The sequence below is a fragment of the Streptomyces sp. Rer75 genome (assembly GCF_013414305.1).
Classification (GTDB): Bacteria; Actinomycetota; Actinomycetes; order Streptomycetales; family Streptomycetaceae; genus Streptomyces; species Streptomyces himastatinicus.
The window spans coordinates 5909201-6023204 of sequence record NZ_CP058693.1; the positions used below are offsets into that span (position 1 = coordinate 5909201).

At 71.6% G+C, this 114004-nt stretch carries 99 protein-coding genes and 2 pseudogenes (2 of these 101 cut by a window edge); 59 read left to right on the forward strand and 42 right to left on the reverse strand.

What is annotated here, in order from left to right:
• Positions 1-1395, reverse strand: partial view of a BTAD domain-containing putative transcriptional regulator gene (locus HYQ63_RS25455; RefSeq protein WP_179936171.1) — the start only. The gene continues 1542 nt to the left of window position 1, outside the view; the window shows 1395 of its 2937 coding nt (coding positions 1-1395); its start codon is at positions 1393-1395; the stop codon falls past the left edge of the window.
• Positions 1396-1650: 255 nt separating this feature from the next.
• Here HYQ63_RS25455 and HYQ63_RS25460 point away from each other — a divergent pair, with 255 nt between their 5' ends.
• The gene (locus HYQ63_RS25460) at positions 1651-2877 is read left to right on the forward strand and encodes an amidohydrolase family protein (RefSeq protein ID WP_179936173.1); all 1227 of its coding nucleotides are present in this window, start codon (positions 1651-1653) and stop codon (positions 2875-2877) included.
• A gap of 26 nt (positions 2878-2903) precedes the next feature.
• Here HYQ63_RS25460 and HYQ63_RS25465 read toward each other — a convergent pair whose 3' ends face one another.
• Positions 2904-3401, reverse strand: a complete 498-nt coding sequence (locus HYQ63_RS25465; protein WP_257232094.1) for a helix-turn-helix transcriptional regulator — start codon at positions 3399-3401, stop codon at positions 2904-2906.
• 265 nt (positions 3402-3666) lie between these two features.
• Here HYQ63_RS25465 and HYQ63_RS25470 point away from each other — a divergent pair, with 265 nt between their 5' ends.
• The 6 genes from HYQ63_RS25470 to HYQ63_RS25495 all read left to right on the forward strand — a co-directional run bounded on the left by HYQ63_RS25470 (position 3667) and on the right by HYQ63_RS25495 (position 10008).
• Positions 3667-4614 (forward strand): LLM class F420-dependent oxidoreductase, encoded by a 948-nt coding sequence (locus HYQ63_RS25470; RefSeq protein WP_179936175.1) that lies wholly within the window; start codon positions 3667-3669, stop codon positions 4612-4614.
• Positions 4615-4624: 10 nt separating this feature from the next.
• Positions 4625-5419 carry an SDR family NAD(P)-dependent oxidoreductase gene (locus HYQ63_RS25475; protein WP_179936177.1) on the forward strand — a complete coding sequence of 265 codons (795 nt, stop codon included), beginning with the start codon at positions 4625-4627 and terminating at the stop codon, positions 5417-5419.
• A gap of 110 nt (positions 5420-5529) precedes the next feature.
• The gene (locus HYQ63_RS25480; RefSeq protein WP_179936179.1) at positions 5530-6648 is read left to right on the forward strand and encodes an LLM class flavin-dependent oxidoreductase; all 1119 of its coding nucleotides are present in this window, start codon (positions 5530-5532) and stop codon (positions 6646-6648) included.
• A gap of 32 nt (positions 6649-6680) precedes the next feature.
• A complete protein-coding gene (locus tag HYQ63_RS25485) occupies positions 6681-8423 on the forward strand; it encodes an amidohydrolase family protein (protein ID WP_179936181.1) in 1743 nt (580 codons plus the stop codon).
• Positions 8424-8427: 4 nt separating this feature from the next.
• The gene (locus tag HYQ63_RS25490; protein ID WP_179936183.1) at positions 8428-9258 is read left to right on the forward strand and encodes an SDR family oxidoreductase; all 831 of its coding nucleotides are present in this window, start codon (positions 8428-8430) and stop codon (positions 9256-9258) included.
• A gap of 120 nt (positions 9259-9378) precedes the next feature.
• Complete coding sequence (locus HYQ63_RS25495) at positions 9379-10008, forward strand: hypothetical protein (protein ID WP_179936185.1); 630 nt, start codon at positions 9379-9381, stop codon at positions 10006-10008.
• Positions 10009-10088: 80 nt separating this feature from the next.
• Here HYQ63_RS25495 and HYQ63_RS25500 read toward each other — a convergent pair whose 3' ends face one another.
• Positions 10089-10661, reverse strand: a complete 573-nt coding sequence (locus HYQ63_RS25500; RefSeq protein ID WP_179936186.1) for a DUF4232 domain-containing protein — start codon at positions 10659-10661, stop codon at positions 10089-10091.
• 199 nt (positions 10662-10860) lie between these two features.
• Between HYQ63_RS25500 and HYQ63_RS25505 the strand changes: the two genes are divergently transcribed.
• Positions 10861-12219 carry a helix-turn-helix transcriptional regulator gene (locus HYQ63_RS25505; RefSeq protein WP_257232096.1) on the forward strand — a complete coding sequence of 453 codons (1359 nt, stop codon included), beginning with the start codon at positions 10861-10863 and terminating at the stop codon, positions 12217-12219.
• 24 nt (positions 12220-12243) lie between these two features.
• On the opposite strand, the gene HYQ63_RS25510 is transcribed toward HYQ63_RS25505, so the two are convergent.
• Complete coding sequence (locus HYQ63_RS25510) at positions 12244-12918, reverse strand: disulfide bond formation protein DsbA (RefSeq protein WP_179936190.1); 675 nt, start codon at positions 12916-12918, stop codon at positions 12244-12246.
• A gap of 102 nt (positions 12919-13020) precedes the next feature.
• On the opposite strand from HYQ63_RS25510, the gene HYQ63_RS25515 reads away from it, so the two are divergent.
• The 5 genes from HYQ63_RS25515 (at position 13021) to HYQ63_RS25535 (ending at position 17342) form a co-directional block, all read left to right on the forward strand.
• On the forward strand, positions 13021-13788 hold the full coding sequence (locus HYQ63_RS25515) for an SDR family NAD(P)-dependent oxidoreductase (protein ID WP_179936192.1): 768 nt from the start codon (positions 13021-13023) through the stop codon (positions 13786-13788).
• Positions 13782-14825 (forward strand): AraC family transcriptional regulator, encoded by a 1044-nt coding sequence (locus HYQ63_RS25520; protein ID WP_179936194.1) that lies wholly within the window; start codon positions 13782-13784, stop codon positions 14823-14825. The genes HYQ63_RS25515 and HYQ63_RS25520 overlap by 7 nt, the downstream gene beginning before the upstream one ends.
• A 79-nt stretch (positions 14826-14904) precedes the next feature.
• On the forward strand, positions 14905-15288 hold the full coding sequence (locus tag HYQ63_RS25525) for a VOC family protein (RefSeq protein WP_179936196.1): 384 nt from the start codon (positions 14905-14907) through the stop codon (positions 15286-15288).
• Positions 15289-15530: 242 nt separating this feature from the next.
• A complete protein-coding gene (locus HYQ63_RS25530; protein ID WP_373689217.1) occupies positions 15531-16520 on the forward strand; it encodes an endonuclease/exonuclease/phosphatase family protein in 990 nt (329 codons plus the stop codon).
• A gap of 9 nt (positions 16521-16529) precedes the next feature.
• Positions 16530-17342 (forward strand): APH(3'') family aminoglycoside O-phosphotransferase, encoded by an 813-nt coding sequence (locus tag HYQ63_RS25535; RefSeq protein ID WP_179936198.1) that lies wholly within the window; start codon positions 16530-16532, stop codon positions 17340-17342.
• Here the strand turns inward: HYQ63_RS25535 and HYQ63_RS25540 are convergent.
• Positions 17339-17539: a DUF397 domain-containing protein gene (locus HYQ63_RS25540; RefSeq protein ID WP_179936200.1), complete on the reverse strand. Its 201-nt coding sequence runs from the start codon at positions 17537-17539 to the stop codon at positions 17339-17341. The two genes, HYQ63_RS25535 and HYQ63_RS25540, sit on opposite strands and share 4 nt — an antisense overlap.
• Positions 17536-18405: a helix-turn-helix transcriptional regulator gene (locus HYQ63_RS25545; protein WP_179936202.1), complete on the reverse strand. Its 870-nt coding sequence runs from the start codon at positions 18403-18405 to the stop codon at positions 17536-17538. The genes HYQ63_RS25540 and HYQ63_RS25545 overlap by 4 nt, the downstream gene beginning before the upstream one ends.
• A 199-nt stretch (positions 18406-18604) precedes the next feature.
• On the opposite strand from HYQ63_RS25545, the gene HYQ63_RS25550 reads away from it, so the two are divergent.
• The gene (locus HYQ63_RS25550; protein ID WP_179936204.1) at positions 18605-19090 is read left to right on the forward strand and encodes an ATP-binding protein; all 486 of its coding nucleotides are present in this window, start codon (positions 18605-18607) and stop codon (positions 19088-19090) included.
• Positions 19068-19601 carry a DUF6879 family protein gene (locus HYQ63_RS25555; RefSeq protein ID WP_179936206.1) on the forward strand — a complete coding sequence of 178 codons (534 nt, stop codon included), beginning with the start codon at positions 19068-19070 and terminating at the stop codon, positions 19599-19601. The genes HYQ63_RS25550 and HYQ63_RS25555 overlap by 23 nt, the downstream gene beginning before the upstream one ends.
• Positions 19602-19750: 149 nt before the next feature.
• Here HYQ63_RS25555 and HYQ63_RS25560 read toward each other — a convergent pair whose 3' ends face one another.
• Complete coding sequence (locus HYQ63_RS25560; RefSeq protein WP_179936208.1) at positions 19751-20857, reverse strand: DUF5937 family protein; 1107 nt, start codon at positions 20855-20857, stop codon at positions 19751-19753.
• Between the two features lie 242 nt (positions 20858-21099).
• Here HYQ63_RS25560 and HYQ63_RS25565 point away from each other — a divergent pair, with 242 nt between their 5' ends.
• Genes HYQ63_RS25565 through HYQ63_RS25575 form a run of 3 tightly spaced genes read left to right on the forward strand, consistent with a single transcriptional unit; the run spans position 21100 to position 23883 of the window.
• The gene (locus tag HYQ63_RS25565; protein WP_179936210.1) at positions 21100-22419 is read left to right on the forward strand and encodes a dicarboxylate/amino acid:cation symporter; all 1320 of its coding nucleotides are present in this window, start codon (positions 21100-21102) and stop codon (positions 22417-22419) included.
• Positions 22416-23138: an aspartate/glutamate racemase family protein gene (locus HYQ63_RS25570; RefSeq protein WP_179936212.1), complete on the forward strand. Its 723-nt coding sequence runs from the start codon at positions 22416-22418 to the stop codon at positions 23136-23138. The genes HYQ63_RS25565 and HYQ63_RS25570 overlap by 4 nt, the downstream gene beginning before the upstream one ends.
• 58 nt (positions 23139-23196) lie before the next feature.
• A complete protein-coding gene (locus tag HYQ63_RS25575; protein ID WP_179936214.1) occupies positions 23197-23883 on the forward strand; it encodes a GntR family transcriptional regulator in 687 nt (228 codons plus the stop codon).
• A gap of 13 nt (positions 23884-23896) precedes the next feature.
• Here the strand turns inward: HYQ63_RS25575 and HYQ63_RS25580 are convergent, their stop codons facing one another.
• Positions 23897-25417, reverse strand: a complete 1521-nt coding sequence (locus tag HYQ63_RS25580) for a CehA/McbA family metallohydrolase (RefSeq protein ID WP_179936216.1) — start codon at positions 25415-25417, stop codon at positions 23897-23899.
• Between the two features lie 146 nt (positions 25418-25563).
• Between HYQ63_RS25580 and HYQ63_RS25585 the strand changes: the two genes are divergently transcribed.
• Together HYQ63_RS25585 and HYQ63_RS25590 are read left to right on the forward strand one after the other, a co-directional pair.
• Positions 25564-26418 (forward strand): LLM class F420-dependent oxidoreductase, encoded by an 855-nt coding sequence (locus HYQ63_RS25585; RefSeq protein ID WP_179936218.1) that lies wholly within the window; start codon positions 25564-25566, stop codon positions 26416-26418.
• Positions 26419-26539: 121 nt separating this feature from the next.
• Entirely contained in the window at positions 26540-29140 is a 2601-nt protein-coding gene (locus HYQ63_RS25590) for a bifunctional FO biosynthesis protein CofGH (RefSeq protein ID WP_179936220.1), read from the forward strand.
• On the opposite strand, the gene HYQ63_RS25595 is transcribed toward HYQ63_RS25590, so the two are convergent.
• Positions 29120-31081 (reverse strand): heavy metal translocating P-type ATPase, encoded by a 1962-nt coding sequence (locus HYQ63_RS25595; protein WP_179936222.1) that lies wholly within the window; start codon positions 31079-31081, stop codon positions 29120-29122. The genes HYQ63_RS25590 and HYQ63_RS25595 overlap by 21 nt on opposite strands.
• 67 nt (positions 31082-31148) lie before the next feature.
• Here HYQ63_RS25595 and HYQ63_RS25600 point away from each other — a divergent pair, with 67 nt between their 5' ends.
• On the forward strand, positions 31149-31505 hold the full coding sequence (locus HYQ63_RS25600) for a helix-turn-helix transcriptional regulator (protein WP_009715718.1): 357 nt from the start codon (positions 31149-31151) through the stop codon (positions 31503-31505).
• A 186-nt stretch (positions 31506-31691) separates the two neighbouring features.
• Here HYQ63_RS25600 and HYQ63_RS25605 read toward each other — a convergent pair whose 3' ends face one another.
• Positions 31692-32108 (reverse strand): hypothetical protein, encoded by a 417-nt coding sequence (locus HYQ63_RS25605; protein WP_179936224.1) that lies wholly within the window; start codon positions 32106-32108, stop codon positions 31692-31694.
• A gap of 237 nt (positions 32109-32345) precedes the next feature.
• Here HYQ63_RS25605 and HYQ63_RS25610 point away from each other — a divergent pair, with 237 nt between their 5' ends.
• The 3 genes and pseudogenes from HYQ63_RS25610 to HYQ63_RS44875 form a co-directional block, all read left to right on the forward strand.
• Positions 32346-33830 (forward strand): lipopolysaccharide assembly protein LapB, encoded by a 1485-nt coding sequence (locus HYQ63_RS25610; RefSeq protein ID WP_257232102.1) that lies wholly within the window; start codon positions 32346-32348, stop codon positions 33828-33830.
• 11 nt (positions 33831-33841) lie between these two features.
• The gene (locus HYQ63_RS25615) at positions 33842-34462 is read left to right on the forward strand and encodes a 2'-5' RNA ligase family protein (RefSeq protein ID WP_257232103.1); all 621 of its coding nucleotides are present in this window, start codon (positions 33842-33844) and stop codon (positions 34460-34462) included.
• Positions 34459-34609: pseudogene (locus tag HYQ63_RS44875) on the forward strand (HAD family hydrolase); the annotation flags it as partial. The gene HYQ63_RS25615 and the pseudogene HYQ63_RS44875, both read left to right, overlap by 4 nt.
• A gap of 41 nt (positions 34610-34650) precedes the next feature.
• Here the strand turns inward: HYQ63_RS44875 and HYQ63_RS25620 are convergent.
• Together HYQ63_RS25620 and HYQ63_RS25625 are read right to left on the reverse strand one after the other, a co-directional pair.
• The gene (locus tag HYQ63_RS25620; protein ID WP_179936226.1) at positions 34651-36045 is read right to left on the reverse strand and encodes a PIN-like domain-containing protein; all 1395 of its coding nucleotides are present in this window, start codon (positions 36043-36045) and stop codon (positions 34651-34653) included.
• 150 nt (positions 36046-36195) lie between these two features.
• Positions 36196-36456 carry a hypothetical protein gene (locus HYQ63_RS25625; protein WP_179936228.1) on the reverse strand — a complete coding sequence of 87 codons (261 nt, stop codon included), beginning with the start codon at positions 36454-36456 and terminating at the stop codon, positions 36196-36198.
• Between the two features lie 135 nt (positions 36457-36591).
• On the opposite strand from HYQ63_RS25625, the gene HYQ63_RS25630 reads away from it, so the two are divergent.
• Both HYQ63_RS25630 and HYQ63_RS25635 read left to right on the forward strand, forming a co-directional pair.
• On the forward strand, positions 36592-37353 hold the full coding sequence (locus tag HYQ63_RS25630; protein WP_257232107.1) for a class I SAM-dependent methyltransferase: 762 nt from the start codon (positions 36592-36594) through the stop codon (positions 37351-37353).
• Positions 37354-37725: 372 nt separating this feature from the next.
• Complete coding sequence (locus tag HYQ63_RS25635) at positions 37726-38850, forward strand: ADP-ribosylglycohydrolase family protein (protein ID WP_179936232.1); 1125 nt, start codon at positions 37726-37728, stop codon at positions 38848-38850.
• Here the strand turns inward: HYQ63_RS25635 and HYQ63_RS25640 are convergent.
• The 3 genes from HYQ63_RS25640 to HYQ63_RS25650 all read right to left on the reverse strand — a co-directional run bounded on the left by HYQ63_RS25640 (position 38828) and on the right by HYQ63_RS25650 (position 43105).
• Positions 38828-40180: a glycosyltransferase 87 family protein gene (locus tag HYQ63_RS25640; RefSeq protein WP_306664837.1), complete on the reverse strand. Its 1353-nt coding sequence runs from the start codon at positions 40178-40180 to the stop codon at positions 38828-38830. The two genes, HYQ63_RS25635 and HYQ63_RS25640, sit on opposite strands and share 23 nt — an antisense overlap.
• A gap of 258 nt (positions 40181-40438) precedes the next feature.
• Positions 40439-42010: a sodium:solute symporter family protein gene (locus tag HYQ63_RS25645; protein ID WP_179936234.1), complete on the reverse strand. Its 1572-nt coding sequence runs from the start codon at positions 42008-42010 to the stop codon at positions 40439-40441.
• Positions 42011-42325: 315 nt separating this feature from the next.
• Positions 42326-43105 carry an SDR family oxidoreductase gene (locus tag HYQ63_RS25650; protein ID WP_179936236.1) on the reverse strand — a complete coding sequence of 260 codons (780 nt, stop codon included), beginning with the start codon at positions 43103-43105 and terminating at the stop codon, positions 42326-42328.
• A 143-nt stretch (positions 43106-43248) separates the two neighbouring features.
• Here HYQ63_RS25650 and HYQ63_RS25655 point away from each other — a divergent pair, with 143 nt between their 5' ends.
• Entirely contained in the window at positions 43249-44121 is an 873-nt protein-coding gene (locus tag HYQ63_RS25655) for a hypothetical protein (RefSeq protein ID WP_373689139.1), read from the forward strand.
• 134 nt (positions 44122-44255) lie between these two features.
• Here the strand turns inward: HYQ63_RS25655 and HYQ63_RS25660 are convergent, their stop codons facing one another.
• From HYQ63_RS25660 to HYQ63_RS25670, 3 genes are all read right to left on the reverse strand, one after another.
• Positions 44256-44465 (reverse strand): DUF397 domain-containing protein, encoded by a 210-nt coding sequence (locus HYQ63_RS25660; protein ID WP_055557831.1) that lies wholly within the window; start codon positions 44463-44465, stop codon positions 44256-44258.
• Between the two features lie 178 nt (positions 44466-44643).
• Positions 44644-45516, reverse strand: a complete 873-nt coding sequence (locus HYQ63_RS25665; RefSeq protein ID WP_179936239.1) for a helix-turn-helix transcriptional regulator — start codon at positions 45514-45516, stop codon at positions 44644-44646.
• Positions 45517-45927: 411 nt separating this feature from the next.
• The gene (locus HYQ63_RS25670; RefSeq protein ID WP_179936241.1) at positions 45928-46677 is read right to left on the reverse strand and encodes a GPP34 family phosphoprotein; all 750 of its coding nucleotides are present in this window, start codon (positions 46675-46677) and stop codon (positions 45928-45930) included.
• Positions 46678-46933: 256 nt separating this feature from the next.
• Between HYQ63_RS25670 and HYQ63_RS25675 the strand changes: the two genes are divergently transcribed.
• Together HYQ63_RS25675 and HYQ63_RS25680 are read left to right on the forward strand one after the other, a co-directional pair.
• A complete protein-coding gene (locus HYQ63_RS25675) occupies positions 46934-49789 on the forward strand; it encodes a D-alanyl-D-alanine carboxypeptidase (protein ID WP_179936243.1) in 2856 nt (951 codons plus the stop codon).
• A 185-nt stretch (positions 49790-49974) separates the two neighbouring features.
• Entirely contained in the window at positions 49975-51900 is a 1926-nt protein-coding gene (locus HYQ63_RS25680) for an MFS transporter (RefSeq protein ID WP_179936245.1), read from the forward strand.
• Positions 51901-51910: 10 nt separating this feature from the next.
• Here the strand turns inward: HYQ63_RS25680 and HYQ63_RS25685 are convergent, their stop codons facing one another.
• Genes HYQ63_RS25685 through HYQ63_RS25700 form a run of 5 tightly spaced genes read right to left on the reverse strand, consistent with a single transcriptional unit; the run spans position 51911 to position 59734 of the window.
• Positions 51911-53173 carry an ABC transporter substrate-binding protein gene (locus HYQ63_RS25685; RefSeq protein WP_257232108.1) on the reverse strand — a complete coding sequence of 421 codons (1263 nt, stop codon included), beginning with the start codon at positions 53171-53173 and terminating at the stop codon, positions 51911-51913.
• Positions 53174-53196: 23 nt separating this feature from the next.
• On the reverse strand, positions 53197-54168 hold the full coding sequence (locus HYQ63_RS44880) for a hypothetical protein (protein ID WP_257232109.1): 972 nt from the start codon (positions 54166-54168) through the stop codon (positions 53197-53199).
• Positions 54165-55649, reverse strand: a complete 1485-nt coding sequence (locus HYQ63_RS25690) for a vWA domain-containing protein (RefSeq protein WP_257232110.1) — start codon at positions 55647-55649, stop codon at positions 54165-54167. The genes HYQ63_RS44880 and HYQ63_RS25690 overlap by 4 nt, the downstream gene beginning before the upstream one ends.
• A gap of 21 nt (positions 55650-55670) precedes the next feature.
• Positions 55671-58031, reverse strand: coding sequence for a serine/threonine-protein kinase (locus HYQ63_RS25695; RefSeq protein ID WP_179936249.1), 2361 nt, complete (start codon positions 58029-58031; stop codon positions 55671-55673).
• On the reverse strand, positions 58028-59734 hold the full coding sequence (locus HYQ63_RS25700; protein ID WP_257232111.1) for a serine protease: 1707 nt from the start codon (positions 59732-59734) through the stop codon (positions 58028-58030). Before HYQ63_RS25700 ends, HYQ63_RS25695 begins: the two co-directional genes overlap by 4 nt.
• Positions 59735-60212: 478 nt before the next feature.
• Here HYQ63_RS25700 and HYQ63_RS25705 point away from each other — a divergent pair, with 478 nt between their 5' ends.
• Complete coding sequence (locus HYQ63_RS25705; RefSeq protein WP_179936253.1) at positions 60213-60965, forward strand: IPT/TIG domain-containing protein; 753 nt, start codon at positions 60213-60215, stop codon at positions 60963-60965.
• Positions 60966-61043: 78 nt separating this feature from the next.
• Positions 61044-62585 (forward strand): S-layer family protein, encoded by a 1542-nt coding sequence (locus tag HYQ63_RS25710; RefSeq protein WP_179936255.1) that lies wholly within the window; start codon positions 61044-61046, stop codon positions 62583-62585.
• A gap of 15 nt (positions 62586-62600) precedes the next feature.
• Here HYQ63_RS25710 and HYQ63_RS25715 read toward each other — a convergent pair whose 3' ends face one another.
• Both HYQ63_RS25715 and HYQ63_RS25720 read right to left on the reverse strand, forming a co-directional pair.
• Positions 62601-62843 (reverse strand): transposase, encoded by a 243-nt coding sequence (locus HYQ63_RS25715; protein ID WP_179940498.1) that lies wholly within the window; start codon positions 62841-62843, stop codon positions 62601-62603.
• Positions 62844-62907: 64 nt separating this feature from the next.
• Complete coding sequence (locus HYQ63_RS25720) at positions 62908-63324, reverse strand: hypothetical protein (RefSeq protein WP_179936256.1); 417 nt, start codon at positions 63322-63324, stop codon at positions 62908-62910.
• Between the two features lie 294 nt (positions 63325-63618).
• On the opposite strand from HYQ63_RS25720, the gene HYQ63_RS25725 reads away from it, so the two are divergent.
• The 3 genes from HYQ63_RS25725 to HYQ63_RS25735 all read left to right on the forward strand — a co-directional run bounded on the left by HYQ63_RS25725 (position 63619) and on the right by HYQ63_RS25735 (position 66460).
• Positions 63619-64374, forward strand: coding sequence for a hypothetical protein (locus HYQ63_RS25725; protein WP_179936258.1), 756 nt, complete (start codon positions 63619-63621; stop codon positions 64372-64374).
• Between the two features lie 624 nt (positions 64375-64998).
• Positions 64999-66075, forward strand: coding sequence for a ferritin-like protein (locus HYQ63_RS25730; protein ID WP_179936260.1), 1077 nt, complete (start codon positions 64999-65001; stop codon positions 66073-66075).
• Between the two features lie 115 nt (positions 66076-66190).
• Positions 66191-66460 (forward strand): hypothetical protein, encoded by a 270-nt coding sequence (locus HYQ63_RS25735; protein ID WP_179936262.1) that lies wholly within the window; start codon positions 66191-66193, stop codon positions 66458-66460.
• Here the strand turns inward: HYQ63_RS25735 and HYQ63_RS25740 are convergent.
• From HYQ63_RS25740 to HYQ63_RS25750, 3 genes are all read right to left on the reverse strand, one after another.
• The gene (locus HYQ63_RS25740; RefSeq protein ID WP_179936264.1) at positions 66439-67323 is read right to left on the reverse strand and encodes a hypothetical protein; all 885 of its coding nucleotides are present in this window, start codon (positions 67321-67323) and stop codon (positions 66439-66441) included. The genes HYQ63_RS25735 and HYQ63_RS25740 overlap by 22 nt on opposite strands.
• Positions 67324-67335: 12 nt before the next feature.
• Complete coding sequence (locus HYQ63_RS25745; RefSeq protein ID WP_179936266.1) at positions 67336-68220, reverse strand: hypothetical protein; 885 nt, start codon at positions 68218-68220, stop codon at positions 67336-67338.
• A gap of 250 nt (positions 68221-68470) precedes the next feature.
• A complete protein-coding gene (locus tag HYQ63_RS25750) occupies positions 68471-68728 on the reverse strand; it encodes a hypothetical protein (protein ID WP_179936268.1) in 258 nt (85 codons plus the stop codon).
• Between the two features lie 220 nt (positions 68729-68948).
• Here HYQ63_RS25750 and HYQ63_RS25755 point away from each other — a divergent pair, with 220 nt between their 5' ends.
• Positions 68949-69524, forward strand: a complete 576-nt coding sequence (locus tag HYQ63_RS25755; protein WP_179936270.1) for a hypothetical protein — start codon at positions 68949-68951, stop codon at positions 69522-69524.
• Between the two features lie 52 nt (positions 69525-69576).
• Here the strand turns inward: HYQ63_RS25755 and HYQ63_RS25760 are convergent.
• Both HYQ63_RS25760 and otr(A) read right to left on the reverse strand, forming a co-directional pair.
• Positions 69577-69806, reverse strand: a pseudogene (locus tag HYQ63_RS25760) (DNA integrity scanning protein DisA); the annotation flags it as partial.
• Between the two features lie 137 nt (positions 69807-69943).
• The gene (gene otr(A) / locus HYQ63_RS25765) at positions 69944-71857 is read right to left on the reverse strand and encodes a tetracycline resistance ribosomal protection protein Otr(A) (RefSeq protein WP_179936272.1); all 1914 of its coding nucleotides are present in this window, start codon (positions 71855-71857) and stop codon (positions 69944-69946) included.
• A gap of 299 nt (positions 71858-72156) precedes the next feature.
• Here otr(A) and HYQ63_RS25770 point away from each other — a divergent pair, with 299 nt between their 5' ends.
• Complete coding sequence (locus HYQ63_RS25770) at positions 72157-73575, forward strand: glycoside hydrolase (protein WP_179936274.1); 1419 nt, start codon at positions 72157-72159, stop codon at positions 73573-73575.
• 130 nt (positions 73576-73705) lie between these two features.
• Positions 73706-74515 carry a DUF4157 domain-containing protein gene (locus HYQ63_RS25775; RefSeq protein ID WP_257232113.1) on the forward strand — a complete coding sequence of 270 codons (810 nt, stop codon included), beginning with the start codon at positions 73706-73708 and terminating at the stop codon, positions 74513-74515.
• 194 nt (positions 74516-74709) lie between these two features.
• On the opposite strand, the gene HYQ63_RS25780 is transcribed toward HYQ63_RS25775, so the two are convergent.
• Positions 74710-75309, reverse strand: coding sequence for a TetR family transcriptional regulator (locus HYQ63_RS25780; protein WP_179936276.1), 600 nt, complete (start codon positions 75307-75309; stop codon positions 74710-74712).
• A gap of 127 nt (positions 75310-75436) precedes the next feature.
• Between HYQ63_RS25780 and HYQ63_RS25785 the strand changes: the two genes are divergently transcribed.
• Positions 75437-76264 (forward strand): NAD(P)H-binding protein, encoded by an 828-nt coding sequence (locus HYQ63_RS25785; RefSeq protein WP_179936278.1) that lies wholly within the window; start codon positions 75437-75439, stop codon positions 76262-76264.
• Between the two features lie 327 nt (positions 76265-76591).
• Here the strand turns inward: HYQ63_RS25785 and HYQ63_RS25790 are convergent, their stop codons facing one another.
• On the reverse strand, positions 76592-77566 hold the full coding sequence (locus HYQ63_RS25790; protein WP_179936282.1) for a Ku protein: 975 nt from the start codon (positions 77564-77566) through the stop codon (positions 76592-76594).
• Between the two features lie 30 nt (positions 77567-77596).
• Between HYQ63_RS25790 and ligD the strand changes: the two genes are divergently transcribed.
• Both ligD and HYQ63_RS25800 read left to right on the forward strand, forming a co-directional pair.
• A complete protein-coding gene (gene ligD / locus HYQ63_RS25795; protein WP_179936284.1) occupies positions 77597-78493 on the forward strand; it encodes a non-homologous end-joining DNA ligase in 897 nt (298 codons plus the stop codon).
• Entirely contained in the window at positions 78490-79419 is a 930-nt protein-coding gene (locus tag HYQ63_RS25800) for an ATP-dependent DNA ligase (protein ID WP_179936286.1), read from the forward strand. The genes ligD and HYQ63_RS25800 overlap by 4 nt, the downstream gene beginning before the upstream one ends.
• Positions 79420-79470: 51 nt before the next feature.
• Here the strand turns inward: HYQ63_RS25800 and HYQ63_RS25805 are convergent, their stop codons facing one another.
• Entirely contained in the window at positions 79471-80382 is a 912-nt protein-coding gene (locus tag HYQ63_RS25805; RefSeq protein WP_179936288.1) for a 1-aminocyclopropane-1-carboxylate deaminase/D-cysteine desulfhydrase, read from the reverse strand.
• 248 nt (positions 80383-80630) lie between these two features.
• Here HYQ63_RS25805 and HYQ63_RS25810 point away from each other — a divergent pair, with 248 nt between their 5' ends.
• Both HYQ63_RS25810 and HYQ63_RS25815 read left to right on the forward strand, forming a co-directional pair.
• Complete coding sequence (locus HYQ63_RS25810) at positions 80631-80975, forward strand: hypothetical protein (RefSeq protein WP_257232114.1); 345 nt, start codon at positions 80631-80633, stop codon at positions 80973-80975.
• Positions 80976-81135: 160 nt separating this feature from the next.
• On the forward strand, positions 81136-82329 hold the full coding sequence (locus HYQ63_RS25815) for an LCP family protein (protein WP_179940502.1): 1194 nt from the start codon (positions 81136-81138) through the stop codon (positions 82327-82329).
• Between the two features lie 382 nt (positions 82330-82711).
• Here the strand turns inward: HYQ63_RS25815 and HYQ63_RS25820 are convergent, their stop codons facing one another.
• From HYQ63_RS25820 to HYQ63_RS44885, 6 genes are all read right to left on the reverse strand, one after another.
• A complete protein-coding gene (locus HYQ63_RS25820; RefSeq protein ID WP_179936290.1) occupies positions 82712-83185 on the reverse strand; it encodes a thioesterase family protein in 474 nt (157 codons plus the stop codon).
• Positions 83182-84159 (reverse strand): 3-hydroxyacyl-CoA dehydrogenase NAD-binding domain-containing protein, encoded by a 978-nt coding sequence (locus HYQ63_RS25825; protein WP_179936292.1) that lies wholly within the window; start codon positions 84157-84159, stop codon positions 83182-83184. Before HYQ63_RS25825 ends, HYQ63_RS25820 begins: the two co-directional genes overlap by 4 nt.
• A gap of 47 nt (positions 84160-84206) precedes the next feature.
• Positions 84207-85160 carry a 3-keto-5-aminohexanoate cleavage protein gene (locus tag HYQ63_RS25830; protein ID WP_179936298.1) on the reverse strand — a complete coding sequence of 318 codons (954 nt, stop codon included), beginning with the start codon at positions 85158-85160 and terminating at the stop codon, positions 84207-84209.
• Positions 85161-85193: 33 nt separating this feature from the next.
• Positions 85194-86087: a TetR/AcrR family transcriptional regulator gene (locus tag HYQ63_RS25835; protein WP_179936303.1), complete on the reverse strand. Its 894-nt coding sequence runs from the start codon at positions 86085-86087 to the stop codon at positions 85194-85196.
• Positions 86088-86235: 148 nt separating this feature from the next.
• Positions 86236-87081 carry a class I SAM-dependent methyltransferase gene (locus HYQ63_RS25840; protein ID WP_179936305.1) on the reverse strand — a complete coding sequence of 282 codons (846 nt, stop codon included), beginning with the start codon at positions 87079-87081 and terminating at the stop codon, positions 86236-86238.
• 30 nt (positions 87082-87111) lie between these two features.
• Positions 87112-87309: a hypothetical protein gene (locus HYQ63_RS44885; protein ID WP_257232117.1), complete on the reverse strand. Its 198-nt coding sequence runs from the start codon at positions 87307-87309 to the stop codon at positions 87112-87114.
• Positions 87310-87625: 316 nt separating this feature from the next.
• On the opposite strand from HYQ63_RS44885, the gene HYQ63_RS25850 reads away from it, so the two are divergent.
• The gene (locus HYQ63_RS25850; protein WP_179936307.1) at positions 87626-89215 is read left to right on the forward strand and encodes a serine/threonine-protein kinase; all 1590 of its coding nucleotides are present in this window, start codon (positions 87626-87628) and stop codon (positions 89213-89215) included.
• A 28-nt stretch (positions 89216-89243) separates the two neighbouring features.
• Here HYQ63_RS25850 and HYQ63_RS25855 read toward each other — a convergent pair whose 3' ends face one another.
• A complete protein-coding gene (locus HYQ63_RS25855) occupies positions 89244-91394 on the reverse strand; it encodes an ATP-binding protein (protein ID WP_179936308.1) in 2151 nt (716 codons plus the stop codon).
• Positions 91395-91677: 283 nt separating this feature from the next.
• On the opposite strand from HYQ63_RS25855, the gene HYQ63_RS25860 reads away from it, so the two are divergent.
• The 3 genes from HYQ63_RS25860 to HYQ63_RS25870 are packed head-to-tail and all read left to right on the forward strand — an operon-like array spanning position 91678 to position 95089.
• Positions 91678-92340 (forward strand): response regulator transcription factor, encoded by a 663-nt coding sequence (locus HYQ63_RS25860; RefSeq protein ID WP_373689140.1) that lies wholly within the window; start codon positions 91678-91680, stop codon positions 92338-92340.
• Positions 92337-92984: a DUF4255 domain-containing protein gene (locus tag HYQ63_RS25865; RefSeq protein ID WP_179936310.1), complete on the forward strand. Its 648-nt coding sequence runs from the start codon at positions 92337-92339 to the stop codon at positions 92982-92984. Before HYQ63_RS25860 ends, HYQ63_RS25865 begins: the two co-directional genes overlap by 4 nt.
• Complete coding sequence (locus tag HYQ63_RS25870) at positions 92981-95089, forward strand: ATP-binding protein (protein WP_179936311.1); 2109 nt, start codon at positions 92981-92983, stop codon at positions 95087-95089. The genes HYQ63_RS25865 and HYQ63_RS25870 overlap by 4 nt, the downstream gene beginning before the upstream one ends.
• Positions 95090-95105: 16 nt before the next feature.
• Here HYQ63_RS25870 and HYQ63_RS25875 read toward each other — a convergent pair whose 3' ends face one another.
• On the reverse strand, positions 95106-96533 hold the full coding sequence (locus tag HYQ63_RS25875) for an RICIN domain-containing protein (protein ID WP_179936312.1): 1428 nt from the start codon (positions 96531-96533) through the stop codon (positions 95106-95108).
• A 225-nt stretch (positions 96534-96758) separates the two neighbouring features.
• Here HYQ63_RS25875 and HYQ63_RS44890 point away from each other — a divergent pair, with 225 nt between their 5' ends.
• The 13 genes from HYQ63_RS44890 (at position 96759) to HYQ63_RS25940 (ending at position 113124) form a co-directional block, all read left to right on the forward strand.
• On the forward strand, positions 96759-98453 hold the full coding sequence (locus HYQ63_RS44890) for a PE-PGRS family protein (protein ID WP_257232119.1): 1695 nt from the start codon (positions 96759-96761) through the stop codon (positions 98451-98453).
• A gap of 207 nt (positions 98454-98660) precedes the next feature.
• Positions 98661-100259, forward strand: coding sequence for a phage tail sheath subtilisin-like domain-containing protein (locus HYQ63_RS25885; RefSeq protein ID WP_179936313.1), 1599 nt, complete (start codon positions 98661-98663; stop codon positions 100257-100259).
• Positions 100260-100367: 108 nt separating this feature from the next.
• Complete coding sequence (locus HYQ63_RS25890) at positions 100368-100811, forward strand: phage tail protein (RefSeq protein ID WP_123100677.1); 444 nt, start codon at positions 100368-100370, stop codon at positions 100809-100811.
• Positions 100811-101287 carry a hypothetical protein gene (locus HYQ63_RS25895; protein ID WP_179936314.1) on the forward strand — a complete coding sequence of 159 codons (477 nt, stop codon included), beginning with the start codon at positions 100811-100813 and terminating at the stop codon, positions 101285-101287. The genes HYQ63_RS25890 and HYQ63_RS25895 overlap by 1 nt, the downstream gene beginning before the upstream one ends.
• Positions 101284-101439 carry a DUF6760 family protein gene (locus HYQ63_RS25900; RefSeq protein ID WP_179936315.1) on the forward strand — a complete coding sequence of 52 codons (156 nt, stop codon included), beginning with the start codon at positions 101284-101286 and terminating at the stop codon, positions 101437-101439. Before HYQ63_RS25895 ends, HYQ63_RS25900 begins: the two co-directional genes overlap by 4 nt.
• Before the next feature lie 3525 nt (positions 101440-104964).
• Positions 104965-105318 carry a hypothetical protein gene (locus tag HYQ63_RS25905; RefSeq protein WP_179936316.1) on the forward strand — a complete coding sequence of 118 codons (354 nt, stop codon included), beginning with the start codon at positions 104965-104967 and terminating at the stop codon, positions 105316-105318.
• Positions 105319-105371: 53 nt separating this feature from the next.
• Positions 105372-105809, forward strand: a complete 438-nt coding sequence (locus HYQ63_RS25910) for a phage tail protein (RefSeq protein ID WP_179936317.1) — start codon at positions 105372-105374, stop codon at positions 105807-105809.
• The gene (locus tag HYQ63_RS25915) at positions 105810-106586 is read left to right on the forward strand and encodes a LysM peptidoglycan-binding domain-containing protein (RefSeq protein ID WP_123106462.1); all 777 of its coding nucleotides are present in this window, start codon (positions 105810-105812) and stop codon (positions 106584-106586) included. It begins immediately after the preceding gene.
• Positions 106586-108490 carry a VgrG-related protein gene (locus tag HYQ63_RS25920; RefSeq protein WP_179936318.1) on the forward strand — a complete coding sequence of 635 codons (1905 nt, stop codon included), beginning with the start codon at positions 106586-106588 and terminating at the stop codon, positions 108488-108490. The genes HYQ63_RS25915 and HYQ63_RS25920 overlap by 1 nt, the downstream gene beginning before the upstream one ends.
• Positions 108490-108984 carry a GPW/gp25 family protein gene (locus tag HYQ63_RS25925; RefSeq protein WP_179936319.1) on the forward strand — a complete coding sequence of 165 codons (495 nt, stop codon included), beginning with the start codon at positions 108490-108492 and terminating at the stop codon, positions 108982-108984. Before HYQ63_RS25920 ends, HYQ63_RS25925 begins: the two co-directional genes overlap by 1 nt.
• Positions 108984-110951, forward strand: coding sequence for a putative baseplate assembly protein (locus HYQ63_RS25930; protein ID WP_179936320.1), 1968 nt, complete (start codon positions 108984-108986; stop codon positions 110949-110951). The genes HYQ63_RS25925 and HYQ63_RS25930 overlap by 1 nt, the downstream gene beginning before the upstream one ends.
• Positions 110948-111520: a phage tail protein gene (locus tag HYQ63_RS25935; protein WP_179936321.1), complete on the forward strand. Its 573-nt coding sequence runs from the start codon at positions 110948-110950 to the stop codon at positions 111518-111520. Before HYQ63_RS25930 ends, HYQ63_RS25935 begins: the two co-directional genes overlap by 4 nt.
• The gene (locus tag HYQ63_RS25940; RefSeq protein WP_179936322.1) at positions 111517-113124 is read left to right on the forward strand and encodes a zinc ribbon domain-containing protein; all 1608 of its coding nucleotides are present in this window, start codon (positions 111517-111519) and stop codon (positions 113122-113124) included. Before HYQ63_RS25935 ends, HYQ63_RS25940 begins: the two co-directional genes overlap by 4 nt.
• A gap of 573 nt (positions 113125-113697) precedes the next feature.
• Here HYQ63_RS25940 and HYQ63_RS25945 read toward each other — a convergent pair.
• Positions 113698-114004: the 3' portion of a VOC family protein gene (locus HYQ63_RS25945; RefSeq protein WP_179936323.1), read on the reverse strand. It continues 77 nt past the right edge of the window; 307 of the gene's 384 nt are visible here — the last part of the coding sequence; its start codon lies off the right edge, out of view; the stop codon is at positions 113698-113700.

Below are 114004 nucleotides of genomic sequence, written 5' to 3' on the forward strand. Positions count from 1 at the left end.
GTCCCGCTCGGAGCCGACCCGCTCCTCGCCGACGATGCGGGTGAACAGGACGAGCGCCTCGTCGGGGCTCATCACATCGAGGTCGACCAGGTGGGCGCTCTCCAGGTCGACCATCCGGTGGCGGCTGGTGATCAGCGCCGCGCAGCCCGGGGTGCCGGGCAGCAGGGGGCGCACCTGGGCGGCGTCGCGGGCATTGTCCAGCAGGGTCAGCACGCGGCGGCCGTCGAGGAGGGAGCGGAAGAGCGCGGCGCGCTCCTCGACGCCGTCGGGGATGGCGTTGTCGGCGGTGCCCAGGGCGCGCAGGAAGGAGCCCAGCACGGCGCCGGGGTCGGCGACCAGGGGGCCGGAGCCCTGGAGGTCGACGTAGAGCTGGCCGTCCGGGAACTGGTGGCGCGCGGCGTGCGCGACGTGGACGGCCAGGGTGGTCTTGCCGACGCCGCCGATGCCCGCGACCGCTGACACGGCCATGACACGCCCTTCGGCGGTCGAGAGTTGGTCGCTCAGTTCCTTGATGAAGGGGGCCCGCCCGGTGAAGTCCGAGACGGTCGCGGGGAGCTGCGCGGGGCGCACGAAGCTCGCGCTGCCGCCGCTCGGCTCCTCGGAGGCGTGCGCGGCGACCGCCAGTTCGGCGTCGGCCTCCAGGATCTTCTGGTGCAGCGCGGACAGCTCGGGGCGCGGGTCGACGCCCAGTTCCTCGGCGAGCAGCCGCCGGGTGTCGGCGTAGACGGCCAGGGCCTCCGCCTGCCGCCCGCTGCGGTACAGCGCCAGCATCAGCAGCTCCCGCAGCCGCTCGCGCAGCGGGTACGAGGCGGTCAGCGCGGTCAGTTCGGAGACCGCCTCGGAGTGGTGGCCCAGCTCCAGGTCCAGGTCGAGCCGGGTCTCGATGAGGGAGCGGTGCCACTCGTCGAGCCGGGTGCGCTGGGTCTCCGCGTAGGGGCCCGGCACTCCGGCCAGCGGTTCGCCGTCCCACAGGTCGAGCACCTTGTTGAACAGGTCGCGCGCCCGGACGCGGTCCCCGGAGTGCTGCGCCTTCTCCGCCTCGGCCGTCAGCTGCTCGGCCACGTCGGTGTCCAGGGAGCTGAGGCCGATCCGGATCGCGTAGCCGCCCGATTCGCTCACCAGTATCTCGGAGTCGGGCCCGAACGCCTTGCGCAGCCGCGAGGCGTACGTGCGCAGCGCGGCGATCGCCGCCTCCGGCGGCTCGGTGCCCCACAGGCCGTCGACCAGCTCGGGCGCGGTCGCGGTGCGCCCTCCGCGCAGCAGCAGCGCGGCGAGCAGCGCGCGTTGCTGCGGCGAACCGGTGCTGATCGCTTCATCGCCCCGCCAGGCCCGGACGGGGCCCAGCACGGTGAAGTACAAGTGCTGTCCCGGCACTCGCTCCCTTTCGCCGTCCATGGTCTCCCCCTCGCCTGTCCTTCCCAGTCGCACGGGTCAGTTTGCCTTGTCAACGCCTTCCGCGTCAGTAGGGCCCCCACGTCCTCCACAAGCCCGCCATAGTTGTCCGAAGTGCCCATGGTGTCTGGCGCGGTGCTTGCGCCGAGGGCGGTTTCCGGGGGGCGCGGGAAAACCCGCGGAGAACGAGCGCGGAACCCGCAGAGAACCCGCACCCGATAACTGACACTCCGTCAGATCGGCGCTACCGTGAACGGCATGGAGAGCTTCCCGAAGATCATCTCGGTGGACGACCACACGGTTGAGCCCCCTCACGTCTGGCGGGACCGCCTCCCGTCGAAGTACCGCGACATCGGTCCGCGCATCGTCCGGGCGCCGCTGAAGGAGATGACCTTCGTCGGCGGCAAGTTCGCCCCGAAGATGGGCGCGCCCGGCGACGACGGGCCGATCGCCGACTGGTGGGTGTACGAGGATCTGCACCGGCCGCTGACCCGGCTCGACACCGCCGTCGGCTACGCCCGCGACGAGGTCCGGCTGGAGGCCATCACCTACGAGCAGATGCGGCCCGGGTCCTACGCGGTGCCGGACCGGCTCGCCGACATGGACGTCAACCACGTCCAGTCCGCGCTCTGCTTCCCGACCTTCCCCCGCTTCTGCGGGCAGACCTTCACCGAGGCGGGCGACCGCGAGCTGGGGCTGCTCGGGGTGCGCGCGTACAACGACTGGATGGTGGAGGAGTGGTGCGGCCCCGAGGCGCGGGGCCGCCTCATCCCGCTGATCATCATCCCGCTGTGGGACGCGGAGCTGGCCGCCGCCGAGGTACGGCGCAACGCCGCGCGCGGGGTGCGCGCCGTCTGCTTCTCCGAGATACCGCCGAACCTCGGGCTCCCCTCCGTCCACACCGACGCCTGGGATCCCTTCTTCGCGGCGTGCGACGAGACCGGCACGGTCATCGCCATGCACATCGGCTCGTCGTCCCGCATGCCCTCGACCTCCGCCGACGCGCCCCCGGCGGTCGGCTCCACCATCACCTTCGCCAACTGCTGCTTCTCGATGGTCGACTGGCTGATGAGCGGCACGTTCGAGCGCTTCCCCAACCTCAAGATCATGTACGCGGAGGGCCAGATCGGCTGGATCCCGTACATCCTGGAGCGCGCGGACGTGGTCTGGGAGGAGAACCGCGGCTGGGGCGGTGTCGCCGACAAGGTGCTGCGGCCGCCGTCCGAGCTGTTCGCCGAGCACGTCTACGGCTGCTTCTTCGACGACGCCTTCGGGCTGCGGAACCTCGACGCGATCGGGGTGGGCAACGTCCTGTACGAGACGGACTATCCGCACTCCGACTCGACCTGGCCGAAGTCCCGGGAGGTCGGCGAGGCACAGATGGGACATCTGGCGCCGGACGTGGTGGAGCGGATCGTGCGGGGCAACGCGATCGAGCTGCTGGGGCTGACCGCGGACGGGCTCTGGCCCGGGCCGGGGGCATGAGCCTGTAGGGCCCCGGGCCTGTGCACTCAGGAACAAGGAAGTGTCCACTGCCGGTAGTCGCTCGGCGGTATGCCGTACGCGGCACGGAAGGTGCGGCTGAAGACCGCGGGATGGGTGAAGCCCCGGCGCGCGGCGAGCCGGTGCAGCGGGACGGCGGACAGGCCGGGGTCGGCGAGGTCCCGCCGTACGCGGTCCAGGCGCTGCTGCCGGATCCACCCGGAGACGGTGGTGTCCTGGGCGCGGAACAGCCGGTGCAGATAACTCACGGAGATGTGGTGTGCGGCGGCGACGGCGGCCGGGGTCAGCTCGGGGTCGTGCAGGTTCCGCCGGATGAAGTTCTGCACGCGCAGGGTCAGGGTGTGCCGGTGCGTCTCGGGCGGCAGGGCGTCCTCGGCCTCGACGGCGTGGGCGAGCAGGGAGGCCGCGAGGTCGATCAGCACGGTTCCCAGCCGCGGGCCGTCGGAGGGTTTGTCCTCGTACGGGGGAAGGACGGCCGCTGCTCCAGGGGGTGTCGTGCCGGTCATGCCGGGCTCCCGACGCCTGGCACGGCACCTCGCGGCCCCGCGCTCGTCGCGCGCAGCGCCGCTGCGCTCTCCTCACGCGGGTTGCGATGTTCCCCCAGCTACCGCTGGGAGGTGCCCCCTGCACCAGACGCCGCTCGCTGATCCGGCCTGATCGACAAGACACCCCCTGGGCCCACATCGCCCGCACGCTAACACCCCTTGTCTGATGGGCCGTCAGATACGACGATGGCGGTCCCACCGCGGTCCACCGACAAGGAGGCCCGGCATGCGCGTCCTGCCCCGGGGCCGGTTGAGCTACGGCATGCAGCTGCCGATCCAGTCACAGAGCACCCTCTACGCCGAACCGTGGGAGGCGGCCGCGGGCCCCGGCGACCTCGTGGCCATCGCCCGCGCCGCCGACCGGTCCGGCTTCGCCTACGTCGCCGTCTGCGACCACGTGGCGATCCCGCGGCGGCTGGCCGACGCGATGGGCACCGTCTGGTACGACCCGGTCGCCACCCTCGGCTACCTGGCCGCGGCCACCGAGCGGGTGCGGCTGCTCAGCCACGTCGCCGTCGCCGCGCTCCGGCACCCCCTGCTCACCGCCAAGCAGTACGCGACGCTGGACCACCTCTCCGGCGGGCGGCTGATCCTCGGGGTCGGCGCCGGGCACGTACGCGAGGAGTTCGACGCGCTCGGCGTCGACTTCGACGCGCGCGGGCCGCTGCTCGACGAGACGGTCGACGCCCTGAAGGCGGCGCTGGGGCCGGAGGAGTTCGCCGACTTCCACGGTGAGCGCTTCGAGTTCAGCGGGCTCGGCCAGGCCCCGCGCCCCGCCCAGACCCCGCGCCCCCCGCTGTGGGTGGGCGGCTCCTCGCCCGCCGCGCTGCGCCGGGCCGCCGTACGCGGTGACGGCTGGCTGCCGCAGGGCGACCCCCGGGACCGGCTCCCCGCGCAGATCGCCCGGCTGCGCGCGCTGCGCGAGGCGGCGGGCGTCGCGGAGCCCGCCGAGATCGGCGCCATCGCCGAGCCGCTGTACGTGGGCGACCCGCCCTGGCGCGTGGGGCGGCGCACGCTCAGCGGCAAGCCGGAACAGCTGGCCGAGTCCCTGCGCGCGTACGCGGCCATGGGCGTGGACCAGATCCAGGTGCGGTTCCGCAGCCGGAGCCGCACCGAACTGACCGATCAGATGGCGGCCTTCGCGGCCGAAGTCGCCCCGCATCTGAACGCCTGAGGAGGCCATCATGGGCAAGCTGGACGGACGCGTCGTGATCGTCACGGGTGCGGCGCGCGGGCAGGGCGAGCAGGAGGCGCGGCTGTTCGCCGCGGAGGGCGCGAAGGTGGTGCTCGCGGACGTCCTCGACGACCAGGGCGGGGCCGTCGCCAAGGAGCTGGGCGAGGAGTCCGCCGCTTACGTCCATCTCGACGTGAGCCGCGAGGAGGACTGGGCGGCCGCCGTGGCGTTCGCGAAAGACGCCTTCGGCGCCGTGGACGGGCTGGTCAACAACGCGGGCATCCTCCGCTTCAACGAGCTGACCAGCACCCCGCTGGAGGAGTACCTGTCCGTGGTCCAGGTCAACCAGGTCGGCGCGTTCCTCGGCATGCGCGCGGTCGCGCCCGAGCTGGCGGCGGCGGGCGGCGGCACGATCGTCAACACCGCCTCGTACGTGGCGCTCTCCGGCATGGCCCTGCTGACCTCGTACGCCGCCACCAAGGCGGCCATCGTCGGGATGACCCGGGTGGCCGCGATGGAGCTGGCGGGCAAGGGGATACGGGTCAACGCGATGTGCCCCGGCGCGATCGACACCCCCATGAGCAACCCCGCCCGGCTCGACCCGGCGGCGGACACCGCGGACGTGGCCGAGGCGTCGGAGGCGGTGGACGGCCTCTACCGCAAGCTGGTCCCGATGGGCCGCATCGGCCGCCCCGAGGAGATCGCCCGCCTGGCGCTCTTCCTCACCTCCGACGACTCCTCGTACATCACCGGCCAGCCGGTCGTCGCCGACGGCGGCTGGCTGAGCGGCGTCTCGGTCTTCTAGGCGCCCGCCGTCTTCTGAAGCCTGGGCCTTGACGGTCCACCCTCCCGGTGCCATGGTCGGACTCGAATCTGACGGTACGTCAGATTGTTGAACTGGAGGCGGTGACCCCCTTGGAATTCGGACTGTTCGTACAGGGATACGTGCCGGAGCGCCGACGCCGCGCCGACCCCGAGGCCGAGCACCACGCCCTCATCGAGGAGACCGAGTACGTCATCCAGGCCGACCGGTCCGGCTTCAAATACGCCTGGGCCTCCGAGCACCACTTCCTGGAGGAGTACTCCCACCTCTCCGCGAACGACGTCTTCCTCGGCTACCTCGCCCACGCCACCGAGCGCATCCACCTCGGATCCGGCATCTTCAACCCCCTCCCGCAGGTCAACCACCCCGTCAAGGTGGCCGAGAAGGTGGCCATGCTCGACCACCTCTCCGGCGGCCGGTTCGAGTTCGGCTCGGGGCGCGGGGCGGGCAGCCACGAGATCCTGGGGTTCATCCCGGGCGTCACCGACATGAACCACACCAAGGAGATCTGGGAAGAGACCATCGGCGAGTTCGCCAAGATGTGGCTCCAGGACGAGTACCCGGGCTTCCAGGGCAAGCACTGGTCGCTCCCGCCCCGCAAGGTGCTGCCCAAGCCGTACGGCACCGGCCACCCGGCCATGTGGTACGCGGCCGGGTCCCCGTCCTCGTACGCGATGGCGGGCCGCAAGGGCCTCGGCGTCCTCGGCTTCTCCATCCAGAAGGTGTCCGACATGGAGTGGGTCCTCGACTCCTACAAGAACGCCGTCAAGGACGCCGACCCGGTCGGCGGCTTCGTCAACGACAACGTCATGGTGACCTCGACCGCGATCTGTGCCGAGACCCACGCCAAGGCGGTCGAGATCGCGCTCGGCGGCGGCCTCAACTACCTCCAGTCGCTGCTGTTCCGCTACCACGACACCTTCCCCCGCCCGGACGGCGTCCCGGAGTGGCCCGAACTCCTCCCCGACTACACCGAGGAGATCATCGAGTTGCTCATCGCCGAGGAGCTGATGATCTGCGGCGACCCGGACGAGGTCTTCCGGCAGTGCAAGCGGTGGGAACAGGCCGGGGCCGACCAGCTCTCCTTCGGGCTGCCGATCGGCATCGGCTACGAGGACACCATGAACACCATCAAGCTCATCGGCGAGCACGTCATCCCGAAGATCGACACCGACCCGGTGCACCGCACGACCCGCTTCCGCCAGGCATAAGCGCCGCCCAGCCGCCAGAAGGGACCCCACCCGTGCTCGACCACCTCATCAAGGGCGCGACCGTCGTGGACGGCACGGGCGCGCCCTCCTACGTCGCCGACGTCGGCCTGCGCGACGGACGGATCGCCGCCGTGGCCGAGCCGGGCACGCTGGGCGAGCAGGCCCGTTCCACCGAGGACGCCACCGGGCTCGTCCTCGGCCCCGGCTTCGTCGACCCGCACACCCACTACGACGCCCAGCTCTTCTGGGACCCGTACGCCACCCCGTCCATGAACCACGGCGTCACCACCGTCGCGGGCGGCAACTGCGGCTTCACCCTCGCCCCGCTCAACCCCGAGCGCCCCGGCGATGCCGACTACACCCGGCGGATGATGAGCCGGGTCGAGGGCATGTCGCTGGTCGCCCTGGAGGAGGGCGCGCCCTGGAACTGGCACAGCTTCGGCGAATACCTCGACGCCCTGGAGGGACGGATCGCCGTCAACGCGGGCTTCATGGTGGGGCACTGCGCGCTGCGCCGCCACGTCATGGGCCCCGACGCGATCGGCGGCCGGCCCGCCCCCGCCCAGCTGGAACAGATGCTGCGGCTCCTCCACGAGGCCATGGACGCGGGCGCCTGGGGGCTGTCCACCACCCAGTCCTCCACCCACGCCGACGGCGACGGGCAGCCGGTCGCCTCCCGGCACGCGGGGCCCGACGAACTCCTCGCCCTGTCCCGGGCCGTCGGCGACCACGAGGGCACCCAGATCGAGGCCATCGTGGCGGGCTGCCTCGACCGGTTCGCGGACGAGGAGATCGACCTGCTGGTGGAGATGAGCGCCGCCGCCGGACGCCCCCTCAACTGGAACGTCCTCACCATCGACGCCGCCGTCCCCGAGCGCGTCCCGCGCCAGCTCCAGGCGAGCGAGCGCGCCCGCAAGGCGGGCGGCCGCATCGTCGCCCTCACCATGCCCATCCTCACCCCCATGAACATGTCGCTCGGCACGTTCTGCGCGCTCAACCTCATCCCGGGCTGGGGCGACATCCTCGGCCTCCCCATCCCCGAGCGCATCGCGAAGCTCCGCGACCCGGCCGTGCGGTCGGAGATGCTGCGCCGCGCGAAGAGCCCCGAGGCCGGGGTCTTCCGGCGGCTCGCCGACTTCGAGCGGTACGTCATCGGCGACACGTACAGCGATGCCAACGCCGGACTCACCGGCCGCGTCGTCCGCGGCATCGCTGCCGAGCGCGGCCAGGACGCCTTCCACGCCCTGGTGGAGATCTGCGCCGCCGACGAGATGCGCACGGTCCTGTGGCCGATGCCGACCGACAACGACCCGGCCAGCTGGGAGCTGCGGCGCCAGACCTGGGAACACGAGGACGTCATGCTCGGCGGCTCCGACGCGGGCGCCCACCTGGACCGCATGTGCGGCGCCCCGTACACCACGCGCTTCATCGGCGACTGCCTGCGCGGCCGCAAGCTGGTCCCGCTGGAGCGGGCCGTCCGCATGCTGACCGACGACCCGGCCCGGCTGCTCGGACTGCGCATGCGCGGCCGCGTCGCCGAGGGCTACCACGCCGACCTCGTCCTCTTCGACCCCGACCGCATCGACGCGGGCCAGGCCCGCCTCGTCCACGACCTCCCCGGCGACAGCCCCCGCCTGGACTCCCGGGCGACGGGCATGGTGAGCGTCCGCGTTGGCGGCGTCGAAACCATCCGCGACGACGAGATCACCGGCGCGATCCCGGGCAAGGTACTGCGCTCCGGCCGGGACACCGAGACGGTGAGCACGAGGGCCTGAGCCGGTGACACCCCCCAGGGGCGGCGACGGGCACGGCGCCCCTGCCGGAGCCGCGCCGGACGGCGGCCCCGGCGCGCTCGCCGGCCGGGCCGCGCTGGTCACGGGGGCCTCGCGCGGCATCGGCCTGGCGGTGGCGCGGGCGCTGACGGAGGCGGGCGCGTCAGTGTGCGTGACCGCCCGCAACCTCGCCGATCTGTCCACCGCCGTCCGCGCGCTGGGCCCGCGCGCCCTCGCCTGCCCTGGCGACGTGACCGACCCGGCCCACCTGGCCGAGGCGGTCGCCCGCACCCTGTCCGCGTTCGGCCGTCTCGACATCCTCGTCAACAACGCCGCCACGAACGCCCCCCTCGGCCCCCTGATCGACGCCGACCCACTGCTGTGGCGCAGGGCGTTCACCCTCAACGTGGAGGCCCCGCTGCGGCTGACCCAGGCCGCCTGGCGCGCCTGGATGCGCGACCACGGCGGCGCGGTCGTCAACATCTGCACCGAGGGCACCCACGGCGTGGGCCCCGGCGTCGGCGCCTACGGCGCGAGCAAGACCGCCCTCCTCCGCCTCACCCGCCAGCTCGCCGCCGAGCTCGCCCCGTCCGTCCGCGTCAACGCGGTCTCCCCGGGATTGATCCGCACCGAGATGGCCCGCTTCGTCTGGGAACCCGACGAGCCCTCCATCGCCGCCACCCTCCCCCTGGCCCGCATCGGCGAACCGGTGGACGTGGCCCGCGCCGTCCGCTGGCTGGTCTCCGACGAGGCGTCCTGGATCACCGGCACCGACCTGGTGGTGGACGGCGGCCGCCGCGTCCGCGCGGCATTCCCCGGAGGAACGCAGGCCCCGTGATGGTCTCATTAGGCTAATCAGTCGGTTCATCACATAAAAGACCGGACGGAGGTGGAAGACAATCCAAGACACATAGAACTTTCCGGGAATTTGCCCGGTTCGAGTCCAAAGGAGTACTGCATGCGTCCTCACAGCAGGGCCGCATCGCCGCGGGTGCGATGTTCATGGCGGCCCACCCGGCTGGCGCTCGGCGGCCTCACCTCACTGACCGCCGTCTCGCTGGTAGGCGTACTGGGTGCCCTGCCCGCCGCGGCGCAAGGTCTCGGAGCGGAAGCGCTGCCTGCTTCGACCATCATGTCCACGGACCGGGCCTTCTCCTTGGACGACCCCGAGCTCCCCGCCGACCTCGCCGGCGACCCCGGCAGGCCCGGTAAGCCGAAGCCGCCGCGGCCGGGGGCCAACGGGTGCTTCGAGATCGACACCGTTCGTCAGGAAGCCGCCGGCGGCGGGGCCTTCTACGCAGCCGTCAGTTTCGGAGTCCCCTACGTCGGAGACGAGACCGCCCCTGGCGGGGACATCGACTGGGACGACCTCTCCGACGAGTCGGGAGCGGTGCCCGTGGGTGCCTGCGGTGTGTCCATCGACGTCGGCCCCGGTGGCCCTCCGGGCAGCACCATTTTCATCGACGTCATCACCACGTCGGGGACCGTGCACGGCATTACCTGCAACCGCACGGGTTCGGTGATCACGTCCTGCGGTACCTGGGTTCAGCGCGCGACCCCGACGCCCGGGGACACGCTGACGCCGTAAGCCGTGTTCGCACTTTCGGCATCAGTGACGCGGGGCAGCCGGTCCGGCTGCCCCCGTCGTGCTGGCGGACGGCGGCCGGGTCACCAGATGATGGCGTCCTCGAACGTCTGCTGCCAGTACGTGACCTTGAGGGAGTCGTCGATGTAGACGCCCTTGGCGGGCAGCGACGGGTGGGCGGCCGACGGGACGTCCTCGTCGGCGGTGCGGCCCTGGAAGTAGACGGTGAGCGACTTCTCGGTGTGGCCGTTCGAACCGCTGCCGTCGGCGGCCGACAGGTTCACGGAGGCGTAGCCGGACGCGCCCGGAGCGAGCGTGACGACGGCCTGCGGCTTCGAGGCCTCGATGACCGGCGGCACCGACTGGGCCTCGCCGAACTGGACGGCCGGGTAGTGGTACAGGTTGCAGGGGACGCCGCCGGTGTTGGTGACTGTCAGCAGCATGTGGTTCACCGGGCGGCTCAGGGGAGCCGCGACCGTCTTGGTGTTGGAACCCTGGCAGGTGACGGCGGCCTTGGCCTTCGCCGCCCCCGCGGCCCGCACGCCCTCGGCGTGGGCGCTCGCCCCGTTGCTGTACGCGGTCAGAGAGAGCGCGGCGACCGCGACGGTCGCGGCGGCGGTCAGGAGACGGGTGCGGGAGTTCCTGCTGTGCGACATGTGGGGGAGCCCTTTCGGTGGTGCGGCCGGTGTGGTGCTTGGATGACCGGAGCTTGTGGGGTGATCCGTCCCAACCGCCAGGAATGCCGGGCAGTTTGGGACACTGGAACGCGAAAGCGGGCTGTGACCAGGGGGAACGTAAGGGGCTTGGGACGCGGGAATGGGACGCGCCGGGCCGCGCAGGGATGGGGAGGAACGGGTGTCAGGGGCAACAGGGGCGACCGGGACCGCCGCGGAGGCGTTCGCGGAGCTGCTGCGGGGACTCAAGGAACGCTCGGGGCTGAGCTACGGGGCGCTCGCCAAGCGATTACACATGAGCACGTCCACGCTGCACCGCTACTGCAACGGCAGCGCGGTGCCGCCCGACTACGCACCGGCCGAACGGCTCGCCCGGGTGTGCCGGGCGACCCCCGAGGAACTGGTCGAGCTGCACCGGCGGTGGATCCTGGCGGACGCGGCGCGGGGCCGTAAGGCAGCGGGGCCCGAGGAACCGGCGCCCGCCGCCCCGGACGACAGCCCGCCCGGTGAACTCCCCGGACCCGCCGGACTCCCCGGACCCGCCGAACCCGCCGAACCCGCCGAACCCGGTGGAAGTGATGAACCGGTCGTCGGCGACACCGCCCCGCCCGCACCCGTGCGGCCCGGCCGGCGCCGCACCGCGCTGATCGCCTCCGTTGCGACGGCCGCCCTGCTGGGAGCCCTCGTGATCGCCGCGAATCTGCCGTCCTCCGGGGACGACGGCGAAGACCGGTGGGCCGGCGATGTCACCGCCCCGACCACCGCACCCGCCACCACCGTCCGGGCGAACGAAAAGGCCCCGTCCGCGTCGGCCTCCCCTTCCCCGTCCCGGAGTCGTGGCGCGAAGACCGGCGAACCCTCCGCCCCGGCGCGGGAGTCCGCCGCCCACGGCGGTGGGGGCGCCCGCGGCGGCGCGGACGCCGCCGAGCGTGCACGCACCGGCGGCGTACCGATCAACGTCGCCACCCGCCCCTACGTCTACGAGGACCCGTGCAGCCAGCACTTCCTCGTCGACGCCGAGCCCGAACAGGTCGGCCCGCCCGCCGCCGAACAGGACGCGCCCCGCTGGGCGGCCGCGTACGGCGCGGTCTCCTCGGGGGAGCAGCGCATCGCCCTCACCGTGCAGGGCACCGGGAAGGACACCGTCGTCCTGGAGGAGCTGCACATACGCGTCGTCGCGAAGGGCGCCCCGCTCGCCTGGAACGACTACTCGATGGGCGTCGGCTGTGGCGGCGGCGTCGGCACCAAGTCGTTCGACGCCGACCTCGACGACGGCAGCCCCACCGTCACCGTCAAGAACGGCCAGCGCGACTTCCCGTACAAGGTCAGCGAGTCCGACCCGGAGATCTTCTATCTCACCGCCCGTACCAGGGCCCATGACGTCCGCTGGGACCTCGCGCTGACATGGTCCAGCGGCGACCGCCACGGCACCGTGCACATCGACAACAACGGCACCCCGTTCCGCACCAGCGCCAACGCCGGGCGCCCCGGCTACGACTACCCGCTGGGCGGCCGCGAGTGGATCGAGCGACCGGAGTAACCACGTGGTGGGACGGCGGCCGCCTCACGGCCGGGCGGCCCAGCCGCGGACGTCGGGGGACGGGTCGGCCGGTGCGCCCTTGAGTTCGTGGAAGCCGGGGGCGCCCGCCACCACCAGGGTGGCGTCCCAGAGCCGACCGGCCTCCTCGCCCCGGGGGACCCGGGATATCACCGGCCCGAAGAAGGCGATCCGCGCGTCGGCGTCACCGCCCGGGTCCGGGACGGCGACGACCGGAGTGCCGACGTGAGGGCCGAGGACGGCGATGCCCTCGGCGTGGGAAGCGCGCACCGCGTCGTCGTAGTCGCGGCAAGTCGCCGCCCCGGCGAGCTCCGGGGGCAGCCCGGCGTCGGCCAGCGCCACCTCGGGATCGTTGATCCACTGCTGGGCGCCGCCGTCGCCGTCGCCGCTGTCGCCGCTGTCGCCGCGGTCGGCCCAGAGGGCGGCGTAGAACGCGCCCAGCGCTTCCTGACCGTGGTGCCGCAGGACGGCGGCGCAGATGCGTACGGGCATCCACAGGTAGCCCTCGGGGTCTCCTTCGGGGTCGTCGTCACGGCCCTCGTTGAGCACCGCCAGGCTCATGACGCGCCAGCGCACGTCCAGGGGCCGGACCGTGGCCGCCTCCACCACCCATCGCGAGGTGAGCCAGGTGTAGGGGCAGGCGGGGTCGAACCAGAAGTCCACGGTCACTGGTGTCGTCATGGCGTACTCCTCCTCCGGCGCTCCGGCGCCACTGTACGGAGGCGAAGGAAGTCCGGACCCGAAGCGATGGCGATCTCGGGGGTCCGGCAGCACGCTGGAGCCATGACGGCACAGCAGCACGCGGACACCCCGGTCGGCGCATCGATCTTCGGGGACGGGACGGTCGCCCTGGTGACCGGTGCGGCGCACGGACTGGGGCTCGAGGTCGCCAGGCAGCTGGCGCAGCGTGGTATCGACGTCCTGGTCGGAGCGCGGGACCCGGAGAAGGCCGCGGCCGCCGTGCGTGGTCTCGACGGAGTCGGTGCGCTGCCGCTGCCGCTCGACATCACCGACCAGGCGTCGGTGGATCTGGCCCTTCGGACCGTCGAGGAGAGGAAGGGCCGACTCGACATCCTCGTCAACAACGCGGCAGCGCGCCCCGACCGGACCGAGACGGTGACGGGCGCCGACCTGGACGCGGCCGCGCGGCTGATGCAGGTGGACCTCTTCGGCACCTGGCGCATGACGATCAGCGCGCTCGCGCTGCTGCGGCGCTCGCCCAGGCCGCGCGTGGTGAACGTCGGCTCGGGCGCGGGCTCTCACTCCGACGATCGCTACGGAATGGCCACCGCAGGCGGGGCGTATGCCGGTCATGCCATCGGAAAGGCGGCGGTGAACGCCCTGACCTCCGTTCTCGCGGCCGGACTCGCCGACACTCCGATCGTGGTCAACGCGGTATGCCCCGACGTCACGGCCACCGTCCCCGGGGTGGAGACGCCGGGCGGGCGGCCGGTCGAGGAGAGCGCACCGGGGGTCGTATGGGCGGCGACGCTGCCCGACGACGGCCCGCGAGGCGGCTTCTACCGGGACGGTGAACCGCTGGGATGGTGAACGTCGGCACGCGCAGGACATCGCCGGACGATCACCCGGCGGACGTCCACTTTCCGGACGACCACCCGGTGGCCGTCCACCTGCCGGACGATCACCTGTCGGACGTCCTTCGCCACGTCGAGATCCACGGCGTGATCTCGGGAGGACTCGTCGCCCGCGCGCCATGGGTGTCCCGCGGTGAGGTCACCGACGACGTGAAGATCGTCGCGGTGCTCCGCGGGCGCGCGCACCTGCGCACCGACGGCGGCGCCTCGGCGCACCTGACGGAGGGCGACGTCGCCGTCCTCCGCCATCGGACGTGGCTCGCACTCCGCGGCGGTTCACCGCACGGGACGGCACGCGAGATCGCCCCGCCGGTGGGGTGGTCCGCACGTCCCCTCGACGCCTCCGGGCAGTCGGACGTGGTCATCGGCGGCCATGTCCACCTGGGCCCCGCGGCACGCGAGCTGCTCCACCCTGCGCTGCCACCCGTCGGCCACCTCCACGGCTCGGACCCCGCGGCACGCCGACTGCGTACCGTCCTGGGCCTGCTGCTGGAGGAGTTCTCGGGCGGCGAGCCCGGCTCCGGGTTCGCCCTCGCGCAGTACGCGCAGCTCCTCATGCTCGAAACCCTCCGGGCGTACGCCGCCCGCCCCGACCTGCCCCCGGGGTGGCTCCGGCTCCTCGCGGACGAGCGGCTGCGCCCCGCCGTGCGGCTCATGCACGACGACCCGGGCCGCCCTTGGCGGTTGGAGCAGCTCGCGCGAGCGGCCACGATGTCCCGGACGGCCTTCGCGGAGAGTTTTCGGCGGACGAGCGGGTTCACCCCCTTCGCCTACCTGCACCGCTGGCGCATCGTTCTGGCCGAGCACGCCCTCCGCCACACGGACACCAGCGTCGACGCGCTCGCCGCCCGACTCGGCTACGCCTCGCCGACCTCGTTCAGCACCGCGTTCCGGCGGACCGTCGGCATGCCGCCCTCGGCCTACCGGCGAGCGCGTCGCACGGCGCCAACGTCGGGAGCGGCCCCGGCAGTTGGGCGCCGGGCGAGGCTCTGAAATTGCCTCGCCGCCGCACGACTCGCCCGCTACGGTTGCGACCGCCCCGGCAGTTCCGACGCTGAGAGTAGGTTCGTCCATGGCATGTCGTATCAGTGAACTCGTGCTCCATTGCCACGACCCCGAGGTGCTGGCGCGGTTCTGGTGCGAGGTCCTGGACTTCGTCGTGCTCGATCGCGAAGAGGAAGTGGGCGTCATCGAGATCGGACCGCGCGAAGGGTTCGGCGGTTCGCAGCCGACGATCGTCCTCATCCCCCACGACGCGCCGCAGAAGGGGCAACTCCGGCTGCACATCGACGTCAACGCCACCGACCGCGATCAGGACGCCGAGCTCGAACGCCTCCTGGCCGCCGGGGCCGTACGCGCCGACATCGGCCAGACCGGCGAGGAGTCCTGGCACGTCCTCGCCGATCCCGAAGGCAATGAGTTCTGCCTTCTCAAGGGCCGCATCGCCCCGCTCTGACGGCCCTCGTCGCCGAGCCGCGCCGGGTACGACCCCGCGGCCCGGTCACGCGACCTTGGCGCCCCCGTTCCCGCCGCCGACAGCGGCCCGACAGTCCCCGGCATGCCGCCGACGCCACGGCTCCGCCGCCCGAGCCGGAAACCGATGCCCCTGGTGGGCCGTCTTGAGGGGTGGACTCGAACGGATGGGAAGCAATGGCGGAGCGGCCGGGCAGCGGTGTGGCGTCGACGGTGACGGCGGCGATGCGCCGATGGTCGGGGCGCTGGGGGCCGGGCGAGGACACCGAGGGGCGGTCGGCCTGGGCGCGGGGGCGGGTCCTCGCCGCGCTGGCGGTGCTCACGGCCGGGCTGCTGGCCTTCCACCGGGCGGTGCCCAACTCCGTGGGGCGCCTGGGCAGTCTGCTGGAGGCCTTCCTGCCCTGGCTCGGTCTGGTGGTCGTCGTACTGCTGGGCCTGGCGCTGCTGCGCCGTTCGGCCACCGCGCTGCTGGCCCTGCTGCTGCCGGTGGCGGCCTGGACGTACCACTTCGGCGGGCTGTTCCTGCCCGGGGCGACGACGGGCGCGCACGACCTGGTCGTGGTGCAGCACAACGTCAGCGACGAGAACGCCGACCCGGCGGGTACGGCCCGCGCCCTGGCCGGGGCCTCGCCCGATCTCGTCGCGCTGGAGGAGCTGGTGCCCGCGGCGCTGCCGGTCTACGAGAAGACCCTCGCCCCGGACTACCCGTACCACGCCGTGCGGGGCACCGTCGGGCTCTGGTCGAAGCATCCGCTCACCGAGGCCCGGCTGTTGGACATCAAGCCCCGGGGGATCACGGAATCCTGGAGCCGAGGGCTGCGGGCCGTCGTCCGGGCGCCGCGGGGCGAGGTCGCGGCGTACGTCGCGCACCTGCCGTCGGTCCGCGTCGGGGCGAGCGGCCTCGCCTCGTCCTGGCGTGACGAGAGCGCCGGTCTGCTGGGCAAGGCCATCGCCGCCGAGAAGCGGAAACCGGTGATCCTGATGGGCGACCTCAACGGCACGGTCGACGACCGTGGGCTGGACCCGCTGACCTCCCGGATGAACGTGGCGGAGCGGGGCTTCGCCTTCAGCTTCCCCGCCGGGTTCCCGATGGCCCGGATCGACCAGGTCATGGCCCGCTCGGCGGCCGTCGCCCACATCCGCACCCTGCCCGCCACCGGCAGCGACCATCTGCCGGTCACCGCGCGGGTCCGCTGGCACGCGGCCCGCTCCTAGGCTGGTGCCGTGACCGACTCCACGACACTGCGAACCCTGCTGCCCGCGGACCGTGGCGGCGGCTGGGAGCCCGTCACCGCCGGTGAGTCCGGGGCCGCCGTCTTCCGCTCCGCGGACGGTTCGCGGTACGGGAAGTGCGTGCCCGCGCACCAAGTGGCCGCGTTGGAGGCGGAGCGGGACCGGGTGGAGTGGCTGCACGCGCAGGGCGTTCCCGGCGCGCGGGCGCTCGACTGGCGCGTCACCGACGCGGGTGGCTGCCTGGTGACCAGCGCCGTGGCGGGTGTCCCCGCGGATCGTGTCCCGGCTGCCACGCTCCGGGCGGCGTGGGAGCCGATCGCCGATGCGGTGCGACGACTGCACGATCTGCCGCCCCGGGCCTGCCCCTTCAGCCGCGACCTCTCACAGATGTTCGCCACCGCGCGCGAGGTCGTGGCGCGGGGCGCGGTCAACCCGGAGTTCCTCCCCGTCGAACAGCAGCACACCCCTCCCGACGAGCTGCTCGCCCGCCTCGCCCCGCAGATCGAGCGCCGTCTCGCGCAGGAGGCCGCCGAGGTGGTCGTATGCCATGGGGACCTGTGCCTGCCCAATATCGTCCTCGACCCGACGACCCTGACCGTCGCGGGCTTCATCGACCTCGGCCGCCTCGGCCGCGCCGACCCCTACGCCGACATCGCCCTTCTGCTCGCCACCGCCCGGGAGACCTGGCCCGACGAACGGCAGGCGAACGCGGCGGAGGACCGGTTCGCCCACCGCTACGGCATCGCCCTCGACCGCGACCGCGAGCGGTTCTACCTCCACCTCGACCCGCTCACCTGGGCCTAGGCGTCGAACGTTCCGTTCTCGATGCCCTGGATGAATGCCTGCCATCCCTCGCGGGTGAAGCGGAGGGAGGGGCGGCCAGGGTCCTTGCTGTCCCGTACGGCCCGGCCGCCGCTGACCGTAGCCGCGACCTCTACGCAATTACCCTCTTGCCCGGAGTACGAAGACTTCCGGTAAGGACCTACAACCTCAGGGGTCACTTCGCGTCTTCCTTGCCGCTCCGCAGTACACGCCGGATGAGTCGTACGCTTTCATCCGGTCCCAGTGCCGCCGATCGTAGTAGGTCGAACGCGTTGGTGTAAGCGATGAGATCCTGAGGGTCTTCGAGGATCGATGTGCCCCTCAGGTTCTCCATGGTCACCGCTTCAACGGCGGGGTCGGAGTCGAAGCTGAAGGAAGAGAAGGCGGAGGTCGTCCCGGCAAGCACTCCAGCTGAGAAGGGGAGGACTTGAATCGTGACGTTCTGCCTCTTCCCCACGTCGAGAATGGCCGACAGTTGCTCACGGTGAATCTCGTGATTCAGCAGTGGATGCAAGATGACAGGCTCCCAAAGAATGGCCGCGTACGACGTTCCTCCAGGCTCAATCTGCGCCTGCCTCGCTTGGCGCACCTTGACCAACTGTGAGACCCGGTCCGGATCCACGTAGTTGGGTCCCGCTGTAATGCTTGCCTCGGCATATGCCGCGGTTTGCAAGAGGCCAGGCATGAGAACGGGCTGCCACTCCCGAATGTAGGTCGCGTCATCCTCCAGCGCGATGTGGTCAAGGTAGTCCGGTCTCAGGTGCGCAGCGTGCTCAAGCCACCAGCCCCGCCTGTTCGAGCCTTTCGCCAACTCTTCCAGCCTGGCCCGCACTGTCGTGTCGTCCACGCCGTAGGCGTCCAGCAGTAGACGCACGTCGATGACGCGGGCGCTCACATGACCCGACTCGATGCGGCTGATCTTGGCTGCCGAGGAGGCGATCACTTCAGCAGATCGCTGCTGGTCGAGCTTGGCAGCCTGCCGATACCTCCTGAGCGCTGCGCCGAGCCGCCTGCTCCGCACAGTTGGCCGTCCCCCTGCGGGCATTGGTCCTCCCTCTCCTCAGGCACCACCGGCCTGCTAATGCCGATCAAACACTGTACGGCCCATCTCATCCCACAGAGAGTCACGAAAATGCAAGCTTGCATCAGTATCGCTTGCGAACTTCATGCTTGCATGTCTAACCTCAAGCGCATGCGCCGCTACAGAGCGCAATCTTGACGAACAGTCAGGGGGTACGTCTGCCATGTCCAGAACCGTTACGGACGAACCGCGCCGGGACACCTTCCGGATCGCCAAGCACATAAGGAACGTGCCGGGGGCGCGGGCGCGGGTGGGCAAGGCCCTTGCGGACTGGGGCATCAGCGGCGGCGTCGCCGACGACGTGATCCTGTCGGCCAGCGAGCTGGTGTCCAACGCCATCAAGCACTGCCGGGTGACCTTCGCCCAGGTCGAGGTCAGCGTCTCGATCCAGGAGGAGGACGTCGTGCTGGAGGTCTCCGACCCCGACGGCGACAAGCTTCCGCGGCTCCGCGTCGCCGACATCGACGCGGAAGGCGGCCGTGGGCTCTACGTCGTTGAGCAGCTGGCACACACGTGGGGCTATCGGAACCGGGGGTGCGGTAAGTGCGTATGGGCGCGGTTCATCGCCGCGGGCGAGCCTGACGCGCCGATTGACGCAATCGCGCAAGTCTTCCCGGGGGTGAAGGGTGGCAGTGGAGCCGACGCTTGAGCAACGGCTGAAGGGCTGCCGGAGTACGGCCGTGCATCTGGAAATGCTGGACGGCTACATGCGGTCCGACCCGCGCTACATCGCTTGGCGGAACGGCGTGCGCGACGCACCCGAGGACAATGATCCGGCCCTCCGGCCGTGGCTCACTCTCGTGGCTGAGCTGACCACCAGGGGCGTCGAGGTCCGGAGGGCGCGGATCGTCTCCGAGCCGGTCAGCGACTACATCGCGTTTGAGCACCATCTGACGGATGCCAACGTCGAGGCGGGGGAGAGGGTTCGTTGGCTGCCTCGAAGGCAGGCATCGGACATCGCTCTTCCCGGCAACGACTGTTGGGTGCTGGACGACAAGTTCGTCGTCTTCCATCACTTCGACGGAGACGGTGAACTCGCTCCCGATGACGAGACCTTCACGGATGACCCGGCAACGGTGAAGCTGTGCGGCTCCGCCTTCGAGGCAGTCTGGGAGCGAGCAGTGCCGCATACGGAGTACTCACCTCCTCGTCGGCCCTGACGGAGGAACGGCACTGTCATCTGTCACGATCCGCGCGGCGCTGGGCAGGCAGAGGGTCGAGGCCCTCCGAGCGGCAATCTGTCCAAGACCATGGACGTCAACGTTGAGGTCAGGCGGCACCAGGCCATATCTGGAGCCCTTCTCCTTCCCTAGCGCAGGATTCCCTCCAGGAAGTCGCTGCTCAGCCGGGCCACCACCCTGACGTCGAGCTGGTGGTACACATACCGGCCCCGACGCCGGGTGGTGATCAGGCCCGCCTTCTTCAGGGTGGTCACGTGGCGGGATATCTCCGGAGCGGTCATGCCGTGTGCCTGGGCCAGCTCGCTGGTGGTGAACGCGCTGCGGGCCAGGCTGCGGCACAGCTGCATGCGCACCGGGTGGGACAGCGCGGCCATCCGCAGGGCCAGCTGCTCCACCGAGGCCGGGGCGACGAGTTCCGGGGAGTTCGCCGGGTAGTGCAGCACCGGCTGCCACCCGTGGCGTTGCAGGACCATCAGGTGCGGCCAGCCCAGGCTCGTCGGTACGAGCAGCAAACCGCTGTCCGCCGAGGTCCCAGGGCCCGCGCAGAACTTGTCGACGGTGATCCGCTCGGCGTCCTCGTCCAGGGTTACCGCTGGTGACACGGCGGCCAGTGCCTCGGACAGGCCCTTGCGGCGCAGCAGTTGCGTCTTGTGCCGGGCGTCCGCGGCGAGCTGGTGGCGCAGCCGTGACCAGGTGTCCGCGAAGAAGGCCGCGTCGCAGTCCTGGAGGAACTGCCGCAGCCAGGTCCGGATCTGCGGTGGGTCGCTCAGCAGCCGCTCGGTGAAGCGGGCCTGGTGCGGGCCGCGCGCGGCGGCCAGCTCAAGGGCTCGGTGGCGTAGCGCGGTGTCGACGAGCAGGCTGGGGCCTGGGGTGCCGTAGGTCAGGGGGCAGGTGAACTCCAGGGCCGCGTCGACGAACTCCTCGTCGGACAGCTGGTCGATCAGGTCCAGTTCTTCGGCGAGGGTCTCACCGGGCAGCACGGCCCCGCCCGGGACGCCCGCGGACGGCAGGAAGAGGTCGGAGAACGTCGTCCGCCACAGAAAGTCCGCCTCGCACATGCGGTCGGCCAGATGCGGGTCGAGCCGAGCGGTCACACCCGTGACCCAGCCCTTCAGGCCCGGGTGGTGCTCCGGCTCGGACAGCGCGTGCAACGCCATGCCGAGTTCGGCCAAGGGCGAGATCGCGACGGTGATCCTCTCCGGCCGCAGTCCCGCGATGTCGATGTGCACACCCATGGGCTCATGGTGCACACCGCGACGGACACGCGGAGTCCCGATTGACGGCGGCCGTCAATCGGGAGCCCGGGGAGTCACCGGTGCGCCACCCCTTGACAGGCCGCTGCCCTGGGGCGCAGTCTTACCGCCCAATACGCAGAGCGCAATATATTGGAGCGGCGATGAGCGCACCGCCTACGCGAACCACCAGCACAGACGCAGCCTCCGGACCCCGGCCGGGGCTTCTGCGGCGATGTCTGCGGATGCCGATCGGGGTGCAGTCGATCATCGCCGTCGGGCTCGGCGCCCTCATCGGAGCCCTCGCACCGGCCGTCGGCGAGCAGATGAAGATCCTCGGCGATCTCTTTCTCAACCTGGTGCAGGTCGTCGTCCTGCCCCTGGTCTTCCCGCTCATCGTGCTGGGCATCGCCCGCATGGAGTCGGTCAAGAAGGTTGGCCGGATCGCGGGGAAGGCCATCCTCTACTTCGAGCTGGTCACCACCGTCATCCTGCTGATCGCCGTGGGCCTCGCGAAGTTCACGGGCATCGGCAAGGGCGCCCCCGTCGGCGCCGCCGACCCCAAGGACCTGGAGAGCCTGGACCAGGGGATCGACTTCCACGAGCTGATCCTGCATGCGGTTCCGAAGAACATCTTCGCCGCCTTCAGCGAGGGCAATCTGCTCGGCGCGATCGTCTTCGCGCTGCTGGTGGGCGTGGCCATGGCCGCCATCGGCGAGAAGGCGGCCCCCTTCGCCTCGGTGCTGGACTCCGTCGCCACGGTGATGTTCAAGGTCGTCGGGTATGTCATCCGCGTCGCCCCGCTGGGCGTGCTCGGTTTCCTCTCCTACGACGTCGCCCACTACGGCTTCGGCAACCTGCGCAGCCTCGTGGGCTTCGTCGCCGTCGTCTACGCGGGCCTGGTCATCGTGGTCGGCGTGCTCTTCCCCCTCATCGCCGCGATCTACCGCATCCGCTATATCGAGCTGCTGAAGTCGATCGCCAACCTGGCGGGGATCGCCTTCGTCACCCGCAGCTCCGAAGCCGTACTGGCTCCCCTCATGGGCAAGTTGGAGGCCTTCGGGCTCAGCCGGTCGACGACCTCGTTCGTCGTTCCCCTCGGCTACTCGTTCAACACCGACGGCTCCGTCCTGTACCAGGCCGCGGGCCTGGTCTTCATCGCCAACGCCTACGGAGCCGACACCTCTCTCCCCGCCCTGCTCGTCATGGTCGGCGTGCTGGTGCTCCTCTCCAAGGGCATGGCGGGCGTGGCTTCCGCGTCCGTCGTCGTCCTCATCGCCGCGGGCAACAGCATCGGACTGCCCCCCGAGGGCATCGCCCTGCTCCTCGGCGTGGACTTCATCGTCGACATGGCCCGCACCGGTGTGAACGTCATCGGCAACGCGCTGGCCGCCGCCGTCGTGGACAGCTCCGAGAAGCGCCGGGAGGCCAAGGACGGCCGCCCGCCCGAGGCCACCGCCGACGCCGCCGCGCACGACGACACCGCACACGACGCCGCCGCGCACGACAGCCCCGGTCCGGAACCGCAGTTCGCACAGGCCCTCCAGAAGGACAACGCACGGTGACCAGCCCGAGCGGCACGACGGAGGTCATCGGCATCCTCGGCGGCATGGGACCGGCGGCCACCGCCGACTTCTACGCCAAGCTGGTGTCGATGACCCCGGGCCGCAGCGACCAGGACCACCTCACGGCGGTCATCTGGTCCGACCCCACCATCCCCGACCGCACCGAGGCGCTCCTCGGCAACGGCCCCGATCCCACCCCCTGGCTTCTCAACGGCAGCCGCGTCCTGCGCGAGGCGGGCGCCACCGTCATCGCCATCCCCTGCAACACCGCCCACGCCTTCGTTCCCCGCATCGCCGACCACGTCGGCCTGCCGATCATCCACATGATCGGCGAAGTGGCCCGTCACCTCACCACCGTGCGACCGGCCGTCCGCACCGCGGGGCTGCTGGCCACCACTGGCACCGTCCGGGCGGGCCTGTATCAGGAGTGGCTCGACCGTTACGGCATCCGCCTCGTGCTCCCCGACGAGGACGACCAGCACAATGAGGTCATGGCCGCCATCCGCGCCGTGAAGGCGGGCACCGGCGGTGCGGTGACCGCATCGTTGGCCCGCGCCGCGCGGCGGCTGACCGACCGGGGCGCGGAGGCGATCATCGCGGGATGCACCGAGATCCCCCTCGGGCTTCCCGCCGACGCCGTGGACGTCCCCCTCATCGATCCGGCTGCCATCCTGGCCGGAGCCCTCGTCCGCCGGGCCCGGGCGGCATGCGGAGCATGACGGCCCATGACGGGGAAGGCGGATGGACGGCGCGAGAGGGCGATGTATCGTACGCAATATGTCGCTCGACAGCCCTGTCTCCCGCCGCCTCCTCAGTGACGAGGTCTTCCACCGCCTGCGCGACTCCATCGTCCGCGGCGAACTGGTGCCGGGGGAGAAGGTCAAGGACAGCGAACTGGCCGAGCGTCTCGGGCTCAGCCGCACCCCGGTGCGCGAGGCCCTCGCCAGGCTCGCCGACATCGGATTGGTCGAGGCCAAGCCGGGCGTCTACACCCGCATCACCACCCTCAACCGCCGCGACGTGGAAAAGACCCTGGCCGTCCTGCGCGCCCTCGACCAGCTCGCCCTCGAGACCGCCGTGCCGGTCATGACCGAGCAGGACCTGCGGAGCATGCGCGAAGCCAACCGGGACTTCGAGCGCGCCGTCGCCGGTGACGACACCACGGCCGCCCTCGCCGCCGACGACCGCTTCCACGCCGTCCCCATCACCGCCGCGGACAACCCCGTGCTCAGCCGGATCGTCGAACAGGTCCACCCCCAGATCCACCGCATCCTCTACCGCAAGTTCTCCACGCTGCTCGGCGGCCGCAACACCATCGAGCACCACGACCAGCTCATCGACGTCTGCGCCACCGGCGATGCCCGCGCCGCCGCCGAACTCTCCGGACAGCACTGGTCCGAACTCGGCGGGCACATCAACGAGCTCTTCGACACCAACCAGTTCGCCGAAGCACCCACCGCTTGAGACGGCCGGTCCGTCAGCGGTCGCGCCCGCCCAGCCAGATCGGGTTGGTCAGGGCGACCATCGGGCCCGGTATGCCCGACGGGCCGCCGTCGGACGCCGGGTGGCGGACCTCGGCGCGGACGTAGGCCGCGTAGGAGGGCGTGGTCTTCCACTCCACGGTGCCGGAGCCGGAGGCGGGCAGGGTGGTGGTGTACAGCGGGCCCTGGTCGGTGATGAAGCGGACCTGGCGGCCCGCGCCCGCGCCGGTGACCTTCAGGCGGACCGTCACCTCGGCATCGGGGGCGACCGTGAGGCGGTCGGCGATTCCGGCGTGTTTTCCGCGGCCGTCCACCGCCTCGAAGGCGAGGTCGACCTCGGAGGACTCGGCGATCCAGCAGCGGCCGGCGCGGATGCCGTCCTGGAGGGCGGCGCGTGAGAGGTCGTCGGCGAGGACGACGGTCTGGGGGAGGCCGACGGGCTGGGGCTCGCGGTGGGAGTCGCTGTGGCCGACGGCGGGGAGCCAGCGGCCGTCCCCGCGGGCGGCGGCGACCAGGGTGTTGTCCCACTCCAGGACGGTCGCCTCGTCGTCCGGGCCGAAGTCGGCGTTCCACACCTCGACCGCGTCGGCCTCGGTGAAGCCGAACTTCCAGTTGCAGCCGACGCAGGTGCCGTGCGGGTGGGCCGGGATCACCAGGCCGCCCGCCTGGCGGATCTTGCGGGCGAACTGGCCGAAGCGGTTGTCGCGGGCGCGGTAGCGCCAGTCGATGAAGGTGCCGGGGGCGATGCCGAGGGCGACCACATGGCCGTTCCGGGTGGTGATCTCCTCGCCGGTGATGATCAGCAGGTCGTCGCCCCACAGGCCCTCGAACGCGCCGTGGGCGGAGGTGGTGTTGTGCTCGGTGGTGGTGATGAAGTCGAGCCCGGCGGCGCGGGCGGCGGCGGCCAGCTCGGCCGGGGTGCGCTTGCCGTCGGAGTGCACGGTGTGGAGATGGGAGTCGCCCCGGTACCAGGCCCGGCCCCGCCCCTTGGCGCGCTGCGGCGGATATACGGGCTTCGGGGTGCGGCCCGGCTCGCCGAACCGCAGGGTGACGGTGACCTTGTAGTCCAGGCCCTGCGGGGCGACCGTGTAGGGGCCGAGGACGACATGCCAGGTGCCCGCCCGGACGGGCCCGGCGAGGTATCCGGGCGTGGCCTCCGCGGCGCTGATCGCGAACTCCGTACGGGCCCCGCCCGACCAGCCGCGGAAGCCGCGCCCGCCCAGCTCCGTACCGCGCTCGTCGAAGATGCCGATGTCGCACGCGTTCCCCTGCGTGCCCGCCGGGACGGCCGGTTTGTCGTACGCATACGAGACGGCGATCTCGCGGACCCCGGACGGAACCTGCACCGGCAGATAGACGAAGTCGGGTGACCCGGTGGGGAGGTGGCCGGAAATCGTGCGGGACACGTCCTCCCCGGGGCCCGCGTCGTCGGCCTGCGCGAAGGACACCGGGTCGAGCGTGAGCGCCCCCGCCGCGCCCGCGAGCGCGGAGAGTCGGAGTACGTCCCGTCGCTGCATGCCTGCCCCCCAGAGTCGAATCAGCGTCATCCGCGTCACACCGTTGTACGCGTGGATGACATCCGCGGAAACCCCTGTGGATAACTCCCCGGCGCTGAGAGAACATACGCGAGCCACACCGGCCAACCCGGAGGAGCGGCCCCTTCATGCGCATCGCGACCACCGTCTTCCTGACCGACGAAACCGTCCGCCCCGCCTGGCTCGGGCGCGAGCTGGAGCAGCGCGGGTTCGCCGGGCTGTATCTGCCCGAGCACACCCACATCCCGGTCAGCCGCGACACCCCCGCCCCCATGGGCGAGCCGCTGCCGCGCCCGTACGGCCGCACCCTCGACCCGTTCGTGGCCCTCGGGCAGGCGGCCGCCGTCACCGAGCGGCTGGGGCTCGGCACCGGGATCTGCCTGGTGGCCCAGCACGATCCGGTCGTTCTCGCGAAGAGCGTGGCCACCCTCGACTTCCTGTCCGGCGGACGCTTCACCTTCGGCGTCGGCTACGGCTGGAACGTCGAGGAGGCCGCCGACCACGGCACCGTCTGGGCGGAGCGCCGCGAGCTGGTCCGCGACCGGATGGCGCTGATGCGCGCCCTGTGGGCGGAGGAGCCCACGGCCCATCAGGGCCCGTACGCCTCGGTGCGGGCGAGTCTCGCGTACCCCAAACCGGTGATCCGGGAGCGCCCGTCCGGCGATCCGCTCACCGGGCCGCGCACCCTGATCGGCGGGGCGGCCGGGCCGCGCCTGTTCGCGCACATCGCCGCGTACGCCGACGGCTGGCTGCCGATCGGCGGCGGGGGGCTCACCGAGTCCCTCCCCGAACTGCGCCGCGTCTGGGCCGAGGCGGGCCGGGACCCGGCGGCGCTGGAGGTGGTGCCGTACGCGGTGCGCCCCTCGCCCGGCAAGCTCGCCCACTACGCCGACCTGGGCATCGAGGAGGTCGTGGTGCAGCTTCCGTCCGGGGACGAGACGGAGGTCCTGCACACGCTCGATGCGTCCGCCCAGTACCTGTAGACCGGTGCCTGTAGGCAGCACGAATATTCCCGGCACCGGCGCCGAATTGTCGTGATCAGACCCACAAAACCGCAGGCCCGGCCGGTCTGGCGGTGTCGGACACCACTCGTATGCTCGGAGGATGACCACGAGCGCGCAGGGAAATGAACCGAAGTCCCCCACCGCCAACGCGATGCGCCGTGCGCTCAAGCGCGCCCGCGAGGGCGTGGCGCTGGACACCGCCGAGGCGGCGGTGCTGCTCCAGGCGCGCGGGGACGACCTGAGCGACCTCGCCGCCTCGGCCGCGCGCGTGCGGGACGCCGGTCTGGAGGCCGCGGGCCGCCCCGGGGTCATCACCTACTCGCGCAGCGTCTTCATCCCGCTCACCCGTCTGTGTCGCGACAAGTGTCACTACTGCACGTTCGCGACCGTCCCCGGCAAGCTGCGCCGCGCGGGCCACGGCATGTTCATGTCCCCCGACGAGGTGCTGGACATCGCCCGCCGCGGCGCCGCGATGGGCTGCAAGGAGGCGCTGATCACGCTCGGCGACCGCCCCGAGGACCGCTGGCCCGAGGCGCGGGAGTGGCTGGAGGCCGAGGGGTACGACGACACGATCGCGTACGTACGGGCCATGGCGATCCGCATCCTGGAGGAGACCGGGCTGCTGCCGCACCTCAACCCCGGCGTCATGACCTGGACGGACTTCCAGCGGCTCAAGCCCGTCGCGCCCTCCATGGGCATGATGCTGGAGACCACGTCCGAGCGGCTGTGGAGCGAGCCCGGTGGCCCGCACTACGGCTCGCCGGACAAGGAACCGGCCGTCCGGCTGCGCGTCCTGGAGGACGCGGGCCGCAGCTCCGTCCCGTTCACCAGCGGGCTGCTGATCGGCATCGGGGAGACCTACGAGGAGCGCGCCGAGTCGCTGTTCGCGCTGCGCCGCGTGGCCCGCTCGTACCACGGCATCCAGGAAGTCATCGTGCAGAACTTCCGCGCCAAGCCGGACACGGCGATGCGCGGGATGCCGGACGCGGAGCTGGACGAGCTGGTGGCCACCGTCGCGGTCGCCCGGCACATCCTGGGCCCGTCCGGCTGCATCCAGGCACCGCCGAACCTGGTCGACGCGGAGTACGAGCGGCTCATCGGCGCCGGTATCGACGACTGGGGCGGCGTCTCCCCGCTCACCCCGGACCACGTCAACCCCGAGCGCCCCTGGCCCCAGGTGGACGAGCTGGCCGAGCGGTCTGCCGCCGCCGGGTTCGAACTGCGCGAACGGCTCGCGGTCTACCCCGAGTTCGTGACGCGCGGCGAGCCGTGGCTGGACCCGCGGCTGCTGCCGCACGTGCGCGCGCTGGCCGACCCGGAGACGGGCCTCGCCCGCCCGGACGCCCGGCCCGCCGGGCTGCCCTGGCAGGAGCCGGACGAGGAGTTCACCGCCGCCGGTTCCGGCCGCACCGATCTGCACCGCACCATCGACACCGAGGGCCGCACCGGCGACCGGCGAGACGACTTCGACGAGGTGTACGGCGACTGGGAGGCGCTGCGCGAGGCCGCCGCCCCCGGCATGGTCCCGTCCCGTATCGACGCGGACGTGAAGGCCGCCCTGTCGCAGGCCGCCGACGACCCCACCCGGCTCACCGACCCCGAGGCGCTGGCCCTCCTGCACGCCGACGGGCCCGCGCTGGACGCGCTGTGCCGCATCGCCGACGACCTGCGGCGGTCGGCGGTCGGCGACGACGTCACGTACATCGTCACCCGCAACATCAACTTCACCAACGTCTGCTACACCGGCTGCCGCTTCTGCGCGTTCGCGCAGCGCCGCACCGACGCCGACGCGTACACACTCTCCATGAGCCAGGTCGCCGACCGCGCCCAGCAGGCGTGGGACGTGGGCGCGGTGGAGGTGTGCATGCAGGGCGGCATCCACCCGGACCTGCCCGGTACGGCGTACTTCGACGTCGCCCGGACGGTGAAGGAGCGCGTCCCCGGGATGCACGTCCACGCGTTCTCCCCGATGGAGGTCGTCAACGGCGCCAGCCGCACCGGGATGTCCATCCGCGAATGGCTGACGGCGGCGCGCGAGGCGGGCCTCGACACCATCCCCGGCACGGCGGCCGAGATCCTGGACGACGAGGTGCGCTGGATCCTCACCAAGGGCAAGCTGCCGACGGCGACCTGGGTGGAGGTCATCAAGACCGCGCACGAGCTGGGCATCCGCTCGTCGTCGACGATGATGTACGGCCATGTCGACCAGCCGCGCCACTGGCTGGGCCATCTGCGGCTGCTGGCGGAGATCCAGCAGGAGACGGGCGGCTTCACCGAGTTCGTCACCCTCCCCTTCATCCACACCAACGCCCCGGTCTACCTCGCCGGTATCGCCCGCCCCGGCCCCACCACCCGCGACAACCGCGCGGTGACGGCCATGGCGCGGATCCTCCTCCACCCCCACATCCCCAACATCCAGACCAGCTGGGTCAAGCTCGGCACCGAGGGCGCGGCCGAGATGCTGCGCTCCGGCGCCAACGACCTGGGCGGCACCCTCATGGAGGAGACCATCTCCCGCATGGCGGGCTCCTCGTACGGCTCGTACCGCTCCATCCAGGACCTCATCGGCATCGCCGACCTGGCGGGCCGCCCCGCCCGCCCCCGGACGACGACGTACGGGGACGTCCCGGAGGAGCGGCAGAAGGCGGCCCTCGCCTCGGACGGCCACCTTCCGGAGCTGCTACCGGTGCTCGGCGACTGAGCCCGGCCGCCAGGCGGTTTCACGCAGCAGCCGCAGCCCGTTGAGGCCGACGAGGATGGTGGAGCCCTCGTGCCCGGCGACGCCGAGCGGCAGCGGCAGCTGCCCGGCCAGGTCCCAGACGACCAGCGCGGTGATGCAGACCCCGGCGATGACCAGGTTCTGGACGACCAGGCGCCGGGCGGTGCGGGAGAGCCGTACGACGGCGGGCAGGGCGGCCAGTTCGTCCCGTACGACGACCGCGTCGGCGGTCTCCAGGGCCAGGTCGGAGCCCGCCCGGCCCATGGCGACGCCGGTGTGGGCGGCCGCCAGGGCGGGGGCGTCGTTGACGCCGTCGCCGACGACCATGACGCGGCGCCCGGCGTCGGCCAGCTCCCGCACGGCGGCCACCTTGTCCTGCGGCAGCAGCCCGGCGCGTACGTCGTGGATGCCGGTCTCGGCGGCGAGGCGGTCGGCCGCGCGCCGGTTGTCGCCGGTCAGCAGCACCGGCGCGGTGCCGGTCAGCGCGGTGAGGCCGCCGACCGCCTCCGCCGCGCCGGGACGGAGCCGGTCGGCGAGGCCGAGCACCCCGACCGGGCTGCCGTCCGCGAGGACGGCGACGGCGGTACGGCCCTCCGCCTCCACCTCGGCGACGACCGCGTGCTCCTCGGGGCAGAGCCGGGCGGGCGCCCCCACCCGCACCTCGCGCCCGTCCACCGTCGCCGTGACGCCGAGCCCGGGAGCGGAGGAGAACCCCTCGGCGTCCGGCACCCGCAGCCCGCGGGCGTGCGCCGCGTCCACGACGGCGCGGGCCAGCGGGTGTTCGCTCGGCCGCTCGGCCGCGGCCGCGAGCCGCAGCAGCGCGTCCTCGTCCAGCCCCGAACCGGGCAGCGGACGCACCTCGGTCACCCGGGGCGTGCCCTCGGTGAGGGTGCCGGTCTTGTCCAGGGCGACGGCGTCCACCTGCCCCAGACGCTCCATGACGACGGCCGACTTCACCAGCACGCCATGGCGTCCGGCGTTGGCGATGGCGGACAGCAGCGGCGGCATGGTGGCCAGCACGACCGCACACGGGGACGCGACGATCATGAAGGTCATCGCGCGCAGCAGCGTCGGCTGAAGCGCGGCACCGAGGGCGAGCGGAACGGCGAACAGCGCGAGCGTGGCGGCCACCATCGCCAGCGAGTACCGCTGTTCGACCCGCTCGATGAACAACTGCGTGGGCGCCTTGGTCTCCGACGCCTCCTCGACCATCCGTACGATGCGGGCGATCACCGAGTCCGACGGGTCGCGCTCGACCCGTACCCGCAGCGCCCCGGTCCCGTTGACGGTCCCCGCGAACACCTCGTCCCCGGCCGCCTTGGCGGCGGGCAGCGGCTCGCCCGTGATGGTGGCCTGATCGACCTCGCTCGCCCCGTCCAGCACCCGCCCGTCGGCTCCGACCCGCTCCCCGGGCCGGACCAGCACCGTGTCCCCGACCGCCAGCGCGTCGGCGGCCACCGTCTCCTCGCCGCCGCCGGGCAGCAGCCGGGTGGCGGTCGCGGGCGCCAGGTCCAGCAGCCCGCGCACCGAGTCGGCCGTCCGTGCGGTGGCGACCGCCTCCAGGGCGCCGGAGGTCGCGAAGATGACGATCAGCAGCGCGCCGTCCAGCACCTGCCCGATGGCCGCCGCGCCGATCGCCGCGACCACCATCAGCAGATCCACGTCCAGGGTCTTGTCCTTGAGGGCCTTCACCCCCTCCCGCGCCGGCTCCCACCCCCCGGTGACGTACACGGCGATGTACAGCGGCTCCCACACCCAGTCGGGCGCACCGAGCAGCTGCCCCGCCAGCGCGACCAGGAACAGCACCAGCGCCCCCAGCGCCCAGCGGGCCTCCGGCAGGGCGAGTACACGGGTACGGCGACGGGGCACGGCCGACGGCCGTGCCGTCGGGGGTGCGGACCGGGTGGTGAGCGTGGAGGTCATGGCCGCACACCGTACCACCAACACTTGAACAAGCATTCATGTGTCGGGCGGTCCGTAGGATGAGCGCATGGGCCATGGAGCACAACCCCCCGCCGGTGACGCCACCGCCCCGCGCGCCCGTCTCACCCCCGAGAACGCCCCGACGGTCGCCGCCACCCTCCAGGCCCTCGCGACCCCGTCCCGCCTGCTGATCCTGGCCCGCCTCCGCGAAGGCCCCTGCCCCGCCACCGAACTCGCCGAAGCCGTCGGCATGCAGCAGTCCGCCTGCTCCCACCAACTCCGCCTGCTCCGCAACCTCGGCCTGGTCACCGGCACCCGCCAGGGCCGCTCGGTCGTCTACTCCCTCCACGACAACCACGTGGCGGAACTCCTCGACCAGGCCCTCCACCACGTCGAACACCTCCGCCTGGGCGTCACGGACTGAGCCCGTCCCCCTCCCGCCGTGCCCGCCGCAGGGCGTCGATCTCGGCGAGGGGATCCCGCCGCGCCGGAAAGCGGGACGCGTCCTCGGGACAGGCGTAGACCGTGTGCCCTCCGGCGCTGGCGCCGTGCCTTTCCCCGACGACGACCGGCTCCGCGGTCGGCCGCTGGCAGTGGTGACAGACCTGAATCACGGCCGCGCCCCCTCGTCCTGCCCGCAGTCTGCACCGGCAGCCAGCATCAGCGCGCCCCGTAGCAGCGCGGCATCGGTGAGGTAGCGATCGGGCCCGATCGGGATGCGCCAGTGCGTACCTGGCCGGGTGGTCCGATGCGCCGGCGGCACCCCGAGATAGCTCGCCACGCCGGACGCGGTCCCGAGTACCCGCACCTGCCGTACGTCCCACCTGTCCGCGGTCCCCGTTCGCACCAGCCAGTACAGCGGCCCGTGCCGGTCCTGGATGACGGCACCGGACTCTGGCCCGAGCAGCCGTAAGGCGTGCTCCCCGACGGCTGCGGACGCGCGGACGGCGTCCCACCATCTGCCGGTCGGAAGCACGGTGATGTCGCTGCCGCTCGGGGGTGTCCAAAGGTTCAGTCTGTTCATCATGGGGACTTCCTGGGCTGGTTGTTGTCTGCCCCCATCACGGTTTCAATTTCCGAAGAAGTGGTCACGGGCGCCCGTGACCGCATTTTTTGGACTGGATGCACCGTTCTGAGCGGCCGTGACATCCGGCTGTGAGTGCCGCCTTGGACGATTGCGTACTCCGGGCCAGGGAAAAGCGGCATCACTCAAGGCACCCGTGCGGCTACAGTGGGCGCACGACATCGCGCAGGGGGCATGCCCGTGACTCCACGCCCGAAGACCGGCTCGAAATCAGACCGCGACGCGCTCCGGCACGACATGACCGCAGCGGGTTGCAGCAGGGCGGACATGGTCGTGGAAATGCGGGTTCGCTTCCGACTGAGGCCCCGCGAGGCATGGCGGCATGCTCACGGCTGGACGTTGCAGGAGACAGCTGACCGCATCACCGAACTCGGGTTTCGCCGCCCCGGCGAAGCCGTGGCTGCGGACGCGTCGCTCGTCGGCAAATGGGAGAAGTGGCCAGGGCCTTCAGGCCGACGGCCATCCTTGGCCGTGCTTCTGCTGCTCGCGGGAGTGTTCGGGTGCGAGGTGGAGGACATTGTCGATCTGGCGGACCGAAAGGCACTTCCGGAGAGCGAACAGCGCATTCTGCGGCACTCCACAACCGCGCTGGTCGCAGCAGGCCCACAGCCACTGCCCGTACCGCCCTCACCGCCTGCCGAGCCTGCCAATCCATCAGGGCAGGAACTGGTGCGCACCGCCGCCGAAGAGTCGGCGGGCTGGGCGCAAGCGGCTGAGGTATCCAATGTGGGTGACATCGCGCTGGAACAACTCATGGCCGATATCCGTGCGCTCGCCGCCGACTACCTCACCCAGGAGCCAGTAGCCGTCTTTCTCCGCACCCGCCGCCTGCGGGACAGGGTGTTCGCCCTGCTCGAGGGGCGGCAGCGCCCCCGGCAGTCCGCAGACTTGTACGTAGCGGCCGGGTATCTCTGTGGCTTGCTCGCCTGGATCTCCTCCGACCTTGGATGCCTTCGCGACGCCGAAACCCAGGGGCGTACAGCCTGGATGTGCGCGGATCTGTCCGGGCACAACGACCTCCGGGCATGGGTCCTCTCGACTCGCTCGAAGATCGCCTTCTGGGACGGTCGGTTCGGGGACGCCATCAACCACGCTCGTCGTGGTCTGGCCCATCAACCGAGCGGCACAGCCGGTGTGCTGTTGGCTTGCCAGGAGGCGGACGCATGGTCAGAACGGGGCTCCGCCGACGAGGCGGAGGCCGCGCTGAACCGGGCCGCAGACGTTTGCGATACGACGACCGGCACGGATGAAATCGGTGGGCTGTACTCGTGCCCGGAGTTCCGGCGCGCCAACTACGCCGCTGCCGTCCACACGCGCATCGGCAACCCGCGCCTCGCGCTCCGCGAGGCGCAGGAAGCACTCGCGAGTCAGCCCTTCCACGCCTACGGCACTACCGCGCAGGTGTGCATCTCCCACGCCTCGACCCACACGGCCCTCGGCTCCCTGGACGCGGCGTGCGAAGCGTTGCGCCCCGTACTGGCCCTGCCTCCGGAGCACCGGTTGGACACAGTGGCACGGCGTATGCGGGAACTCGCCGAGAGCCTCGCGCACGCACCCACGGCCGACAGCGCATCGGCCCGCACGCTGCGTGATCACATCGAAGAGTTCTGCGTCGAGTCCGTACCCTGCCGATTCGCCCTCTCCGCACGAGAGGGACAGGACTGATTGGATCCTCCATGACTACGCAAGCCAATGCCATGGCGAATCACTGGTGGTGGCGACCGGGCTGGCAGGTCGGTCGTCGCTTCTACACCTGGCATCTGACGTTCGAAGAACAGCCGGATGTACGGCGCCTCGTCAGTGCCTACCGGGACGCGCTGCTGGGGCTCGACGGCCTTGATCCGATTCCTGACCGCTGGCTGCATCTGACCATGCAGGGCATGGGTTTCGTCGGCGAGATCGATGAGCGCGATGTGACGTCGATCGTGGATGCCGCCCGAACCCGGCTCGCCAAGGTACCCGCGTTCGACGTGCGGTTCCGCGCCCCCGTCGTGACTCCTGAGGCCGTCGAGACGTTCGCCGAACCGTCCGAGCCGGTGGTAGCCGTACGTCAGGCGATCCGGGCGGCGATCGGCGATGTCCTGCCCGAGGTACCTGAGTCGGCAGACGGCTTCAAGCCCCACGTATCGGTGGCCTACAGCAGCAGCGACGGCCCGGCCACGCCCATTGTCGAAACGATCGCCGCGACAGATGTGCCCCCGGCGACAGCCCGTATCACCTCGACCGAATTGATCGTGCTGCATCGCGACAACCGGATGTACGAGTGGGAGCCCTTCGCTCGGGTGCCGCTTGGATAACTGACGATCTTCAGGCGGTAGCCCGCTTCCTGTTCGAGGCCGGAACGCTGAAGCAGGGCCCGGCTGACCGGTACGGGACCGGAAAGCGTCGCCGAGCATGCCTGGCGCACCTCGCCGATGGCCTCGGTCATCGCACAACTGGAGGGCATCGGGCTTCCCTGACGTCGCGACTACGCTCGGAACAAGATCTAGACGGTCTCGGAACGTAGGGCTTTGAGGTCAGGCCAAAGCATGTTGCCCTCATAGGCGTCACGAAGCAATGGGATCACCTCGTCAGGGATGCGGAATCCTGATGCCCATGAGGGCTCCGGCCCCGAGCCGTAGATCGTGCGCAGCAAGAACGGCTCCTCGCCGGTCAGTGCTCCCTGGTCCATAAGCTCTCGCGTGATCGTGTTGAGGGGGCGTGTGAACCCTCTGAGCTGACGCGTTTCTGGGTAGCCGGCAAGTTCATACACCGTGGCCCGGTCCACGAACCCTCCGTTGGCCGCCGCAGCGAAGATCACTTTGGCCTGGGTCTCATAACGTGACATGAGGTTGGTCATGAAGCTGGCGAGGGATTGCAGGGTCCACTCCCCGTCGACGGTGTCCGCATCGCCGTCCGCTTCCCTCAACTGTTCGAGATCGCTCACCGAACCCTCGTCTACTTCGAGACCAAGCAGTTGGTTGGCCCACACAAGAAGTTCGCTGGGTGTGAGCATGTAGAGCCTCACCCCGGCGTGTGCCCAGAGCTCCACGACGAGTTCGGGCCTCGGCCGTGCGGGGATGTCGCCGTCCCGCGCAGGCGTCCACCAGTCCTTCTTCACATCTCCGGTGACCAGCAGGACATCGCACCCCCGCGTCTTTGCTTCGGTGAGGAGCTGTACCCACAGCACGTAATCGCCAGCGGCCTGCTCCGGCTCCTTCTTCTTGAAATCCTCGTAGCCCGGAGGAATCTCGTCGTCGGCTCGCGTCTGCGCCTCGCGTACGGCGTTGTCGTGCTCAGTCGGTGACAGCGGTTCGCCGACCCGTCCCTGGAGCACCGGCTCCAACTCCGCGAGCACCGGATCGGTGTGTGTCTGGGCCGTGCCGCGCAACGCATCGGATTCGGCCTGCGCCTCGATGAGATCGCGAAGGTCACCCATCGTCTCGCCGAGCGCTTCCAACGCCCCGCGGATGCGCTCGGTGACCCTCTCGTCGTTCTTGAGGTGTACGGCGGCCACCCAGCGCTCCAGCGCGTCTTCGGTGGAGCGCTTCACCTTGTCGAGGGAGGCGGTGGCCTCCTTGGCCTTGGCCCTGTGGTGATGGCGTACGGAGGGCGACTCGCGGTTGCGCCAGAACTCCGACAGCACTTGGTGCGGGATCCATAGCCGATCCCGGAGCATGCCGAGCACGGCGAGGGTGTCCTTGCGAGTGCGTTCGTTCGATCGGTATAGATTGAGCAGCACATTCGTGTCGAGCGCGACCATGCCGCTCCGGAAGACCCTCTCGTAGTCCTCGCGTAAGGGACTGCGATGGGCCTCGTTGCAGTCGAAGATCCCACGCGTTGCCGCGCTCACTTCGGTGCTCCCTGTGACAACCCCCGATGCCGAACGAACCTTGGCCATGCGGTGCCCCCTTGATCCCTCACCGTTGGTGCGGAGGAAGTATTTCACCCGTGTCTGGGGCGCAAACGGGAATCAGCGCGCATATGGGCGTCGCTAAGCGGTGGGTGCGACCCAGCCGCCGATGAGGATCACGGCCCTGCGGGTGCCGCTTCAGGTGTCGTAGCCGGTCAGGCCGTCGGCGGCCTCGTTGAGTAGCCTGAGGTCCACGTCGCTGAGGAACGGCAGCAGCGCGCCGCAGTCGAGGCAGGCGCGGGCGAAGTCGACGTCGAATGTCGGGCGGAGCTTGTAGGCGCGGGGGCGGGGGAACTTGAGGCGAAGGCGGTTGGTCTGGCTCTCGTACGTCCTGAGTTGCCCGGCAGGGGTCAGCCGGCTGGATCCACATACCCCGCAGCGCAGCACCCCAGTTGCCATATGGGTGACGATACATCAGGCGCATCGGCAGTCCAGGGTGTGCCGCCCCTCCCGGCGGCCCTCTGTCGTCGGCGTGCGCGGGCTGTGAGACTGGCCGTCCACCGAGGCTCCCCGGGGGCGGAGAGGCGGCGCGCAGTGTTCGATCGCACGATCCTGACCGAGAGGGAATACCGGGACGACCGCCACCTCGCGGCACGGCAGGCGCTGTACGCGTATCAGGAGCCGCGGCACGATCTGCCGGGACTGGCGGCCGCCCAACTTCGCGGCGTGCCCGGTCCGGTGGTGGACGTGGGGTGCGGGAACGGGGTGTACGGGGCACGGTTGCGGGCGGAGCGGCCGGAGGTGGCGGTGCTCTCGCTCGATCTGTCGCCGGGGATGCTGGCCCCGGCCGCGGGGCGGGCGGCGGTGGCGGACGCGCAGGCGCTGCCGCTGGCGGACGGGAGCTGCGGCGCGGTGCTGGCGATGCACATGCTGTACCACGTGCCGGACATCCCGCGGGCGATCCGGGAGCTGCGGCGGGTGCTGGCGCCCGGGGGCGTGGCGCTGGTGTCGACGAACGGCGCCCGGGACAAGGCCGAGATCGCGGAGGTGTGGCGGCGCGCGGCGGGGGAGGGGCGGCCGTCGTTCAGTGGGCGGTTCACGCTGGAGGAGGCGCCCGCGCTGCTGAGGGCGGCGTTCGCCGAGGTGCGGGTCATCGAGTTGACGGGGACGATCACGGTGCGGGAGCCGGGGCCCGTCGTGGCGCACATGGCGTCGTACGAGAGCTGGGCGGACGGCAGGGGTGGTGACGCGGGGGAGGTGTTGCGGCGCGGGGAGCGGCTGGTGCGGGAGGAGATCGACACCAAGGGTGCCTTCGAGGTGACGAGCCGTTGCGGGATCTTCGTCTGTTCGGGCTGATGCGTTGCCCGAACAAGCCGAGCGCGAGGTGAATTTGTCGTGCCGGTGCCTGCAATACCGTGAGGTAAGTGCGCACTTTGCTCTGCGTATTGGGCAATCGGGTGCGGGAAATCCATCCGCACAGCGACCTGGCGTTGACCAGGGCGTTTTTGCGTGGGTGGGGGCACAGAGGTGACGGCTTCGCGTTGTGCGCCGTCCACTGTCCGTTATCCGGTGCACCATTTCGGAATGCGGCGGTCCGCCGCATCATTCGTGATGACGCCTTCACAATGGGCTGCCCCATTGACGGCATCCAGAAGCGATCAAAGAGTGTCCATTACAGTTCGAAGACACTCCCGGGCCATACACGTATCGAAGAAAAGGGGAAAGGTCGTGACCGCAACCGTCAGCGCAGCGACCGGCGTATGGGGCCGCGCCGAACAGCAGGACTTCCGCAGCCGGGTACGGGGCTGTCTGCTCGGCGGAGCGATCGGGGACGCCCTGGGGGCGGCCGTGGAGTTCTCCTCGCTGGCCGACATCCGGGCGAACCACGGCCCGCAGGGCGTGACGGACTTCCTGCCCGCGTACGGGCGGCGCGGCGCGGTCACCGACGACACCCAGATGACGCTGTTCACCGTGGACGGCCTGATACGCGCCCAGGTGCGCCGTGACACCGGCGCCTGGCATCCGCCCACCGACATCCACTCCGCGCACCGCCGCTGGTACGCCACCCAGCGCGACTGGGGCCCCGACGAGCGCCGCGAGGACGACGGCTGGCTGGCCCGCGAGGAGTGGCTGTACGCCCAGCGCGCCCCCGGCCGGGCCTGCCTGACCGGGCTCGGGGACGCGACCATGGGCACCCTGGAGGCGCCCAAGAACCCCGACTCCAAGGGCTGCGGCGCCGTCATGCGCTCCGCGCCGTTCGGGCTGCTGGTGGGGTGGGAGCCGCAGCTGGTGTTCCAGCTGGCCATCGAGTGCGCGGCCCAGACCCACGGCCACCCCACCGGATACCTGGCGGCGGGCGCGTTCTCCCTCATCGTCCACGGGCTGGCCCGCGGGGAGGCGCTGGACGGCGCCGTCCAGCGCGCCCTGGCCCATCTGTCCGGCCGCCCCGGCCACGAGGAGACCACGGACGCGCTGCGGCGCGCGCTCGGCGCCGTACGCCAGGGGCTGCCGACGCCCGAGCGCGTCGAATCGCTCGGCGAGGGCTGGACCGGGGAGGAGGCGCTGGCCATGGGGCTGTACTGCGCCCTGGTCGCCGAGGACGTACGGCACGGTCTGCTGCTCGCCGTCAACCACGGCGGGGACAGCGACTCCACGGCGGCGATCTGCGGCAATCTGCTGGGCGTGCTGCACGGCGAGACGGCGCTGCCGCCCGCGTGGCTCGCCGAGGTGGAGGGGCGCGGCACGATCCTGGAGCTGGCGGACGACTTCGCGATGGAGATGACCCAGGGTCCCGCCCTGCACAGCCCCGAGAACTCGGCGCCCGCCTGGCTCAGCCGCTACCCGCGCGCGTGAGCGGCCGCGACGTCCGTGCCGCGCCCGCCTCGGGGCGGGGCGTGGGCCGCGGCCCGGGGGTGCTGCCGCGCAGGGCGCGGAAGGTGACCCAGGCCGCGACCGCCAGGAAGGCGGTGCCGATGATCGGGTAGACGGCGGTCATCAGCATCTGGGGCGGCGTCTGGTGCAGCTCGACGCGCTGTTTCATGCTGTGCGGGGCGTACCAGATCATGAAGGAGCAGAAGAGCAGCCCGGTCAGTGCCGTCCAGCCCGCCCAGGTCCGGGACGCCCGGCGGACCGTTTCGACGGCGAGCAGCAGCACCATCGGGAGCGCCCACACCCAGTGGTGGGACCAGGAGATCGGGCTGACCATGAGGGCGGTGACGGCGCAGCTGACCGCGGCCCAGGCGCGGGCGTGCGGGAGGGCGCGGTCGTCGGCGAGCTGGGCGGCGACGGCGGTCGCCAGGCCGACGCAGCCGATCAGCGTGGCCGCGGCGAGCCACCACAGGCCGGGGTCGGGGGTGTGCAGCACGCGGGCGAGGGCGCCCCGCAGGTTCTGGTTGCCCGCGCCCTCGACGTCGCCGGGCCGGTCGGTGGCGAAGAGGACCCGGGTCCAGAAGCGGTGCGAGTCGTACGGCAGGGCCAGCGCCGACAGGCAGACCGTCCAGGCGAAGGCGGCGGTGGCGACGCCCGCCCGCCGCAGATGGTCGTTCGGCCGCAGCTGGTCGCTCCCGAAGCTGTATCGGGCGCGCAGCCGCCGGACGGCGTCGATCAGCCCGGCGGCCGCGAGGAAGACGATGAAGAGCCCGGGGGTCAGCTTGATCCCGGTCGCGATGCCGGTGCCGACCCCGGCCCAGCGGTGGCCCGCCGGGCGGGTCAGGTCCCACAGCACCAGGACGGCGACAGCCAAGTTGATCTGGCCGTAGCGCAGGGTCGTCCACACCGGTTCGCACCACACCGCGACCCCGGCCAGGGCCAGGACGGCGGCGGCGCGCGGCACCCGGCGCGGGCGGGCCACGAGCCGCAGGGACAGGTGGGCCAGGGCGACCATCAGGGCCAGGTTGGCGGCGGTGCCGAAGGTGCGCAGGACGCCCGTGCCCATGAGGGTCAGCGGGGTGAACAGCATGGCCGCGAACGGCGGATAGGTATTGGGCAGATGGTGCACGGTTGCCCGCATGTCATACAGATCCGCCGCATTGCGTACGGTCCAGCCCTCGGCCTGGTAGACCAGCAGGTCGACCATGGACACCTGGGCGGCCCGCTGCGCGATCCAGAAGCCCGTGAAGGACAGCAGGCAGAACACCGCCGCGCACAGCGTGGGACGCCGGGTGATCATCTGTGTCGCGGTCACGGGGGTAGCTCCAGAGGTCCATGAGGGCGGCAGACGGCACAGGCAGCCGACGATAGTACGTTCCGGATGATGACCCCGGGAGGGGTGATGGTTGCCTGGGCGTGCCGTAAAGCTGCGCTACGGGACCTCAAGATCGCTTCCGCTTCACTCGCCGCCCACCCAAGCTCAGCGGACAGCAGCGGGCCCCGGTCACCCTTGCGCTTCAAGGGTGACCGGGGCCCGGTGGCGCTGCCGCCGTACGGCGGGGGCGGCGGGGCGTCAGTCGGACGCGCCCGAGACCTTCGTACGGCCCGCCGCGTCCGGCGCCGGAACGGACCGCGCGGCACCTGCCGAGCCCGGTCCGTCGTCGTCCGAGTTGAGCGAGGCGAGGATGGCGTCGCGCTCGGGGGTGTCCTCCGGCTTCAGGTAGCCGATGACGATGAAGAGCACGAGCGAGACCGCGAGCGGGACGGCGACCTGGTACTCCAGGTTGACGCCGCCGTCGATCGCCTCGTTGATCGGGTAGTTGACCAGGTAGAAGGCGATCAGGCCGAGGGCCCAGCTGGTCAGCGCCGCCGTCGGCCCGGACTTGCGGAAGGCCCGCAGCATGCCGAGCATCAGCGGGATCGCGATCGGCCCCATCAGACCGGCGACCCATTTGATGACGACGGTGATGATGTCGCCGAAGAAGGGCGAGTTCACCTGGGTGGCGATGGCCATGGACAGGGCGAGGAAGAGCAGCGTGGTGTAGCGGGCGGCGAGCAGCCCGGTGCGGGTGCTCCACTGCCGTACGGACTTGAAGATCGCGGGCATGATGTCGCGGGTCACCACCGCGGCGATCGCGTTGGCGTCCGAGGAGCACATGGCCATGGTGTGCGAGAAGAAGCCGACGATGACCAGCCCCAGCAGACCGTGCGGCAGCAGGTGTTCGGCCATCTCCGCGTACGAGTCGGCGGGCTTGTCCGTCTTGATGATCAGCGGCGCGACCCACATCGGGAAGAACAGCACCAGCGGCCAGACGAACCACAGGACGGCCGACAGCCGGGCCGAGCGCTTGGCGGAGTAGGCGCTGTCGGTGGCCATGTAGCGCTGCGCCTGGTTCCACATGCCGCCGTTGTACTCGAAGGTCTTGATGAAGAGGTAGGAGAGCAGGAAGATCAGCGTGTACGGGCCGACGGTCGGCTCGGCGTGGCTGTCCGGCAGGTCGTCCCAGACGGTCCAGAAGGTGCTGAAGCCGTCCAGTTCGTTGAGCACGGCGATCAGCATCGCGATGCCCGCCACGAACTGGATGACGAACTGGCCGAGTTCGGTGAGCGCGTCGGCCCACAGCCCGCCGACGGTGCAGTAGACGGCGGTGACCGCGCCCGTGATCAGGATGCCCTGGTTGAGCGACACGCCGGTGAAGATGGAGAGCAGGGTGGCGATGGCCGCCCACTTGGCGCCCACGTCCACGATCTTCAGCAGCACCCCGGACCAGGCCAGCGCCTGCTGGGTGGGCAGGTTGTAGCGGTTCTTCAGGTATTCGAGGGGTGAAGCGACGCCCAGTTTGCTGCGCACCCGGTTGAGGCGCGGCGCGAAGAGGTTCGCGCCGATCGCGATGCCGATGGCGATGGGAAAGGACCAGGTGACATAGGAAGTGACGCCGTATTGGTAGGCGATGGCTGCGTAACCGGTGAACATCACGGCGCTGTAGCCGGACATGTGGTGCGAGATGCCCGAGAGCCACCAGGGCATCTTGCCGCCGGCGGTGAAGAAGTCGCTGACGTTGTCCACGCGTTTGTGGGACCAGACGCCGATGGCGACCATGACGCCGAAGTATGCGATGAGTACAGCCCAGTCGAGACTGTTCATGTCCCCTCCCAGGGGTCCGCCTTGTGAACGGGAGCGCACTTCGCCGCGACGTTCCTTGGGGCGGTTCCCCCGAGCGGGAGCGGGGTACTTCCGGGATTGAACCGCTTGTCCGGGTGGCCGGTCAAGGGTTCGAGAGGTCACGAGTGTGAACGCAAGTCAGAAAGAAGAACGATTTTACGGTTTCTTGACCCGTCGAGGCGTTGTCGTGCACGCGTCCGCGAATCCACGATGAGCGGGCACTTCGTCAGACGCACGCCCACGCATCGATGGGGTCGGTACGGGAGCGGGATCCCGAAAGGCCGGACAGGAGTCGCGCTACCGCATCAGTTCACCGGCGTTCACCAGCAGCGACTGCCCGGTGATCGCCCGGGCCCGGTCGGAGGCCAGGAACACCGCGGCCTCCGCCACATCGCCGTCCGTCGCCAGGTCGGGCAGCGCCATCCGGCCCGCGAGCCGCTGCCCGATCTCGGCCTCGGGCACGCCCTCGCTGTGCGCGGCGAACTGGACGTACGCCTGCACCGGCGGCCCCCACATCCAGCCGGGCTGCACGGTGTTGACCCGGATCCGGTGCGGGCCCAGCTCGCGCGCGAGCGAGTACATCGCCGAGGTGAGCGCCCCCTTGGACGCCGCGTACGCGGCCTGCCGCACCTCGCTGGGGGCGGCGACCGACGACTGCGTGCCGATGAGCACCACCGCGCCGCCGTTCCGTTTGAGCGCGGGGAGGCAGGCCCGGGTCATCCGTAGCGTCCCGAACAGGTTGACGTCCACCACGCGCTGCCAGGACGCGAAGTCGGCGTCCTCCAGGCCGCCGAAGTGACTGTCCAGCGCGGCCACGTTGATGACGGCGTCGATCCGGCCGAAGCGGTCAAGGGCGAGCGCGGCGAGCGCCTCGCACTGGGCCTCGTCCGCGATGTCGGTGGCCCGGTGGGCGGTGCGCGTGCCGTCCGGGTCGACCTCCTTCGCGGTCTCGGCCAGCCGCTCCCCGGTGCGCGCCCCGAGGACCACCCGGGCGCCCTCGCGCAGACAGGCGGCGACGATGCGATGGCCGAGGCCGGGGCCGACACCGGAGACGACGACCGTTCTGCCGCGCAGCATGGGCCCTCCTCGTGGCTGACGCCGCGTCAGGGTAGGCGTGCGGACCGGATATGGCCATACCCGGTGCGCGCCGGACGCCGAGAGGGCGCGGATCGTGCCGCACCCCTCCCCAGCTGACGTCACGTCAGCTACACCTGATGGGCATGACGAGCGACGCGAGCGAGGACACCCGCGCCGAGCAGGAGGACACATGCGCTGCGCGGTATGGCGAACTGGCCTCCGTCGGCCCCTACGGGGTGCGCCCGGGGCACGCCCTGATCACGATGGTCGAGCCGCATCCCGGCCATGAGTACGCGTACAACCGCTGGTACGAGGACGACCACTTCATCGCGGGCGCGATGGCCATGCCCTGGATCTACGCCGGCCGCCGCTGGGTCGCCACCCGCGACCTCCAGCGCCTGCGCTACCCGGAGAAGTCGGCGGTCGCCCAGCCGGTCACCGCGGGCTGCTACCTCACCGTCTACTGGCTCACCGAGGACCGCTACGCGGAGCACATGCGGTGGACGGTCGGCATCAACAAGCGGCTGAACCGGGACGGCCGGGTGTTCCAGGAGCGCACCCACGTCCTGACGGCCTTCCACGACCGGGAGGCGACCGTCTACCGGGACGGCGCGGCCGGGCCGCGCGACCACCACGCCCTGGACCATCCCTACGCCGGGCTGGTCCTGGAGGTCATCGAAAGCGAGAGCGCCGAGCGGCGCGGTGAGCTGCTCGAGTGGCTACGGGCCCGCCATCTGCCCCGCCGCCTGTCCGGCTCGCCCGCCGCGATGGTGACCGTCTTCCGCCCGACCCCGCTGCCGTCGGACCGGATGGCGTACGTCAAGCAGGTGGAGGGCGTCGACACCAGGCTGACCCTGCTCTGGTTCCTCCAGTGCGATCCACGCGAATGCTGGGAGGAATATCTGACGGGGCTCGACACCGATGTGGAGCGGTCCGGACTGGGCCGGGTGGAATTCGTCGCGCCGTTCATTCCGACGATTCCCGGTACGGACCAATACGTCGCGGAGCTTCGGTGAAGGCGGCGGAAACCGAAATGCGACGAGCCCTCTCGGCAGGGACGGCGGCCGGTCGAGAGGGCTCGGTGGCTGTCTTGTGAAACTGCGGTTCCACGGGGCCGGACCGCGCGGTCGCGGCCGGTCGAACAGCGGGATTAGCCGAGGTCGAAGGCTCCGCCGTGGACGTCGGCGACAAAGGCCGACCAGGAGGCGGGGGCGAAGCTGAGCGTCGGTCCGTGCGGGTCCTTGGAGTCGCGCACGGCGATCTCATCGACGACCGGGGAGGCGACCTCTACGCACGCGCCGTTTCCTGCGGAGTACGAGGATTTCACCCAGGTACTCGTCTTTCCCTGCTGAATGGACACAATTGCTCCGATGCGTTTTGTTGACGAGATGCACCCCCGTGTGGAGGCGAAGCCGACGTTACTCGTCAACATCGTCAGGAAAGGTGGCCATTCACTCGACCGGGTGGCATATTCCATTGGCCCCTTCCGCGGCAGGGTGCGGAGGTGTACGCTCCGCCCTCGCTCGCGACCGGCGTCGTCAGCCCTCCCCGTGCCGACGCGCGTGGTCCTGCGCCACCTCGGTGATGAACTGGCGGCTCTGGTCCACGTTCAGCGCCTGGGCCCGCAGGTGCTCGTACATCATGCTGTAGCTCTGCACGTCGGTGAGCTTCTCCAAGTAGAGGTCGCTCGTGACGCCCTCCAGGTAGACGACGCTCGTATCCGACTCGTCCGAGAACTCCAGGATGGTGAACTGCCCGCTCATGCCCGGGTGCGAGCCCATGCCGAACGGCAGCGCCTGCACCGTCACATGCGGCTCGTGGCTCATGCGGACCAGATACTCCAGCTGATCGCTCATGATCTTGTGGTTGCCCACCACGCGCCGCATCGCCGCCTCGTCCACCACGGCCCACAGCCGCAGCGGGGTCAGTGGATCGGCGATCCGCTCCTGCCGCCGCAGCCGCACCTGCACCCGCTGGGTGATCTGGTCCGGGGCGACCTCGGGCAGCGCCCCGCTGATGACCGCCTCCGCGTACTCCGGGGTCTGCAACAGCCCCGGCATCACCTGGGGTTCGTAGACCCGCAGGGACGCCGCGTCCGTCTCGAAGCCGATGTAGACGCTGTACGGGACGTCGCCGAAGGCGTTCCACCACCCCTGCTGGCGCGACTCCTTCGCCATTTGCATCAGGGAATCGACCAGGGCCTTGTCCTCGACCTTGTACGTGCGGCAGAGATCGCGCACATCGCGCTGGCTGATGCTGCGACGGCCGTTCTCCAGTCTGCTGATCTTCGACTGGGAGACCATCAGCTCCTCCGCCACCTCCTCCGCCGTCATTCCCTTCTCCTGGCGGAGCCTGCGCAGTTCCTGGCCCAACCGGCGTCGCCGGACAGTGGGGCCGACATTCGATGTCACGGGACGTGCACCTCCGGCTTCGTACTGCTGATACATGCTGTTCAGCAGCCTGCCACTACCGGACCCGGCCGCGCTGGGAAATGGCCCGACAAAGACCGTACAAAGGGTGGTCGAACACGCGCGCGGGGCGGCGGGACGGCCGGTCGTCCGGAACGGCCGTCCCACCACCCCGCGCTTCAGCGGCTCCCGAACCGGGTCGGTGGGGACTGCGGTGCGGTCGGTGGAGCGGAATGGTGCTCGCTGGTGCTGTATCGGTTCTGCGGACTCTGGCGAGCCCGTTCGGTGCCCTGGAAAGTGCCCTGTGGTGCCCTGTCGTGCGCCGTGGTGCTTCTTGGGGTCCTCCGGGCTCCGGAGCCGCCCACGGATGCTGTGCGGCGTCCTGAGGCGCCCTGGGGGCCTCCTGGCGATGGGTCAGCGCGCTCCGACGCGGGCCATGCTCCCGCGGCGGGACGGCTGCGCCGGGACCCCGGCCGCGGGCTCCGCCGCGGCGCGCGCTCCCGGCGGTCGACCTGCGGCCGGTGCGCGCCGTGGCTGCGCCGCGACACCGTTCTGCACGTCCATCACGGCGTGCGCCACCAGACCGCCCATCGGGTCGTGCCTGATCAGATCCCGGAGCCTGGAGCGCGAGGAGCGCCCCTCGTTCCCGGGATACAGGTGCTTGCCGAGCCCGACCGCATGGGCCAGGGCGGCGAGCGCGGCGGTCCGCGGGTCCGGCGGTACGCCGGTGCGGATCGCACTGTCCAGCCGGTTCCTGATCTCCCGGCTGATCGCCGTGTCCGTCGCCTGGTAGCGAGTCGTCGGCAGTACCCCGCACATCTGGCCCGCCACGGCATGCACCATGCCGCACCGCTCCAGGTGCGTGAGATACGTCTGGCGCAGCCCCAGTCGGGGCCCGCCGATCCAGTGGACAGCCCGAACCGGACTGCCGCGACGGCGCAGCAGTTCCAGTGCGGAGTCCAGAGTTGGATCTCCGGTCGGCCGTGGCAGCACCACGGCGATACGATCCCCGTCAGGGGCTATCCGTCCGGCCAAGGCCAGCTCTACTAGCTGTGCCCCGGCAAGACCGAGGTCGAGCGACTGCGGCTGCGCCGTGGTACCCGTGGTCGGGTCCAGGGCCAGCAACAGAAGCTCCTCCGGAATTGTTCTGCGGCTCCTGCCCATCCATGCCTCCCCGCGTGGATGAATGACAGGGTGACCCCTGCCACATTGGTCTGTCGAGAGTGCCTGGGGGATTTGGGTGGGAACCGGTAGGTATGTCTTTCTCGTCTAGCAGGTGAGCGATCACCCTGAGGCGCTCTCCGGCGGCGGTGTTGCACGGCTGCACGCCGGACACACAGGACACTGGATGATGGTTGTAATGCGGGACGCGGCGTCAGGAGACGCCCGGCGTCCCGTGTGACGTATCGAGGAGGCATCGGTGGCGGGCGAGTCCCCCGGCAAGTCGGATCAGCAGAAGTCGTCGGGGGAGACGGCTAGGGGAGCACGCGATCCGCGGCTCACGGCCTTCCGTGAGGGGGAGGCCGACGGCGGGCATGCGGCGGTCGCCGTTGCCGAGGACGCGTCCGAGTCGGCTCCCGACGAGTCCACCGAGGCGTCCGCCGAGTCCGGCGAGTCCGGCGCGGCCTCGGCGGAAGCGGAATCGGAGTCTCTGGAAGCCGCGGATGACGGCGATACGTCTGATGTTCGCGAAAGCGAAGACAGTGAATCGGTTGAAGCGGAATCGGCGGAGCCGGAGAGCGCGGAAACCGAGTCGGGGCTGCCGGTCCGCCCCAAGGACGAGGCGCCCTCGCCGGGGGCGACGTCCGGTGGAGCCGGTGAGACGGAAAAGCCGGAAGGAAGCGACGCCCGCCTGCGGGAGGCCGTCGCGGCCTGGGTCGCGTCCGACGAACCGGACGCCGATGCGGAGGCCGAGGGCGAGGACGCCGAGAGGGCCGCGTCCGGCGGCAACGACGACGCGGGTGCCAAGGGTGACGCTGCCTCGGACGACTCGTCGTCGGACGGGCCGGTCGATCGGAAGACCGCGGTGTTCCGCACGGCGGACGTGGCCGCCGATGGCGATGGCGATGAGGACCGCACGAAGGCTGCGTCGGACGCCGAGTCCGGGGCGAAGGGCGACTCGGCCGCGTCCGGCGGCAAGGACGACGCGGGTGCGGATGCGTCTCGTACGGAGAAGGCTGCCGCCGACGTCGACGGCGAGGACGACGACTCGGCCGCCAAGGATGAGGTGCTCGGCGAGGATGCCGACTCCGGTGCCAAGGGCGAGAGCGACGACGACGCTGCCTCCGACGACGCGTCGTCGGACGGGCCGGTCGATCGGAAGACCGCCGCGTTCCGTACGCCGAAGACGGACCCGGACGCCGACCGTGACGACGACGGCCCGTCCGGCGGTAAGAGCGACTCCGGCGCGTCCGCCGACGACAAGCGACCCTCCGGCGGCGAGGGCGACTCGGGCACGTCCAAGGACGGCTCGGGCGAGACCGGCGACGGCAAGCGCGCCTCCGGTGGGCGGCGTCCGGCGTGGGCGGGCTCCGATGACGACGAGGACGAGGGCGGTGAGAAGGCCGCGTCCGGCGACGGCGACGACAAGCCGTCCCGCCCGTCCGTCGACCAGAAGACCGCCGTCTTCCGCGCGCCCAAGGTGGACGAGGACGGCGAGCCCGTCGACCGTCCCACCGCCGCGTTCGGCGTGCTGCCGGAGAAGAAGGGCGTCGACCAGCCCACCACCGCGATCAAGGCGCTCCCGAGCGACGCGGACAAGGGCGCCAAGGACGACAAGGGCGCCAAGCGGTCCGAGGGCGAGAACGAGCGCACCAGCAAGTTCGTACCGCTGCGTTCCCCCGACGACCCCGCCCCCGCCCCCGCCCCCGCACCCGAGAAGGCGAAGGCACCGGCGAAGCCGGATACCGCACCGGCGAAGCCGGGCGAACTGCCGGAGACCGAGCGCACCAAGCAGCAGCCGCTGCCGCCGCAGACGCCGGACGGGAAGCAGCCCGCGCCGCTGGATCTGCTGGCGGAGCTGACGAACAGGCCGCCGAAGCCCGAGACGCCGATCCGGACGGCGGTGCGGCGGGTCAAGATCTGGACGCCGCTGGTGCTGCTGCTCGTGGTGCTCGTGGCGATCGCCCAGGCGGTGCGGCCGCTGCCGGATCCTGAGCTGAAGCTGACGGCCGACGAGTCGTACGCGTTCAAGGGCGAGAAGCTGGCGATGCCGTGGTCCGGCGAGGGCCAGTCCGCGGCCGAGGTCGAGGGCGTGGGCAGCCTGGGCACGTCGGGGGCGCAGAAGCCGGTGCCGATCGCCAGTGTCACCAAGGTGATGACGGCCTACGTGGTGCTCAAGGACCATCCGCTGAAGGCCGGTGCGGAGGGCCCGCGCATCAAGATCGACGCGACGGCGGCCGAGGAGTCGGGGTCGGCCGACGAGTCGCGCGCGTCGGTCGAGGAGGGGCAGAGCTTCACCCAGCACCAGCTGCTCCAGCTGCTGCTGATCAACTCCAGCAACAACATCGCCCGCCTGCTGGCCCGCTGGGACGCGGGGTCGCTGGACGCGTTCACCAAGAAGATGAACGACGCGGCCAAGAGCCTGGGGATGAAGAACACCACGTACACGGACCCCAGTGGGCTGAAGGAGTCGACCAAGTCCACCGCGGCCGACCAGCTCAAGCTGGCGAAGGCGGCGATGCAGTCCGAGGCGTTCCGCGAGGTCGTGGCGACGCCCAACACGCAGATCCCCGGTCTCGACGGCAAGATCTACAACAACAACAATCTGCTGGTGAAGCCCGGTGTGATCGGGATCAAGACCGGGTCGTCGACCCCGGCCGGCGGTGCGCTGATGTGGGGCGCGGTGCGGACGATCGACGGCAAGAAGCAGCGGATCCTCGGGGTCGTGCTCGAACAGCGCGCGCCCACCACGCTGGACGCCAGCCTCCAGCTGGCGCAGACGGAAAGCTACAAGCTGATCACCACCGTGCAGGACGCCCTCACCTCGGCGACCGTCATCAAGAAGGGCGATGTCGTCGGCCAGGTGGACGACGGCCTCGGCGGTACGACTCCGGTCGTGGCCACCAAGGACCTGAAGGCGGTCGGCTGGGCGGGGCTGAACGTCGACATCAAGATCGGTGACGGTGGCAAAACCATTCCGCACACGGCGAAGGCGGGCACCGTCGTCGGCGAGGTGACCGTGGGCAGCGGGCCCGGTCGGGTCAAGGCGCCGGTGGCGCTGCAAAACGACTTGTCCGAGCCGTCCTTCGGGGCGAAGCTGACCCGTATCTCCTGACCCGGACGGGCACCGGCGCGGGAAGCCGCGCCGGTGCCCGCAGCCGCTGACGAACCGCCTCGCGTGCTAGCGTCGCAGGATGTCCCCGACCCTGACTCGCCCAGACCAAGGCGAACCGTGGGGAACCGGAACAGGGTTGAAGAGATGAACAGGGGCAGACCTCGGGGGAGACGGGGAGAGTCGCAGTGACCACCGTGGATCCGACACGGGCCGATAAGAACGGGAGCTCGGAGGAGAGCACCGCGGCGCGAATACGCCTGCCCGCGCAGCGTCGGCTCGCCGAGCCGGACGAGCGCGCTCCGGAGGCGGCCCACGGAGGTGAGGCGGCCGTTCGGGCGGGGGTGTTCCGCCGCGCCTGGGGTGCCCTGCGCCGCCCGGTGCCCGCCGCGCTGGCCGCCGCCGCGGTGCTGCACCTGCTGTGGGTGGCGCTGCTCGCGAACAGCGGCGGCGACCTGGCCGCACAGGACGCCTGGGCGGAGTTCGCGCTCCAACACCCCGACTCGGCGTACAACCTGGCCTGGTACGGCGGGATGCACCCGGTGTCGTACAGCGTCATCTCGCCGTATCTGATGGCGGTCCTCGGCGTGCGGTCGACCATGATGATCGCCGGGACGCTGTCCGCGGGGCTGCTCGCCCTGCTGCTGGTCCGCAGCCGCTCGGTGGCGCGGCCGATGGTGCCCGCCCTGTACGGCACGTTCGCGCTGGTCTGCAACGCGACCTCGGGCCGGGTGACCTTCGGGCTCGGCGCGATGTTCGGCCTCGCCGCGGTGGCGGTCATCTTCGCGTGGCCGGTGCGGTGGCGGTCCCGGCACTGGCACCACCGGACCGGGCGGTTCCTGCTGGCCGCCCTGCTGTCCGCGGTGGCGACCATGGCCAGCCCGGTGGCGGGCCTGTTCGTGGGGATCGTGGCGGCCGCGCTGTGGCTGACCAAGCGGCGCCCGGCGGCGTATGCGCTCGGTGTGACTCCGGTGCTGGTGGTCGGGCTGTCCGCGTGGCTGTTCCCGTTCTCCGGCGAGCAGCCGATGTCCATCGGCTCGGTGATCCTGCCGCTGACCGCCGGGCTCGCCGGCTGGCTGCTGTCCCCGCCCGAGTGGCGCACGGTGCGGGTCGGCGCGGCGCTGTACTCGCTCGGTGTGGTGCTCACCTGGCTGATCCCGTCCCAGATCGGCACCAACATCTCCCGGCTGGGCATGATCTTCGGCGGTGTGGTGGTGATCGCCGCGCTGACCGAGCCCCGCATCAAGCCCGCCCGCGCCGAGCTGCGCACCACGCCGGCCGGACGGCGGTGGCTCGCGCTGGTGCTGTCGCTCGCGACGATCACGGTGTGGCAGGTCGTCAAGACCGGCGACGACGTCATCCACACCACCCCCTCGGCGTCCTGGGCCCGTGAGCTGGCGCCGCTGGTCGACCAGCTGAAGCGGGTGAACGTCGACCAGGGCCGGGTCGAGGTGGTGCCGGTGCGCAGCCACCGCGAGTCCTCCGCGTTCATCCCGTACGTCAACCTGGCGCGCGGCTGGAACCGGCAGCGGGACCTGGACCGGAACCCGATCTTCTACGGCGAGAACACCCTCACCCCCGCGACCTACCACGAGTGGCTCAAGCGCTGGGCGGTGCACTTCGTCGTGCTCCCCAACGACGACCCGGACAAGGGGGCCGAGAAGGAGGCCCTGCTGCTGGAAGGCGCCAAGTTGCCGTATCTGCGGCAGGTGTGGTCGGACGCCAACTGGAAGCTGTACGAGGTCAAGAACCCGACGCAGGTCGCCGACCCGCCCGCCACCGTGGAGCGGGCGGGCGCCGACCAGTTGGTGCTGAAGGTGCGGGAGCGCGGACCGGTCCTGATCCGCATCCCGTACTCGCCGTGGCTGGGGCTGGTCGACGCCGAGGGGCGCAGCATCAAGGCGCCGAAGGCGGACCGGGGCGACGCGCTGCCGGTCAACCGCCAGGGCTGTCTGACCACGCGGGTCGAAGCCGCCGTGGAGGGCCAGCCGGAGGACGAGTGGACCGTGCTGCAAGCCCCGCGCCCCGGTACCTACCGGATAGCGGGCAAGTACAAGCTGCCGCGCGGCACGCCCTGCCCGAAGGAGATGGCCCCCGTAGGGGCGGCCCCGTAGGGGCGGCGCATCACCCGCAGACGGTCGACAGCCAGGGCCGTCCGCGCTCCTTGTGCAGGTCGGTACGGACCTTCTCCAGGCTGGTCAGCAGCGCGTCCGGGCCCTTGGCGACATCGCTGAGGTAGGCCAGGGCGGCGCGCTGGAAGGCCAGCCGCATCCGGGTCGGCATGGCGTCGGAGGCGTCCAGGCACAGCGAGCGCGAGTTCTTGAGCGTCTTGGCGATCTTCTCGCCCACGTCGTCGGGCTGTACGGAGAGGGGGACGTCGCCGTTCGCGAAGAACGGGCGGGTGCGGCCGGACGCGGTGTTCTCCGCCCAGGCCGTCTGGGCCTTCGCCGAGGTGAGGTACGCCAGGAGGCGGCGCGACTGCGGGGTTTCGTGGAACATCGCGGCGAAGTCCGCGGACACCTCCCGGGCGGTGGAGGTCCGGTCGGCGCCGGGGATCAGCCCGGTGGAGAAGGCGAACGAGGCGTGGGCGCGGTCCTTCGGCGCGTAGCCGCCGCGGATGAACGAGCCCTGGTGCTCCAGCGCGCACGTCGGCCGGGCGGCGAACAGCTTCCTGCCGGCGTCCCGGAAGTCCGTGAGCAGCGCGGTGCGTGCCGCGCCCTTCCCGAACAGGGAGCCCCAGGTCCGCCACGCCCGCCCGATCCGGGGGTCCGTCCAGGCCAGGCCGCCGGTCGCCCACGCCTGGTAGACGGCCTTGCCCTGCTGCTGGAGCAGGATGTCCTCGATCCAGTCGGTGCCCGGCCAGCCGGAGGTCGCGTCGCCGCCCATCCCGGCGCACCACTGGCCGTCCCGGGCGGCGAGGGCGGGCAGTTCGCGTGATGTGTGGCGGTTCGCGTCGTACCAGACGATGCTCTTCAGGTCGGCCTTGACCGCGATGCCGTACACCGCGCCGTCCCCGCGCGGCGCGGGCTTCCACAGCGGGCCGTAGGCGGCGAGCGTGTCCGCGGGGAGCACCTTCTGCAACGGGACCAGGGGCGCGTCCGCGTAGGTGGCGAGTTCGCCCGGGCTGGGCAGGACGGCGATGTCGGGCGGGGTGCCCGCCTTCACCTCCGAGGACAGCACCTCGCGCAGGGCGGTGGTGCCCTGGTAGTCGACCCGGACCCCGGACTCGTCGGTGAACAGCTGGAGCAGCTCGCGGAAGGCCGCGCCCTCGTCGCCGGTCCAGGTGGCCAGCACGCTGACGCTGCCGCGCGACTGGCGGCCGCCGGTGTCGCCCGCGCCGACGGCGGACAGCACCACCAGCCACAGCCCGAGGACGGCCGCGGTCACGTTGAAGGAGCGTGTCCGGGCGCTCATCGCGGCTGGAACCGGTACTCGTCGATGCGCGGCTGGAGTCCGACCAGGATCAGCGCCGCGACGACCGCGCCGCCGAGCGGGATCCAGCCGACGGCCCCGGCCCGCCAGTGGGTGTCCCGCATGGTGTCCGCCACCTCCTCGGCGGTCTCGCCGCCGTTGGAGCCGATGTTCGTCCGGCTCAGGGTGGACCGGGCCTGGTCCAGCCGTCCCTGCATGTGGTGCGTGAAGAAGGCCAGCGGTATCACCGCGAGCAGCAGCGCGGTCGCCGCGGCCAGCCACGGGTTGACCCGGCGCCGGAAGCGGTGCCGCAGATAGCGCTGGGTGAGCCACAGCAGCACCGCGAGGGTGCCGAACAGCGCGGGCACCAGCACCCACCAGGCGAACCCCAGCAGCCAGCCGAACGAGGTCTGCGCCCGCAGCACCCGCTGCTGCCCTTCCTGCACGGTGCCCAGCCGGGCCAGGACGCCGTCGTGGTCCCGGGTGAGCATGGCCGTGGCGTAGCCCAGGTAGGCGTCGCGCAGATCCTCGTTGCCGCGGTTCACATACGCCTGCTCGATGATGTCGCTGTACGAGGAGACCAGCCCGGCGGTGGTGAGCAGCGACTGCCGGGCCGCCTTGCCGCCGGTGGTGCTCTTGACGGCCTGGGCCAGGCTCTGGTTGGCCGTGGACAGTTCGTTGCGGTAGTCCTCGCCGAGCCCCTCGACGTCGGTGGTGGGGCCGTCGAGGCTCAGCTCGGCCCTGGCGTTGGCGACGTGGAGGGCGTCGATCGCGGCGGCCACCTGGAGGATCGCCGGGGTCGACCGCTCGCTGACCGCCGTGGTGTTGCGGCTGACGCCGTAGTACGCGGCGAACAGCGCGGTCACCGCCGCCGCCGTGAGGACGAGCAGCGTGGTCAGCCGCCGGATGAGGAACGTCCGCGTCCCGCCCTCTCTTCCCCGCTCGGTCCCGGCGCGCCGGGTCCCGCTCATGAGGCCCCCTCCGGGCTCAGCGGGGTGTCGCACTTCTGGCAGTACGCGGCGGTGGCGGGCGCGGTGCGACGGCAGGACGGGCAGAGCCGGTCCGGGCCGGTGGGGGCCTCGGCGGGGGAGGCGCCGGGGAGGCCGGTGAAGCGGACGCTCTCCTCGGTCACGATCATCGCCGAGTTGAGGTCCAGCGGCCGGATGGGCTCCCGGATCCGCACCTCGCCGGTGGCGGCGTCGACGATGTGGACCAGTCCGCGCAGCCGCTCCAGCATCTTGGCGCTGCCCAGTCCGTGGGCGAGCCGGACGGCCTGCCCCCACTGCCGCCGGGCCTCCTCGCGGTCGCCCGCCTCGTACGCGTCGCAGCCCGCGGTGATGGCGTGGCCGAGGGAGGCATCGGCCCCGTAGTGCGCCAGCCGGGGGTCGACGCGGGAGGACAGCAGCACGTCGTCGGTCCACTGGACGAGCACGGACCGGGCGGGCGGCGCGGCGGGCAGCGGAAGGTCCGTATCGCCGTCCGGGGCGAGGTCGACGGCGGCCAGTTCGACGTCCTCGCCCACCGGATCGCCGTCGGGGTCGGCGAGGACGCACAGATGGAACTCGCGGGACTCGTCGCCCCACGCGTCGGTGCGGTACTCCCAGGTGCGCGCGTCGGGCCGGGTGCCCTCGCCGGTGAGGTCGACCCGGGTGGGGTGCACCTGCTTGACGAAGCCGATCCGGCCGCCCGCCCGGGTACGGACCCGGATCCGCACCCCGGAAAGGGCCTTGGCCATGGAGGCGCGCGTCATCTCCTCGAACTCGGCGGCCAGTGCGGAGTCGTCCAGCACCGCGTCGGCGCGGCCGTGCAGCCTGCGCACGATCTCCTTCAGCTCGGTGGCGTCCCAGCCGTCGCCGATGCCGCGCGCGTCGCAGGTGAAGTGCGGGGCGCAGGCGTCCAGCACCTTGTCCAGATACCCGGCCGCGTCGTGCTCGTTGCGGCCGTCGGTGAGGAGCAGGGTGTGCCGGATCGCGGCGGGGCGGCTGAGGTGGAGCCGCCGGGCGAGGTCCAGCCAGGCGCCGATGGCCGTGCCGCCGATGGCGGGCAGCCGGGCCGCGACGCGGGCGGCGGCCGCCCGGGTGTCGGGGCCCGCGACCGCCATGCCGCCCGCGAACGGATAGACGACCTGGGCCTGTTCGGTGCCCTCGATGATCGCGAAGTGGGTGCCGTCGCGCAGGACGCCGACGGCGGTCGCCGTCGCCCGGCGGGCCGCCGCGATCTTCGTCGGGGGCCAGCTCATCGACCCGGAGCAGTCGATGACGATGACCTCGGAGGCGGCGGTACGGGCCGCGGCCGGGCCGAGTCCCCGGGTCTCGACGCTGATGACGGCGTGCATCTCGGCGGGGCCCGCGGCGGCCGGGAGGTACTTGTTCTGGTGCACGCGCAAGCTGATGGCGGGGCCGTGGTCCTCCTCCGCGGGCCGCCCCGGATGGTCCTGACTGTCCTGGCTCATGTGATCCCCCTGTCCCCCCTGTCAGACGCCCGTCATGGGCCGGACGGCGTTGGCGCGGTCCACCAGCACACCCAGCGCCTCCGGGCTGTCCGCCTGCTGGGCCAGCCGGCGCAGCACCGCTTCGAGCTGCGACCGCACCGACAGCTCGTCGTTCCCCTCGCCGAACAGCAGCCCGGGATCCGCCGGGTCGCCCGCCGCTCCCTGCCGCAGTGTCCGGTCGAGCGCGGCCTCCAGCACCTCCGCGGTGAGCCGGTCCCGGGCCTGCCCCCGGGCGCGCCCGTCGTCCAGGTACAGCCGCGGCAGCCGGGTCAGCACCTCCACCAGGTCCCCGCCGGTGGGCCGGTCGTGAAGGTGCTCGCCGAGCCGCCCGGCGAGGACCCGTACGGTCGCGATCCGGGCGGCGTCGTAGTGGCGCGACACCTTCGGCACCCCGTCGAGGACGGTGGCCGCCCCGCCCCGGTCCCCGGCGGCCAGGCGCAGCCGGGCCAGGCCGAAGGCGGCGCTGCCCTGGGAGCGGTTGCGCTCCCACACCGCCTCGTAGAACCGCTTGGCGGCGTCGTGGTCGCCCAGGTGCTCGGCGCAGTAGCCCAGCGCCAGCTTGGGCGCGTACTCGCCGGGCAGCGCGCTGTACACCTCGTCGAACGCGCGCCGCGCCTCGGCCACCGCGCCGCCCGCGAGCCGCAGCAGGGCGCGGTGCCAGGCGCGGCGCCAGTCGTACCGGGCGCCACTGCCGATGATCTCCTCGGCGGCCGTCAGCTCGTCGTTCGCGCGGTCCCGCATCCCCAGGTCCAGATAGGCGCGGCAGGTACGGAAGCGGATCTCGGCCGAGGGGTACGGGAACGCGCCCAGCTGCTCGATCAGCCGCCGCGGGCCGCTGTCGGTCGGGGTGTTGAGCAGGGCGGCGCCCGGGTCCGCCGCGTCCGGGAACGGCACCGGCAGCCCCGGCGGCACCTGCTCCGGGGACGGCAGCCCGTGCGCGAGGACCCGGTGCGGATCGCCGTCCAGCCAGTGTTCGAGCCCCGGGATCCGGCCGAGCCCCGCGTCCAGCAGCGCGGCGGTCGGGGCGAACAGCGTGGACGGCGCGGGCTGTTCCTTCCGCAGCCGCAGGGCGTGGATCTCCCGGAGCACGCCCCACAGCTGCTCGGACATCTCGCCCGCCGACCCGAACCGCCGCCGCGGATCGCGGGCCGTGGCGCGGGCCAGCACCCGCCGGTACGACTCGGCGCCCAGCCCCGGCGGTGCCTGGGCGGGCCGCCCGGCCTTGTCGGACAGCGACCGCAGGGTCGCGCCGACGCCGTACAGGTCATGGCGCTCGGTGAGCGGGCCGCCCCGCAGCGACTCGGGGGAGGCGAACCCCTTGGTGATGACGGGCGGATCGCCGCCCTGCCGCCCCAGCCGCCGGACCGCACCCAGGTCGATGACCTTGACCCGGCTCTCGTAGTGCATCACGTTGCTCGGCTTGAGGTCGCAGTACAGCAGCCGCTCCCCGTGCAGATAGCCGACCGCGCGCAGCACCAGACAGCCGTACGCCAGGATGTGCTCGTACAGCCGGGGCCCGTCGTACGGCGGCATGGCGTCCGCGATGCAGTCCCGTATCTGGGCGAGCGTCATGCCGCCGACGAACTCCATCACGATGTAGCCGGTGAGCCGGTCGCTGCCGGGTGCGGGCTGGGTGACGTAGTTGATGATGCGGACGATGCCGGGGTGGTCGAGCATCGTCAGATAGCGGCGCTCCTCGACCGCCGCCCGCAGCGCCGCCTCGTCCTCGTTGTTGATCAGGCCCTTGATGGCGACCGGCTGCCGGTCGAGCTGGGTGTCCTCGGCGAGATAGACCCAGCCGAGCCCGCCGAACGCGACACAGCCGATCACCTTGTACTGGTCGCCCAGCAGATCCCCGGGGCGCAGCCGCGGGGTGAAGTCGAACGGATGGCGGCAGCGCGGGCAGAACCCCGCCGACAGCGCGGGCTCCCCGTTGTAGGGCGCGCCCACGGTCTCCTCGCAGCCGGGGCGGCCGCAGATCTGGCCGCGGGACGGGGGCCGTGGGTCGTCGAGCACGAGGTCGGTGAGGGAGGGCAGTTCGACCCGCGGCAGATCCAACAGCCCGTCCCCGGCGGGGCCGAGGCTGAACTTCCGCGCCGCGTCCCGGCGCCGCGCCCGGTCGGTGGCCGTGGTCGCACCGGATCGCAGGACCCCGGTGGGGGCGCCGGGTCCGGCGTCGGCGGCGCCGGTGTCCGTGCCGGGTGCGGCAGGGCCCGGGATCGTGCCCGGGGGCGTCGGAGCGGGTCTGCGGCCGCATTCCGTGCAGAAGCCTCGGGGGTTGATCCGGCCCCCGCCTTCTCCGGGGCAGTCCGCGCGGGTGCACGCCGCGGTCGGTGACGTCATGGCGAGTCCCCCTCCGGGGGCAGGTGTACGGCCCGGACGAAGCGGTCGACGGCGCGCCGCGCGGCGGCCACGTCGCAGGGCACCGCGGACAGTTCGCGGTGGGCGGCGCGCTGGAGCGGGAACAGCTCCCGGCGCTCCGAGGCGGCCTTCGCCCCGAGGAGCGCCGCGTACGCGTTCAGCAGGCCCCTCAGTTCCTTGACCTCGTCGCGCTGGGCGTCGGCCGTGTGCAGCGCCGTCTCGATCCGCTCCCGCACGGCCCCTACCGCGTGCTCGAATGCGGCGAGCTTGGCGACGATGTGATGGGTACGCCGTTCGGGGTCGTCGCGCAGCCGGGTCAGGTTGATGCGCAGCGCCGGGGCCTCCGCCGGGTCCGATGCGGCGCGCGCCCCGGCCGCGGTGGCCTCCCGCTCCAGGCCGGCGGCCTCCGCGACCCGGTCGGCGAGTTCGTCCAGCCAGGCGTCGATCCGCTCCGGGTCGGGGCGGAACAGCTGCTCGCACAGGCGCAGTCCGGGAGCGTGCGGATCGCGGAAGACCAGCATCAGCCGGGCGCCCTGGTCGGCGAGGAGCTTCATGAAGCGCAGCAGCGCCTCCGGTTCGTTCGCCCGGTCCAGCCCGACGGCCACGACGGTCAGCGGGACGGCGTTGGCCCGGATCCGGCTCAGCGGGGAGGCGTCGCCGGGCAGATCCATCCGGTCGGCGACCCGGCGGGCCACCTCGGTGTCGGTGCGGCCGGTGACGTCGATGGCCAGGTCGACGCTGCCCAGCGGCGGCACGGTGCCGTGCGGCGCGGCGGACACCGCCTCGTCGTCGCCGCCCCCGGACAGCTCGCGGTCGGCGAGGGTCACGGCGCGGCTGAGCGCCTCGTAGCGGCCGCTGTCGTCGGGCGCGATGACGACGGTCTCCACGTCCGCGACGCCCGGGCGCCGCCCGGCCAGGGACTCGCGGCGCAGCCACAGGGCGAGCCGCTGCGCGAACGGGATGTCCTGGACGCCGCCGGTCAGCCGGGAGACGAGCCGTGCGTCGACGACCCGGTCGCCGCCCACGAAGCGGTGGACGAGCGGGAGGTGCCGCAGGATCGTTTCGATGTGGATCATGTTCGACCGCAGTCGGCGCTCGTCGGCGGGGATGTCGGGGGCGTCGTCGTAGCGGTTGACGATCATCCCGATGACGTGGCCGGTCTTCACGTCCTCCACCCCGGCGCCGCTGCATCCGCGGCGCACCACGTCCCCGGGGGAGTCCGGGATCAGCTCCAGCCACTCCGCGCGCGGGCCGACGGTCCCGGCGATCTTCGCGTAGAACCAGGTGCCGTCGTCGTTGTGGCGCGGGAAGCCCAGGTTCCGGACCTGCCTCAGCGGCTCCGGCGACAGCCGGTACAGGGGTGCGGCGTGCTCGGCGGGCTGCGGCCGGTCCAGCGTCAGCAGCGCGATGTCGCCGCATCCGTCGGCGCGCCGGGGCACCCAGCAGCCCGCGGCGACGCGCGCGGTCACGGGGGCGGCGTCGGGCACCTGCACCAGGTCGACGAGGACCTGTGACGCGGGCACCGGGCGCCCGTCGTCCGGGATGACATGGGCGCACGTCAGCACGGTGTCGCCGCCCAGAAGGATTCCGGCGCCCAGGATCTCCCCGGTCATGCCGCGGATGCGTACCCGCCAAAACCCCCCGGCGGTGGACTCATTGACGGGAATGCCCATGTCCGCCCCCATGCGGCAAGAGGATACGCCCGCCGGGTGCGGAAGTGACCCCTTCGTCCGATGGGTCACGGGAAAGGGTGAGTGGCCGGCGAAAGGCCCGTCCGCGCGCCCCCGCGCGGTCCCCGAGGGCCGGGCGCGGGGGCCGCGGGGACCTGCGGCGGTCGCACGCCCCGCCATTCGAGTGATGCGGCGTCACACTTCTTGTGGACGGACTCATTCCGATGGATTACTGAAAACGTGCGGTATGGCCTCCGCCGGTGTCCCCGGCGAAACGGCCCCCGCACCCTCGCCGGTCCCGGGCGCCAGGCGTACCGAGCGAGGGGGCCGGGCGGGCGTCCCCAACGACCCGGCCGGCGCACATCGCATTCTCCTGCGAGCGCGAGCGGGTCCGACCCGCCCGGCCCGTCCCTCCCATCCCTTCCCTTTCCGTCCTCCGAGCCGCCTTCGGGATTCCGGGCGCCCGCTCAGTCTTCAGCAGGGAGAAATCGCCATGCCCATCTCTCCGAACCAGGGGTCGACCGGCGGTGGCACCACGGTCACCATCACCGGTACGAACCTCGCCAACGCCTCCGCGGTGAAGTTCGGCAGCAAGGACGCCACCATCACGGCCAACACGCCCACCTCGGTCACGGTGACCTCGCCGTCCGGCACCGGTGCGGTCCCCGTGACCGTGACCACGCCCGGCGGCACCAGCAACCCGCTGACGTTCTTCTACGTCGGTGCCCCCTTCAAGGCCGGCCTGAGCGCCTCGTCCGGCCCGCTCGTGGGCGGCAACACCGTCACGATCACCGGTACCGGCCTTTCGACGGCCACCGGCGTGGCCTTCGGCCCCAACAGCGCCACGCCGGTCGTCGTCTCCGACAGCACCATCACCGTCGCCGTGCCCGCGGGCGCCGCGGCCGGGGCGGTCGGGGTCAGCGTCACCACCGCGGGCGGCACCAACAACGGCCTGTCCTACACCTATGTGGACGTGCCCACCGTCACCGGCTTCACCCCCGCATCCGGCCCGGCCTCCGGCGGCACCGCGGTGACCATCACCGGCACCAACCTGGGCACCACCGAGTCGGTCACCTTCGGCGGCATCGCGGCACCGTTCAGCGTCGTCAACGCCACCACCGTGTCGGCGGTCTCGCCGCCCACGGCGGACGGACAGCCCGGCCCCGCCGACATCACCGTCACCAACCCGGCGGGCAGCGCGACCGCCGCGACCCCGTTCCAGTACCTCGCGTCGCCCGGTATCTGATCACCCCTGGGACGTTCCGCCGGAAGGAGCAGCACGTTGAGCACCCCTCATCAGGCCGCAGGCCCGGAGACAGGTTCCATGGCAACCGCCGCGCCCGCGGTCACGGCGGCGTCCCCTCCGGTGATCAGTTCCGTCAGTCCCGCCTCCGGTGCACCCGGGGGCGGGACCGCCGTGACCATCACCGGGAGCAACTTCAACCAGGCGACCGCGGTCCGGTTCGGCACCACCCTCGCCCCGGCCTTCACCCTCGTGTCCGCCAACCAGATCACCGTCACCGCCCCGGCGGGCACCGGCACCGTCCTGATCACGGTGACCACGCCGGGCGGCACGAGCAACGGCGTCCCCTTCAGCTACACCTCCGCCCCCGTCCCCGTGCTGAGCGGGGTCTCGCCCGGGCAGGGCCCGACCGCCGGGGGCAACACCGTGACGCTGACCGGCAGCGGTCTCGGCGGGGCCACGGCGGTGCGTTTCGGTTCGGTGCTCGCGTCGTTCACCGTCGTGTCGCCGTCGCAGATCACGGCGGTGGCGCCGCCGGGGAGTGCCGGTCCGGTGCAGGTGACGGTGACCGGTCCGGGCGGTACGAGCAACGGCGTCACCTATACGTACGTGGCCAGTCCGGTGCTGAGCGGCGTCACGCCGAACCAGGGCCCGGCCACCGGGGGCACCTCGGTGACGCTGACCGGCAGCGGTTTCACCGGGGCCACGGCGGTGCGTTTCGGTTCGGTGCTCGCGTCGTCGTTCACGGTGGTGTCGTCGACGCAGATCACGGCGGTGGCGCCGCCGGGGAGTGCCGGTCCGGTGCAGGTGACGGTGACCGGTCCGGGCGGTACGAGCAACGGCGTCACGTACACCTACGCGGCGGGCCCGGTGCTGAGCGGGGTCTCGCCCGGTCAGGGCCCGGTGAGCGGCGGCACCTCGGTGACGCTGACCGGCAGCGGTTTCACCGGCGCCACGGCGGTGAAGTTCGGCTCGACGCCCGCGGTGTCGTTCACGGTGGGGTCGGCGTCGCAGATCACGGCGGTGGCGCCGCCGGGGAGTGCCGGTCCGGTGCAGGTGACGGTGACCGGTCCCGGCGGTACGAGCAACGGCGTCACGTACTTCTACGTCGGCATCCCCACCCTCAGCGCCGTCAGCCCCCACCAGGGCCCGGCCTCCGGCGGCACGGCCGTCACCCTCACGGGGACGAACCTCCTCGGTGCGACCGCCGTCAAGTTCGGCACCGTCGACGCCACGTCCTTCACGGTCGTCTCCGCCATCCAGATCAACGCGGTGGCGCCGCCGGGAAGCGCCGGAACGGTGCAGGTCACGGTGATCACGCCGGGCGGCACCAGCAACGGCGTCCCCTACACCTATGCCGCCGTTCCCGTTCTCACCAGCGCGGTCCCCGGCCAGGGCCCGCTGGGCGGCGGCAACACGGTCACCCTGTTCGGCACCGGCCTGACCACGACGAGCGCGGTCCGTTTCGGCTCCACGCTCGCCGCGTTCACGGTCGTGTCGGACACCTGGGTGACGGCGACCGCCCCGGCTGGGTCGGCCGGGGCGGTCAACGTCACCGTGACGACGGAAGGCGGTACGAGCAACGCCGTGTCCTACACCCGCGTCGCCGGGCCCGACATCTAGCGGGTGACTTGTCGATCACGGTGTGAGCCAGATGAGTGTGCTGGCCAGGGTGATGGCTGTGTGGAAGCGGTCGGGTTGTTTCTCGTAGCGGGTGGCGATTCCGCGCCACTGCTTGAGCCGGTGGAAGCACCGTTCGACCACGTTGCGGCGCCGGTAGACGGCCTTGTCGAAGCCGCACCGGCGCTCGCGGCGGCGGGCTCGGCCTGCGAGTTGGTCGACGCGTTCGGGGATGGTGGCCTTGATGCCTCGCTGCCGCAGGACGTCTGAGCTGAGCCGTCGCGAGCAGCGGAGGCCGTGAACACGCCGGAATCGCCCCCGCGGACTACCTCGATGTCATGTGGCACACGGCCACGGCGTTCATTCCGTGCTCGATGCCCGCTCGCCAGATCTCACCGGTCGTGGTCACCAGACTGGCCAGCTGATCGTATTCCTCCAGAGCGCTTTCCAGTCCCGCTGGCGCCCATCTCCGAGACGGTTTGACATGGGGGTACTGGGCTCGCCAGTCGCGCAGCGCGTCAATCGCTTCGGCCGAGGTGTACCAGCATGCCGCACGGGCCTGTCTTTCCAGGCGCGCTGGCAACCGCAGCGGCAGTTGTTCAGGAAAGCCGCCGTCGCGTGAACCTGGCCACCGCCCGAGGCTGCGGGCCTCCTCCGGGCAGGCCGGCCAGCGGCGGTCCCAGCCGCGAGCCTGCAACTCCTCACGAACGCCCACAGCCGCCAAAGCGTCAATCGAGTCCAAGAGCTGTCCGCATTCCCTCATGTACGCCACCTCTTGCCGCCACGCGGCGCGTACCGCGGAAGCCTCTCGGCGGCTCAGCCCCCTGACAGCCCACTGTCCTTCAGCTGCCAGTTCACGCCGCCGAATTCGTTCACGACTCAACAGTTCTTGCAGCCTTGCACGCGTTCCATACGCCAGGCGTGCCGTCACCGGAACGCTACCCGCACCATCCATTGTCTGATTACCCAAGACGTAGTTTGCAAATTACCCCTCCTCAAATTATTGCTCTCACTGACGAATTGGTTGAGATGCGACGTGACCGAAGTTGCCGCATTCTGGCGGAAGGTCGGCGTCACCGGCCACCCCCACAAAGGCGCCCAGTTGGGCACGACCGAGGAGTCCGCAATGACGATCACGCCGCGCGTGAGGGAACAGCAACTGACCATCTACACTCCCGAGCAGGCAGGTCGGGAGTGGAGTCGCCTGACCGGCCAGAACTCGCAACTCGCCATCCTGGAGCAAGCCCTGCCGGGCCGTCTCGGTGTGAGCAGCGTCGAAGATCTGCCCGAACCGCAGTTCTTCGGAACCACCGGTAGATTCGTTCTCGACGGATCCGTGCCTCAGCCCGAGGAACTTTCCGGGACGGCCGGAGAAGTACACACCATCGAGTCCGGCCTGATAGTCCAGTCCCGCAGCGCGGGCAACCGACAGGTGGCCGCGTGCGTGGCCACGACGCGGGGCATCCCCTCCGGCGTCAGCCACGATTACGTCTTCGTCCTCGACACGACCTCCGATCAGTTCCTCGCCGGCGTCAACGAACTCACCCCCGACGCTGATGGGCACCTGGTGACTCGGGATGGCTGGTGGGAGGCGCTGACCTCGTGCTTCGGTTCCAGTGATTGCGGAAGTACGTGTCTCAGCGCCGCTCTGACCTGCCCGCCCGCGGGCTGGGCCGTCTACCTCGCCTGTCTCGCGGGGCGCTGCGGCGGGTGCGTCGTGAGTTGTGCCGCCTGTGCCACGTGCGATTGCACGTGGTGGTGCAGGCCCGCTGTCGGATGCTGCAACAACTGATCCGGGAGAGATTCACGTGACGACCATCCACTGGCTGCAAGTTCCGATTCGGCCGCAGACGGGCGAGAACAGCTCACCGGCAGTGAAGTACGAGGTCGGTAACGCGGTTGTTGTGTACGGAACTGAGGCAGCGTACGTAGGTACTGCCGATCAGCATATGGCTGATCAGCTCGTGAGCCACCCCGACGTAAGCACACTCAGTGCGAGCGTCATGAGGCGAACCCAGCCCGTCCCCGGACTTCCGCTGACGTGGGAAGGTTTGGAAAGCCAAATCCCACTCGCGGGCGGCCAACGTGTGCGTCGGCGCGCGGTCGGTCTGGGAGATGCGATCGCGTCCCTCACTCGCCGCGCCCGAATTCCGGAGTGCGGGAGCTGCGCACGAAGGCGTAGAGGGCTGAACAGGATCACGATTTGGGGCTGGTGGCGAGAACGGCCGGTTCAGACCCGGCAAAGCATCGGGGCAGAAGCCGGATAGAGGCAAGCGAAGGCTGTCTGTTGTCGTGCAGTGGCCTGGGCCGATCGTGCCCGGCCCAGGCCCGCACGCCTACGACCGTGCCGGGACACCTACTTACTGACCGGCTGCTCACCTCGGGAAGGGGCGCATGCCGGGGAAGGGGAATTTCCATGACGACCCCTGTCGACTATCGAAGCAACAGGATTGTCGAATTGATGGATGAGCCTGCCGAGCATCGCGGCGTCGACTGGCTAAACGAATCGTTACAGCAGGCCGTTATGCTGGAACTCGCCACGCTTCCGCCGTACCTGTGTGCTCTGTGGTCCATCGAGGACCAGCAGGGGGACGTGTTCACCGCCCTACGCCGCATCATCTTCGACGAGATGTCACATCTTGGCCTCGCCGGAAATCTGCTCACCACCATCGGCGGGGCCCCCCGCCTCGCCGACGAGAAGACAGTGCCAAAATATCCCGGTCCCCTGCCGGGGGGTGTGCGGCCCGGACTGTCCGTCTACCTGAGCGGGCTGACGAAGGAGTCCCTGGACCTGTACTCCCGGATCGAAGAACCCGACAACCCGATCACGGAAGCCGGGTCGCATACGTCCATCGGGGCCTTCTATACCGCTGTCCTGGAGGTCTTCCGGAGCCACCCAGAGCTGATCAAAGGTACCCGCCAGCTGAGTCGAAACATGGCTTCCCACGGAACGGGAAACAGCATCGTGGCGCTCACTTCATTGGCAGAGGTTGAGAAAGCCATCGGCATCATCAAGGAACAGGGGGAGGGCACGGCGGCGTCGCCGGAGAACCCCCACTTCGAGGAGGATGGTGAGCTCGCCCACTTTTATACTTTTCGGGAGATCTATCACGGCCGAAGGCTGATCAGGCCCGCGTCCCCTGATGCGGGGCGATGGACGTTCACTGGCGACGCAATCCCCATGCCGCGCACCCTCCCCATGGGCGTGGTGCCGACCGGCGGCTGGGATGCCAGTGACCTGCTGGCGCCCGACCCCGGGACGAAGAAGCTCCTCAACACTGTCAATCATGCGTACAGCGAGATGCTGCGGCATCTGGAACAGGCTTGGCAGACTGACCAGCAGACCACGGCGAAGGCGCTGCTCAACAAAGCCGTCGGTCAGATGCGCGCCCTCCAGAAACCGGCCCAGTCGCTGATGCGCCGCCAGCTGCCCGACGGCAGCGGTCATACCTACGGACCTGATTTCCTCTATCGCCACCCACCCATCGGATGACTTCTCAGGGACCTCTTCCAACCGGGTCACGGTGGTCGCCGCCAAGGCGGGCCTCCCACTCGTGGGGGGCCCGCTCGGATAGCGTCCAGCCCACAGCATCGTGAGGGAGGACGTAATGAGCGAGGACATCCCCCTGTGCCCTCCGTGGTGGCCCAGGATCGTCTGGGACCTTCATCACTGGCCCCACCCTCCTGGCGGAGGACCGGGGCCGATCAACTATCCGCCCGCGATGCACGACATGATGGCCGCGGTCAGTATTCACAGCCTTTCCTATCTGATGCTCGATCAGGAGGAGGCCGGCCGCATCCGCTCCACCGCCGAGCGGTGCCTCGCCACGACGGCGGGTCGGCTCAGTGAGCTGCATCAGAGGCGTTCCACGACCTGAAGGCCGGGCACTGACACCTCCGCCAGGGCCCACAGCGCGGAGACGGCCACCGGAAGAAAGAGATCCTGGTCTGCCGTCCGCAGTATCGGCCCTTCCGCCAGTTCGCGTGCGTAGAAGCCGAACCTGCCGTCGTCCTGCTGCTGACATCCCAGGTATCGCGCCGCGAAGTCGAACGTCTCGGAGTCGTCAGCGCCGAGGTAGCTGAGGGCCCGCAAGAGGGTCGATCCCAAGATCAGGTCGTATTCGCGCAGCTTCTGCAGGACGAGGACCGGCAGGGTGAGCAGGAGGTCCGGGTGTCTTCCGGGCATCTCCCGGGAGCCGAATAGCGTGTACGCGGCTATCGCGTTGCAGAGCCGTCTGACCGTGTGGGAATCGGCCAGCAGCAGCGACGTCCCGGAGGGGAGCGGGTCACCGTCGGTCCACCCGCTCGTCTCGCTCATCGTGAACGGGCCCTCGCCCATGGCGTCCAGAAGGTGCGCGAGACCGGTCAGCCGCGCCGGGACGGGCTCCATGCCGCGCAGCGCGTCGGAGGTCTCCCGGACGAACGACGCCAAAGCGGCGGACTCGGTGCCCCGCCGTCGCAAGACGTCGTGGCACAGCAGCAGCAGCTTCACGTCGTGGGCGAACGGGTCGAACCTCCCGTTCTCGCGTTCACGGTCGAGCGTCCCGCTCACCCGCGCCGCCATCGCGTCGACACGGGCCACGGCGCCGGGCGTTCCGGCTTTCTCCGCGACGGACAAGCCGAACAGGGCCTGGAGCTGGTGCTTCATGGAAGCGGCCGGGGCGTGCGCGGCCGAGAAGATGAACTCGGCGGCACGGTCCACGCCAGGGTGGCAGTCCACGCCGTGGTGGCGCTGTGTCATCTCCTCGCCTCCTCAGGCGTTCCGTGGGGCCGAAAGACCGGCCAGCGCCGACACGAGTGTCGTGTGATAGCAGGCGCTCGCCTCCAGCTCCACGTCGGGCGCATCGCCCTCTTCCAGACGGGCACGCAGTCCGGGGACCGCGCCGTCGGCTCGTTGGGCCGAGGCCAGGCACTCCCAGCCCAGATCATCGAAGGCTGACGGGGACCGCAGACACCGCGCGGAAAGGATGAGTTCCGCCGTCAGGTCCCAGTCACGGGCGGCGATGTACATGCCCAGAAGCCGCTCGACCAGCTTCCCGAGACGTTCGCGTTCGTCTTCGCTGATCCCTTGAGCGGGGCGATGCCCGAGATCTGCCGCGTAGAAAATGACGTGGGTGAGGACGTACGCCTCCGCCCGGGAGATATAGATGGGGTTCAGCGGCCGTGCCGGCATCGTGCCGCGGTAGAGCGTGAGATACGAGGGGAGACCGTGGCGCACGCGTCCCAGGTCGAGCGCGTGCCGAAGCTCCATCATCCGGTGCGGCGGGAGTGCGGGCGCGGTCACGGTGCTGGCTTCCACTAGCGTCTCGACAGCTGCCCGGTAGGTAAGTCCGTCGATCCGTCCGCCGTGCTCCAGGGCGGCTGCCACCACAAGATGGGGGACCAGGGTTTCCGGCTCTCGAAACGGGCGTTCCCGGTAGGCCGGGTTGTGGTGGGCAGATTCCAGGAAATCCAGGAACCGTGTGATCACGGCCATATCCACCGGCGTCGAGCAGCGCTGGGCCGAAAGCGTGAGGATCGCGAGTTCCGACAGCGGGATTTCGCACAGTGCCGTCAGCTCTCCGTCCTTGAACGGGTCGAAATGCGACAGGTTCTTGTCAATCCAGCCCAGCGCTCCCTCGACGACCTGCTCCGACACGGAGGAGGCGTTCACATCTCACACTCGCAGACGGCGTGCGATGGGTCCCCGGAGGCGATGACCCACCAACTACGCTCTCCCTGTCGGTAACGTGCCATATTGCGCGCAAGTTCGGGAAGGGCATCCCTCAATGGCGCGTCGAGATCCACGATGCCCGCGTCCTGAAGCCGCTCTATCTGCTGCCGCATCTCATCGCGGCTGGGGCGTGAAGGAGGGGAACCGGTACTCATGAGATTCACCTGCCCATGTGCTACGTGAGGTGGTTGCACCAACCCTGGTCGCCGACGAGCCAATAACCGCCGGCCTGTGCCGCAGTGTCACTCGTCCGCCGTGGATATTTCTGGTCGAGTACGTCGATGACGTCTCGCGCGGGAGCGTCCAAGTTGATCACTCCCTCGTCGTGCAGATGCTGAACGTGCTCGTAGATCTCGGCTTGTGCCTCGGCTACCGCACGCTGCTCGCCTTCGGGGTCATACCCGCTGCCAGGCCCGGCGCTGGGTGGCGTCACGATGCCTCCTCGGGAATGTCGGTGACGCTTTCTCCTACCAGCGTGCGGCACTCGATGGATTCGGCAACTTGACGCCCTGCAATTTACCGATTGAAAGCGAGTAGTGACTGGCCGTGCGCACTGCCGGCGTTGGCGGGAGATCGACTTGCGTCAACTCCGGAAAGGGGGACGGTGGACGAGAAGCTGATGTGCATCGAGACGGAGTCGGAAGGTGATGATAATGGCTACCACCACCGAAGAGCTCTATGGCGCCCTGGCTCGCTCGCAGTTCAATATGCAGAAAGAGCGGCTGCGTTCGATCGCGGAGAGAGTCGCAGATGCTCCCAAAGCAGTGCGTGATTCGCTCAGCACCACCGAGTCCTTTACGTATCCGGCAACCGCTGGTTTCGGCGGCTTCGGATTCTTGTTCTTCAAGCCAAACCCCTTGTCCGCGCGCGTAACCACTGACGAGGGCGATAAGTACGACCTTGAGGCGTCGGGCGAAGATTGGTGGCCGGGTTCTCCCACGCAGCCTCCCCTAACACCTCCGTTTGGGTTCTCGTCACGCGGATTCGCGGAGATGAACTATCCGATTCAGGATCTCGTCGGCCGGAATTTCCACTATGTCGCGCTGTTCACCGGCACACAGACGTCCATCACTTGGGAGGGCGAGATGGGTGAGCACTTCGGCATCTACGCCGGCTCCCCGATCGGTTACTGGCCTTCCTTTGGTGGCCCGGACCTCCATGTCGCCTGGGGCAGTGGCACCATCCGCGCCGCACTCGACGATGCGCCGCAGCCAGCCGGTAGAGGCTGAGGACGGCCCGAGATCCTCAGTCCCGGCCGAGGGCCTCGCGCACGGTCGACTGCTACACGCACCGCAGGATCGACGACTCCGCCAGACGGGAGAGGCCCTCGCGGACGGAGCGGCCCCGGGCCTTGCCCACGCCGTCGACCATCTGGAGATCGTCCACGCGCGCGGCCAGCAGCGTCTGCAGCCCGCCGACCTAGGTTCTTGGCCAGCAGCCGGAAGCCGCGGAGAGACCGCCGAATCGAGGGTCTCGGGGGAGCCCGTGTAGCCCAGGGCACGGGCCACGACGGCCCGGGGACCCCGACGGCCGTCTCACCCTCTCCCCGGCAGAAGTAGTCCGCCGCAACGCCGACGGCACCCCGGGCGGCCTGTGCGGCAACGGCCTGCGTCTGCTGGCCCGCTATGACAAGACACCCCCGTGGGCCCTAAACGGTGGCGCTGCCGGGGAGCGGCCGGTCGCCGGACGGGCGGGACAGCCACACTCCCTCGCCCCGCGACAGCCCCGGCAGCGCGTGCTCGAACGCGTGCACCGACCGCACCGGAATCTCCCCCGTGAGCAGCCACCCCGCCGCACCGCCCGCGCTCTCCGCGATGTCCGCCCCGACCGCGGCGAGCCGGGCGGTGACGGGTGCGAGCACATCGGACGGAATCTCCAGCTCGAAGGCGTGATACGGCTCGTACACCCGCCACCCCGCCCGCTCCAGGGCTTCTCCCAGCACCCCCGGGGTGACGCCCCGGAAGTCGGCGGCGGTGCTGACCGGGGCGTCGAAACCCGAACGGATCAGGGTGACCCGGCAGTCCGTGACCGCGCGCCCGCGCGGGCCCTGACGCAGCGTGTCGTGCACGGTCTGCTCGATCGCGGTGTGGAACGCCCGCGGCAGGGCGCCCAGTTCGGTCTCGTAGCCGAAACCGACCCCGGACCCGGTCGCGGCGGGCTCGACGCGCAGCCCGACCGTCGCCCACGGCCCCGTATGGCCGCGCCGGGCCATCTCGTAGCACGCCTCGCCGACCCCCGCCGGCCGCTCCACCAGGACCGGGCGGCTCGGCTCGAAGTCGGCCTCGATGCCGTAGTCCTGGGCGAGCGTCGCCGCGATGATCTGCTTCTGGACCTCGCCGTACAGCAGCACCGACGTGGCGCCGCCGGGCATCGCCCGGGCGTGGATCAGCGGATCCTGGTCGGCGAGGGCGAGCAGCGCGGTGTGCAGCCGGGCGGCGGCCGCGGGGCCGGGCTCGCGGGCGTGGACGAGGGTGTGGAGGGTGGGAGCGGCGAAGTGGCGCTGTTCTTCTTCAGCGTCGACCTCGCCCAGCCGGTCGCCGACGCGGACCTCGGGGAGCCCCTTGAGCCGCGCGATGTTCCCGGCGGTCAGCACCCGCTCCCCGGCCCGGCCCACGACCTCCAGCGCGGTGATCTGCCCGCCGTGCCGGGCGCCGGGGCGGTGCCGGTCGCCGGGCCGGTGCAGGGTGAGGTGCTGCCGTACGGTCAGCTCGCCGGAGAACAGCCGCAGATACGCGGTCTTCGTGGCGGAGCCCGCCGCCCGCTCGACCGCGAAGACGGTGCCCCGGGGTGCCGTATCGTCCTGGTCGGCCCGGGTGGGCGGGATGAGTCGTACGACGCCGTCGACGAGGGCCGCGACGCCCTCCCCGCTCAGCGCCGAACCGAAGTACACCGGGTGCGCCCGCCCCTCCGCCGTCCCCGCGGCCAGCGCCGCGCGCACCTCGGCGGGGGAGGGGAGCGGGCCGTCCACGACCCGGGCGAGCAGCGCGTCGTCGGTCTCGGCCAGCGCCTCGGCGATCTCGGTGCGCACGCCGACGTCGTCCAGGGACCGCGGCCGGGTGCGTGCGGCCCGCGTGCCCAGGTCCCGTACGGCCGTCATGGACACGATGTGCGGCGCCAGCAGCCGCCGGATGTCCGCCAGCAGCTCCGCGTGCCGGGCACCGGCCCGGTCGATCTTGTTGACGAAGAGCAGCACGGGCAGCCGCAGCCGCCGCAGCGTCTTCATCAGCACCCGGGTCTGTGCCTGGACGCCCTCGACGGCGGACAGCACGAGCACGGCCCCGTCCAGCACGCCGAGCGCCCGCTCGACCTCGGCGATGAAGTCGGAGTGGCCGGGGGTGTCGATCAGATTGACCTGGGTGTCACCCGCGCGGAAGGACGCGACGGCCGACCGCACGGTGATTCCGCGCTCCCGCTCGATGGCGCCCGTATCGGTCTGGGTGTCCCCGGAGTCGACGCTGCCGAGGCGGTCGATGACGCCCGCGTCGAACAGCAGCCGCTCGGTGAGGCTGGTCTTACCGGCGTCGACATGGGCGAGTACGCCGATGTTGATGGTGTGGTGCATGCGTGGTGATGTCCTCGAAGACGGTCGTCCGGTGGGGGCGCTGGGTCGTTCCGAGGAATCGGCGCATCGCATGCTCCTGTGCTGTCGGCGGAATGTCGCGGACATCCTGAGCGCGGCGGCGGGGCGATGGCAACCGATTTACGCCCCGTCAGTCCCGTCAACCCCGTCATCGACCCCGTCTTCGACCCCGTCTCCGGCTCCGCCGACAGAAGGGCCAGAAAGCGCTGTCATAGCTCTCGACAACTCCCCCTCCGCACCCGACGCTTCACACCACGGGCCCCAAGCGGCAGAAGGGACACATGGTGCGACGAAGAACGCTCCTCACCGCAGCAAGCGCAACCCTGATCGGCACCGCACTCTCCACCGGCACGGCCCACGCCGACGAGTCCGTCACCGTCGACCCGGGCACCGACCACGGGGGCTGGGAGGGCTGGGGCACCTCGCTCGCCTGGTGGGCCAACCTCTTCGGGCAGCGGGACGACTTCGCCGACCTCTTCTTCACCACCCGCAACACCACGTACGCCGGTACGACCCTCCCCGGCCTCGGCCTGAACATCGCCCGCTACAACCTCGGCGGCTGCGCCTGGACGAGCGTGAACGGCCAGTCCATGGCCGTCTCGCCCAACATCCCCCGGTTCAAGCAGATCGAGGGCTTCTGGCACGACTGGTCCAGCGAGGACCCGGCCTCCGCCGCCTGGCGCTGGACGTCCGACGCGACCCAGCGCGCGGCGCTCACCAAGGCCGTCCAGCGCGGCGCCGTCACCGAGCTGTTCTCCAACGCGCCCATGTGGTGGATGTGCCTCAACCACAACCCCTCCGGCGCCGCGGACGGCGGCAACAACCTCCAGTCCTGGAACTACCGGCAGTTTGCCGTCTACCTCGCCACCACCGCCCGCTACGCCCAGGACCACTGGGGCGTCCGCTTCGCCACCGTAGAGCCGTTCAACGAACCCTCCTCCACCTGGTGGAAGGCGGACGGCACCCAGGAAGGCTGCCACATGGACGCGGCGGTGCAGCGCACCGTCCTCGGCCACCTCCGTACCGAGCTGAACAGCCGCGGCCTCACCGCCGCCCGCATCTCGGCCTCGGACGAGACCAGCTACGACCTGGCCCGCACCACCTGGGGCTCCTTCGACACCGCGACCCGCGCCCTCGTCGACCAGGTCAACGTGCACGGCTACCAGGGCTCGGGCGGCCGCCGCGACCTGCTGTACGCGGACGTGCGCGCCGCGGGCAAGAAGCTGTGGAACTCCGAGACCGGCGAGAAGGACGCCACCGGCCTCACCCTCGCCACCAACCTCTGCCTGGACTTCAACTGGCTGCACCCGACCGCCTGGTGCTACTGGCAGGTCATGGACCCCAGCGCGGGCTGGGCGCTCATCCACTACGACCCGAACACCGCGCAGCCCGGCGCCGTCCAGACCAAGTACTACGTCCTCGCCCAGTTCACCCGGCACATCCGCCCCGGCATGCGCATCCTGGCCACCGGCTCGGACCACGCGGTGGCGGCGTACGACCCGGCCGCCCGCCGCCTGGTGCTCGTCGCCGTCAACCCCGGCGCCGCGCAGACCATGACCTTCGACCTGTCGCGGTTCGGCCAGGTCACCGGCGGTACGGGCGGCCTCGTGCCGCGCTGGTCGACCCGGACGGCGGGCGGCGGCGACCTGTACACCGCGCAGTCGGTGCAGACGTTCCAGATCGACGGGGTGACGGAGTGACGGGGTAGCCCCTCTTGGCATGCCGCTGCCCATCAGGGCCGCAAGTCTGCCCCTGCGCCTCTGGGAAGGTGGCCACCTCGCCTGCGAGCGTGAGGCGGTTGGATCGCCTTTGACCGCCGGAGGAAGACATATGGGACTGGCCCGTGACGAGAACAGCACGACGGGGAAAGGGCGGGCACCCCGGCGGCCACGAGCGACTCCCACCTTCGCCGGAACGGCCGTGCAGCGGATGCTCGCCCAGCAGAGCCAGGCCGGGAACCAGGCAGTTGTCGAAATGCTGCGGCGGTCCGGGCACCCGGGAGCGCAGGACCGGCATCAGCACGGTGCCGGATGCGGGCACCAGGCGCCGGAACCTCCGGTCCAGCGTTCCTCGGGCGGCGCCACCGTCGCGCGCGCCGAGGAGGAGGACGGGCACGTCCACGACGGGGTGCGGGACACCAGCCCGGAAGGGCAGAGCGCCCTGGTGGCCGCCGCGATGAATTCGTCGAGCGAGTCGCTGCCCTCGTCGGTCGTGGCGAAGGCCGGGGCGTTCTATCAGAACGACAGGCTCGCCTCCACCCGCGTCCACCGCGACGCGGTGGCCCAGCGTGCCACGGCGGCGATGGGGGCCCATGCCATGACCATCGGCAACCACATCTTCCTCTCCGCCGGGTCCGCAGGCGACGAGAAGCTGATCGGCCACGAGCTCAGCCACGTCGACAAGAACCTCAAGGGCGTGCCCGAGACGGGCCACAGCAACGGCGCCGGAGTCAGCGTCACCGACCCGAGGCAGGACTCCGAACAGGCAGCCGAGAAGGACGGCAGCGCCTACGCCGCCGGTGAGACGACCGCCCCCTCCGTCACCGCCCAGCGCGCAGCGGTGAACGGCTCACACGGCACGGTCCAGCGGATGGCGGGGCGGGTCGCTCTGGCGGACGAAGCGAAGAGGAGGTTTTTCTGAAGCGCGGTGTGACGCCCACGCAGCGGATCCATATGCAGCAAGAAATCATTCGTGGCTCTTTCGTCGGCCTCTCGAAGATGCTCCAGGAACCTGACGAGCACGCTACAAGGCCCGATGACGACGACGTCAAAGGATATGTGAATCAGGATGCACGGTGCTCACGGCGTTCGCGGCGTTCGCGGCGTTCGCGGTGCTCACGTCGCGAGGTGGCGGACGACTCTCCGCACCTGCTCCGCGTAATGCTCGCGGAACTCCGGCGACTCCGGGTCGGCGTCGAAGAACTGGCGCACCGCGTGCGGCAGCGCGATCGGCGCCGTCACCAGGCTGACGTACAGCAGCATCGCCATGGCGGGATCGATGTCCTCCGCGATCTCGCCCTCCGCCTGGCGGCGCCGCAGGTCGGAGAGGTCCTCGGGGCCCTCCTCCGGGGCGGCGTCGTCAAGGCCGCACCAGGCGTTGAACCGGGTCGCCCGCGGATCGGCGAACGCCTCCCGGAGGTAGCGCAGGACCAGCTCGTCCAGCGGGATCGCGGGGTCGTTGAAGGTCTCCTCGCGCTTCAGCCACTCGCGGCCCAGCTCCCGGTACAGGCCCTCCTTGCCGCCGAAGTGGTACGCGATCAGCTGCTTGTTGACGCCCGCCCGGTCCGCGATGTCCTGCACCCGGGCGCCCGCGAACCCCTTCTGTGCGAACACGTCCCGGGCCGCCTCCAGCAGCAGCCGCCGGGAGCGCTCCGGGCACAGCTTGCGCTCCTCGGGCGCGGGGGCGCGGCGGGGCCTCTTCGGCGTCCCCTCCATGTCTTCAACTCCTCGTACTCGACCGGACCAGGCTAGCGCCCCGCCTCATCCATCTATGTGTTTGACGAGTTCATCCGTCTGGATGAAACTGGACCGGACCGCACAGGACAGTCAGGGGAGATTCGTCATGATCGTGGTAACCGGAGCCACCGGAAACGTCGGCGCGCACGTGGTGAAGGAGCTGGCCGACGCGGGTGCGGAGGTCCGCGCGCTCACCCGCGACCCCGGGGCCGCGCACTTCCCCGACGGCGTCCAGGCGGCGCGGACCGAGGACCTGCCGCTGGAGGGTGCCACCGCGCTGTTCCTCCACGCCGCGGTGGTGTGGCAGCTGGGCGCCGACAAGCTGCTGGAGCGGGCGAAGGAGGCCGGGGTGCGGCGCGTCGTGACGCTCTCCTCGTCCTCCGTCCTGGAGGACACCGACCCGCAGGACAACCCGATCGGCGCCCTCCACCGCGAGCTGGAGGCCCAGGTCGAGCGCACCGGGCTGGAGTGGACCCATGTGCGGCCGGGCGCCTTCGCCGTGAACGCCTTCCAGTGGGCGGACCAGATCAAGGCCGGGGACGTGGTGTACGGCGCGTACGCCGGAGCGCACATGGCCCCCGTCCACGAGGCCGACATGGGCGCCGTCGCCGCCCGCGCCCTCCTCGCCGACGACCTGGTCGGCAAGACGCCCGAGCTGACCGGCCCGGAGTCGCTGACCTTCGCCGACCAGGTGCGCATCATCGGCGAGGTCATCGGCCGGCCGCTGCGGTACGAGGAGATACCGCCGGAGGTGGCGCGCGAGAAGATGATCGGCGGGTTCATGACGCCGGAGATCGCGGACTCGCTGCTGCGGGTCTTCGAGGGGACCGTGGGCCGGCCGCAGACGATCTCCCCGGAGGTCGAGCGGATCACGGGCCGCCCGGCGCGGACGTTCGCGCAGTGGGTCGCGGACCACGTTGGTGCTTTCAGCTGATCGGTGGGTGCGCGGTCGCTGGGGTGGGTGGTGCGGGTGCGGGGCCTCCGGGGCAGGGTCCTGGACTCGTATATTTTTGGCGCCGGTGCCCGGAAACGTGGGGTGGGCCGGAAATGGGCGCCACAAATATACGGAACGTCCAGGACCCCACCCCTGCGACCCCGCCCCCTCCCGCCGAGCGGCGGCTTGTACCCAGGTTGTGGGCAATCGTTCCGCAGGGCGGAACGGGTGGGCACAACCCGGCCACCGGCCCGCACTCGGCAGTGAACCCGACCGGGCAGGTGGCCCGGCTCACGATCCGGTCCCGGTTCGCCCAGCGGCAGGCGCTCAGGCGCCCCGTTTGCGCGGCTGCTTCTTGGCCGCCGTCTTCTTGGCCGCGGTCTTCTTCGCGGTCGTCTTCTTCGCGGCCGTCTTCTTGGCCGCCGTCTTCTTCGCGGGCGCCTTCTTCGCCGCGGTCTTCTTGGCCGGGGCCTTCTTGTGGTCGCTCAGTTCGGTGACCGTGGCCTTCTCCTCGGCCGACTCACCACGGGCCTCCTTCGCGCTGCGGACGCTGTCCTTCAGGGCGGCCATCAGGTCCACGACCTGGGCGCCGGCCGGGCGCTCGCCCGGTTCGGCGGTGGGGGTGGCGCCGGAGACCTTCGCCGCCACCAGGGCCTCCAGGGCCTCGTGGTACTCGTCGTGCAGTTCGCTCAGGTTCACCTCGCCGAGCGTGGCCATCAGGGTGTCGGCGAGATCCAGCTCGGCCGGTTTCACCGTGACCTTCTCCTTGGGCGCAACCCCCGCCGGCTCGCGCACCTCGTCCGGCCACAGCAGCCGGTGCATGGCGATGGCGTCGCCGACGACGCGCAGCATCCCGAGCCGTTCCCGGCCGCGGTGGGCGTACTTCGTGATGGCGACCTTCTCGCTGCGCTTGAGGGCCTCGCGGAGCAGGGCGTACGGCTTGGCGGCGGCGGTGCCGTTGGCGCCGAGGTAGTACGCGTCGCCCATCTGGAGCGGATCGATCTCCGAGGCGTTGACGAACGCCTCGATCTCCAGCGCGCGGGTGGTCGGCAGCGGCAGGGCGGCCAGGTCCTCGTCGGTGATCGGGATCAGGGCACCGTCGGCATCCTCGTACGCCTTGCCGATCTCGTCCGCGTCGACCTGCTTGTCCTCCAGCTCGCAGACCTTGCGATACCGGATGCGGCCGCCATCGGCGGTGTGGATCTGCCGGAAGGACACCGAGTGATCCTCGGTCGCCGGATACATCTTGATCGGGATGCTCACCAGGCCGAACGAAATGTTCCCATTCCAGATAGATCGCATGCTTGATCCCTTTCGTGAGATTCTTATCGTATGTCCCCGATCACGGAGGTGGAGGGGCGACGGATCGCGCTCAGGAACCTCGACAAGGTCATCCATCCGGCCACCGGCACCACGAAGGGCGAGCTGCTGCACTACCTGGCGTCGGCCGCCGGGGCGATGCTCGGCCATCTGCGGGGGCGGCCGCTCGCGTTCCTGCGCTATCCGGACGGTCCGGACGGCCAGATGTTCTTCACCAAGAACCCGCCGCCCGGCACCCCCTCCTGGGTGACGACCGCCGAGGTCAGCCGCCACGAGGGGGAAACCGCGCGCCAGGTGCTCGTGCAGGACCTGGCCTCGCTGATGTGGGCGGCGAACCTGGTGGTCGAGTTCCACGCGCCCATGTGGCGGATCGACGAGGGGACGGGCATCGCCGACCGGCTGGTCTTCGACCTCGACCCCGGACCGCCCGCCACGATCGTGGACTGCTGCGCCGTCGCCGTCTGGCTGCGGGAGCGGCTGCGGGCGGACGGGCTGGCCGCGTACGCCAAGACCAGCGGCTCCAAGGGGCTGCATCTGCTGACCCCGCTGGAACCGGCCCCGTCCCGGCAGGTCACCCACTACGCCCGGCGGCTCGCGGCGGAGGCCGCCGCCGCGCTGCCGGGGCTGGCCATCCAGAAGATGACCCGCTCCCTGCGGCCCGGCAAGGTGTTCGTCGACTTCAGCCAGAACGCCGCCGCCAAGACCACCGCCGCCCCCTACACGCCCCGCGCCCGCCGGGAGCCGACCGTCTCCACGCCCGTGACCTGGGACGAAGTGGAGGCGTGCGACGACCCCGGGCGGCTGGTCTTCGGGATCGACGACCTCCCCGCCCGCCTCGACCGCCACGGCGATCTGCTGGCCCCGCTCCTCGACCCGGCACGGGCCCACCCGCTGCCCGCCACCCCATGACCCCCCTGCTGCCACCCGTGCCGGTGGCGCTGGCCCGGCCCATCCCGACGCTGCCGGTCGCCGCGCCGGGGCGGCAGCTGGCGTACGAGCCGAAGTTCGACGGCCATCGGCTGCTGATCTTCCGGCTGGCGGACGAGGTGCAGATGCAGGCCCGCTCCGGCCGCATCGTCACCCGCGCCTTCCCCGACCTGGCGGCCGCGGCTGGGCGGCTCCCGGTGGGGACCGTGCTCGACGGGGAGGTGGTGGTGTGGGTCGGCGGCCGCACCGACTTCGCCGCCGTCCAGAAGCGCGCCACCGCCGCCACCGAGGCCCGCGCCGCGCGGCTGGCCCGCGAACTCCCCGCCTCGTACGCCGCGTTCGACCTCCTCGCGAGCGGTACGGACGACCTGCGGCCTCGGCCGTACGAGCAGCGCCGCGCCCTTCTGACGATGCTCCTCGAACCGTACGGCCCGCCCCTCCAGGCCGTGCCCATGACGATGGACCCGGAGCAGGCCGCCGCCTGGTACGAGGCGTTCCCGGCCATCGGCGTCGAGGGGCTGGTCATCAAGAGCCCCGACCAGCCGTACCGGCCCGGACGGCACTGGCGGAAACTGCGGCACTCGGAGACCCGGGACGCCATGGTCGTCGGCGTCGTCGGCCCCCGGCTCCGCCCCCGCGCCCTGGCCCTCGTCCTGCCGGGCGACGACACCCCCGTGGTCTCCGGCCCCCTCTCCCCGGCGGTCCGGGCCCAGCTCACCACGGCACTGCGCGACCTCCCGCCCCCGCCCCCCGCTCCGGCGGACTCCGATCCGCCCACGGCGATCGACACGGTCGGCGCGTGGATCGCCTATCAGCCGATCGCGCCGGAGCTGACGGTGGAGGTGCGGCAGGAGAGCACGGTCCGCCACGCGGCGACGGCGGTCATCCGCCTGCGGACCCCGGAGTGACCCCGGCGGACTGGGCGGTCGGCGGCACCGCGGGCGCCGCGATGCCGGCGCTCATCCGTACGGGTCGGGCGGGCCCGTGACCACCGCCGTCACCCGGCTCCCCCGGGGCAGCGCCCCGGCCTCGGCCAGCCCGTACAGCCCCCACAGCATCTTCGCCACGTACCGCCGCTCCACCCGCACCCCGTGCCGCTCCTCGAACCCGGCCGCGAACGCCTCAAGACCGGCCGGGACCCGCCCGTACCCGCCGCCGTGGTACCCGTGCTCGATGCGCCAGTCGGTGAACGTCCGCCCCCACCCGCGCCGGTGCAGCTCCGCGACCTCGCCCTCCAGATAGCCGCCCGCCCCCTTCAGCACGGCGAACCCCAGTGCCCGCGCGCCCTCCGGCAGGGCGGCGGCGATCCCGGCCAGCGTGCCGCCCGTGCCGACCGCGCAGCACACGATGTCGCGCGCGCCGAGGTCGGGCAGTTCCGCGACGAGGTCGGCGGCCCCCTGCGCGGCGAGCACGTTCGTACCGCCCTCGGGCAGGACGTAGGCCCGCCCCCACCGCGCCTCCAGCTCCCGCAGCGTCCGCGGGTCGTCCAGGGAGCGCAGGGTCTCCCGGTAGCCGGACCGGTCGAGGAAGGACAGCCGCATGCCGTACGACTCGGCGAGGGCGAGGGACCAGTTGCGCGGGGCGTCGGCGAGTTCGTCGCCCCGGATGATGCCGACGGTGTCCAGCCCCCGGGCGGCCCCGGCCGCGGCGACGGCCCGGATGTGGTTGGAGTAGGCCCCGCCGAAGGTGAGGAGCCGCGTATGCCCCTGCTCGGCGGCGGCGCGCAGGTTGGGCGTGAGCTTGCGCCACTTGTTGCCGGGGACGGTGGGGTGGATGAGGTCGTCCCGCTTCAGCCGCAGCTCCAGCCCCGCCCGCTCCATGGCCGGATCGGCGAGCGGGGTCAGCGGGGAGGGGAGGACGGCGGGAGGCATTACGGCCAAGCCTACGGAACCGGGCCCGGCGCGGTGGCGTCGCGATCCCGTTCCTTGAAAGGGCTTCACGTTTCACGACAACTCCGATGGGGAGATGTTGAGTTGTCGGATGCGAAAAAGTTGATCAGACGGCCACTTCGGTGCGGAATTGATAACGCGCCGAGGACATTGCTGTGAAGTGAATGTGAAGGCAGTTTTGGGCGGGTCGGCTCGGCTAAGAGAGGCCCATGAGCAACCCCCATGACCGTATGGTGGACAACGGTCCGTACAACCACCACGCAAATCCGTCCAACCACCACGCACATCCGTCCAACCGTCTCGGGACGGAGCGGACAGCGCTGATCATTCATGGCCTCGCGGACGTCGCCGCGATCTTTCTGGGTTTGTGGATCCTGCTGTACCTGCTCGACGCGAACGAGGCGAATGTCTTCGTCGACTTCGTGCACGGCGTCGCGGACTGGCTCGCCGGCTGGTCGCAGGACATCTTCACCATGGAGCCCGAAGGGGCGCGCGTCTTCCTCAACTACGCGCTGCCCGCGCTGATTTACCTCGGCATCGGTCACGGTGTGGCCGCTTGGGTGCGGCGGCTCTGACCGTGTGCGGCCGGTGGTCCGCGTAACACTTTCCGGCCCTCCGGCGCTGAGGGGGATGCGGCTGGTTTCAAGCGAATCCAGCGCCATCGTTCCATGACGGCCGGAGGGTAACGGAGAGAGCGGACGGGAACACTCGCGGTGCCGCATACGGCAAAACCTCATACGCCGCTGCCCAAAAACGCGCCGCACTTCACCAGGTCTGCCAACGCGATTTGCCTTTCGGCCCCATGGAGAATGCAGACTGCCCCGCATGAATTCACGGAGCGACAGCAGATACCCCGATTTCCAGGACCCCACGTATGCCCCGCCGCACAACGGGCATCCGGGCGTCCCGCCGCAGCAGGGAGGCCACGGAGGTCCGCCCGGGGTGCCGTATCGGCGGCGTGGCCGGACCGTGAAACGCGTGCTGGTCACCGTGATCGTGGTTCTGCTGGTCGCCTCGGTCGCCACGTACTTCTGGGCCGACTCCAAGCTGCGCAAGGAAGTCGACCTGAGTCAGGTGATCGACCGTCCCGAGGCGGGAGACGGCACCAACTACCTGATCGTCGGGTCCGACAGCCGCGAGGGCATGTCGGACCAGCAGAAGAAGGACCTGCACACGGGCTCGGCCGACGGCAAGCGCACGGACTCGATGATGATCCTGCACGACGGCGCGTCGGGCCCGACGCTCATATCGCTGCCGCGCGACTCGAACGTGACCATCCCGAAGTTCCGCGGATCGGAGTCCGGTGAGGTCAAGGGGCCGCTGGGCGCCAACAAGCTGAACGCCGCGTACTCCATCGACGGCCCGCAGCTGCTCGTCCGCACCGTCGAGGCCAACACCGGGCTGCACATCGACCACTACGCGGAGATCGGGTTCTCCGGCTTCGCCGACATCGTGGACGCCATCGGCGGCGTCGAGATGAAGCTCGACAAGGGGTTCAAGGACAAGCAGGCGGGCGCGGACTTCGAGGCGGGTCAGCAGACGATGAACGGGCAGCAGGCGCTGGCGTTCGTCCGCAGCCGGCACGCGTTCGCCGCCAGCGACCTGGACCGGACGAAGAACCAGCAGAAGTTCCTGTCCGCCCTGGCCGGTCAGACCGCGACGCCCAGCACGCTGCTGAACCCCTTCACGCTCTACCCGACCATGGGGGCCGGGCTGGACACGCTGATCGTCGACAAGGACATGAACCCCTATCTGCTGGCCAAGATGTTCTTCGCGATGAAGGACGTGACCAGCAGCGGCGGCAAGTCGATGAACATGCCGACCTCGGGCAGCGTCGGCGGCAACCTCCAGTGGGACCAGGCCAAGGTCAAGCAGCTCGTCCAGCAGCTCAAGAACGACGAGCCGGTCACCGTCAGCGATTCGCCGTGAGCCCGCCGCTCCGCGTACGGGGCGGGTCGCCGCCCCGTACGCGGACGGCATCGGCCAAACATCCCCCCGCGACCACGGCGACCGCGACGGCCTGGGCACCTCTGATCACCAGCCGCTGCCGGTCCCGGTCTCCGGGCTCACCGAGGGGGCCGACCGGCCCTGGCCCGGCGTCCTCTTCGACGGCGCGATCGCGGCGGGGCTGCGGCTGCTCCCGGAGGGGGAGCGGTGGCAGCCGGAGGCACGGCTCAACGGTGTCTTCGCGATGACGCCCGACAATCTGCCGCTGATCGGCCCGCACGCCGAGGTGTGTACGCCACGGCGTGAGGACGCGTCGAGGGGGTCACCGGACCCGGTGACCCCCTCGTCTCTGCGTGCGCCGCGCCTAGGCGGCGGTGGGTACGGGGCCTATGGAGCGGCCCGCCCAGTCGGGTGCCTTCTCGACCAGGGAGGTGAGCCGCTCGCGGACCTCCTCCGGGAACGGTGCCGCGTGGCCCGCCTTCTGGTCGATGTGGAGGGCGAGCAGTTCGGTGGTGGCCACGGGCTCGCCACCCTCCGGCTCGCCCACGTACATCTCGTGGGAGAACCGCACCTTCTTCTCGTCCACACCCAGCACCCGGGTGCGGATGGTCAGCTCGGCGCCTTCCTCGACTTCGTGGAGATAGCGTATGTGCGTCTCGACGGTGTAGAGGGAGCAGCCGGTCTTCACCCGGTATCCGGAGTCGAGACCGGTCTCGACCATCATCTCGTCCGTGCTGTGTCCGAAGACGAGGACGTAGAACGCCTCGCTCATATGACCGTTGTAGTCGATCCATTCCGGTCGGACGGTCTGGTGGTAGTGGGGGAGCTGGTCGCTCACTTGTCGCCTCCCTCGTTGCGCTGCTCGGGCAACCGGCCGGTCGCCCGCAGGACGTTGATCACGCCCTGGTCCCTTTCCGCGACGAGCTGGGCGATACTCCGCCCGCCCGCCGCCTCGTCACATCCGTCGACCATGGCCGTACGCAACGAGTCGTCCAGCTCAGGGGCTTCGAGACGCGTCCATGGCGATTTCAGTGACGGTCCGAAGTGATCGAGCATATGCCCCATGCCGCCCTCGCCGCCCGCGAGGGCGAACGTCAGGCACGGGCCCATGAAAGCCCAGCGCAGGCCGGGTCCCTCGGTGATCGAGTCGTCGATGTCCTTCACGGTGGCCTCGCCGCTCGCCACCATGTGCAGGGCCTCGCGCCACAGCGCCTCCTGGAGGCGGTTGGCGATGAAGCCGGGCAGTTCGCGGTCCATGGTGATGACGGACTTGGCGGCCGCCTTGTAGAAGGCGGAGGCCCATTCCACGGCGGCCGGGTCGGTCTTCTCGCCGCCGACGACCTCGACCAGGGGAATCAGATACGGCGGGTTGAACGGGTGGCCGACGAGGAGGCGGCCGGGGTCGGTGGCCTCGGTCTGCATGTCGGTCATCGGATAGCCGGAGGTGGAGGACGCGATGACGACGCCCGCCGGGGCCGCCGCGTCCAGCTGGGCCAGCAGGCTCCGCTTCAGCTCCAGCTTCTCGGGGGCGCTCTCCTGGACGAACTCCGCGTCGGCCACGGCCCCTTCGAGGGTGGCGGCGAGGGTGAGGCGGTCCGGTGAGGCGCCCTCGGCCAGGCCGATCTGCTCCAGTGCGGGCCAGGCGGCGTCGACGAGGCGGCGCAGCTTGGTCTCGGCGTCCGGCGCCGGGTCCCAGGCGGTGACGTCGTAGCCGCGGGCGAGGAAGTGGGCGACCCAGCCGCCGCCGATGACTCCCGCGCCGATACAGGCGACGCGGCGGACACGGTCGGGTGCGCAGGGGGGTGAGGGCATGGGGGTCCTAAGACATCGGAGGGCGAGGGGCGTGACGAGCGGGGCGGTTACGAGCGGGGCTTGAGGCCGAGCCGCTGCCGGGCCTCGTCCGGGGTGGCGACGGTGGCGCCCAGCAGCTCGGTGATCTGGACGGCGCGTTCGACCAGCTGGCCGTTGGTGGCCTTCACACCCCGGCTGAGGTACAGGTTGTCCTCCAGGCCGACCCGTACGTTGCCGCCGAGCAGGATGGACTGGGCGACCCACGGCATCTGCATGCGGCCCAGCGCGAAGCTGGCCCACTGCGCGCCCTCGGGCAGCAGGTCGACCATCGACTTGAGCACGCCCGGCTCGGCGGGGGCGCCCCACGGGATGCCCATGCACAGCTGGAAGACGGTCGGGTCGTCCAGCAGCCCCTCGGCCAGCAGCTGCTTGGCGAACCACAGCTGGCCGGTGTCGAAGATCTCCAGCTCGGGGCGGACGCCCAGCTCCTGGATGCGCTTGGCGCCGGTGCGCAGCATGTCGGGGGTGGAGACGTAGAGGTTGCTGCCGTCGCCGAAGTTGAGCGAGCCGCAGTCCAGGGTGCAGATGTCGGGCAGCAGGTCCTCGACGTGCGGGAGCCGGTCCAGACCGCTGACCAGGTCGGTGCCCGCGAGGTGGGTGAGCGGGTTCTGCGGGAGCCGGTCCAGACCGCTGACCAGGTCGGTGCCCGCGAGGTGGGTGAGCGGGTTCTCGGGGTCGATGACGAGGTCGCCGCCCATGCCCGCGGTGAGGTTGATGACGACGTCGGTGCCGGTCTCCTTCACCCGCTCCACGACCTCGCGGTACAGCCGCGGATCGCGGGCGGGGGCGCCGGTCTCGGGGTCGCGTACGTGGATGTGGACCACGGCCGCCCCGGCCTCCGCGGCCTCGACCGCGGAGCGGGCTATCTGCTCGGGGGTGACGGGGACGTGGGGGCTGCGGCCCACGGTGTCGCCGGCCCCGGTGAGGGCGCAGGTGATGATGACGCTGTCGTTCATGGGCATGGCGTTTCTCCGTCTTCTGCGACTGCTCCGTAGCTACGGGAACGGGGATGAACGGGTTTCGTCGGGACGGTGAGGAGGCTGTGCGGACAGTTCCGTGTCGAGGTAGGCGAGGCAGGCGGTGCGCATGAGCTCCGCGCTCGTACCGCCCTCGCCGGGCGCGGTGGCCACCACCTGGGTGGCGAATCCGTCGATCAGCGCGGTGAGCCGCAGCGCGCTGAACTCGGGGTCGACGTCGCGGAAGACGCCCTGGGCGATGCCGCGCCGGATCACCTCGGCGATCGTCCGCCGCCACTCCCGGTAGAACGCGGCGTGCAGCTGTCCGATGGCGGTCGAGCGCGCGGCCTCGGACCACAGGTCCATCCACACCAGCCACTGGTGGCGCTGCTGGGTGCTGTCCGGGACCTGGAGGTCGATGAGCTGGCGCAGTTCCTCGAGGGCGTCGTCGGCCTCGGCGAGGCGGGCGGCGCGCCGCATGGTGTCCTCGTCCATGCACCATCGCACGGCGGCTTCCAGTAATTCGGCGCGGCCGGGGAAGTGGTAGTGGATGGCTGCGGTGCTGGTGTCGCAGGCGGCGGCGATGTCGGCGACGCGTACGGAGTGGAAGCCGTGCTCGGCGATCAGCCGCACGGTCTCCCGCACGATCTGGAGGGGCCGCCCGCCCTCGGGGGGTGAGGTGCGGGCGGCCGGTTCAGGGGTGTCGGCGGCGGGTTCGCCGGGGCCGGTGGTGCCGAGCAGCCACCCGGCGTCGACCCGGCCCGCGTCGGCGATGCGGGCCAGTTCGGCGACGGTGAAACGGCGGGTGCCGCCGAGCGAGCGGGACAGCTTGGAGGGGTCCATCACCACACGCCGCGCGAACTCCCGCTGGGTGCAGCCCGCTTCGTCGATCACCTGACGGACGCGCGCCGCGACGTCGAACTCTTGCCGCATGGCCGACACCGTACGGAGGTGTTGAGATAAGCGCAATGGACGCGGGAGTGGAATGCCCTCTTATGGGCGGTAAGACGCCGGAATTCCGTCCGGTGATGCGGTGCGGACTGACTCGGTGATCAGTAGAGGCCGATAAGAAACCAGCCACTCAGCCGAAGCGGGCGACCGCGGTCATCGTGGGCCGCAGGTTCCGTACGCCGGGCAGCCGCCGCAGCACCGGCACCAGCGCTCCGTGGTACAGCCCCCGCCCGCGCGGCGGCGGCAGCTCCCGCACCTCGGAGATGCGCGGATGGGCGCTACGGACCTTGCCCAGCTCACCCGCGTCCATGCCCCACGGCATGGGCGGCGGCCGATACCCCTGCGCGGTGCGCATCTCGCCGCGCATCGTGCGCGCGCTGAACCAGCGCGGCACCGCGTCGAAGACCAGCGCCCCGCCCGGAAAGCCCTCGGCGCATCCGGCGATCAGGTCCCGCACCTCGGTGGGCCGCAGATACATCAGCAGCCCCTGCGCGGTGACCAGCACCCCGCGGGAGGTGTCGACCTCGCCCCGCCACGACAGGTCGAGCGCCGACCGGGCAAGGGTGCGCCGCCGCTCGTCGTCCGGCAGCAGGGCGCGCCGCACCGCGGCGGTCTCCGGCAGCTCGACGCACAGCCAGCGGGCCCGCCCGTTGTCCACCCGCCAGTACTGGGTCTCCAGCCCCTCGGCGAGCGCGACGACGGTGCCGTCCGGGTGGGCGGCGAGGAAGTCCCGTACGGCGTAGTCGAAGGTCCGCACGCGCAGCGCCTGCCCCTGGGCGAGCAGCGGGCTGGGCGGGCCGAAGGTCTCCTCGAAGGGGTAGTCGATGCGGTCGACCAGCTCCACGGCCTTGGGGTCCGCCAGCACCGGCCGCGGCCCGCGCGCCTCGTACGCGCGCATGTACAGGTTCCACAGCAGGGTCTCGGGCACCCCGCTCAGCTCGACGCTCCCGCCGCGTTCCTCCGCCATGCAGCCCATTGAACACCCGGGGCCCGCCGGGAGCGCCGGTCATTCCGCCAGATACTCGAACACCCCATCCCAGAGCGGTGCATCCTCCATGTAACCATCGAAGGCGGTCATCTCGGCGCGCAGCTTCCCGACGGCCTCGGCCCGGGCCTCCTCGTCGTCCTCGATCGCGTCGATGGCCTCCGCCCGCTCCGCGAGCAGCCCGAGCAGGACGGCGAGCGAGGGCAGCGAGGAGGCCACCGTGCCCTTGTAGCCCTCCCCGTGGTCCCAGCCGTTCGGGTTATTCGCCGGGGCGGCGCCTCCCCTGCAGCAGCGACCCCGCGCCGAACCGGGCCTCCAGCCAGGCGGCGTCCGGAACCCGGGGAAGGGCCTCTTCGGTGGTGGTCATCGCTGTGCCCCCTGAAGTGCGGTGTGCGGATGGGGTTTTGCCGCCCCGCCCTGCTGATCGCGTACGCACTCAGTCAACCGCACGGGTAGGACAACGGTCCGGCTATGCTCGCCCGCATCGTTCCCCGCGCGTCGGCGGGGGCCGGGGGGAGAGAACAGGGGAGACCGAGTGAGATCCGCCGGAGCAGGACGGCTGATCGCCGAACGCTATCTGCTCCTGGACCGGCTCGGCCGGGGCGGTATGGGCACGGTGTGGCGTGCCCGGGACCATGTGCTGGAGCGCGAGGTCGCCGTCAAGGAGTTGCATGTCAGCAGCGACGGCGACGAGCACCACAGACGGCTGCGCCGGGCGGTGCGGGAGGCGCGCACCGTCGCCCGGGTGCACCACCCCCATGTGGTCGGCGTCCATGATCTGGTCGAGTACGACGACCGGTTGTGGATCACGATGGAGCTGATCGACGGCCCCTCCCTCGACCGCCATCTCGCCGCCGTCGGACCGCTGTCGCCGCCCCGCACCGCCGCCCTCGGCCTCCAGCTGCTGAGCGCCCTGGAAGCCGTGCACGCCGTCGGGGCGCTGCACCGCGACATCAAGCCCGCCAACATCCTGCTGCGCCCGGACGGCAGCGCCGTCCTCACCGACTTCGGCATCGCCGCCCTCGAAGGCGACGACTCGCTCACCACGGCCGGTGAACTCCTCGGCTCCATCGGCTACATGGCGCCCGAGCGGCTGACCGCCGACGAGGTGGGCCCGCCGTCCGACCTGTGGGCGCTCGGCGCGACCCTGTCCGCCGTCGCCTCCGGGGTGGCGCCCTTCCACCGCACCACGCAGGCCGCCGCGCTGCACGCGGTCACCTTCGCGGAACCGAACATCCCGGACCGGGTCGGCCCGCTGCGGCCCATCGTCGAGGCCCTGCTGCACAAGTCCCCGGACCAGCGCCCCTCCGCGGCCGCGGTGCGCGACGCCCTGCGGCACGTCGCGGACGGTGCCGAACCCGAGCCCCTGACGCCCTCCGCTGGTGCGCGGACCGCGGAGACCCACGCCGCGACGGTCCGGGTGCCGCAGACCGTGGCGGACGTGTCCCAGTCGGACACCGCGACGATGACGGGCATGCGTTCCCCGGTCACGGCCCCGACCCTCGTCGGTGTCGGCCCGGAGCCGACCGTCGTGGACCACGCGGCCGCCCCGCCGCCCCGCCGCCGCAGGGTGCGGTGGTGGTGGCCGGTGGCGGCGGGCGCCGCGTCCGCCCTGATAACCGGCCTCTTCCTGGCGCTGACGGACGCGCCCCCGTCCGGCGCGGACGACGGGCCGTCGGACGCTCGGGCCACCCCCGCCACCTCGGCCACACCCACGACGACGACCACGACCACGATGCTGAGCGTCCAGTCGGCCCAGGGCTGGCAGCGCGCGACGCAGACCGAACTCCGCCGGGGCGACACGGTGACGGTGCGCTACTCCACCGGCACCTGGACGGTGGACTCCACCCGCCTGCCCGGCGTCGGCTCCCTCGGTCACAGCGCCGCCGACGACGAGTCCCTGCGCTTCGCCTGGGACTGCAAGGTCGACGCCACGGCCCCGTTCGGCACCCTCCTGGGCCGCTTCTCCGGAAACCCCAAGAGCCTGCCGAGCCATCGCGTCAAGCGTGAGTGGCGCTTCCGGGCCGCCCGCGAAGGGACCCTGGAGCTGCGGATCAACGACGGTGACACCTGCATGGACGACAACAAGGGCGCCCTGACGGTGAGCGTGCTGGTCACCCGCTGAGGGACCACCCGCTGAAGGGCACCGGCGGCTAGCGGTGCCACAGCAGTTCGCAGACCCGGGCGACACCGCGGGTGAGGTGACGGCGGTACGTACTGAACGGCACGCCGAGCCGTGCGGCCGCGGCCTCCTGGGTCGGGGCGCCCTCGAAGAACGTCATCGCGACCGCCTGGTGGAGCTTTTCGCCCAGCCGGTCCGCGCGCAGCTTCCCGGCCGCCTCGGCGAGGACGTCCCGCAGCGTCTCCACCGGGTCGGCCGCGTCGGGGGCCACCAGCCCGGTGTGCAGGAGCGGGCTGGCCGACAGCGCGTCGGGCCGGTGCCAGGAGCGCAGTGCGCTCCGTACGGCCGCGTCGAACTCCGCCCGGGACAGGGTGCCCTGGGCGCGCTCCGGGGGTCCGGGGGCCACGGGCCCGGCGGCGGGACCTGCGGGGGGTGCCTGCGCGTCCCCGTGGCCGGGGTCCAACTGCATCGTCTGCTGGAGGAAGGCGTCGGGTGACACCTTCCGCTGGTCGTGGCCGAAGAGCCCGTAGAGCCGGTCGCCGACCCGGACCAGGGGCGGGGCGTCCAAATCGGCCACGAACGCGGACCGCTGGTACGTCTCGAAGTTGTCCATCACCACCAGCGCCCACGCCAGCCCGTCACCGGTGAGGACCTCGGCCATGATCCGCGCGCTCATGAGGTCCCCGGCGGGGGAGGGGTTGGGGTCGGCGCGCACCGTGAACCGGGCGATTCCCAAGTGCTCCCCGGCCCCCGGCGGGGCCGTCCGGCGCGCATGCGCCCAGGCCGCCGCGATGACCGGATCGGCGTCCTGGTCCGCCGCCCGGGCCTCGGTGAGCCGCAGCCAGGACATGAAGCCGACCGTCTCGCCCGAGACCGAGCGCCGGTAGACGTGGAAGGACTCGGGCTGCCGGTCGAGCCAGTGGCGGACGATGGCCACGTTCTCCTCCGGGCCCTCCTTGGCGGCCAGTTCCAGCACCGCGGCGCGGTCGCCGGGCCGCAGGGTGTCCTCGTACACCTCGTGCGGCCGGGGGGCGCCGAACCAGTTGCTGCCGAACCCGTCGCGCTGGAGGTAGAGCACGGCGGCCGACAGACCGCGCAGCGCCGCGCCGGCCGCGGAACCGGAGCCCACGGAGCCGCCGGGGGCGCCGGAGTCGCCGCGGGCCTGCTGCACCTGCGCCACGAGATGGCTGAGGATCCGGCCGTGCATGGCCCGGTAGCGCTGCGGATCACGCCAGCGCAGGTCGGCGTCCAGGGTCTCGCGCACCACATCGTGCGGAAAGATCCCGCACGGGCCCGTCTCGATGAACGGCAGCCCGCGCAGCCAGGCGAACAGGGCCGCCGCGTCGGCTCCGGGCCGTGCGGCAGTATCGGTCCCGGGCCGTGCGGCCGGGTCGGTCTCGGGCAGGGCGGCCCGCAGCAACTCCTCGGTGGTCATGTGCGCATGGGCGCATATCTCCAGGGCCTGCCGGTGGACCGCCGAGGGCACCTCGCCGACCAGCCGGGACACCAGCGTCCCGATCACGTCCTGGGCCGGTGCCCAGGCGCCGTTCCCGTCGTCGGGATCGCGTGCCACCTCGGCGGCCAGCGACAGGGCCAGGGGGTTGCCGCCCGCGAAGGCGAGGACCCCGGCCTGCCGCTCCGGCGGCACCCCGCGCGCCGCGAGCAGGGCCACCGCCTCGCCGCGGGGCAGCTCCGGCAGGCTGACGACCCGCAGGATCCCCTCCCAGCCGGGGTCGGTCCGCCAGCGGTCCGAGGGCGGCTGCCGTCCGGCGAGGACCACCAGCGACCCCAGCGGCAGCCGGGGGAGGAAACGGTCCCGCAACCAGCCTTCGAGCGACTGGTACTCCTCGAACGTGTCGACCAGCAGCACCGGCCGGTCGGCGGCGAACACCTCGGCTGCGTCCGCCTCGAACGCCGTGGGGGAGCACTCGCCGCTGCGCCCGTCCAGCTCGACCGCCGTCAGCCCGGCCGCATGCGCCTCGTCGGCGAAGCGCCGCAGCAGCGACGACTTGCCGATGCCGCCGGGGCCGGTGAGGAAGAGCACAGTGAAGGCGTCCGCGGCGCCGTCGATCGCCGCACGGAACCGGGCCAGTTCGCGGTCTCGCCCGACGAAGGCGCGCTGCCGCGCCGCGCGTAAGTGCTCACCCAGACTTCCGGGTGAGTGGCTGTCACGGTGAGTCATGGCACTCCCTTGCCGACCTGCTGGTGCGCCGCTCAAGCGCTTACTGAGGGAGGAGGGTAGCGGCGGTTCCTGGGTTGCCGTCCCGCGGTGCTCATCCGGCGGTGAGCACCGCGGTGAGCAATAAACCGGCCACTTTCCGAGCAGTTTTCTGGACACTTTTATGGACAGTTTTCCCGGCGCGTCGCGGGCGCGGCCGACAAATATCCGAGTGGTAGAAAGGATTCCGCCCGTACGGCTGTTAACGGGGAGCTGCCGTACCATCGCGGCGGCAGGGGAGGGAAAAGTGCGCGGAACTTTCCATTCGGTGATCGCGGAACCCGAGAAAAAGATTCCGGTCGTGGTCCATGCGCCGGATCCGATCTCACGAGAAGGAACGATCAGCCAGCTGCGGCAGCACCCGGAAGTCGACCTCGTCGACGAGGCCACCGTGAGCGGGGACGGCGTGGCCGTGCTGCTCGCCGAAACCCCCGATCAGGCTCTCCTCTCCCAACTGCGCAGACTGGTGCGCAGCGAGGGGCTGCACCCCGTCCTGGTGGTGAGCCTGATCCGCGAGGCGGAGCTGCTGGACGTCATCGAATGCGGCGTCGGCGCCATCGTCTGGCGGCACGAGGCCACCGGCGGACGGCTGCTCCGGGCCGTGACCGCGGCCTTCCACGGCGACGGCGACCTGCCCTCCGATCTGCTCGGGCGGCTGATCAGCCAGGTCGGCAGCTTACGGCCGGGCACTTCCGGCCACCCCGCCACCCAGCCCTCCGGCCTCACCCCGCGCGAGATCGACGTACTGCGGCTGGTCGCGGAGGGAATGGGAACTGGGGAAATTGCTAGTAAGTTGTCGTATTCGGAGCGGACCGTCAAGAACATCATGCAGGGTCTGACCACGCGGCTGGACCTGCGCAATCGCGCGCACGCCGTGGCCTACGCCCTGCGCGAGGGGTACATCTCGTGATTCACGAAGTCGACGCACTGTTGCGGACGCTGCTCCAGGGCGGCGCACTGGCCGGAAGTGATATCGAGATCGCCTTCGACGCCCCGACCAAGGAATGGTCCGCGCGGCGCAACGCACCGGTCCTGGACTGTTATCTGTACGACATCCGGGAGGACGTCAAACGGCGCGAGCGCGGTGCGGCCGCCATCCGCGACGGGCAGGGGATCGTGGTCCGCAGGCGCCGTCCGCCGCGCTGGTTCCGGCTGTCGTACCTGCTCACCGCCTGGACCAAGCGGCCCGAGGACGAACACCGGCTGCTGTCGGCCGCGTTGGCGACCCTGCTGCCGCGCGAACTGCTGCCGCCGGAGATCCTTCCGGAGCCGCTGGCCGAGCTGGGGCTGAGCGTGCCGCTCACGGTCGCCGGGGTGCAGACCGAGGCCCGCTCGCTGGCCGAGATCTGGTCCGCGCTCGGCGGCACGCTCAAACCGTCGATCGACCTGGTGGTCACCGTGCCGTTCCCGGCCTACCCCGACTACGACGCCGGGCCGCCCGTCACCGAGGGCACGCTGGTGCGCGCCCGCGAGATCGACGGAGCCGAGGACGGCGAGCGGATGCACCAGTCACGCCACCTCGACGCGCCGACCACGGAAGCACACACCCGGTGACCGACAGCACCACGCCTTCGTACGACCCTTCTTCCGACGACCCGGCGGGCGCGCTGCTCGCCCGGCTCGCCCGGCTGCGGGAGCGGATCGCCGCCCTGGTGGAGCGGCGCAGCGCGGGCGACCCCACCGCGACCGACCTGCTGCGCGGCCTCTATCTGTCCGACGACGCCGTACGCCACCACCTGCTGCGGTCCGCCGACGGGCCGCGCCCGGAGGGCGACGCCGCGCCGGGGCCCGTCGACGGCTCCGGCGACGAGCCGGCGCGCGACGGCGACCGGCTGCCCGGCCTCGTCCGCCGCCTGGGCCTGACCGAGGTGGACACCGCCGCCCTGCTCATCGCGCTCGCCCCCGACCTCGACCGCGGATTCGAGCCGCTGTACGGCTACCTCAACGACGACGTCAGCCGTCGGCGGGCCACCGTCGGGCTGGTGCTCGACGTGTGCGGTCTGTCCGCGGCCCATCCCGAGGCCCGTGCCCGCTTCCACCCCACGGCGCCCCTGGCCGAACTGGGCCTGCTGGTCGTCGAGGAGGCCGAACGGCCCTTCCTCAGCCGCTCGTTGAGCGTCCCGGACCGGCTGGTCGCCCATCTGCTCGGCGACGACATCCAGGACGCCGCGCTCGACGGCCGCGTCCGCGTGCTCCCGGCCCCGGCCGAACCGGCCCTCGCCGAACCGGCCCCCGCCGAACCGTCCCCGGACTCCATGAAGCAGCTCGCCGAACATCTCGCCTCCGCCCCGTGCACGGTCTATCTGCGCGAGCAGCGGGAGGGCGACGGACTGCTGTGCGCCGCCACCGCGCTGAGCGCCGCCGGGTACGAGGCGCTGCACTTCACCCCGGTCGCCACCGGGGGCCGGGAGCACGGCCCGGACGACGGGCACCACGACGTCCTCGGCCCGGTGCCGGAGCTGCTGCGCGAGGCGCGGCTGCGCGGCTGCGGCATCGTGGTGTCCCCGCTGCCCGAGCGGCCGGGACCGCTCATCCGGGCCCTGGCGGCGCCCGACGTACCGGTGTTGCTGACCGGCCGGGCGGCGTACGACCCGCAGTGGTGCGACCACGACCCGCTGGTGCTGGACGTGCCCCGGCTGCCGTCGGGCGGGGTGGACGCGTGGGCGGCCGCGCTCGGCGTCGGCGGGAGGGACGACGCCGGGTTCGACCTGGCGGCGACCGTCGCCCCGTACCGGCTCGGCGGTGAGCGGATCCGCCGGGCGGCGCGGTCCGCACGGAAGCTGGCCGCCTTCGAGGGCACCCCGCTGGGGCCGGACCATCTGCGGCGCGCGGCCCGGCAGCACTCGGCCTCCGGTCTGGAGAACCACGCCCGCCGCATCCGGCCCGATGTCGGCTGGGACGATCTGGTGCTGCCCGCCGAGCCGCTCGGCCAGCTGCGCGAGCTGTCCCTGCGCGCCCGCTACCGCGACCGGGTGCTCGGCGACTGGCGGCTGAGCGCGGGCGGCGGCCGGGGCCGTGGCGTCCTGGCGCTGTTCGCCGGGGAGTCCGGCACCGGCAAGACCATGTCCGCCGAGGTGGTGGCCGCCGATCTGGGCCTGGACCTGTATGTCGTCCAGCTGTCCTCGGTGGTCGACAAGTACGTGGGCGAGACCGAGAAGAACCTGGAGCGCATCTTCACCGAGGCCGACCGCACCGACGCGGTGCTGCTCTTCGACGAGGCGGACGCGGTGTTCGGCAAGCGCTCCGAGGTCAACGACTCCCACGACCGCTACGCCAACCTGGAGAGCGCGTACCTCCTCCAGCGGCTGGAGGCGTTCGACGGCATCGCCCTGCTCACCACCAACCTGCGGGCGAACATCGACGACGCCTTCACCCGGCGGCTGGACACGGTGGTCGACTTCCCCTTCCCCGACGCCGGTCAGCGGCTCGCCCTGTGGCGGCACAGCCTGGCCCATGTGCCGTGCGAGGACGGCATCGATCCGGGCCCGTGCGCCCGCGACTTCGAGCTGGCGGGCGGCTCCATCCGCAGCGCGGTGGTGACCGCGGCGTATGCGGCGGCGGGCCGCGGCGAGCCGGTGACCGGCGCCGATCTGCTGGCCGGGGCGCGGCGGGAGTACCGGAAGGCGGGCCGCCTGGTGCTGGACGAGGTCACCTGGTGAGCGGCCCGCGCCTTCCTCAAGGCTGCTGGGCGTCCGGCTTGACGATGAACCACGTCTGGTCGTCGTCGTCCGAGCAGTCGAAGAGGGTGAGGTTGGTGCCGTCCGCCTTGTCCTCGCCCTTGGCGGCGTAACCGGCGACGTCCAGGCAGAGGTTGCTGCTGGCGTAGTTGTGGATCCAGTGGAGCCCGTTGGTGTTGGGCCGCTTCTCCACCCACCACAGCTGGTTGTCGTCCATCTTGCGGGTGCAGGGCGCCTCCGAGATCGGCGAGGTGGCGGGCTGTGCGCCGGTCTCGGGCAGGTCCAGGCAGAGTCCGTCCATGGTGTTGCGGATCTGGACCAGGTTGGCGTTGTTCGGCCCCTTGCCCTCGAACACCGTCTCCAGGTCCCACAGCTGCCCGTTGTTGCCGCCGTCGCAGGGGAACTGGGCGGCTCTGCCGCCCGCCTTGCCGCCCGGCTCCTTCGGGGCGGCGCACTTCTGCGTGGTCCCGTTCCGGAGCAGGACGCGGGCGAACGGGTCGACCGGCTTCGGCTTGGGCTTGTCGGCCCCGCCCCCGCCCCCGGCACCGTTCCCGTCGCCGTCCCCGCCGGGCTGCTGCGTCGGCTCGTCCGCCGGTTTCGAAGCGGGCGCGGAACTCGGGGCCGAGGGCGCCGGGGTCGGCACCGAGGAGGCGGCGGCCTCCTCGGTCCGGTCCTGGGCGCGGGTGTTCACCTGCGGCTTGTACGAGAACCAGATCATGACGAAGGCGATGGTCAGCGCGATGAGCATGCTGAAGAACACGCCCAGCCAGCGCGGCATCAGCCCCGGCTGCTCGTAGGTGCCCTGCACCGGGAGCGGTTCGGCGCCGGAGCGCTGCACGGAGAGGGTGAAGGGCCGGGACTCCTTCGACCCGGCCCAGATGGTCTCGCGCGGCTTCAGGGTGGTCTTGATGAACGCGGCCCGGCCGGGCTCGATCTGGACGTTGGCCGGGTGGATGTCGTACGAGAGCTGGTCGCCGTTGTCGCTGCCGCTGATGGATGCGGTGAGCTTGACGTTGCCGAGGTTGTCCACGGCGAGCTTGGGGCGCCCCCGGAACCGGCCCTTGACCGTCTGCGGCACGAGTTCGGCCCGTACCTCGCTGAACGGGGTGACGGTGACGTTGCCCTCGGGGACGGTGGTGGCCTCCGGGTGCTCGGTCGGGATGATCTGCACCCCGTACGCGTGCGGCCCGGCGGCCGCGTCCGGTGTACGCGGTGGGGCGAAGGTCAGCTCCACCGTGCCGGTCGTCCCGGGATACAGCCGGAGCGTCTGCGGCTCCACGGCCGTCCACGGGGACAGGGCGCCGACGGGTACGAAGCGGTACTCGTCGACGATGTCGCCGGTGTTGCGCAGCCGCAGCCGCACACTGGCCGAACCGCCGGGGTCCACGGTGGTCGAGGCGGGTTCCAGAGAGGTCCAAAGGCTCACCGCAACGACGCTATGGCGGGTGCCCGCCCGCTGTCGCAGGCGTGGGGGCACGTTCCGTTGCCTGAAGGCACCGCCGCGTTGCCCTGCCGGGCGGCCGTCGGCTCCCGGTGCCCGCCGCTGCCCCCGGGACTGCCCTCACGGCTGCCCCGGCGCCTCTACCGGCATGCCCCGCAGCGTGTTAGCCAGAGGGAGCGGACGTACCGGATCAAGGAGGCGGCGAAGCCGATGCACGCAGTACGAAAGCCGGACCACGACCAGTCCTCCGACCGGTCCAGGTCCCCGGTCCGCCCCGCACCGGACCGCGCCACGGCGAAACCGGACGTACCCGCAGGGCCCGGCGGCCCGATGACGCCGGGGCAGATGATCGCCCTCCAGCGCTCCGTGGGCAACCTCGCGGCGAGCAGGGTGATGGGGCAGGCGACCGTCCAGCGGGCGGGGGAGGGAAGCGCGAGCGCGGCCACCGCCGAGCAGCCCGCCAAGGACGACAAGGACGTCAAGGGCAAGAAGGTGATCGAGCGGCTGAGTCAGTCGATCGACAGTAACGCCATCGTGAGGAAGCTGAAGCCGAACCCCTGGGCGCCGGGCACGTGGTATCCGGAGCAGTGGATGCTGGAGGGGACGACTATGCGCCTCAGGCGCACCCTGGACCGGCGGGTGATCGCCGGTGAGGTGTTCACCGCGCAGGACTTGGCGGACATCGCGACGCTCACGACGGTCAACCCCAAGTGGCTGGACAAGGTGGGCATCGGCACCATCGACGACGCCACGGCGTACACCGCCAAGGGCGACTACAAGGAGTGGCTGAAGCTCCCCTCGGGCAAGCGAGTCCTCACCGCGACTCTGGCCTACAACAATCATCTCCACGGCGGGCCCGTTCCGGACACTCCCGACTACACGCTCGGCCGCTTCTTCAACACCCAGGGGAGCAACCTCACGGATGAGCAGAAGCAGCCCCTGAAGGACGAGCGCGACGAGCAGATCCGGCAGACCGCCGTCCGCACGCTGCACCCGGCCGCGATTCCGGCCCATGCCATGCACGCCGACGCGAACAAGGCGCAGGTCACCCAGCACCAGGACAAGGCCGACAAGGCCCGTGATGTCTTCACCAATGTCCTTCTCGTCCTCCAGCACGGACTGAAGATCTACGACAAGGAGAAGAAGAAGCACATCGACTACAGCGACGGCGACGTCGTCCGGGCCCTCGCGCACGGCGGCCGGGTCAACATCCGCATCCCGGCGCTGAGCGAAGGGGGCTCGGCCGCGTCCCTGACGGATTTCCTGGGTGTCACCGACAAGGGCAAGCCCGCACAGTTCGTCGAGGAGCGGCCCTACGCCACGCACGGCATGGACATCGAGAAGAACAAGGACGGCAAGCGGGGCAAGTTCGAGGAGACGAGCGGGGGCCTCGTTTCCGTCGGGAACCGCATCAAGCCGGGCGGTCCGGACATGCTGGGCATGGACATCCCCGGCGGCGGCTTCGGTTCGAAGGACTGGAACGGCGATGTTGTCCTGCCGACCGGATCGCACGGGCACATGCTGCTGGTCTTCACCGCGCCGACCAAGGAGAAGGACGGCTCCCTGCTGGTCGGCATCGAGACGGTCGGGCCCGACAAGCCCAGCCCGGTCGGTTACAAGCACGACTTCCGGTCCACCGAGGCCACGTCCAACCCCGAGACGGTCCTGCACGGACACAAGCGCGACAAGATCGGCTCCGGCGGGACGGCCAAGAACGAGCGCTACGTGGACCTCAAGGAGCTGGGGAAGGCGCAGGGAGGCGGAGACTGGCGCGGGTTCCTGGACGACATCAAGCAGGGCTGGTACGCCGAGCTGAACAAGACCAAGGACGGCTCCGACGAGCGTCAGAGGCTGTACCAGGAGCTCGTGGGCCCGCGGCAGCACTTCTACGAGCCGGCCGACTGACCTGACCCCGGCGGTACGGGGTGCCCGGGAGCCGTCCGGGCATGGCAGGGCCGGGGCAGGGGTCTGCCCGCCTGGTGCCGCCCATACCTTCGGGCACCGGCTCTGCCCCCTGTCAGGGCCCGAGGGACCTATCCGATCCGGCGTCACTCGGTCAAGGGTGTGAAGGTCCCACGTTCTTCCTCACCCTTACCCCGAGGAGCACAGCGCATGCCGTCGTATCTGTCGCCGGGCGTCTACGTCGAGGAGGTCGCCAGCGGCTCCCGCCCGATCGAGGGGGTGGGCACCTCGGTGGCCGCCTTCGTCGGGCTCGCCCCCAGCGGGCCGTTGAACACCCCGACGCTGGTGACCAACTGGTCCCAGTACGTCGCCGCTTTCGGCGAGTTCACCGACGGGTACTACCTCGCGCACTCCGTCTACGGGTTCTTCAACAACGGCGGCTCCGCCGCGTACGTCGTACGCATCGGCGGTGCGCCCGGCGGGGAGGAGGCCGGAACCGCCGGCGCCCCGGCCGCCGTGGCGGGATCCGCCGCCGCCCCGGCCCAGCTGCCCCCGGGCGCCCCCACCGAGCTGGGCACGTTCTCCGTACGGGCCCTGACCCCCGGCGGCGCGCTCAGCGTCGAGGTGGCGGACCCGGAGGGCGAGGGCCCCGCCGAGCGGTTCAAGCTGATCGTCAAGGACGACGGCAGGGTCGCCGAGACCTTCGACGTGAGCGCGAAGAAGGGCAACCGCTCCTACGTGGTCACGCAGGTCAAGGAGCGCTCCAAGCTGATCACCGTCCAGGAGGCGGCCCCCGCCGGGCAGCTGGCCCGGCCGGAGAACCAGACCGTCACCCTGGCCCGTCCCGCCCCCGCGGCCCCCGCGCCCGCGGGCGCCCCGGCCGAGACGTCCGCCGCGCACCCCGGCCCCGCCGAGTACCTCGGCGACTCCGCCGACCGCACCGGCTTCGGCGGCCTGGAGGCGGTCGACGAGGTTTCGATGGTCGCCGTCCCCGACCTGATGGCCGCCTACCAGCGCGGCGCGATCGACCTGGAGGCGGTCAAGGCCGTCCAGCTCGGGCTGATCGCCCACTGCGAGCTGATGGGCGACCGCGTCGCCGTCATCGACCCGCCGCCCGGCCTCAACGCCCGTGACATCAGGGTCTGGCGTCAGGAGACCGCGGGCTACGACTCCAAGTACGCGGCCGTCTACTACCCCTGGATCAAGATCTTCGACCCGGCCAGCGGCCAGGGCCGCATGGTCCCGCCGAGCGGTCACGTCGCCGGTATCTGGGCGCGCAACGACTTCGAGCGCGGCGTGCACAAGGCCCCCGCCAACGAGGTCGTCCGCGGCGTCGTCGACCTGGAGAACCAGGTCACCCGCGGCGAGCAGGACCTGCTCAACCCGATCGGCGTCAACTGCATCCGCGCGTTCCCCGGCCGCGGCATCCGCATCTGGGGCGCCCGCACCCTCTCCTCCGATCCGGCCTGGCGTTACATCAACATCCGCCGGTACTTCAACTACCTGGAGGAGTCGATCCTGATCGGCACCCAGTGGGTGGTCTTCGAGCCCAACGACCACCAGCTGTGGGCCCGCATCCGGCGCAACGTGTCCGCGTTCCTGGTCAACGAGTGGCGCGCCGGCGCCCTGTTCGGCTCCAGCCCGGAGCAGGCCTTCTACGTCAAGTGCGACGAGGAGACCAACCCGCCGGAGTCGGTGGACCTGGGCCGGGTCATCTGCGAGATCGGCATCGCGCCCGTCAAGCCCGCCGAGTTCGTGATCTTCCGGCTGGCCCAGTTCTCCAGCGGAAGCGGCGAGCTGGAGGAGTAGCGGTTCCGCGCGGCGCGCACCGCGCGCCACCTCCCTTCCGCCCCCCTCTTCCGCCCCCTTTCTTCCGTCCAGTCGGTGCATCAGTAGCAGAAGGACAGACAGCGGTTCATGAGCCTCCAGCCCGGTGATTCCTTCACCTCACATAATTTCGGCATCCAGATCGACGGCGTCATGGTCGAGTACCTCCAGGAGGTCAGCGGCCTGAGCTTCGAACAGGACGTCATCGAGTACCAGCAGGTCTCCGCGCAGGGCAAGCCCAAGGTCAGCAAGATGCCGGGCGTGCAGAAGGCGGGTCAGTGCACGGTCGTGCGCGGCATGACCCCGTCCCCGGCGTTCACCCAGTGGATACAGCAGTCCATCAAGGGCCAGATGTCGACGGCCCGCAAGAACGCCACGATCATGGTGATGGACTACGAGCTGAACCCGGTCAAGCGGTACAACCTGCGCAACGCCTGGTGCAGCAAGATCGACGCCAGCACCGTCAAGGCCGGTGAGGCGTCGGCGCTGACCGAGACCGTCACCATCACCTTCGAAGAACTGGAAATCGAGTAATGCGCCGCACGGCCGTCCGCGCGCCGGCAGCGGAAGCCGCCCCACCGCCCGAGGCGGCCGTCGCGGCCCCGGCCCCGGCGCCGGACCCTGACCCCGAACCGCAGCGGCTGCGCACCGAGTTCGAGTTCGAGCTGCCGCGCGGCTACGTCGACGAGTCCGGCACCGTGCACCGCACCGGCACCATGCGCCTTGCGACCGCGCGGGACGAACTGGTGCCGCTGCGGGACGTCCGCGTCCAGGAGAACCCGGCCTATCTGTCGGTCGTGCTGCTCGGCCGGGTCATCACCCGGCTCGGCGCGCTGACCTCGGTGCACGACGGCGTGGTGGAGAACATGTTCGCCTCCGACCTCGCCTTCCTCCAGGACTTCTACCGGCAGGTCAACGCCGAGGGCCACACCCGGGCCGGGGTCACCTGCCCGCACTGCGAGCAGCCCTTCGAGGTGGAGCTCGGCGGGAGCCGCCTGGGGGAATCGTGACGTACGCGACCGACCGTCTCCACGAGGAGATCGCGTACATCGCCTACCACTTCCACTGGAGCCTGGAGGACATCCTGGACCTCGAACACGGCGACCGGCGGCGCTACGCGCGGGAGATCGCCTCTCTCGTCACCCGCGCCACGGAGGGGTAGATGGGACTGCTCGACAGACTCCGCGGCCAGTCGCGGGCGCCGCGCGGCGGGGTTGCCGCCGACGCGCCCGGGGAGACGTCCGGGCGGGCACCTGGGGAGGACGCCCGTCCGGACGCCCGTCCGGCATCCGCGGTGGGGATGCCGGACGGTCCGTCCGCGTCCGGGTCCGCTTCCGGGGCCGCGTCCGCGGGCGACCGTACAGACCGCCGGGCGGCGGACGCGTGGGCTGGACTTCCCCCGATCCAGTCCACGGCCGCCGCTCGGCCCCCGCGCGGCGTCGCCGACCCCGCGTTCGGCGGCTCGCTCACCACCTGGCAGAACCCGTCCTTCACCGGGACGCTGTCGCACGCCGTCCTCGACGGCGCCCCGGGCGGCCTGATCCGGGGCGCCCTCAGAACGTCGGGCAGCCCGTCCCCGGACCTCGGCGCGCCCTCGCTGACCCTGCCGATGGCCCGCCCGGAGCCGCCGCCCACGGAGGCCCCGTCGTCCGGCGGTTCGCCGGGCCCCCTGGTACGCCCGGTCCCCCCGGCCCCGACCCGCCCCCCGACCCTGACCACGGCCCCCGCCGTACAGCGCCGCGCCCTGCGAACGGCGCCTGCGGCTGGGGGCACGGGTCGGGGTGCGCCGACGCGTCCCGTCCAGCGGCGGGCCGTTGCTCCGTCGGAGCCCGTTCCGGAAGCGTCCGGCTCCGCCCCGGGCCCGGCGGCCTCTGCCCAACCGGCGCCTGCTCCTACGCCGGAGACGGCGCGGGGGAGTGGGCCGGGCGGGCGCGCTCAAGTGCCTGCGGCGCCCACGGCCCCCGAGCTTCCGCAGTTGCCTGCGGTGCGGCGGCCGGGTCCCGGTGGCCCTGGCGCGGGGGGTGTGCTGACGCCTGGCACGCCCGCGTCGGCGTCGCCCGCTGCGCGCCCGGTTCAGCGGCGGGCCGTTCCTCCGTCGGCGCCGGACTCTGCTCCGGCCCCGGCGTCTGCCGAGTCTGCGCAGTTGCCTGCGGTGCGGCGGCCGGGTCCCGGTGGCCCTGGCGCGGGGGGTGTGCTGACGCCTGGCACGCCCGCGTCGACATCGCCCGCTGCGCCTCCCGTTCAGCGGCGTGCCGTCCCTCCGTCGGCGCCCGACTCCGCTCCGGCCCCGAAGCCTGCCGAGCCTGCGGCCCCCGAGCTTCCGCAGTCGTCTGCGATGCAGCGGCGGGGTCCCGGTGACCCTGGCGCCGGGGGTGTGCTGACGCCTGGCACGCCCGCGTCGACACCGCCCGCCGCGCGTCCCGTTCAGCGGCGGGCCGGTGCTCCGTCCGCTTCGGCTTCGGCAGCGCCCGATTCTGCTCCGGCCCCGGCTCCGAGGGCGTCTGCCCCGGCGTCTGCTCTTGCGCCGGACGTGGGGCGGGGGAGTGGGTCGGGTGGGGGCGCTTCGGTGCCTGCCGAGCCTGCGCAGTCGGCTGCGGTGCAGCGGCGCGTGTCCGGCGGCCCCGGCCCGGGGGGTACGGGCCTGGGCGCGCCGACGACTGGTACGCCTGCCACGCGTCCGGTCCAACGGCGGGCCGTTCCTCCGTCGGCTCCGGCTCCAGGTTCGGCGCCTGCCGCGCCCGCGGCCCAGCCGCGCGGGCCCGGCCCCGGGGGTACGGGCCTGGGGGCACCGATCGCGGGTGTGCCGTCCGGGCCCCGGCAACCGGCGGGTGCCGCTCCGCCCCGTCGGCGTCCGGGCCTGGGCGCGCCCCTGCCCTCGCCTCCTGCCCCGTCGGCACAGCCGGTCACCGACGCGGGCGGCGGTCCAACGCCGTCGCCGACACCGCAGCCGCCCGTACAGCGCGCGGTCGCGCCTTCCGGTTCGCCCCTGCCGGTCGTACGGCCCAAGGAGGCGACGCTTCCGCCGCCCGTACCCCTGGAGACCGCATTGGCCGTGCAGCGGACGGAAGTTGAACGCCGCCCGGCCCCGGCCTCGCTTCCCCTGGCACCGGCGCGGGCGCTGACCTCTGCGTTGCCGACGACGCCTTCGCCCGGCGCCACGGCCGTACAGCGCAGCGCTGCGCCAACGGCGGTGCCGCTGCGCCGCGTCGGAACGGGCAGCGCGCCGCAGCCACGGGGCTCGACGACGGGTCGCGGTCTCCCGCCCGCCCCGCCGGTGCAGCGCGCGGCGGATGCCGGACCTGCGTCCTCGCCCGGGTTGATCGGCCGCGCGATGCGCCGCCTTTCCGGCCGCCCGGCAGCGCCGGGACAGTCGGCCGTCGGGACGGACCCTCAGCCCGCGCTGCCGTCCTCCTCGCCCGCTCCACGTCCCGGTGCCAAGGGGTCGGCGCGAGGCGCCTCCGCGCCCGAGGGCCGTACGCCCGGCGCGGCGGCGACGCGGGGGCAGGGGGCGCCCGGGGTGGGGCAGTTGCCTGCGCCGCCCGCGCCGATGGGCCCTACGCATGAGGTGGCGTCCGGTGCGGCGGCGACGCCGCCGGTCTCGTCCGCGTCGCCCGCCGCCCCGCCGGTGCAGCGCGCTGCCGCGCCGCACGGCGCCGCGTTACCGCAGCCGCCGGTCCCGTCCGTATCGACGGGCGCCGGGAGCGGGCCCGCACCGGTGGGGCCCGGGGCGGGGCCCAGCTCGGCGTCTCCACAGGCTTCGTCGTCCGCGCCGCCCGCCGCCCCGCTGGTGCAGCCTGCGGTGGCCTCGCCTGGCGGTGCGCAGCCGCCCGCGACGCCGTCCGTGCCGTTGGGGCGGCCGACGGAGGGCCGTGCCCCCGAGGCAGCTTCCCCGCAGGCTTCGTCGTCCGCGTCGCGCGCCGTCGCGCCGCAGGCGCCGTTCCCGTCCGTATCGGCGGGTCGCGGGAGCCGGTCCTCGCCGATGGGGTGGCCGACCGAGGGCAGTACGCCAGGGGCGGCCGGGATGCGGGGGCCCGCGTCCTTGCAGGCGCCGTTGACCGCGTCGCCCGCCGCCCCGCCGGTACAGCGCGCGGTGGCCTCGCCTGGCGGCGCGCAACCACCCGTGCCGTTGGATTCGGGCGGCGGGCCCGCGCGGATGGGGCTGCCGACCGATGCAGCGGCCTCGCCGGTGCAGCGCGCCGCCGCGTCGCATGGCGACGCACCGCATGGCGCCGCGTCGCCGCACCCGCCGGTGCCGTCCGTATGGCCGGGGCCCGGCGGCGGGCCCGCGCACAGGGGGCGCCCGACCGAAGGGGGGTCCGGCGCGGGGCAGTTGCCCGTGTCGGTTCAGCGTGCGGCTGGCTCACCCGGCGGTGCGCAGCCGCCCGTGGCGTCCGTGCCGTGGGGGCAGCCGACTGAGGGCCGTGCGCCCGGTGTGGCGTCCCGGCAGGCTCCCTCGTTCGCCTCGCCCTCCGGGCCGCCGGTGCAGCGCGCCGCCGCGCCGCACCACGCCGCGTCACCGCGCCCGCCGGTCCCGTCCGTATGGCCGGGGCCCGGCGGCGGGCCCGCGCGCAGGGGACGGCCGACCGAAGGGGCTCCCGCCGCCGCGCAACCATCGGTGCGTCCCCACAGCCCCGCGTACCCGCACCCCCCTCTGCCGTCGAGCACGGCAGCGCGCACCAGCCCGCCGGTGCAGCGGCGGGACGCCGTCCCAACGCCCGCCCCGACCCCAGCGGCCCCGACCTCGGCGGCCCCAACCCCGACCCCACCGCCCGTCACCCCACCGCACCAGCCCCCGGAGGCCCCCGCACCACCACCCGCGTCCCGTACGGCACGGGCCTCCAGCCCGGCCAGGGACAGCGGCAAAGGCAAGCGCACCACCACCGCCGCCACCCAGATCGCCGCATTCGACGCGCGGACGCTCACGGACGGGCAGTTCGACGAGCTGGTGCACCGGTTGATCGGCCCGCTGACCCGGCTGCTGAGAACGGAGTTCCGCCTCGACCGTGAGCGCATCGGCAAGCTGCGTGACCCGCGACGTTAACGACCCGAACGACAGACCGCACACGAAAGACGTACGAAGGAAGGCCGCCCGCGATGCCCAGTGATCTCGACCCGGGATCCACGATCTTCTTCACCCTCACCATCGACGGCGAGAGCCTGGGGTACTTCAACGGCTGCGAGGGTCTGTCGTCCGAGGTGGAGATCGAGCACCACCAGGAAGGCGGCAACAACGGCTTCGTCTGGCAGTTGCCGTCCCGCGTCACCTTCTCCAGCATCCGGCTGACCCGCCCCCTCACGCCCGATACGGCGAAGGTGGCGGCCTGGGTCTCGTCCATCACCACGGGCGTCACCCGCCCCACCGGGCAGATCGCAGCCCTCCGCGCGGACGGTTCGGTGGTGGCCCAGTGGGGGCTGCTGGACGTGTTGCCGGTGCGGTGGCAGGGGCCGTCGCTCGATCCGGCGAGCCCGGCGGTCGCCACGGAGGTCCTGGAGATCACCCACCACGGCTTCACGGATGCGGGGGCGGCGTAGATGGCCACCAACGGCAAGGGCGGCGGCAAGGGCGGAAACCCCGGCGGCAAGGGGGGCAAGGGCGGCAAGGGCGGGGCCGGGAAGAGCCTGGTCCGCGCCTCGCTCGCGATCCATGAGCCGCCGGTCGGGCAGAGCACCACACCCGGCGGGCTGATCAAGAACTTCGACTTCGACTTCAACCCGGCCCAGCTGACCATGAGCCGCCGCACGGACTGGAAGGCCACCCCGAGCCCGGCGGTGAGGGACGGTGCGCAGCCGGAGTTCATGGGGCCCGAGCCGCGCCGGCTGAGCCTCGACGTCTTCCTCGACTCCTCGGACCAGCCGGACAGCAACGAGGTGCTGAAGAAGGTCGAGGCGCTCTTCTCCTGCTGCGAGGTGACGGCATCGAGCCTTGCCGCGAAGCAGCCGTCCACCCCGTGGGTGGTCTTCCAGTGGGGGTCGTTCTCCACCGCCCGCTTCACCGCGTACGTGGAGTCCGTTGACGTCACGTACTCCCTGTTCGGCACGACCGGGGTGCCGATCCGGGCCACCTGCCAGGTGAGCCTGCACGAGATACCGAGCAAGACGAAGGGGCAGAACCCGACGTCCGGCGCGCTCACCGCGCGCCGTGTGCACCGCCTCGTGGCGGGCGATTCGCTCCAGTCGCTGGCGTGGCGGGAGTACGGGGACGCCACCGTGTGGCGGGTGATCGCGGAGACGAACGGCATCGACGATCCGTCCCGCCTCGCGCCCGGCACCGAACTCATCCTGCCCGCCGTCGAGGAGGTGACCGCCTGATGCCGCCGATCTCGTACTCCAGCATCATCCACGTCGAGCTGGACGGCACCCCGCTGCACCCCACCGACGTCGCGCCGCTTCTGGCGGACGCCTGGGTGGACTTCGGGGCGGGGGTGCCGGGCGCGTTCCAGCTCACCTTCCGCGACCCGAAGCGGGCGGTGCTGGGGCTGGCGAAGATCAAAATCGGCACCAAGGCGGTCCTGGCGCCGGTCGCCAACGGCAAGGGGGCGCAGGATCCGCTGTTCACCGGCGAGGTCACCGGGCTGGAGACGGATTACGACAGCACCGGCGCGTTCACCGTCGTCCGCGGCTACGACCTCGGCCACCGCATGCTGCGCCAGCGCCGGGTGGCCGGATACACCGCCATGAGGGCCTCCGACATCGTCAAGCGGCTGATCGGGAAGAGCGGGGTCACGCCGGGCCGCATCGAACCGACCAAGACGACCTACGACTTCATCACCCAGGACAACGTCACCGACTGGGACTTCCTCGCCCGGCTCGCCGAGGACAACAAGAAGGTGATGTTCCTGGACGGGGACGGGAAGTTCCAGTTCGTCAGCCGCAAGAGCGCCGCCGGGGCGCCCCCGCCGACCACCGACGGCGACAAGAACCCGTTCGTGCTCCAAGGCGGCGTGGACGTCATGCGCTGCCGGGCCGCCGTCACCTCGGCCGACCAGGTGCCCCAGGCGCAGGCGCGCGGCTGGAACGTGCAGAGCAAGAAGGCCCTCACCGCCCAGGCGCCCACCAAGAGCAACCCGGCCCTCGCCAACGGCACCAAGCCGGGTGAGGGCACGGAGAAGTTCAAGGCGACCAAGCTGGTCGACACCGCGTTCCCGTACGACCAGCAGGGCGAGGTCGGCCGGGCCGCGCAGGCGCTGGCGGACGACGTGACGTCGGCCTTCGCCGAGATGGAGGTGACCGTCCACGGCAACCCCAAGCTGCGCGCCGACATCCCGGTGACGCTGCGGGACGTCGGCAAGCCCTTCGACGGCAAGTACACGATGACCGGCGTCCGTCACGTCTTCGAGATGAGCAAGCCGTACACGACCGTGGTGACCGTCAGCGGCCGCCAGTGGCGGTCCCTGTACGGGCTGGCCTCCGGCGGCGAGGCGGCCGCGCCCCGCATGCCGTCCGTGGCCAACGCGATCGTCACCAACGTGAAGGACCCGCTGAAGCAGGGCCGGGTGAAGCTGAAGTTCCCCTGGCTGGACCCGGATTACGTGAGCGACTGGACCCGCACCGTGCAGTCCGCCGGGGTGGGCGGCGGCAGCATCTTCCCGCTGGACGTCAACGACGAGGTGCTGGTGGCGTTCGACCGCGGCGCGCTGGACCATCCGTACGTCATCGGCGGCCTCTACAACGGCAAGGACAAGCCGAAGCCCGGTGACGTACCGCTGCACGACGCCCTCAAGGGCAAGGCGACCCGGCACACCGTCGCCGACCGGGAGAACAACCGGCTGGACCTGCTCAGCCAGAAGATCGGCAAGCGCGGGGTGCGGCTGAGCACCGGCAACGACCGGCTCACCATCAACCTGGACCGCACCAAGACCGAGATCACCGTGGACAGCAAGGGAACCGTCGTGATCAAGGGAACCGGGGCGGTGTCCGTCCAGGCCGGCGGCAATCTGAGCCTGCGGGCGGGTGGCACCATGAACCTGAACGCCGGGGGAGCGCTGAACATCACGGCGGGCGGCGCCCTGTCGGCCACCGCGGGCGCCGCGTTCAACATCAAGGGCGGATCCGGCTCGATCCAGACCGGGGCCCTGAGCGTGACGGCCGGGGCGGTCAACGTCCTGCCCGCGACGTTCACGATGATGACCCCCGGCGCCATCACCGTCGGGGGCACCTCGGTCGCCCTGACCGGCCTCGTCACGATCAACAGCCACATTCCGGTGGTGGTCTGATGGCCGGGCAGTTCGTCGGCTCCGGCTGGTCCTTCCCGATGCGCATCAGCCCGACCGGGGGCATCGCCCTGGTCAGCGGGGAGCGGGAGATCGAGGAGGCCATCCGGCTCGTGCTCGCGACCGCCCCGGGCGAGCGGCCCATGCGCCCGGAGTTCGGCTGCGCCATCCACGACCTGGTCTTCGCGCCGGTCAACGAGGCCACCGCGGGCCGCATCCAGCACGAGGTGTTCACCACCCTGGACCGTTGGGAGCCCCGCATCGAGGTGCGCGAGGTGGAGGTGACCGCGGGCGACGACCAGGGGGTGCTGTACATCGACGTCCGCTACGTCATCCGCGGCACCAACAACCCGCGCAACCTCGTCTTCCCGTTCTACGTCATCCCCTCCCACGACGACTCCGATCCGTCCTCCTCCGGCCCCGACCACGGCACCGCCCACGGCACCGGCGACGGCGGCGGCGACGGCGGCGGACCGGCCACCGAAAGCGAACGCTGATGGCACTGCCCTCCCCGAACCTCGACGACCGGCGCTTCCAGCAGTTCGTCGACGACGCCAAGCGCTACATCCAGCGGCGCGCCCCGGAGTGGACCGACCACAACGTGTCCGACCCCGGCGTCACCCTGGTGGAAACCGTCGCCCACATGGCCGACCAGATCGTGTACCGGCTCAACCGGATCCCCGAGAAGAACCACCTGGCCTTCCTCGACCTCGTCGGCATCACCCTCTTCCCGCCGTCCGCCGCGCGCACCGACGTCACGTTCTGGCTGTCCGCCCCGCAGGAGGATCCGGTTCGCGTCCCCGTCGGCACGGAGACCGCCACCGTGCGCGCCGACAGCGAGGACTCCGTCGTCTTCGCCACCGAACGCGAACTCACCGTCGTGCCCTGCGAGTTGCGCCACCTCGCCGTGCAGCACAGCGGGGAGCAGGTCACCGACCGCACCACCGACCTCATCGAGGGCACGGACCTGCTGTGCTTCGCCGAATCCCCAGCGCCCGGCGACTGCATGCTGCTCGGGCTCAGCGCCGCCGTCCCGCACTGCGCCGTCGCGCTGCGGCTCGACAGCCGGGTCGACGGCGTCGGCGTCGACCCGCGGCAGCCGCCGCTGGTCTGGGAGGCGTGGACCGCCGAGGGCTGGGTGGTGTGCGAGGTCGACCAGGACACCACCGGCGGCCTCAACCGCCCCGGCGACGTCGTCCTCCACATCCCCGGCGGCCACATCCTCTCCCGCACCGGCCGCAAGGAGGCGGGCTGGCTGCGCTGCCGCGTCACCGAGCCCGAGACCGGCCAGCCCTTCTACACCACCTCGCCCACCGTGCGCTCCGCAGAGGCGTTCACCATGGGCGGCACCGTTCCCGCCGTCCACGCCGAGTCGGTGTACGACGAGGCCCTCGGCGAGTCCACCGGGCTGCCCGGCCAGCGGCTGCGGCTCGCCCACGCCCCCGTCGTCGGCGACGTGCCCCCGCTCCACCTCCAGGTGGCCGACTTCGCCGGGGACGGCGGCTGGACCGACTGGGACGTCGTCCCGCACTTCGCCGCCTCCGGCCCGTACGACCGCCACCTCACCCTCGACGCGGCGACCGGCGAGATCGCCTTCGGCCCGGCCGTCCGCGAACCCGACGGCACCCTGCGCCAGTACGGTGCCGTCCCGCCCAAGGGCGCCGTGATCCGCGCCCGCCGCTACCGCACCGGCGGCGGGCGCACCGGCAACGTCGCACGCGGCGCCATCCGCACCCTGCGCGACTCCGTCCCGTACGTCGCCGAGGTCGTCAACCGCGAGGCCGCACAGGGCGGGGTCGACGGCGAGACCGTCGAGGAGGCCAAGGCCCGCGCCCCCATCACGCTGCGCGCCCAGGACCGCGCCGTCACCCTGCGGGACTACGAGGAACTCGCCCGCCGCGCCGCCCCCGAGACCGCCCGCATCACCTGCATCGAGGGCAAGCTGGAGGAGTACGGCTCCTACGCGGTACGCGTCCTCGTCGTGCCCAGCGCCGTCCCCGACCCCGGCGGGCGGCTCCGCTTCGAACAGCTCGTCCCCGCCGACGCGCTCCTCCAGCGGATCACCCGCTACCTGGACGAACGGCGGCTCATCGGCACCCGGCTGGCCGTCGGCCCGCCGTACTACCAGGGCGTCACCGTCGTCGCCACCGTGCACGCCTTCCGCGGCATCGACGCCGACCGCGTACGCCGCGACGCCCACGACGCCCTCTACCGCCACCTCGACCCCCTCACCGGCGGCGCCGACGGCAAGGGCTGGCCCTTCGGCCGCCCCGTCCAGGCGGGCGAGATCTTCGCGGTGCTCCAGCGCGTCCCCGGGGTCGAACTCGTCGACGAGGTACGGCTGCACGCCGCCGACCCGCTGACCGGCAAGCGCGGCGACCGCACCGATCGCATCGACCTCGACCCGCCGTCCCTGGTCTTCTCCTACGACCACCGCGTCCGCGTGATCGGGGACGCCACATGAGGGGCTCCATCGACGGCCTCGCGTCCTCCTCCCCGCTCGGCATGATGCTGCCCGCCGTCTTCGCCGACGACGACCTCGCGCAGCGCTTTATCGCCGGTCTTGACGAGGTCCTGGCCCCCATCCTCAACGTCCTGGACTGCCAGGAGAGTTACTTCAGCCCCGCCCTCGCCCCCGCCGACTTCACCCGCTGGCTCGGCTGGTGGATCGGCGCCGAGACCGACGGCATCGAGGACGACCACCCCGAGGGCGTGGCCCGGCTGCGCGCCGCGGTCGCCGCCGCCGCGTACCTCCACCGCGTCCGCGGCACCCGCTTCGGCCTGGCCGAGACGGTACGGCTCGCCTTCGGCGTCGAACCCGAGATCACCGAAAGCGGCGGCGCCACGTGGAGTGCGCGCCCCCGCGGCCCCTTCCCCGGCGCACCCCGCCCCCGGCTGCACGTCACCCTGCGCCTCCCGTCCCCGACCCCGGCCGACGAACACCGCCTCGACGAACTCGTCGCCGCCGCCCGCCCCGCCCACGTCCCCTACACGGTCCAGGTGACCGCTGCGGAAAGGACCCCCGAGTCATGACCCCCAGACAGTCCTCCGGCGGCCGTGGCACCGACGAGCCGACCAGCCTGACCTGCGACGAATGCGGTACGCGGTATGTGCCGGGGCAGTCCTTCTGCGACGGCTGCAACGCGGTCCTGCCCGACCGGGCCCCTGCGCCGCGCGCCGCCGCCCCTGCGACGGACCCGCGCCAGGACCGCCCCGCCCAGGAGCCGTGGTCGCACGGCGCGCAGAGCGGCGGTGCGCCGAGCGGCGGTGCGCCGAGTGGCGGTGCGTCGGGCGGTGGCGCTCCGGCCGGTGGTGCTGCGGGCGGTGGTGCTGCGGGCGGTGGTGCTGCGGGCGGTGGCGCGCCGACTGGCGGTGCTCCGAGCGGTGGCGCTCCGGCCGGTGGCGCGCCTGGCCCACACCACCCGGCAACCGTCGCCCCCGGCACGCCGGGCCGGACGGCAGCCGACGCGGCCGCCTCGCACGGGCCCGCCTCGCAGGGCCCGGCCCCGCATGGCCCGGCCCCGCACGGTCCCGCGCCGCAGGGCTCCGCGCCGCAGGGCCCCGCCCCGCAGGGCCCCGCGCCGCAGGGCTCCGCCCCGTACGGGAACGCCTCGCCGGGCTTCGGGCCGCCGGGGTCAACGGCCCCCACGACCCCGGCGGGCGACGCCGACCCGACCCGCCCCGTACCCCGGGCCACCACCCCGGCACCCGCGGGAGGCACCGGCACCCCCGACCCGGAATCCACCACGGACCGGGCCCGCGCCCTCCTCGTCCCGGTGGCCGACCCGCAGGGCGAACCCGAACGCCCCCCGTCCGTGGCCCCGGTCCTCCCGGGCCGCCCGGCCCCCGCCCGCCCCGAGGTGCGCGCCCCGGTCGCGCCGGAGAACCACGGCGGCGTCGCGTGCCCCTGGTGCCACACCGCCAACCGCCCCGACCGCCACTTCTGCGCCCGCTGCGCCATGCCCATGGCTGAGGGCCCGGAGAACCCGGCCCGCCTCCCCTGGTGGCGGCGGCTCTTCGACTACCGCAACCGGGAACAGCCCTGGGCGGGCGACCGCCCGCGCCTGCGCTACCAGATCGGCCGCATCCTGCGCTGGGTGGTCCTCGCGGCGGTGCTGGCGCTGGTGGGCTGGGCGCTGTTCCAGACCCCGCAAGCGGTGAGCGCCGTACGCGACCACTTCGCCAAGCGCGCCCCGCTCAACCCGGACTCCTTCAAGGCGTCGCGCTCGTACCCCCAGCACGGCCCGGACAAGGCGTTCGACGTGGTCAGCAACTCCTGGTGGGGGCCGGGCGTCACCCAGTCCGCCAAGGGAGAGTGGCTGGAGGCCCGGTTCCGCGACCCGGTACGCCTGCTGGACATCGGCATCACCCCCGGGATGTCCGGCCGCGGCCAAACCCTCACCAAGTCCGCCCTCCCGCACCGCATCGAGGCCCGGATCACCACGGACGACGGCAAGACCACCGTCCGCGAACTCAACCTCGACCAGGGCGCGGGCTTCCAGCGCCGCCCGTTCCGCGTCCAGAACGTCACCGCGGTCCGCTTCACGATCCAGTCGGCGTACGGAGCCGATAACAAGAAGCAGGTGGCCATCGCCGAGATCGAGTTCTTCGGCCCCTCCAAGGCGAGCCGCTCGTAACCCCCGTACGCCGAACACCCCCGCCCCGCTCGCGTCCCGCTCGAAGATCACTCGCAGCAGGACGAGACGAGCGGGGCGGGCGGGATGTACGGGCCCCTGTGTCCAACTGCCGCACCCCACGGCCCCCGCCCACCCCGGACACCACCCAGGCCGCACCGCGGGTCAAGCACCACCTGAACGTCACCTACAGCAGCACCCGGTCCTCACCCTCACCGAATGGGACGAGATCACGCTGACGACGAGCGTGCACGACTCCGCCCCACCCCTGGACCCCGCGCCCTGGTCCTGGATCCGGGAGGTCAGCGTCCTGGCCGAACCCGGCCGCACCGGCCCCGCCCCGGACGACGACGAGGACGAACGCGACCCCCACACGGCCCTCGCCGAGGTATGGACCTTCGGCGAACAGGGCTCCGACCTCCACGCCGAACCGAAGCTCCGCTGCCCCGACGGCACCCCCCGCTGGTTCCGCGCGAGGATCCACGGCCGGGTAGAGGGGGCAGCCCCCGAGCCAGACGAAGAACACCTCATCCAACTCTGGCCCCAGCCCCCCTCACCCCCCGAAAACCTCCACCCTCATGAGGAATGGACCCGGACGGGGGTGAAGAAGTTGACGAGGTTGCCGTCCGGGTCGCGGAACAGCAGCGACCGGTTACCCCAGGGCATCGTGGTGGGCTCGTTGACGAAGTCGGTGACGAAGGCGGTCAGGTTCCGGTGCACGCGGTCCACGTCGGCGACGAGGAATTCGATGATCACGCTGTGGTTGTCCGCCGGACGGGCAGAGTCCGGGGCGAACAGCGGGACGGTGCGGGTGCTGGCGATCGCAAGGGTGGCGTGGGGCGTCTTGAGTTCGGCGAAGTCCTCGGTGGCCCATATCGCCCGC

What these genes read in the sequence shown, in the direction of transcription:
- HYQ63_RS25460 (WP_179936173.1), top strand. Translation starts at nt 1,651, where the DNA reads ATGGAGAGCTTCCCGAAGATCATCTCGGTGGACGACCACACGGTTGAG.
- HYQ63_RS25465 (WP_257232094.1), bottom strand. Translation starts at nt 3,401, where the DNA reads ATGACCGGCACGACACCCCCTGGAGCAGCGGCCGTCCTTCCCCCGTAC.
- HYQ63_RS25470 (WP_179936175.1), top strand. Translation starts at nt 3,667, where the DNA reads ATGCGCGTCCTGCCCCGGGGCCGGTTGAGCTACGGCATGCAGCTGCCG.
- HYQ63_RS25475 (WP_179936177.1), top strand. Translation starts at nt 4,625, where the DNA reads ATGGGCAAGCTGGACGGACGCGTCGTGATCGTCACGGGTGCGGCGCGC.
- HYQ63_RS25495 (WP_179936185.1), top strand. Translation starts at nt 9,379, where the DNA reads ATGCGTCCTCACAGCAGGGCCGCATCGCCGCGGGTGCGATGTTCATGG.
- HYQ63_RS25500 (WP_179936186.1), bottom strand. Translation starts at nt 10,661, where the DNA reads ATGTCGCACAGCAGGAACTCCCGCACCCGTCTCCTGACCGCCGCCGCG.
- HYQ63_RS25510 (WP_179936190.1), bottom strand. Translation starts at nt 12,918, where the DNA reads ATGACGACACCAGTGACCGTGGACTTCTGGTTCGACCCCGCCTGCCCC.
- HYQ63_RS25515 (WP_179936192.1), top strand. Translation starts at nt 13,021, where the DNA reads ATGACGGCACAGCAGCACGCGGACACCCCGGTCGGCGCATCGATCTTC.
- HYQ63_RS25520 (WP_179936194.1), top strand. Translation starts at nt 13,782, where the DNA reads ATGGTGAACGTCGGCACGCGCAGGACATCGCCGGACGATCACCCGGCG.
- HYQ63_RS25525 (WP_179936196.1), top strand. Translation starts at nt 14,905, where the DNA reads ATGGCATGTCGTATCAGTGAACTCGTGCTCCATTGCCACGACCCCGAG.
- HYQ63_RS25530 (WP_373689217.1), top strand. Translation starts at nt 15,531, where the DNA reads ATGCGCCGATGGTCGGGGCGCTGGGGGCCGGGCGAGGACACCGAGGGG.
- HYQ63_RS25545 (WP_179936202.1), bottom strand. Translation starts at nt 18,405, where the DNA reads ATGCCCGCAGGGGGACGGCCAACTGTGCGGAGCAGGCGGCTCGGCGCA.
- HYQ63_RS25550 (WP_179936204.1), top strand. Translation starts at nt 18,605, where the DNA reads ATGTCCAGAACCGTTACGGACGAACCGCGCCGGGACACCTTCCGGATC.
- HYQ63_RS25560 (WP_179936208.1), bottom strand. Translation starts at nt 20,857, where the DNA reads ATGGGTGTGCACATCGACATCGCGGGACTGCGGCCGGAGAGGATCACC.
- HYQ63_RS25565 (WP_179936210.1), top strand. Translation starts at nt 21,100, where the DNA reads ATGCCGATCGGGGTGCAGTCGATCATCGCCGTCGGGCTCGGCGCCCTC.
- HYQ63_RS25575 (WP_179936214.1), top strand. Translation starts at nt 23,197, where the DNA reads ATGTCGCTCGACAGCCCTGTCTCCCGCCGCCTCCTCAGTGACGAGGTC.
- HYQ63_RS25580 (WP_179936216.1), bottom strand. Translation starts at nt 25,417, where the DNA reads ATGCAGCGACGGGACGTACTCCGACTCTCCGCGCTCGCGGGCGCGGCG.
- HYQ63_RS25585 (WP_179936218.1), top strand. Translation starts at nt 25,564, where the DNA reads ATGCGCATCGCGACCACCGTCTTCCTGACCGACGAAACCGTCCGCCCC.
- HYQ63_RS25590 (WP_179936220.1), top strand. Translation starts at nt 26,540, where the DNA reads ATGACCACGAGCGCGCAGGGAAATGAACCGAAGTCCCCCACCGCCAAC.
- HYQ63_RS25595 (WP_179936222.1), bottom strand. Translation starts at nt 31,081, where the DNA reads ATGACCTCCACGCTCACCACCCGGTCCGCACCCCCGACGGCACGGCCG.
- HYQ63_RS25600 (WP_009715718.1), top strand. Translation starts at nt 31,149, where the DNA reads ATGGGCCATGGAGCACAACCCCCCGCCGGTGACGCCACCGCCCCGCGC.
- HYQ63_RS25605 (WP_179936224.1), bottom strand. Translation starts at nt 32,108, where the DNA reads ATGATGAACAGACTGAACCTTTGGACACCCCCGAGCGGCAGCGACATC.
- HYQ63_RS25615 (WP_257232103.1), top strand. Translation starts at nt 33,842, where the DNA reads ATGACTACGCAAGCCAATGCCATGGCGAATCACTGGTGGTGGCGACCG.
- HYQ63_RS25620 (WP_179936226.1), bottom strand. Translation starts at nt 36,045, where the DNA reads ATGGCCAAGGTTCGTTCGGCATCGGGGGTTGTCACAGGGAGCACCGAA.
- HYQ63_RS25625 (WP_179936228.1), bottom strand. Translation starts at nt 36,456, where the DNA reads ATGGCAACTGGGGTGCTGCGCTGCGGGGTATGTGGATCCAGCCGGCTG.
- HYQ63_RS25645 (WP_179936234.1), bottom strand. Translation starts at nt 42,010, where the DNA reads ATGAACAGTCTCGACTGGGCTGTACTCATCGCATACTTCGGCGTCATG.
- HYQ63_RS25650 (WP_179936236.1), bottom strand. Translation starts at nt 43,105, where the DNA reads ATGCTGCGCGGCAGAACGGTCGTCGTCTCCGGTGTCGGCCCCGGCCTC.
- HYQ63_RS25655 (WP_373689139.1), top strand. Translation starts at nt 43,249, where the DNA reads ATGACGAGCGACGCGAGCGAGGACACCCGCGCCGAGCAGGAGGACACA.
- HYQ63_RS25670 (WP_179936241.1), bottom strand. Translation starts at nt 46,677, where the DNA reads ATGGGCAGGAGCCGCAGAACAATTCCGGAGGAGCTTCTGTTGCTGGCC.
- HYQ63_RS44880 (WP_257232109.1), bottom strand. Translation starts at nt 54,168, where the DNA reads ATGAGCGGGACCCGGCGCGCCGGGACCGAGCGGGGAAGAGAGGGCGGG.
- HYQ63_RS25690 (WP_257232110.1), bottom strand. Translation starts at nt 55,649, where the DNA reads ATGAGCCAGGACAGTCAGGACCATCCGGGGCGGCCCGCGGAGGAGGAC.
- HYQ63_RS25695 (WP_179936249.1), bottom strand. Translation starts at nt 58,031, where the DNA reads ATGACGTCACCGACCGCGGCGTGCACCCGCGCGGACTGCCCCGGAGAA.
- HYQ63_RS25700 (WP_257232111.1), bottom strand. Translation starts at nt 59,734, where the DNA reads ATGGGGGCGGACATGGGCATTCCCGTCAATGAGTCCACCGCCGGGGGG.
- HYQ63_RS25705 (WP_179936253.1), top strand. Translation starts at nt 60,213, where the DNA reads ATGCCCATCTCTCCGAACCAGGGGTCGACCGGCGGTGGCACCACGGTC.
- HYQ63_RS25710 (WP_179936255.1), top strand. Translation starts at nt 61,044, where the DNA reads ATGGCAACCGCCGCGCCCGCGGTCACGGCGGCGTCCCCTCCGGTGATC.
- HYQ63_RS25730 (WP_179936260.1), top strand. Translation starts at nt 64,999, where the DNA reads ATGACGACCCCTGTCGACTATCGAAGCAACAGGATTGTCGAATTGATG.
- HYQ63_RS25735 (WP_179936262.1), top strand. Translation starts at nt 66,191, where the DNA reads ATGAGCGAGGACATCCCCCTGTGCCCTCCGTGGTGGCCCAGGATCGTC.
- HYQ63_RS25740 (WP_179936264.1), bottom strand. Translation starts at nt 67,323, where the DNA reads ATGACACAGCGCCACCACGGCGTGGACTGCCACCCTGGCGTGGACCGT.
- HYQ63_RS25755 (WP_179936270.1), top strand. Translation starts at nt 68,949, where the DNA reads ATGGCTACCACCACCGAAGAGCTCTATGGCGCCCTGGCTCGCTCGCAG.
- HYQ63_RS25770 (WP_179936274.1), top strand. Translation starts at nt 72,157, where the DNA reads ATGGTGCGACGAAGAACGCTCCTCACCGCAGCAAGCGCAACCCTGATC.
- HYQ63_RS25775 (WP_257232113.1), top strand. Translation starts at nt 73,706, where the DNA reads ATGGGACTGGCCCGTGACGAGAACAGCACGACGGGGAAAGGGCGGGCA.
- HYQ63_RS25780 (WP_179936276.1), bottom strand. Translation starts at nt 75,309, where the DNA reads ATGGAGGGGACGCCGAAGAGGCCCCGCCGCGCCCCCGCGCCCGAGGAG.
- HYQ63_RS25785 (WP_179936278.1), top strand. Translation starts at nt 75,437, where the DNA reads ATGATCGTGGTAACCGGAGCCACCGGAAACGTCGGCGCGCACGTGGTG.
- HYQ63_RS25790 (WP_179936282.1), bottom strand. Translation starts at nt 77,566, where the DNA reads ATGCGATCTATCTGGAATGGGAACATTTCGTTCGGCCTGGTGAGCATC.
- ligD (WP_179936284.1), top strand. Translation starts at nt 77,597, where the DNA reads ATGTCCCCGATCACGGAGGTGGAGGGGCGACGGATCGCGCTCAGGAAC.
- HYQ63_RS25800 (WP_179936286.1), top strand. Translation starts at nt 78,490, where the DNA reads ATGACCCCCCTGCTGCCACCCGTGCCGGTGGCGCTGGCCCGGCCCATC.
- HYQ63_RS25805 (WP_179936288.1), bottom strand. Translation starts at nt 80,382, where the DNA reads ATGCCTCCCGCCGTCCTCCCCTCCCCGCTGACCCCGCTCGCCGATCCG.
- HYQ63_RS25810 (WP_257232114.1), top strand. Translation starts at nt 80,631, where the DNA reads ATGGTGGACAACGGTCCGTACAACCACCACGCAAATCCGTCCAACCAC.
- HYQ63_RS25825 (WP_179936292.1), bottom strand. Translation starts at nt 84,159, where the DNA reads ATGCCCTCACCCCCCTGCGCACCCGACCGTGTCCGCCGCGTCGCCTGT.
- HYQ63_RS25830 (WP_179936298.1), bottom strand. Translation starts at nt 85,160, where the DNA reads ATGCCCATGAACGACAGCGTCATCATCACCTGCGCCCTCACCGGGGCC.
- HYQ63_RS25835 (WP_179936303.1), bottom strand. Translation starts at nt 86,087, where the DNA reads ATGCGGCAAGAGTTCGACGTCGCGGCGCGCGTCCGTCAGGTGATCGAC.
- HYQ63_RS25840 (WP_179936305.1), bottom strand. Translation starts at nt 87,081, where the DNA reads ATGGGCTGCATGGCGGAGGAACGCGGCGGGAGCGTCGAGCTGAGCGGG.
- HYQ63_RS25855 (WP_179936308.1), bottom strand. Translation starts at nt 91,394, where the DNA reads ATGACTCACCGTGACAGCCACTCACCCGGAAGTCTGGGTGAGCACTTA.
- HYQ63_RS44890 (WP_257232119.1), top strand. Translation starts at nt 96,759, where the DNA reads ATGCACGCAGTACGAAAGCCGGACCACGACCAGTCCTCCGACCGGTCC.
- HYQ63_RS25885 (WP_179936313.1), top strand. Translation starts at nt 98,661, where the DNA reads ATGCCGTCGTATCTGTCGCCGGGCGTCTACGTCGAGGAGGTCGCCAGC.
- HYQ63_RS25890 (WP_123100677.1), top strand. Translation starts at nt 100,368, where the DNA reads ATGAGCCTCCAGCCCGGTGATTCCTTCACCTCACATAATTTCGGCATC.
- HYQ63_RS25895 (WP_179936314.1), top strand. Translation starts at nt 100,811, where the DNA reads ATGCGCCGCACGGCCGTCCGCGCGCCGGCAGCGGAAGCCGCCCCACCG.
- HYQ63_RS25910 (WP_179936317.1), top strand. Translation starts at nt 105,372, where the DNA reads ATGCCCAGTGATCTCGACCCGGGATCCACGATCTTCTTCACCCTCACC.
- HYQ63_RS25915 (WP_123106462.1), top strand. Translation starts at nt 105,810, where the DNA reads ATGGCCACCAACGGCAAGGGCGGCGGCAAGGGCGGAAACCCCGGCGGC.
- HYQ63_RS25920 (WP_179936318.1), top strand. Translation starts at nt 106,586, where the DNA reads ATGCCGCCGATCTCGTACTCCAGCATCATCCACGTCGAGCTGGACGGC.
- HYQ63_RS25925 (WP_179936319.1), top strand. Translation starts at nt 108,490, where the DNA reads ATGGCCGGGCAGTTCGTCGGCTCCGGCTGGTCCTTCCCGATGCGCATC.
- HYQ63_RS25930 (WP_179936320.1), top strand. Translation starts at nt 108,984, where the DNA reads ATGGCACTGCCCTCCCCGAACCTCGACGACCGGCGCTTCCAGCAGTTC.
- HYQ63_RS25935 (WP_179936321.1), top strand. Translation starts at nt 110,948, where the DNA reads ATGAGGGGCTCCATCGACGGCCTCGCGTCCTCCTCCCCGCTCGGCATG.
- HYQ63_RS25940 (WP_179936322.1), top strand. Translation starts at nt 111,517, where the DNA reads ATGACCCCCAGACAGTCCTCCGGCGGCCGTGGCACCGACGAGCCGACC.